The organism is Comamonas thiooxydans, from assembly GCF_002157685.2.
Classification (GTDB): Bacteria; Pseudomonadota; Gammaproteobacteria; order Burkholderiales; family Burkholderiaceae_C; genus Comamonas; species Comamonas testosteroni_H.
In genome coordinates this window covers 397,646-509,773 of record NZ_AP026738.1, presented here as the reverse complement: position 1 = coordinate 509,773, position 112,128 = coordinate 397,646, and the positions used below count along the sequence as shown (strand labels likewise).

At 62.7% G+C, this 112,128-nt stretch carries 110 protein-coding genes (2 of these 110 only partly in view); 37 read left to right on the top strand and 73 right to left on the bottom strand.

The features are described 5' to 3' along the window. The 7 genes in view from CTR2_RS02360 to CTR2_RS02330 are tightly spaced (at most 42 nt apart) and all read right to left on the bottom strand, a layout consistent with a single transcriptional unit that may run on beyond the window. Positions 1–586, bottom strand: the 5' portion of a protein-coding gene (locus CTR2_RS02360) for a protein-glutamate methylesterase/protein-glutamine glutaminase (protein ID WP_217896257.1). It extends 530 nt beyond the left edge of the window; only the first 586 of its 1,116 coding nucleotides appear in the window; it begins with the start codon at positions 584–586; the stop codon falls past the left edge of the window. A 13-nt stretch (positions 587–599) separates the two neighbouring features. Further along, complete coding sequence (gene cheD, locus CTR2_RS02355) at positions 600–1,331, bottom strand: chemoreceptor glutamine deamidase CheD (RefSeq protein ID WP_087085274.1); 732 nt, start codon at positions 1,329–1,331, stop codon at positions 600–602. Between the two features lie 24 nt (positions 1,332–1,355). Beyond that, on the bottom strand, positions 1,356–2,270 hold the full coding sequence (locus tag CTR2_RS02350; RefSeq protein WP_140401083.1) for a CheR family methyltransferase: 915 nt from the start codon (positions 2,268–2,270) through the stop codon (positions 1,356–1,358). A 17-nt stretch (positions 2,271–2,287) separates the two neighbouring features. Next, positions 2,288–2,776 (bottom strand): chemotaxis protein CheW, encoded by a 489-nt coding sequence (locus tag CTR2_RS02345; protein ID WP_003077929.1) that lies wholly within the window; start codon positions 2,774–2,776, stop codon positions 2,288–2,290. A 34-nt stretch (positions 2,777–2,810) separates the two neighbouring features. Further along, positions 2,811–5,012: a chemotaxis protein CheW gene (locus tag CTR2_RS02340; RefSeq protein ID WP_087085276.1), complete on the bottom strand. Its 2,202-nt coding sequence runs from the start codon at positions 5,010–5,012 to the stop codon at positions 2,811–2,813. Positions 5,013–5,044: 32 nt separating this feature from the next. Continuing rightward, complete coding sequence (locus CTR2_RS02335; protein ID WP_003059121.1) at positions 5,045–5,407, bottom strand: response regulator; 363 nt, start codon at positions 5,405–5,407, stop codon at positions 5,045–5,047. 42 nt (positions 5,408–5,449) lie between these two features. After that, a complete protein-coding gene (locus tag CTR2_RS02330; RefSeq protein ID WP_003065446.1) occupies positions 5,450–5,899 on the bottom strand; it encodes a hypothetical protein in 450 nt (149 codons plus the stop codon). 112 nt (positions 5,900–6,011) lie between these two features. Here CTR2_RS02330 and CTR2_RS02325 point away from each other — a divergent pair, with 112 nt between their 5' ends. Continuing rightward, positions 6,012–7,133: a hybrid sensor histidine kinase/response regulator gene (locus CTR2_RS02325; RefSeq protein ID WP_087085277.1), complete on the top strand. Its 1,122-nt coding sequence runs from the start codon at positions 6,012–6,014 to the stop codon at positions 7,131–7,133. A gap of 55 nt (positions 7,134–7,188) precedes the next feature. Next, positions 7,189–7,827, top strand: a complete 639-nt coding sequence (locus tag CTR2_RS02320) for a response regulator (RefSeq protein ID WP_087085278.1) — start codon at positions 7,189–7,191, stop codon at positions 7,825–7,827. 123 nt (positions 7,828–7,950) lie between these two features. Here CTR2_RS02320 and fliR read toward each other — a convergent pair whose 3' ends face one another. From fliR to fliF, 13 genes are all read right to left on the bottom strand, one after another. Continuing rightward, entirely contained in the window at positions 7,951–8,715 is a 765-nt protein-coding gene (fliR, locus tag CTR2_RS02315; RefSeq protein ID WP_012836874.1) for a flagellar biosynthetic protein FliR, read from the bottom strand. Continuing rightward, positions 8,712–8,981, bottom strand: a complete 270-nt coding sequence (gene fliQ / locus CTR2_RS02310) for a flagellar biosynthesis protein FliQ (RefSeq protein ID WP_003059126.1) — start codon at positions 8,979–8,981, stop codon at positions 8,712–8,714. Before fliQ ends, fliR begins: the two co-directional genes overlap by 4 nt. Before the next feature lie 141 nt (positions 8,982–9,122). Continuing rightward, positions 9,123–9,872 carry a flagellar type III secretion system pore protein FliP gene (gene fliP, locus CTR2_RS02305; RefSeq protein ID WP_003065455.1) on the bottom strand — a complete coding sequence of 250 codons (750 nt, stop codon included), beginning with the start codon at positions 9,870–9,872 and terminating at the stop codon, positions 9,123–9,125. Next, positions 9,865–10,254 carry a FliO/MopB family protein gene (locus CTR2_RS02300; RefSeq protein ID WP_087085279.1) on the bottom strand — a complete coding sequence of 130 codons (390 nt, stop codon included), beginning with the start codon at positions 10,252–10,254 and terminating at the stop codon, positions 9,865–9,867. Before CTR2_RS02300 ends, fliP begins: the two co-directional genes overlap by 8 nt. A gap of 34 nt (positions 10,255–10,288) precedes the next feature. Next, positions 10,289–10,723 carry a flagellar motor switch protein FliN gene (gene fliN, locus CTR2_RS02295; RefSeq protein WP_003059131.1) on the bottom strand — a complete coding sequence of 145 codons (435 nt, stop codon included), beginning with the start codon at positions 10,721–10,723 and terminating at the stop codon, positions 10,289–10,291. After that, a complete protein-coding gene (gene fliM, locus CTR2_RS02290; protein WP_087085280.1) occupies positions 10,713–11,717 on the bottom strand; it encodes a flagellar motor switch protein FliM in 1,005 nt (334 codons plus the stop codon). The genes fliN and fliM overlap by 11 nt, the downstream gene beginning before the upstream one ends. 15 nt (positions 11,718–11,732) lie before the next feature. Next, the gene (locus tag CTR2_RS02285) at positions 11,733–12,287 is read right to left on the bottom strand and encodes a flagellar basal body-associated FliL family protein (RefSeq protein WP_087085281.1); all 555 of its coding nucleotides are present in this window, start codon (positions 12,285–12,287) and stop codon (positions 11,733–11,735) included. A 190-nt stretch (positions 12,288–12,477) separates the two neighbouring features. Next, positions 12,478–13,791 (bottom strand): flagellar hook-length control protein FliK, encoded by a 1,314-nt coding sequence (locus tag CTR2_RS02280; RefSeq protein WP_087085282.1) that lies wholly within the window; start codon positions 13,789–13,791, stop codon positions 12,478–12,480. 2 nt (positions 13,792–13,793) lie between these two features. Continuing rightward, a complete protein-coding gene (gene fliJ, locus CTR2_RS02275; protein ID WP_087085283.1) occupies positions 13,794–14,258 on the bottom strand; it encodes a flagellar export protein FliJ in 465 nt (154 codons plus the stop codon). Positions 14,259–14,291: 33 nt separating this feature from the next. Further along, positions 14,292–15,680 (bottom strand): flagellar protein export ATPase FliI, encoded by a 1,389-nt coding sequence (gene fliI / locus CTR2_RS02270; protein ID WP_087085284.1) that lies wholly within the window; start codon positions 15,678–15,680, stop codon positions 14,292–14,294. Then, a complete protein-coding gene (locus CTR2_RS02265) occupies positions 15,677–16,504 on the bottom strand; it encodes a FliH/SctL family protein (RefSeq protein ID WP_087085285.1) in 828 nt (275 codons plus the stop codon). Before CTR2_RS02265 ends, fliI begins: the two co-directional genes overlap by 4 nt. After that, on the bottom strand, positions 16,497–17,492 hold the full coding sequence (fliG, locus tag CTR2_RS02260; RefSeq protein ID WP_087085286.1) for a flagellar motor switch protein FliG: 996 nt from the start codon (positions 17,490–17,492) through the stop codon (positions 16,497–16,499). Before fliG ends, CTR2_RS02265 begins: the two co-directional genes overlap by 8 nt. A 150-nt stretch (positions 17,493–17,642) precedes the next feature. Further along, positions 17,643–19,349, bottom strand: coding sequence for a flagellar basal-body MS-ring/collar protein FliF (fliF, locus tag CTR2_RS02255; RefSeq protein ID WP_087085287.1), 1,707 nt, complete (start codon positions 19,347–19,349; stop codon positions 17,643–17,645). Positions 19,350–19,522: 173 nt separating this feature from the next. Here fliF and fliE point away from each other — a divergent pair, with 173 nt between their 5' ends. Further along, a complete protein-coding gene (gene fliE / locus CTR2_RS02250) occupies positions 19,523–19,831 on the top strand; it encodes a flagellar hook-basal body complex protein FliE (RefSeq protein WP_003065477.1) in 309 nt (102 codons plus the stop codon). 189 nt (positions 19,832–20,020) lie between these two features. On the opposite strand, the gene CTR2_RS02245 is transcribed toward fliE, so the two are convergent. From CTR2_RS02245 to motA, 4 genes are all read right to left on the bottom strand, one after another. Continuing rightward, positions 20,021–20,638, bottom strand: a complete 618-nt coding sequence (locus CTR2_RS02245; protein ID WP_003065480.1) for a protein phosphatase CheZ — start codon at positions 20,636–20,638, stop codon at positions 20,021–20,023. Positions 20,639–20,641: 3 nt separating this feature from the next. Next, a complete protein-coding gene (cheY, locus tag CTR2_RS02240) occupies positions 20,642–21,028 on the bottom strand; it encodes a chemotaxis response regulator CheY (protein ID WP_003065483.1) in 387 nt (128 codons plus the stop codon). A 65-nt stretch (positions 21,029–21,093) separates the two neighbouring features. Next, positions 21,094–22,161, bottom strand: a complete 1,068-nt coding sequence (motB, locus tag CTR2_RS02235) for a flagellar motor protein MotB (protein WP_087085288.1) — start codon at positions 22,159–22,161, stop codon at positions 21,094–21,096. Between the two features lie 42 nt (positions 22,162–22,203). After that, entirely contained in the window at positions 22,204–23,064 is an 861-nt protein-coding gene (gene motA / locus CTR2_RS02230; RefSeq protein WP_003059167.1) for a flagellar motor stator protein MotA, read from the bottom strand. 383 nt (positions 23,065–23,447) lie between these two features. On the opposite strand from motA, the gene CTR2_RS02225 reads away from it, so the two are divergent. From CTR2_RS02225 to CTR2_RS02205, 5 genes are all read left to right on the top strand, one after another. Then, the gene (locus tag CTR2_RS02225; protein ID WP_087085289.1) at positions 23,448–24,962 is read left to right on the top strand and encodes a flagellin; all 1,515 of its coding nucleotides are present in this window, start codon (positions 23,448–23,450) and stop codon (positions 24,960–24,962) included. Positions 24,963–25,256: 294 nt separating this feature from the next. Beyond that, positions 25,257–26,840, top strand: a complete 1,584-nt coding sequence (locus tag CTR2_RS02220) for a flagellin N-terminal helical domain-containing protein (RefSeq protein ID WP_087085290.1) — start codon at positions 25,257–25,259, stop codon at positions 26,838–26,840. 156 nt (positions 26,841–26,996) lie between these two features. After that, positions 26,997–28,412, top strand: coding sequence for a flagellar filament capping protein FliD (gene fliD / locus CTR2_RS02215; RefSeq protein ID WP_087085291.1), 1,416 nt, complete (start codon positions 26,997–26,999; stop codon positions 28,410–28,412). A 93-nt stretch (positions 28,413–28,505) separates the two neighbouring features. Further along, complete coding sequence (fliS, locus tag CTR2_RS02210; RefSeq protein ID WP_012836860.1) at positions 28,506–28,919, top strand: flagellar export chaperone FliS; 414 nt, start codon at positions 28,506–28,508, stop codon at positions 28,917–28,919. Between the two features lie 3 nt (positions 28,920–28,922). Further along, positions 28,923–29,222, top strand: coding sequence for a flagellar protein FliT (locus CTR2_RS02205; RefSeq protein WP_003059178.1), 300 nt, complete (start codon positions 28,923–28,925; stop codon positions 29,220–29,222). 254 nt (positions 29,223–29,476) lie between these two features. Here CTR2_RS02205 and CTR2_RS02200 read toward each other — a convergent pair whose 3' ends face one another. The 18 genes from CTR2_RS02200 to CTR2_RS02115 all read right to left on the bottom strand — a co-directional run bounded on the left by CTR2_RS02200 (position 29,477) and on the right by CTR2_RS02115 (position 48,322). Further along, on the bottom strand, positions 29,477–30,196 hold the full coding sequence (locus tag CTR2_RS02200; RefSeq protein ID WP_012836859.1) for an RNA polymerase sigma factor FliA: 720 nt from the start codon (positions 30,194–30,196) through the stop codon (positions 29,477–29,479). A 5-nt stretch (positions 30,197–30,201) separates the two neighbouring features. Further along, positions 30,202–31,059, bottom strand: coding sequence for a hypothetical protein (locus CTR2_RS02195; protein WP_087085292.1), 858 nt, complete (start codon positions 31,057–31,059; stop codon positions 30,202–30,204). Beyond that, complete coding sequence (gene flhF, locus CTR2_RS02190) at positions 31,052–32,668, bottom strand: flagellar biosynthesis GTPase FlhF (RefSeq protein WP_087085293.1); 1,617 nt, start codon at positions 32,666–32,668, stop codon at positions 31,052–31,054. The genes CTR2_RS02195 and flhF overlap by 8 nt, the downstream gene beginning before the upstream one ends. Beyond that, entirely contained in the window at positions 32,665–34,767 is a 2,103-nt protein-coding gene (gene flhA, locus CTR2_RS02185; RefSeq protein ID WP_087085294.1) for a flagellar biosynthesis protein FlhA, read from the bottom strand. Before flhA ends, flhF begins: the two co-directional genes overlap by 4 nt. Beyond that, positions 34,767–35,948, bottom strand: a complete 1,182-nt coding sequence (gene flhB, locus CTR2_RS02180) for a flagellar biosynthesis protein FlhB (RefSeq protein WP_003065511.1) — start codon at positions 35,946–35,948, stop codon at positions 34,767–34,769. The genes flhA and flhB overlap by 1 nt, the downstream gene beginning before the upstream one ends. 184 nt (positions 35,949–36,132) lie before the next feature. After that, positions 36,133–37,401, bottom strand: coding sequence for an HDOD domain-containing protein (locus CTR2_RS02175; RefSeq protein ID WP_254913470.1), 1,269 nt, complete (start codon positions 37,399–37,401; stop codon positions 36,133–36,135). Between the two features lie 55 nt (positions 37,402–37,456). Next, positions 37,457–38,671 (bottom strand): flagellar hook-associated protein FlgL, encoded by a 1,215-nt coding sequence (flgL, locus tag CTR2_RS02170; RefSeq protein WP_087085295.1) that lies wholly within the window; start codon positions 38,669–38,671, stop codon positions 37,457–37,459. Positions 38,672–38,694: 23 nt separating this feature from the next. Next, positions 38,695–40,641 (bottom strand): flagellar hook-associated protein FlgK, encoded by a 1,947-nt coding sequence (gene flgK / locus CTR2_RS02165; RefSeq protein ID WP_087085296.1) that lies wholly within the window; start codon positions 40,639–40,641, stop codon positions 38,695–38,697. After that, on the bottom strand, positions 40,638–41,666 hold the full coding sequence (flgJ, locus tag CTR2_RS02160) for a flagellar assembly peptidoglycan hydrolase FlgJ (RefSeq protein WP_057094470.1): 1,029 nt from the start codon (positions 41,664–41,666) through the stop codon (positions 40,638–40,640). The genes flgK and flgJ overlap by 4 nt, the downstream gene beginning before the upstream one ends. Then, a complete protein-coding gene (locus CTR2_RS02155; protein ID WP_003065520.1) occupies positions 41,663–42,811 on the bottom strand; it encodes a flagellar basal body P-ring protein FlgI in 1,149 nt (382 codons plus the stop codon). The genes flgJ and CTR2_RS02155 overlap by 4 nt, the downstream gene beginning before the upstream one ends. A 20-nt stretch (positions 42,812–42,831) precedes the next feature. Next, on the bottom strand, positions 42,832–43,539 hold the full coding sequence (locus tag CTR2_RS02150) for a flagellar basal body L-ring protein FlgH (protein WP_087085297.1): 708 nt from the start codon (positions 43,537–43,539) through the stop codon (positions 42,832–42,834). Between the two features lie 170 nt (positions 43,540–43,709). Continuing rightward, positions 43,710–44,492: a flagellar basal-body rod protein FlgG gene (gene flgG / locus CTR2_RS02145; RefSeq protein WP_003065524.1), complete on the bottom strand. Its 783-nt coding sequence runs from the start codon at positions 44,490–44,492 to the stop codon at positions 43,710–43,712. An 18-nt stretch (positions 44,493–44,510) separates the two neighbouring features. After that, complete coding sequence (locus CTR2_RS02140; protein ID WP_003065527.1) at positions 44,511–45,251, bottom strand: flagellar basal body rod protein FlgF; 741 nt, start codon at positions 45,249–45,251, stop codon at positions 44,511–44,513. 69 nt (positions 45,252–45,320) lie between these two features. Beyond that, on the bottom strand, positions 45,321–46,589 hold the full coding sequence (gene flgE / locus CTR2_RS02135) for a flagellar hook protein FlgE (protein WP_087085298.1): 1,269 nt from the start codon (positions 46,587–46,589) through the stop codon (positions 45,321–45,323). A gap of 14 nt (positions 46,590–46,603) precedes the next feature. Beyond that, positions 46,604–47,266, bottom strand: coding sequence for a flagellar hook assembly protein FlgD (locus CTR2_RS02130; protein ID WP_087085299.1), 663 nt, complete (start codon positions 47,264–47,266; stop codon positions 46,604–46,606). Positions 47,267–47,282: 16 nt separating this feature from the next. After that, positions 47,283–47,687 (bottom strand): flagellar basal body rod protein FlgC, encoded by a 405-nt coding sequence (flgC, locus tag CTR2_RS02125; protein WP_003059205.1) that lies wholly within the window; start codon positions 47,685–47,687, stop codon positions 47,283–47,285. Positions 47,688–47,703: 16 nt separating this feature from the next. After that, positions 47,704–48,117, bottom strand: coding sequence for a flagellar basal body rod protein FlgB (gene flgB, locus CTR2_RS02120; protein WP_003065531.1), 414 nt, complete (start codon positions 48,115–48,117; stop codon positions 47,704–47,706). A 13-nt stretch (positions 48,118–48,130) separates the two neighbouring features. Further along, positions 48,131–48,322 (bottom strand): hypothetical protein, encoded by a 192-nt coding sequence (locus CTR2_RS02115; RefSeq protein WP_140401084.1) that lies wholly within the window; start codon positions 48,320–48,322, stop codon positions 48,131–48,133. Here CTR2_RS02115 and flgA point away from each other — a divergent pair. The 3 genes from flgA to CTR2_RS02100 all read left to right on the top strand — a co-directional run bounded on the left by flgA (position 48,321) and on the right by CTR2_RS02100 (position 49,912). After that, entirely contained in the window at positions 48,321–49,079 is a 759-nt protein-coding gene (gene flgA / locus CTR2_RS02110; protein ID WP_087085300.1) for a flagellar basal body P-ring formation chaperone FlgA, read from the top strand. The genes CTR2_RS02115 and flgA overlap by 2 nt on opposite strands. Before the next feature lie 117 nt (positions 49,080–49,196). Continuing rightward, positions 49,197–49,511, top strand: coding sequence for a flagellar biosynthesis anti-sigma factor FlgM (flgM, locus tag CTR2_RS02105; protein WP_003065535.1), 315 nt, complete (start codon positions 49,197–49,199; stop codon positions 49,509–49,511). 38 nt (positions 49,512–49,549) lie between these two features. Continuing rightward, positions 49,550–49,912, top strand: a complete 363-nt coding sequence (locus CTR2_RS02100; RefSeq protein ID WP_003065537.1) for a hypothetical protein — start codon at positions 49,550–49,552, stop codon at positions 49,910–49,912. Between the two features lie 338 nt (positions 49,913–50,250). On the opposite strand, the gene CTR2_RS02095 is transcribed toward CTR2_RS02100, so the two are convergent. After that, on the bottom strand, positions 50,251–51,723 hold the full coding sequence (locus CTR2_RS02095; RefSeq protein ID WP_087085302.1) for an aminotransferase-like domain-containing protein: 1,473 nt from the start codon (positions 51,721–51,723) through the stop codon (positions 50,251–50,253). Positions 51,724–52,105: 382 nt separating this feature from the next. Here CTR2_RS02095 and CTR2_RS02090 point away from each other — a divergent pair, with 382 nt between their 5' ends. Together CTR2_RS02090 and CTR2_RS02085 are read left to right on the top strand one after the other, a co-directional pair. Then, positions 52,106–53,284: an aminotransferase-like domain-containing protein gene (locus CTR2_RS02090; RefSeq protein WP_087085303.1), complete on the top strand. Its 1,179-nt coding sequence runs from the start codon at positions 52,106–52,108 to the stop codon at positions 53,282–53,284. 232 nt (positions 53,285–53,516) lie between these two features. Continuing rightward, positions 53,517–54,443: a PhzF family phenazine biosynthesis protein gene (locus CTR2_RS02085; protein ID WP_087085750.1), complete on the top strand. Its 927-nt coding sequence runs from the start codon at positions 53,517–53,519 to the stop codon at positions 54,441–54,443. Between the two features lie 3 nt (positions 54,444–54,446). Here CTR2_RS02085 and CTR2_RS02080 read toward each other — a convergent pair whose 3' ends face one another. From CTR2_RS02080 to CTR2_RS02070, 3 genes are all read right to left on the bottom strand, one after another. After that, positions 54,447–55,106 (bottom strand): ABC transporter ATP-binding protein, encoded by a 660-nt coding sequence (locus CTR2_RS02080; protein ID WP_087085304.1) that lies wholly within the window; start codon positions 55,104–55,106, stop codon positions 54,447–54,449. Between the two features lie 157 nt (positions 55,107–55,263). Then, positions 55,264–56,916: an ABC transporter permease gene (locus CTR2_RS02075; protein WP_087085305.1), complete on the bottom strand. Its 1,653-nt coding sequence runs from the start codon at positions 56,914–56,916 to the stop codon at positions 55,264–55,266. 197 nt (positions 56,917–57,113) lie between these two features. Then, positions 57,114–58,142, bottom strand: coding sequence for an extracellular solute-binding protein (locus CTR2_RS02070; RefSeq protein ID WP_087085306.1), 1,029 nt, complete (start codon positions 58,140–58,142; stop codon positions 57,114–57,116). 285 nt (positions 58,143–58,427) lie between these two features. Between CTR2_RS02070 and CTR2_RS02065 the strand changes: the two genes are divergently transcribed. The 3 genes from CTR2_RS02065 to CTR2_RS02055 all read left to right on the top strand — a co-directional run bounded on the left by CTR2_RS02065 (position 58,428) and on the right by CTR2_RS02055 (position 60,692). Then, complete coding sequence (locus CTR2_RS02065; protein WP_087085307.1) at positions 58,428–59,105, top strand: histidine phosphatase family protein; 678 nt, start codon at positions 58,428–58,430, stop codon at positions 59,103–59,105. A 48-nt stretch (positions 59,106–59,153) separates the two neighbouring features. Beyond that, positions 59,154–59,603 (top strand): hypothetical protein, encoded by a 450-nt coding sequence (locus tag CTR2_RS02060; protein ID WP_087085308.1) that lies wholly within the window; start codon positions 59,154–59,156, stop codon positions 59,601–59,603. A 102-nt stretch (positions 59,604–59,705) separates the two neighbouring features. Continuing rightward, positions 59,706–60,692, top strand: coding sequence for a Bug family tripartite tricarboxylate transporter substrate binding protein (locus CTR2_RS02055; RefSeq protein WP_087085309.1), 987 nt, complete (start codon positions 59,706–59,708; stop codon positions 60,690–60,692). 59 nt (positions 60,693–60,751) lie between these two features. Here the strand turns inward: CTR2_RS02055 and CTR2_RS02050 are convergent, their stop codons facing one another. Then, positions 60,752–61,627 carry a creatininase family protein gene (locus tag CTR2_RS02050; protein WP_087085310.1) on the bottom strand — a complete coding sequence of 292 codons (876 nt, stop codon included), beginning with the start codon at positions 61,625–61,627 and terminating at the stop codon, positions 60,752–60,754. A gap of 96 nt (positions 61,628–61,723) precedes the next feature. Between CTR2_RS02050 and CTR2_RS02045 the strand changes: the two genes are divergently transcribed. Both CTR2_RS02045 and CTR2_RS02040 read left to right on the top strand, forming a co-directional pair. Further along, positions 61,724–63,319 (top strand): MATE family efflux transporter, encoded by a 1,596-nt coding sequence (locus tag CTR2_RS02045; protein WP_087085311.1) that lies wholly within the window; start codon positions 61,724–61,726, stop codon positions 63,317–63,319. A gap of 100 nt (positions 63,320–63,419) precedes the next feature. Next, positions 63,420–65,699, top strand: coding sequence for a protein-disulfide reductase DsbD family protein (locus CTR2_RS02040; RefSeq protein ID WP_087085312.1), 2,280 nt, complete (start codon positions 63,420–63,422; stop codon positions 65,697–65,699). Positions 65,700–65,729: 30 nt separating this feature from the next. On the opposite strand, the gene CTR2_RS02035 is transcribed toward CTR2_RS02040, so the two are convergent. Beyond that, positions 65,730–66,116: a VOC family protein gene (locus CTR2_RS02035; protein WP_087085313.1), complete on the bottom strand. Its 387-nt coding sequence runs from the start codon at positions 66,114–66,116 to the stop codon at positions 65,730–65,732. A gap of 349 nt (positions 66,117–66,465) precedes the next feature. Here CTR2_RS02035 and CTR2_RS02030 point away from each other — a divergent pair, with 349 nt between their 5' ends. Further along, positions 66,466–66,981 carry a hypothetical protein gene (locus tag CTR2_RS02030; protein WP_034370123.1) on the top strand — a complete coding sequence of 172 codons (516 nt, stop codon included), beginning with the start codon at positions 66,466–66,468 and terminating at the stop codon, positions 66,979–66,981. Positions 66,982–67,043: 62 nt separating this feature from the next. On the opposite strand, the gene CTR2_RS02025 is transcribed toward CTR2_RS02030, so the two are convergent. Beyond that, positions 67,044–67,910 (bottom strand): GNAT family N-acetyltransferase, encoded by an 867-nt coding sequence (locus tag CTR2_RS02025; protein WP_087085314.1) that lies wholly within the window; start codon positions 67,908–67,910, stop codon positions 67,044–67,046. A gap of 216 nt (positions 67,911–68,126) precedes the next feature. Between CTR2_RS02025 and hemE the strand changes: the two genes are divergently transcribed. The 3 genes from hemE to CTR2_RS02010 all read left to right on the top strand — a co-directional run bounded on the left by hemE (position 68,127) and on the right by CTR2_RS02010 (position 73,406). Further along, the gene (hemE, locus tag CTR2_RS02020) at positions 68,127–69,242 is read left to right on the top strand and encodes a uroporphyrinogen decarboxylase (RefSeq protein ID WP_087085751.1); all 1,116 of its coding nucleotides are present in this window, start codon (positions 68,127–68,129) and stop codon (positions 69,240–69,242) included. A gap of 660 nt (positions 69,243–69,902) precedes the next feature. Beyond that, on the top strand, positions 69,903–72,089 hold the full coding sequence (gene priA / locus CTR2_RS02015; protein ID WP_087085315.1) for a replication restart helicase PriA: 2,187 nt from the start codon (positions 69,903–69,905) through the stop codon (positions 72,087–72,089). 195 nt (positions 72,090–72,284) lie between these two features. After that, positions 72,285–73,406 (top strand): asparaginase, encoded by a 1,122-nt coding sequence (locus CTR2_RS02010; RefSeq protein ID WP_003065578.1) that lies wholly within the window; start codon positions 72,285–72,287, stop codon positions 73,404–73,406. Positions 73,407–73,569: 163 nt separating this feature from the next. Here CTR2_RS02010 and CTR2_RS02005 read toward each other — a convergent pair whose 3' ends face one another. The 5 genes from CTR2_RS02005 to CTR2_RS01985 form a co-directional block, all read right to left on the bottom strand. After that, positions 73,570–74,520, bottom strand: coding sequence for an AEC family transporter (locus CTR2_RS02005; RefSeq protein ID WP_087085752.1), 951 nt, complete (start codon positions 74,518–74,520; stop codon positions 73,570–73,572). Between the two features lie 127 nt (positions 74,521–74,647). Beyond that, positions 74,648–75,007 (bottom strand): hypothetical protein, encoded by a 360-nt coding sequence (locus CTR2_RS02000; RefSeq protein ID WP_003078024.1) that lies wholly within the window; start codon positions 75,005–75,007, stop codon positions 74,648–74,650. A gap of 85 nt (positions 75,008–75,092) precedes the next feature. After that, entirely contained in the window at positions 75,093–75,494 is a 402-nt protein-coding gene (locus tag CTR2_RS01995) for a roadblock/LC7 domain-containing protein (RefSeq protein ID WP_087085316.1), read from the bottom strand. Beyond that, on the bottom strand, positions 75,491–76,057 hold the full coding sequence (locus CTR2_RS01990) for a GTP-binding protein (RefSeq protein ID WP_087085317.1): 567 nt from the start codon (positions 76,055–76,057) through the stop codon (positions 75,491–75,493). The genes CTR2_RS01995 and CTR2_RS01990 overlap by 4 nt, the downstream gene beginning before the upstream one ends. After that, the gene (locus CTR2_RS01985; RefSeq protein WP_176391753.1) at positions 76,054–76,794 is read right to left on the bottom strand and encodes a hypothetical protein; all 741 of its coding nucleotides are present in this window, start codon (positions 76,792–76,794) and stop codon (positions 76,054–76,056) included. The genes CTR2_RS01990 and CTR2_RS01985 overlap by 4 nt, the downstream gene beginning before the upstream one ends. Before the next feature lie 277 nt (positions 76,795–77,071). Here CTR2_RS01985 and CTR2_RS01980 point away from each other — a divergent pair, with 277 nt between their 5' ends. The 3 genes from CTR2_RS01980 to CTR2_RS01970 are packed head-to-tail and all read left to right on the top strand — an operon-like array spanning position 77,072 to position 80,847. Further along, positions 77,072–79,144 (top strand): ATP-dependent helicase, encoded by a 2,073-nt coding sequence (locus CTR2_RS01980; RefSeq protein ID WP_057094447.1) that lies wholly within the window; start codon positions 77,072–77,074, stop codon positions 79,142–79,144. A 9-nt stretch (positions 79,145–79,153) separates the two neighbouring features. Then, complete coding sequence (locus tag CTR2_RS01975; RefSeq protein WP_087085319.1) at positions 79,154–79,582, top strand: hypothetical protein; 429 nt, start codon at positions 79,154–79,156, stop codon at positions 79,580–79,582. A gap of 50 nt (positions 79,583–79,632) precedes the next feature. Then, positions 79,633–80,847 carry a phospholipase A gene (locus CTR2_RS01970; RefSeq protein ID WP_087085320.1) on the top strand — a complete coding sequence of 405 codons (1,215 nt, stop codon included), beginning with the start codon at positions 79,633–79,635 and terminating at the stop codon, positions 80,845–80,847. A gap of 38 nt (positions 80,848–80,885) precedes the next feature. On the opposite strand, the gene CTR2_RS01965 is transcribed toward CTR2_RS01970, so the two are convergent. The 8 genes from CTR2_RS01965 to CTR2_RS01930 form a co-directional block, all read right to left on the bottom strand. Continuing rightward, positions 80,886–81,557, bottom strand: coding sequence for a GDSL-type esterase/lipase family protein (locus CTR2_RS01965; RefSeq protein ID WP_087085321.1), 672 nt, complete (start codon positions 81,555–81,557; stop codon positions 80,886–80,888). A gap of 172 nt (positions 81,558–81,729) precedes the next feature. Continuing rightward, positions 81,730–82,122 (bottom strand): RidA family protein, encoded by a 393-nt coding sequence (locus CTR2_RS01960; RefSeq protein ID WP_012836821.1) that lies wholly within the window; start codon positions 82,120–82,122, stop codon positions 81,730–81,732. Between the two features lie 2 nt (positions 82,123–82,124). Continuing rightward, on the bottom strand, positions 82,125–82,586 hold the full coding sequence (locus CTR2_RS01955) for an acyl-CoA thioesterase (protein ID WP_087085322.1): 462 nt from the start codon (positions 82,584–82,586) through the stop codon (positions 82,125–82,127). Between the two features lie 77 nt (positions 82,587–82,663). Further along, entirely contained in the window at positions 82,664–84,274 is a 1,611-nt protein-coding gene (locus CTR2_RS01950; RefSeq protein WP_087085323.1) for a benzoate-CoA ligase family protein, read from the bottom strand. 52 nt (positions 84,275–84,326) lie between these two features. Then, on the bottom strand, positions 84,327–85,490 hold the full coding sequence (locus CTR2_RS01945) for an acyl-CoA dehydrogenase family protein (RefSeq protein ID WP_087085324.1): 1,164 nt from the start codon (positions 85,488–85,490) through the stop codon (positions 84,327–84,329). A 1-nt stretch (position 85,491) separates the two neighbouring features. Further along, on the bottom strand, positions 85,492–86,346 hold the full coding sequence (locus CTR2_RS01940; protein WP_087085325.1) for an enoyl-CoA hydratase family protein: 855 nt from the start codon (positions 86,344–86,346) through the stop codon (positions 85,492–85,494). Between the two features lie 21 nt (positions 86,347–86,367). Further along, positions 86,368–87,138 carry an SDR family NAD(P)-dependent oxidoreductase gene (locus CTR2_RS01935; protein WP_087085326.1) on the bottom strand — a complete coding sequence of 257 codons (771 nt, stop codon included), beginning with the start codon at positions 87,136–87,138 and terminating at the stop codon, positions 86,368–86,370. Positions 87,139–87,283: 145 nt separating this feature from the next. Continuing rightward, positions 87,284–89,596, bottom strand: a complete 2,313-nt coding sequence (locus CTR2_RS01930) for a bifunctional salicylyl-CoA 5-hydroxylase/oxidoreductase (protein ID WP_087085327.1) — start codon at positions 89,594–89,596, stop codon at positions 87,284–87,286. A gap of 117 nt (positions 89,597–89,713) precedes the next feature. On the opposite strand from CTR2_RS01930, the gene CTR2_RS01925 reads away from it, so the two are divergent. Next, a complete protein-coding gene (locus tag CTR2_RS01925; RefSeq protein WP_409021362.1) occupies positions 89,714–90,238 on the top strand; it encodes a MarR family winged helix-turn-helix transcriptional regulator in 525 nt (174 codons plus the stop codon). Between the two features lie 38 nt (positions 90,239–90,276). After that, entirely contained in the window at positions 90,277–90,756 is a 480-nt protein-coding gene (locus CTR2_RS01920; RefSeq protein ID WP_050788965.1) for a hypothetical protein, read from the top strand. A 58-nt stretch (positions 90,757–90,814) separates the two neighbouring features. Here the strand turns inward: CTR2_RS01920 and CTR2_RS01915 are convergent, their stop codons facing one another. After that, a complete protein-coding gene (locus tag CTR2_RS01915; RefSeq protein ID WP_087085753.1) occupies positions 90,815–91,288 on the bottom strand; it encodes a universal stress protein in 474 nt (157 codons plus the stop codon). 121 nt (positions 91,289–91,409) lie between these two features. On the opposite strand from CTR2_RS01915, the gene tgt reads away from it, so the two are divergent. After that, positions 91,410–92,582 (top strand): tRNA guanosine(34) transglycosylase Tgt, encoded by a 1,173-nt coding sequence (gene tgt / locus CTR2_RS01910; RefSeq protein ID WP_063665067.1) that lies wholly within the window; start codon positions 91,410–91,412, stop codon positions 92,580–92,582. 274 nt (positions 92,583–92,856) lie between these two features. Then, on the top strand, positions 92,857–94,278 hold the full coding sequence (locus CTR2_RS01905) for a GGDEF domain-containing protein (RefSeq protein WP_087085329.1): 1,422 nt from the start codon (positions 92,857–92,859) through the stop codon (positions 94,276–94,278). Positions 94,279–94,326: 48 nt separating this feature from the next. Here the strand turns inward: CTR2_RS01905 and CTR2_RS01900 are convergent, their stop codons facing one another. The 3 genes from CTR2_RS01900 to CTR2_RS01890 form a co-directional block, all read right to left on the bottom strand. Next, entirely contained in the window at positions 94,327–95,427 is a 1,101-nt protein-coding gene (locus tag CTR2_RS01900) for a zinc ribbon domain-containing protein (RefSeq protein ID WP_087085330.1), read from the bottom strand. Between the two features lie 71 nt (positions 95,428–95,498). Next, positions 95,499–96,356 carry a DUF2145 domain-containing protein gene (locus tag CTR2_RS01895; RefSeq protein ID WP_087085331.1) on the bottom strand — a complete coding sequence of 286 codons (858 nt, stop codon included), beginning with the start codon at positions 96,354–96,356 and terminating at the stop codon, positions 95,499–95,501. Positions 96,357–96,377: 21 nt separating this feature from the next. After that, positions 96,378–96,884: a hypothetical protein gene (locus tag CTR2_RS01890; RefSeq protein WP_087085332.1), complete on the bottom strand. Its 507-nt coding sequence runs from the start codon at positions 96,882–96,884 to the stop codon at positions 96,378–96,380. 187 nt (positions 96,885–97,071) lie between these two features. Between CTR2_RS01890 and CTR2_RS01885 the strand changes: the two genes are divergently transcribed. Continuing rightward, positions 97,072–97,845 carry a DUF3047 domain-containing protein gene (locus CTR2_RS01885; RefSeq protein ID WP_087085333.1) on the top strand — a complete coding sequence of 258 codons (774 nt, stop codon included), beginning with the start codon at positions 97,072–97,074 and terminating at the stop codon, positions 97,843–97,845. A 10-nt stretch (positions 97,846–97,855) separates the two neighbouring features. On the opposite strand, the gene CTR2_RS01880 is transcribed toward CTR2_RS01885, so the two are convergent. Both CTR2_RS01880 and CTR2_RS01875 read right to left on the bottom strand, forming a co-directional pair. Then, on the bottom strand, positions 97,856–99,808 hold the full coding sequence (locus tag CTR2_RS01880) for an MFS transporter (protein WP_087085334.1): 1,953 nt from the start codon (positions 99,806–99,808) through the stop codon (positions 97,856–97,858). Positions 99,809–99,913: 105 nt separating this feature from the next. Next, positions 99,914–100,714 carry a hypothetical protein gene (locus CTR2_RS01875; RefSeq protein WP_087085335.1) on the bottom strand — a complete coding sequence of 267 codons (801 nt, stop codon included), beginning with the start codon at positions 100,712–100,714 and terminating at the stop codon, positions 99,914–99,916. Between the two features lie 110 nt (positions 100,715–100,824). Here CTR2_RS01875 and CTR2_RS01870 point away from each other — a divergent pair, with 110 nt between their 5' ends. The 5 genes from CTR2_RS01870 to CTR2_RS01850 all read left to right on the top strand — a co-directional run bounded on the left by CTR2_RS01870 (position 100,825) and on the right by CTR2_RS01850 (position 106,244). After that, a complete protein-coding gene (locus tag CTR2_RS01870) occupies positions 100,825–101,556 on the top strand; it encodes a helix-turn-helix domain-containing protein (RefSeq protein WP_003065639.1) in 732 nt (243 codons plus the stop codon). A gap of 200 nt (positions 101,557–101,756) precedes the next feature. After that, on the top strand, positions 101,757–102,161 hold the full coding sequence (locus CTR2_RS01865) for a YXWGXW repeat-containing protein (RefSeq protein WP_087085754.1): 405 nt from the start codon (positions 101,757–101,759) through the stop codon (positions 102,159–102,161). Between the two features lie 209 nt (positions 102,162–102,370). Then, positions 102,371–103,381 (top strand): Bug family tripartite tricarboxylate transporter substrate binding protein, encoded by a 1,011-nt coding sequence (locus CTR2_RS01860; RefSeq protein WP_003078079.1) that lies wholly within the window; start codon positions 102,371–102,373, stop codon positions 103,379–103,381. 211 nt (positions 103,382–103,592) lie between these two features. Then, positions 103,593–105,068, top strand: a complete 1,476-nt coding sequence (locus CTR2_RS01855) for an NAD(P)-binding domain-containing protein (protein ID WP_087085336.1) — start codon at positions 103,593–103,595, stop codon at positions 105,066–105,068. A 9-nt stretch (positions 105,069–105,077) separates the two neighbouring features. Then, positions 105,078–106,244: a CMD domain-containing protein gene (locus CTR2_RS01850; protein WP_087085337.1), complete on the top strand. Its 1,167-nt coding sequence runs from the start codon at positions 105,078–105,080 to the stop codon at positions 106,242–106,244. 214 nt (positions 106,245–106,458) lie between these two features. On the opposite strand, the gene CTR2_RS01845 is transcribed toward CTR2_RS01850, so the two are convergent. The 4 genes from CTR2_RS01845 to CTR2_RS01830 form a co-directional block, all read right to left on the bottom strand. Further along, complete coding sequence (locus tag CTR2_RS01845; RefSeq protein ID WP_087085338.1) at positions 106,459–107,709, bottom strand: FIST signal transduction protein; 1,251 nt, start codon at positions 107,707–107,709, stop codon at positions 106,459–106,461. A 72-nt stretch (positions 107,710–107,781) separates the two neighbouring features. After that, on the bottom strand, positions 107,782–108,645 hold the full coding sequence (locus tag CTR2_RS01840) for a PhaM family polyhydroxyalkanoate granule multifunctional regulatory protein (RefSeq protein WP_087085339.1): 864 nt from the start codon (positions 108,643–108,645) through the stop codon (positions 107,782–107,784). A 127-nt stretch (positions 108,646–108,772) separates the two neighbouring features. Continuing rightward, positions 108,773–109,288, bottom strand: a complete 516-nt coding sequence (locus tag CTR2_RS01835) for a copper chaperone PCu(A)C (RefSeq protein ID WP_087085340.1) — start codon at positions 109,286–109,288, stop codon at positions 108,773–108,775. Between the two features lie 139 nt (positions 109,289–109,427). Next, a complete protein-coding gene (locus tag CTR2_RS01830; RefSeq protein WP_254913471.1) occupies positions 109,428–109,829 on the bottom strand; it encodes a hypothetical protein in 402 nt (133 codons plus the stop codon). A 115-nt stretch (positions 109,830–109,944) separates the two neighbouring features. On the opposite strand from CTR2_RS01830, the gene CTR2_RS01825 reads away from it, so the two are divergent. Both CTR2_RS01825 and CTR2_RS01820 read left to right on the top strand, forming a co-directional pair. Then, a complete protein-coding gene (locus tag CTR2_RS01825; protein ID WP_087085341.1) occupies positions 109,945–110,604 on the top strand; it encodes a glutathione S-transferase in 660 nt (219 codons plus the stop codon). A 73-nt stretch (positions 110,605–110,677) separates the two neighbouring features. After that, on the top strand, positions 110,678–111,091 hold the full coding sequence (locus CTR2_RS01820) for a VOC family protein (RefSeq protein ID WP_034352961.1): 414 nt from the start codon (positions 110,678–110,680) through the stop codon (positions 111,089–111,091). A 101-nt stretch (positions 111,092–111,192) separates the two neighbouring features. On the opposite strand, the gene recD is transcribed toward CTR2_RS01820, so the two are convergent. Further along, positions 111,193–112,128 carry the 3' end of an exodeoxyribonuclease V subunit alpha gene (recD, locus tag CTR2_RS01815; protein WP_087085342.1) on the bottom strand. Its footprint extends 1,155 nt past the window's final position, so the window shows 936 of its 2,091 coding nt (coding positions 1,156–2,091); its start codon lies off the right edge, out of view; it ends in the stop codon at positions 111,193–111,195.

Genomic DNA, 112,128 nt, shown 5'->3' with positions numbered 1-112,128 from the left:
GCGTGAGCACTTCACGGATCGCCTCCGTGCCACCCGTGGAAGCACCGATGGCGATGATTTTTTCGGTCGAGATGCGACCCAGCAGGCTGGGGGCGGCCGGCGCTCGGGGCGCAGCAGGCTTGGCGCCCGCACTCGCTGCCGCTGCCACACCGTGCGGCACCACCGGCAGGCGATGCACCTGGGCCACGGCAGCCACGCGGATCTTGTCCACGATCTGACTAGCCAGCTCCTGCAGGCCGTTGGCCACGCCGACGCGGGGCTTGGCCACAAAATCGATGGCCCCCAGCTCCAAGGCGCGCATGGTGACTTCGGCGCCACGCTCGGTCAGCGTAGAGATCATCACCACCGGCATGGGACGCAGGCGCATCAGACGCCCCAGGAAATCAATGCCGTCCATGCGGGGCATTTCCACATCCAGCGTGATGACGTCGGGGTTCAGATCGCGGATCATCTCGCGTGCGATCAACGGATCATTGGCCGAGCCGATGCACTCCATATCATGCTGGCGGTTGATGATCTCGGCCAGAAGACTGCGCACCAGCGCAGAGTCGTCCACCACGATCACCCGGATTTTTGGCTTTAACAACGCTCAACCTTCCTCAAAACAGGTCCACCGAGCCGCCCGCCGTATTGCGCGCAACCGCAGCCGCGCTGCCGCGGCTGATTTCCTGCTGCACCAAGGCCTCGGGATGGGCGTGGGCCAGGCGCTTGACCATGGCCTTGCCCGTGGACGGGAAAAACACCACCTTGCGCGGATAGATATCCAGCACGTCCTCGGAGACGATGGGAATGCGCTCGGTTTGCAGATACTCTGTCACAAAACTGGTGTTGCGCTCACCCACATTCATGGTCGTGAAATTGGCCATGACCTGGGCACCACCAAAGATCTTGGCCTGCATGGATTCGCGCCGCGCACCCAGCTTGAGCATCTCGTTGATCAGCAGCTCCATGGCGTACGAGCCATAGCGCCCCGACACATCGTTGCTGTCGCCGTCGGGCAGCATGAAGTGGTTCATGCCGCCGATGCGCATGAAGCGATCCCACAGGCAGGCCGCAATGCAGGAGCCCAGCACGGTGACGATGGCCATCTCGTCGCGCGAGACAAAGTACTCGCCCGGCAACACCTTGGCCGAATTGAGCTGGAAATGCGGGTCGTAGTAGAAGAACGAGGCCTCGCCCGGCTGGCGCGGCTGGCGCTTGAGCTGCTCCAGCGATGAGACCGGCGCCGGCATGGCCGGATCAGGATAGCCCTGGGGCACGAAGCTGTTGCCGCGCAGGGGTCTGGCAGCGCCAGCACCCGGCAGATCCAGCGGAGAGCTCAGATTCCTCATGACTTGCAGCCCTGCCCTTCAGCTTCATTGGCGCTCATAGACGGTCTTGCCCTTGAGCGCGAACAGATCGCGCGAGTCGCTGAAATTTTCGGCATGACCGACAAACAGCAGCCCGCCCGGACGCATCACCTGATGAATGCGCTCCAGCACGCGACGCTGGGTCGGTGCGTCGAAATAAATCATCACGTTGCGGCAGAAGACGATGTCGAAAGTCTCCCGGAACGGCCAATCGCCGGCAATCAGGTTGACGTTGAGAAAGTCCACCAAGCGGCGCAGCTCCGGCTTGACCCGCACCATGCCCGAGTTGGCCGAGCGCCCACGCAGGAAAAAGCGGTGCAGCCGCTCGGTGCTCACGCCCTTGAGGTTCTCTGCCCGGTAAACGCCGCGCGAGGCGGTCTCCAGCACGCGCGAGTCGATATCGCTGGCCATGAGCTGAAAGCTGGCCGAGGCGCCGAGACTCTCCACCGCCGTCATCAGGATGGAATAAGGCTCTTCTCCCGTGGAGGCTGCGCTGCACCATACCTTCCAGCCATTGCCGCCGGGCTTGTGGCTGCGCAGATGCTGGGCCAAGATGTCGAAGTGATGCTGCTCGCGGAAGAACGAGGTCAGATTCGTGGTCAGCGCGTTGACGAATTCCTGCCATTCAGGCCCGTCGTTGATGCTCTCAAGCCAGTCCAGATAGCTGACAAAGCTCTCGTGCCCGGTCTCGCGCAGGCGGCGCGACAGACGGCTGTAGACCATGGCGTGCTTGCCATCATGCAGGCTGATGCCGGCACGCTTGTAGATCAGGGCCTGCACACGGGCAAAGTCGCGGTTGGACCAGACGAACTCGCGCCCCTGCGCCAGCGGGCCGGACATGCCGCCCGGCAGCGCCTCATCGTCCTGCTCAAGCCTGGCAGGAGAGGCTGCGAATGAAGCGCTACGTCCCAGGTTCAGCACACGGACCTCTGGCGCACTCAGGCTTCGGAGGCCACCAGGCCCATGTCGACATTGCCCATGAGCTTCTCGATGTCCAGCAGGATCAACATGCGCTCGCCCACAGAACCCAGGCCCAGAATGCAGCCGCTGTCGATGGCGCTTTCGATATCGGGTGCGGGACGCACGGCATCGGCGGGCAGCTCCATCACATCGCTGACCGAGTCCACCACAATGCCGACCACGCGATTGCGCAGGTTCAGGATGATGACCACGGTGAAGGCGTTGTACTCCACCTCGGAGCAGTTGAAACGCAGGCGCATGTCCACGATGGGCACGATGGTGCCGCGCAGATTGACCACACCCTTGATGAACTCGGGCGCGTTGGCAATGCGCGTGGGCTGCTCGTAGCCACGGATTTCCTGCACCTTGAGGATGTCGATGCCGTATTCCTCCTCGCCCAGGCGGAAGGTCAGGTATTCGCGGGCCCCGGTGGCCACGCCTTCGGCAGTCTTGTTGATGATGTTCATGTCAGCTCTCTCTGCGTTGTTCGGGTTGACTGCCTCAATGACGGGTACGGCGCACCAGAGCGCCCGTATCCAGAATCAGCGCCACGGATCCGTCGCCCAAAATGGTGGCACCCGATACATTGGGCACCTTGCGGTAATTGCTTTCCAGGTTCTTCACCACCACCTGGTGCTGACCCAGCAGTTCGTCGACCAGCAGCGCCACGCGACTGCCTTCGGCTTCGACCACCACCATGATGTTGCTGGTCTGGCTTTCATCGGCGCGCGGCACCTTGAAAGTGCGCTCCAGCGCAATCACCGGCATGTATTCGTCGCGCACCTTGACCAGCTGCGTGCCATTGGCCACGGTGTTGACATCGTCGGCCTTGACCTGGAAGGACTCGACCACCGAGGACAGCGGCAGGATATAGACCTCTTCGCCCACACCGACGGACATGCCGTCCATGATGGCCAGCGTCAGCGGCAGGCGCACCGCCACCTTCATGCCCACGCCGGCGACGGACTCGATCTCCACCGTGCCGCCCAGCGAGGTGATGTTTCGCTTGACCACGTCCATGCCCACGCCGCGGCCCGAGACATCGGTGACCACGTCGGCCGTCGAGAAGCCGGGCGCAAAGATCAGCTGCCAGACATCGCTGTCGGGCATGCTGTCGGAGACATCCATGCCGCGCTCGCGGGCCTTGTTCAGAATCCTCTCGCGATTCATGCCCTTGCCGTCGTCGCGCACCTCGATGACGATGGAGCCGCCCTGATGGGATGCCGCCAGCGTCAGCGTGCCATGCTCGGACTTGCCTGCGGCGATGCGGTCCTCCGGCATCTCGATGCCGTGGTCCACGCTGTTGCGCACCAGATGGGTCAGCGGATCGGTAATCTTTTCGACCAGTCCCTTGTCCAGCTCGGTGGCCTCACCCAGCGTGACCAGATCGATCTTCTTGCCCAGCTTGCCCGCCAGGTCACGCAGCATGCGCGGGAAGCGGCTGAACACGGTGGACATGGGAATCATGCGGATCGACATCACGGACTCTTGCAGGTCACGCGTGTTGCGATCCAGGTCAGCCAGACCGGCCAGCAGTTGCTGATAGGTCGTCGGGTCCAGCCCCTGGCTGTTCTGCGCCAGCATGGCCTGGGTGATGACCAGCTCGCCCACCAGATTGATGAGCTGATCCACCTTCTTCACATCCACGCGGATGCTGGTGGACTCCATATGCGCAGCGGCAGCCTTGGGGGCGGCCTTTTGCGCCACGCCGCCAGCCCCGCCAAGCGCGGCATGCTCCTGATTTTGCTGAGCCTCGGGGCTGCCCGGAGCGCCCGCAAAAAATCCGTAGGCTTCTTCGGCCGGCAGATTGTGGGGCGGCATGGCAGCCTCTTCATCCACCATGGCTTCCGGCTCGGCCACGGGCTCGGCTGCAGACTGCGGCTGAGCCGCCTCGCTGATCTGCACCTGCTCCTTGGAGACATGGAAGACGAACAGATCGCGCAGCTCGTCATCGGTGGACACCGTTCTGACCTTGAACAGACGGTGATCGGCCTTGGTGCCGACCTGGTCCTGGATCGTGCCCAGACCGGGAATATCGCGAAACAGCTCCTTGATGGCGTCGCCCAGCTCCAGCCTGGACAGTGGGCCGATCTCGATCGTCAGCTCACGTGCCCCCTCAGGAGGCTCGGTACCGATCACAGGGCCTGGCTCTGCCACCTGGGCTGCCGCAGGGGCCCGAGCTTGAGCGGGCGTATCCGCCACCACAGCGACAACAGCGGCAGCTGGCTTCACAGGCTCGGCAGCCGCGGCACTGCGGTTGACCTGGGGGATTTCGGTCAGGCCCTGGGCCAGGGCCTCGATGCGCACCACCAGTTCCGCAGTGGAAACCGGTTCGCCCTCGTCACCGGACTGGTGACGTGCCAGCAGGCTGCGGCTGGCGTCCGCCGACTCCAGCAGCACATCGACCATCTCGGGGATGGGCGTGATTTCATGGCGACGCAGGCGGTCCAGCAGGGATTCCATGCGGTGCGTGAGCTCGGTCACATCCGAGAAGCCGAAGGTCGCCGCACCGCCCTTGATGGAGTGGGCGCAGCGGAAAATACCGTTGAGCTCTTCATCGTTGGCGGCCGAAAGGTCCAGGCTGAGCAGCATCTGCTCCATCTGGTCGAGGTTCTCGCTGGCTTCCTCGAAAAAGATTTGATAGAACTGGCTAAGGTCGAAGTCTGCGCCCGAACCTGCGCCATCCTGGTGTGTATCCGCCATGGTGTTTCCTGCTGTGATTCGTTGTTATCGGCTTAACGCAGCACTTTTTGAATAACTTCGATCAATCGATTGGGATCGAAGGGCTTGACCAGCCAGCCCGTGGCACCTGCGGCCCGGCCCGCCTGCTTCATCAGATCGCTGGATTCCGTGGTCAGTATCAAGATGGGCGTGCCCTTGAACTTCGGGTTTTCACGGAGCTTGCGCGTGAGACCGATGCCGTCCAGGCGCGGCATGTTCTGGTCGGCCAGCACCAGATCGATGTTCTGCGCCTGTGCTTTTTCCAGCGCATCCACACCGTCGACGGCTTCCACCACCTTAAAACCAGCACTGCTCAATGTGAAAGACACCATCTTTCGCATCGAGGGGGAATCATCAACAGCCAGAATCGATCGCATGTACAGCTCCAACAGACGGGCAACGGAAAACAGGGTAGAAGTTCAAAACAGCTCCACGGAGCCTGCATCCATCTCGCTTTGCGTGACGGGATTGGGCTTTTCGGGCAGGTTTGGCAGACTGATGGCGGACTCCGCCTCGTCCTCGTCCCTGCCCATGGCGGCAGCCCCGAGCCTGAAAGCACAGGCTTGCAGGGTGTGTGCCATATGGGCAATGAGCTGAGACGACATATCGTGGAACTGGAGCTCGGTCACCGCCAGGCGCAGCGACTCACGTGCTGTAGCCAGCGCTGCAGAATCGGGCAAGGCCGGCTGCGACAATTGCCCGTTGACTTGCTCGAAGCGCTCCAGCAGATTGTGCGTGGCATGGTCCAGCAACCCTTCAAGACGCTGCAGATCACGCAGCGTGACCAGCAAGGCATCCTGCAGCTCCGCAGCCACCATCACCGGCACGGCAACTGCAGGCACACCCGAAGGGTTTTGCATCGTCTGCATTGTTACTCCAACTGCGTAAAACCATCATGACAGCCATGCCGCCATGCTCCACGAAATGAACCGCCCGGCAGCCCGCCCGTGAGCACACGGCCACACTTGACGACTACCCTCGATGTTCCAAAATGTATCCAATGATAGCGTCCTTGGCGATATGCAATTCCGGAATCAGACCTTGAAAATCCTTCATATTGAAGACTCTGTCGCAGATCAGGCTCTGGCACGCCTGAGCCTCAAGCGCGGTCAGTTGCCCTGCACGCTCACGGCCATGGACAGTCTGCAGGAGGTACAGGGCGCCCTTGAGACACAGGATTTCGACCTGATTCTGGCGGACTATCATCTGCCCGGCTTCACGGCTCTCGACGTCTGGGACTTGGTGCGAACCCGTGCCGATGCCCCTCCTTTTGTGCTGTTGTCGGGCGCCATCGGCGAATCTGCCGCCGTGGACATCATGCGACTGGGCATCAGCGACTATCTGCTCAAAGACCAGATCAACGGCCTGCCCCATGTCATCAAGCGCGCCATGGAGGTCCATGAGGCGAGGCGAGCGCGCCGCCGCGCCGCACTGCAGCTGGCAGAGTCCGAAAAGCGCCTGGCCGAGCTGACCGAACACCTGCACACCAGCATCGAGCAGGAACGCGCCAATATCTCGCGCGAGATTCACGATGACATAGGCGGCTCGCTCACTGCCGTCAAGTTTGATCTTGCCTGGCTGATCCGCAACAGCCCCGAAGGCAAGCAGCGCGAGCATGCCAGATCGGCACTGGAGATGCTGGAACACGCCCTGGGCGCCAGCCAGCGCATCATGCAGAACCTGCACCCGCCCGTGCTGGACCAGGGACTGGTGGCCGCCGTGCAATGGCTGGCCCAGGACTTCGAGCGCCGCACAGGCATACCCACCCAGTTGCACACCAGCCGCGAGCATATGGAAATAGCAGCCGCGCAGCAGGTGGTGGTCTACCGTACGGCACAGGAATCCTTGACCAATATCAGCAAATACGCACAAGCCAGCCAGGTGACGCTGGATTTGTCCGACCACGAGGGTTTTTTGACACTGGAAGTAACAGATAACGGGGTAGGCCTGAGCCAGGATGATCGCAAAAAGCCTCAGTCTTTCGGGCTTAGAGGGCTAAGTGAGCGCGCGCGAACAATTCAAGGCTGGCTGGATGTGAGCAGCCACCCCGGCCGAGGAACCTCTATCATTCTCACCATTCCTCTGGCAGAGATCCAGGCATGAGCCATCCAACCACGCGCTTGTCCGGTCTGCCATCTGACTTCCTGGGAGAGCGACCTTGATTCACGTGGTGCTGTGCGACGACCATGCCATTTTGCGCCGGGGCATACGCGACACCCTGGCGGAGGCGACGGACATCAGCGTCACCGCAGAAGCCGGCAGCTATGCCGAACTGCGTGAGCAACTGCGCGACGCAGCTTGCGATGTGCTGCTGCTGGACATCAATATGCCGGGCCGCAGCGGCCTGGAAGTGCTAGCCAGCGTGCGCGAAACGCATCCGCAGATCCGCGTCATCATGGTCTCCATGTATCCCGAAGACCAGTACGCCTTGCGCAGCATCAAGGCTGGCGCAGCCGGCTATGCCAACAAGGCGGGGGATCCGGTGCTGCTGATCGACGCCGTGCGCACCGTCCACAGCGGACGCAAATACCTGACTGCCGAAGTGGCCCAGATGCTGGCCGACAGCCTGGCCCAGCCTGCCGCCCCCGTGCCGCATGAAACCTTGTCCGAGCGCGAGATGCAGACGCTGCTGAAGATTGCCAGCGGTCAGCGCCAGACCGATATTGCGCAGGAGCTGATGCTCAGCCCCAAGACGGTGAGCGTGTACCGGGCACGGGTGCTGGAGAAGCTGGGCATGAGCAGCAACGCGGAGCTGACCGCCTATGCCATCAAGAACGGACTGATCGATACACCCTGAGCCGCGCGGCGGGCGATACGCTGGCTTGCGCGCCCGCATCGAGTCAGCTTTTTCTAAGGCCCAAAGCGGCCTTATCCCTTTGTCATAAAGCGCACCAAGCTATCAAACAGATAGTGCTTCGCATTAAACCCCGAAGACTGCCATTCCCTTTTGGAGCAAGGCCACCAGAGGCTGCTCCAGCAAAGGCAGGGTCGCCGTCAGACCCAGCAGACCCACAGTCAAGGTGACAGGAAAGCCCACGGCATAGATATTCATCTGTGGCGCGACCCGGGAGATGATGCCCAGCACCAGGTTGACGAACAGCAGCATGGCAATCATGGGCAGTGCAATCCAGAAAGCGCTGGCGAAGACGGCGCTGCCCATCTCGTGGATCCGCATCTGGGAGATGGCCTGCAGAAAGTTGCCATCGACGGGGAAGGCTTCAAAGCTCTTGAGCACCGCCATCAGCACCAGCAGATGACCGTTGATGACGATGAACAGCAAGGTGGCGATCTGCACCATGAAGCGCGCCACGGCACTGAGCTGGGCATTGCTGGTCGGATCGAAGAAGGACGCGAAGTTCAGGCCCATCTGCAGACCCACCACCTCACCGGCGACTTCGATGGCCGCCATCACCAGGCGCACGGCAAAGCCCACGGACAGGCCGATCACCACCTGCTGCACCAGAGTGCCCAGCGCCTGGGCCGAGGCAATGCTGACCACCGTCTGCTCGCCCAGCACGGGCTGCGCGCAAAGCGCAACCAGGAAAGCCAGCCCGACCTTGAGCCGCATGGGAATGGCTTTCTGAGAAAACACAGGCGCCGTGGTGAACAGCGCCAGCACGCGCACAAACGGCCAGATCAGCGGCGAGAGCCAGGCGGCAATCTGCGCTTCGCTAAAGGAAATCATCCTACCGAACCTGGAATGCTCTCTATGGTGCGACGAATGAAATCCACCAGCGTGGACAGCATCCACGGCCCTGCCACGGCAAACACGAGCACGGCAGCGATGAGCTTGGGCACAAAGGCCAGCGTGGCCTCATGCACCTGGGTCACGGCCTGAAAGACGCTCACCAGCAGACCCACGCCCATGACCACGCCCAGCACAGGCATGGAAATCATGAGCAGCAGGGTCAAGGCCTCGCGGCCAAAGGTCAGAACAAATTGAGAGGTCATGACGTTCTCTTAAAAATTCAAGGAGCCTGGCACGCTAGCAACCGGCGCGGCTCAATGTTCGAGACACCGAGGAAGGGCCGCCCCACACCGAAGGTGTCGGGAAGGCGCGGGGCCGCCCAGGCAAGCGACTCAGGGGGGACCTCATGTAGCAAAGCTCGCCGCCAGAGAGCCGATGATCAGGTTCCAGCCATCGGCCAGCACAAACAGCATGAGCTTGAAAGGCAGGGCCACCAGCACGGGCGAAAGCATCATCATGCCCAGCGACATGAGAATGGAAGACACCACCATGTCGATGACCAAAAACGGAATGAAGATCATGAAGCCGATCTGAAAAGCCGTTTTCAGCTCGCTGGTCACAAAGGCCGGCACCAGCACACGCAGAGGCGCTGTTTCTGCCGTGACATTCGCATCCAGCTTGGCCAGGCGCTTGAACAGCGCAAAGTCAGACTGGCGCGTCTGCTTGAGCATGAAGCCGCGCATGGGGGCTTCGGCCTTTTCCATGGCTTGTTCGAAGCTGATGCTGTTTTGCGTATAGGGCAGATAGGCGTCCTGATAGACCTTGTCCAGCGTGGGGCCCATCACAAACATGGTGAGAAACAGCGACAGACCGATCACCACCTGATTGGGCGGCGCGGACTGCGTGCCCAGCGCCTGGCGCAGCAGGCTCAGCACGATGACGATGCGGGTAAAGCCCGTCATCAACAGCAAGATGGCGGGCAGGAACGACAGCGCCGTGAAAAACAGCAGTGTCTGGATGGGCACCGAATAGCTGGTGCCGCCCGCCCCCTGGCCCACCAGCAGCGGCAGACTGGCGGGTGCGCCCTGGGCTGCGGCCATCAGGGGCATGGCCAGCAAGACAGCGGCAGCAGCACGAGAGACGAATTTAGACATTTCCAGAATTCCGGGCCGCTTCGTCGGCCTGCGCGCGCATCAGCGAGTCGGTGAACGATGAGACGGCAGGTGAATGGGCCGCGCGGGCAGATTGCAAGGATGCGGATGGGTCTTGCAGCACATGCAGGCATTGGATCTGCTGCGCCGTCACACCCAGCACCAGGCGCACGGCCTGCTCCCCTTCACCCAGTTGCACGGTCACCACCCGCTGCTGCGGGCCAATGGCCAGCGTGCCAAGCACCTGCGCCGGAACCGAGGCGGCACCACGGGCCATCCCCATGCCACGGGGCAGGAGGTTTTTCTGCTGCAGACGACGCACCAGCCAGGGCAACGCCGCCATGACAGCAACAAACAGGATGACCAGCAGCAGCGTGGGCCACATGGAAGGGGCCGCTGCCGCAGAGTTGGCCGCGTTATCAACCACGGCTGACCCGGCGCAGACGCTCGGACGGTGTCACCACGTCCGTCAGACGGATACCGAACTTGTCGTTGACCACCACCACCTCGCCCTGGGCGATCAGGTAGCCGTTGACCAGCACGTCCATGGGTTCGCCGGCCAGAGCATCAAGCTCCACCACCGAGCCCTGAGCCAGTTGCAGAATGTATTTGATAGGCACCTTGGTGCGGCCCAGCTCCACGGACAGCTGCACCGGAATATCCAGCACCATGTTGATATCGTGCACCGGCACATCGCCATAGCTGCGTGCGGCGTCGCCCGCCAGCGGCCCGCCCTGGTCGGACAGATCGGGGCCTTCGACGGCCTGGTCATGCTGACGCTGCTCTTCCAGCGCCTCGGCCCAGCCGGAGAACGGATCGTCACCTGCGGGCTTGTTGTTGTCGTCAATTGCCATGCTTCTCTCCCATCCAGCTGGTCTCGCCGCCGCGCAGGCTGCGTTCCACGCGGATTGCATATTTGTCGTTGTGCGTGCCGTACTGGCACTCGAAAACCGGCACCCCACCAATGGAGGCGCGAATCAGCGGCTCGCGGTCGAGCTCGATAAAGTCACCTGGGCGCATGGCCAGCAGCTGCTCCACCGTGGCATCGGCGCGGGCCAGCTCGGCCACCAGCGTGACCTCGGCGGCCTGAATCTCCCGCGTCAACACCTTGACCCAGCGGCGATCCACCTCGATGGCGTCGCCCTGAGTGGAGGAATACAGCACATCGCGAATCGGCTCCAACGTCGCATAAGGCATGCAGATGTGGATGGAGCCCGAGATATCGCCGATCTCCAGCTGAAAAGCCGTGGAGACCACGATTTCGCTGGGCGTGGCGATGTTGGCGAACTGCGGCTGCATTTCCGAGCGCTGATAGGCCAGCTCCAGCGGATAGATGCCGTGCCAGGCTTTTTTGTATTCATCGCAGATCACATTGACCATGCGGTTGATCACGCGCTGCTCGGTGGTCGAGAAGTCGCGCCCCTCGATGCGGGTCTGCAGGCGACCCGTGCCGCCGTACAGCGTGTCGATCACGCCGAACACCAGCGAGGGATCGCAGACGATCAGACCATTGCCGCGCAGCGGGCGAATGGCCATGATGTTGAAATTGGTGGGAACGGCCAGCTCGCGCAGAAAGGCGCTGTAGCGCTGCACCGTCACCGTGCCGACGGAAACCTCGGGGCTGCGGCGGATGAAGTTGAACAGGCCGATGCGGAAGTTGCGGGCAAAGCGCTCGTTGACAATTTCCATGGTGGGCATGCGCCCACGCACGATGCGTTCCTGGCTGGAGATGTCGTAGCTGCGGACCTGGCCGAGATCGACCTCCACCACTTCGGAACGCTGGCTTTCGCCGGTAACGCCTTCAAGAAGAGCATCAACCTCTTCCTGGGAGAGAAAAGAATCGCTCATGCACTCCCTCCCTGCTTACTGAATGATGAAGCTGGAGAACAGCACGCGACGCACAGGCCCCTTGCGATTGGCACGCGGGCTGTCTTCGTCGGCGTCCTCTTCGTCGCGCGAACGCTTCTTGGCGCCCGGGCCGAAGCCCAGCGGTGCCGAGACCTCGGTCAGAATGTCGGCGGCCAGCTTTTCCTTGCCCTCGCGTGCCAGCAGCTCGTCGGCCGTGCGCTGAGACACCAGCATCAGAATGCCGTTGCGGATGCTGGGCAGGTATTGCTTGACGGTGGAAGCCGTCTTCTCATCGGCCAACTCCAGCGTGATGCCCAACTGCACAAAGCGATCGCCGCCGGGGTCGGCCAGATTGGCCACCATATTGTCCAGAGGCAGGAAAGTGGGCACTGTGGCTTTGGCGCTGACTTCTTCTTCGCCATCGGCGCTGCTGTGCTGGCGCTGCATCATCAGCACATAGGCCGCGGCAGCCACAATGGCCAACACGGCAACGATGGCCACGATGACGATCAGCTTCTTGCTTTTGGCAGGAGCAGGTGCAACAGGGGCGGCATTGGGATTGGCTGACACGGCGGGTATTCCTCAAGAGTGGGGGACTGCATCCACACCGCAGCCATTGCCGCGACACGGAAGATCCACGCCTGAATTATTCGCCGCCCGCCCTACCGACCATTGCCCGAATAAAAGCGCGAAACCCGGCTTCATTCCGGGTTTCGCGCCCATGTCCGGCTCACGGTTTTCGTGAGCCGGCACCGATCATTTACACGAAAAGGTCCACGCCGGACTGCACCGGCCGCGCGCCGTTGGATGCACCGGCTGCCCCCATCGGCAGCTCGGCAGCATTGACCGAAACCCGGGACACCCTGGCCTGGCCGGGTCGGGCGCCCTCGCCCTGGCTGTCGCCGCCGGGCCGGGCATCGGCACCGCCCGCATCCACGCTGACGCCGCTCAGATTCAGCCCCTGGGCCTGCAAAAGCTCGCGCAGCTGAGCCTGACCGTCGGCCAGCAGCTGACGTGCCTGCTCATCGCCCGCTGCAAAGCGCACATGAGCCTCCTGGCCGTTCAGCTGCACCTGGACCTGGATAGCCTTGCCCTCATGCTGGATCGACAGCGCGGCATTCTGCGTTTTCTGATGCACCCAGAAGGCCACCTGCTCGGACACCTCCTGCTCGCGCTCTGTCGGTGCGGCATCCTGCCCCGCCAGGCTCTGGCCGAAGTCGGAGCTGTTCTGGCCGCCGCCCTGCATGCCCGCGCTCGCCGCGCCCATGGCTGCCCCGACGGCAGCGGCTGCGGCCTGCAGATCGGCCCCGCCCTGCACTGCCGCCGTCTTGCCCTGTGGCGCAGCTTCATCCTGCTGAGGCGAGCGGGCCGCACGCAGCAAATCCTTGAGACCTTCCAGGGCCTGGGGCTGCACGGCAGTCATGCCCTGCAGGCTGATACCTTGCTGCGGCAATGCCTGCGCCTTGTGCACAGCAGGCTCAAGGCGCGCAGCAGGCGCTTCTTCCGCCACCGAAGCCAGCGCGCTGTGCCCACCGTCCTGAGCCTGCGCGGCTGTGTCCTGCTGCGGTTGCAAGACAGCCGCATCAGAATTAATAGCTGCTTGCGCTTGCGCTGTATACAGCGGAGCCTGATTTGACTGCAAATCCTTGCCCATGAATGCGGCATGAGCCTCCCCAGACCCAAGCTGCAAAGCCTGGCGATGGGCCAGTTGCGCGGCATGGCCCCTGCCTGAAAGAAAGTCGGTGGCCACGCCCTGGCGCAGATCGGCATCACCCTGCCCGTCCAGTTGCGCGGTCTGTCCGACCAGACTCATCCACGGCGCATGACCTTGAGCGATCAGCAGCGCATCCTGCTCACCGGGCGCCAGCTTCACGTCTGATGTCTCGGCAGGCTGCTGCGCCGCCTGCGGCAGGCCGGCCGTCACGAATCCTTCCAGCGATGCCAGCAGCGATGAAAAGCCCTGGCCTGACTCGTCTGCTGCGGCCGTGGCGCTTTTGGCCGAGCTCATGGACTGCGCCATGGCCTTGCCGGTGCGCGATTCGCCGCGCGGGCCATCAATTCTGGTTTCCGCCATGCTCAGGCCTCCTGAAATTGCAGGCCGAAGCTGCGTCGAAAAAAGGCCATGGTGGCGCGCTCGTCGGTATCTTTTTGCTCGCGCCGCATCTGGGCCAGTGCCACATCACGGCGGCGGGCCTGCACCACTTTCTGCAGACTGGTCACGCGCAGCTCTGTCGCCAGCAGGGCTTGACGGGCGGTCTCCAGGCGAATGTCCTGATCGGCCACCACACGGGTCTGCAAGCCGATGGCGTGCTGCAGACGCTCCATGAACTGATACTGGTGATGCATGACCTCGGGCTGCACGGCCAGCCCTTCCTGGGCCCCCCAGCGCGCCTGCATCTCCAGGACATAGCCCTGCAGCTGATCCATCTGGGCCTGTGCCGCCTGCTGAGCGCGCTGGCGCTCCTGCATGGTCGTGCGGGCCGCGTCACGCTTGCGTTCTGCGGCTTCAATGGCGACGTTCAAGGCATTCAAGGATGACATCTGCGACTCTCCCTCTGGCTAACCCGTTTAGTCTCAGCCCCGCTGCATGGCTTGCGCCATGCCGGCCAGGCTTTGCTCCATGCTGGAGCTTTCAAACATGCTTTGCTGCAGAAACCCGGTCATGGCGGGTTGCAGCGCAATCGCCTCGTCCAGCTGAGGGTCGGAGCCCGGCACATAGGCGCCGACCTGCACCAGATCGCGCCCCTTCTGGTAGCGCGAATAGACGGCGCGAAAGCGACGTGCGAGCTCGAAATGCTCGCGCGAGACCACGTTGTGCATGACGCGCGAAGCCGACTGCTCGATATCGATGGCCGGGTAATGCCCGGTCTCAGCCAGAGCCCGCGAGAGCACGACGTGGCCGTCGAGAATGGCGCGGGCCGCATCGGCAATCGGGTCCTGCTGATCGTCGCCCTCGGACAGCACGGTGTAGAAGGCCGTGATCGAGCCCACGCCATGCAGGCCATTGCCGCTGCGCTCCACCAGCGCGGGCAGCTTGGCAAAGCAGGATGGCGGATAGCCCTTGGTGGCCGGCGGCTCGCCGATGGCCAGAGCTATTTCGCGCTGGGCCATGGCATAGCGGGTCAAGGAATCCATGAGCAGCAGCACATGCTTGCCCTTGTCGCGGAAATGCTCGGCGATCGCCGTGGCGTAACTGGCGCCCTGCATGCGCAGCAGCGGCGGCGCATCGGCGGGAGCGGCCACGACCACGGCACGGCTGCGGTCCTGGGCACCCAGAATGTCCTCGACGAACTCCTTGACCTCGCGGCCACGCTCGCCGATCAGGCCCACCACGATCACATCGGCCTGGGTGTAGCGCGCCATCATGCCCAGCAGCACGGACTTGCCCACACCCGAGCCGGCAAACAGGCCCAGACGCTGGCCGCGCCCCACGGTCAGCAGCGCGTTCAGCGCCTTGACACCGGTATCCAGCGACTCGCGCACGGGGTCACGGTCCATGGCATTGATGGGGTTGCGATCCAGCACCTCGGGCACCACGCTGCCCAGCTCGCCCGCATGGTCCAGTGGAATGCCTTGCGAATCCACCACCCGCCCCAGCAAGCCATCCCCCATGGGCAGGCGCAGCACGCCCACGGTCTGGCTGACTTTCTCGGTTTCCACCACGCCCAGCTGGGGCACGGGAACAAAAGGGGCTGCCGGCGTCACCATGGCTCCGCTGGACAGACCCTGAATATCGCCCGCAGGCATCAGAAAGGCGCGCTCGCCGGCGAAGCCGACCACCTCGGCCAGCACAGGCTCCTGTCCATGCTGATGAATATGGCATTGCGCCCCCACGGGCACGCGCAGCCCGGAAGCCTCCAGCACCATGCCGGTCAGCCGGGTCAGACGGCCCTGGCATTCCAGCGGCACAGGCTCGGCATAGCGTGCGCGCGCCTGGCTCATGAACTGCTGCCAGGGGTTCATGCCTTGTCTCCGTCATACCAGGTGGAGACCAGGCCCAGAGCCGCCACGGCACGGCGCCAGCGCTTGTCCAGACCGCCGTCGATCTCGGCACCACCAGACTCCACCTTGACATCGCCAGGGGCAATCGAGGCATCGCCCAACCACTGGATACGGCTGTGCGCACCATGCTCGGCACGCAGGGCTTCATCGAGCAGTTCAAAGTCTGCGGGGTTCAGACGAACGGTGACCGGACGGCTCTCGTCGACCAGCATGTCCAGCGCCTCACGAATCACGGGCAACAAGGCCTGGGGCTGGCTGCGCAGCTCCTGGCGCACCACCTGACGGGCAATATCGCAGGCCAGATTCAGCAACTCCTGGGCCATGCCCGACTGTAGCTGCTTGAAGTTGTCTTCCAGGCCCTGCAACACGCCATCGACACGCTGCGCACTCTCGCGGCCCGCACCGTTGATATGGTCGTCCAGATGCTGCTGCCATTGCTGCTGTGTCTGTGTGCGGCCTTCGGCCAGGCCCTGCGCATGGCCCTCGGCTCGTGCCTGCTCCAGCATCTGCTGCAGCTGCTCCTCGTCGAAAGCCGGGACGGCTGGCTCCACCGGCTCCACAACCTGTACCTCTGGTTGCGCCTGCGGTTGATGGGCAATAGAGGGGGAAAAACCGTTGAAATGCTCTACCCCAGCCGGTATGAAGGCAGCTTGCTGTGCTGGCGCGAAGACGCTGCGATCCTGTGCATCCACCGCACCGAAGCGCCATTGCACCACGGTGCTGTCGTCGATCTCTTCCTGCGGGATAAAGCGCGAGTGCGAGCGCGGAGGCTGGCCCTTAGACATAGCAGTCCTCCGGGCCGCTGCCGATGGTTACCTGGCCTTCCTCGACCAGACGACGCACGACCTTGAGGATTTCCTTCTGCTGGGCTTCCACTTCGGACAGACGCATGGGGCCACGGCCTTCCAGGTCCTCGCGCAGCGACTCGGCCGCACGCATGGACATATTGGCCAGAATCTTGTCGCGTACTTCCATGGAGCCGCCCTTGAGCGCCACGATCAGCGTCTCGGACACCACCTCGCGCAGCACCAGCTGCACCGAGCGGTCGTCGAGCTTGACCAGGTCGTCGAAGACGAACATCTTGTCCATGATCTTCTGCGCCAGCTCGGGGTCGTAGTTGCGGATGGTGTCGAGCACCGCCACATCGGCATTGCCGCCCATCTGGTTGAGCATTTCGGCTGCGGTCTTGACGCCGCCCAGCGAGGTCTTGCGCACCTTGTCGCCACCCGCCAGCACCTTGAACAGCACCTCGTTCAGGTCCTTGAGCGCCGTGGGCTGAATGCCTTCCAGCGTGGCCACGCGCAGCATGACCTCGCTGCGTGCCCGGTCGGGGAACTGCATCAGCACGGCCGCAGCCTGCTCATACTCCAGGTGCACCAGAATCGCCGCCACGATCTGCGGATGCTCGCCGCGCAGCAGCTCGGCCACCGACAGCGGGTCCATCCACTTCAGGCTTTCAATGCCCGAGATATCGCCGCCCTGCATGATGCGGTCGATCAGCAGCGCCGCCTTGTCATCGCCCAGCGCACGCTTGAGCACCGAGCGCACATAGTCGCTGGCATCGTCCACCAGCAGACTCTGCGACGCAGCATCGCTGGTGAAGCGATCGATCACGAAATCCACCTTTTCCCGCGTCACGCCACGCATACGGGCGATCGTCTCGCCCAGCTTCTGCACTTCCTTGGGCGTGAGGTGCTTGAACACCTCGGCCGCCTCTTCCTCACCGAGGGAGACCAGCAAGATGGCAGCGTCGTTCAGACCTCTATCGTCCATATTCAAAACTCTCTACTAGTTATTCAACCGTCCCATGCTGGGGATGCCGAGCAAGGGCCTAGGCGGCCCCGCCGCCCCGCAGCGAGGGCATCGTCCCCCTCCCAAAGAGAGAGGGGGAAGGCGCAACGCGCCTCAGGGGGGGTGACTTCGTCACCCCTCGCCGTTAATCCATGTCTTCACGATGTTCGCCACCGCGATCGGGTTCTGCTTGGCCAGATGACGGGCCTGATCCAGTCGCTCCTGCTCCTTGGTCGGAGACAGCTCCTTCGCTGGTGCTGGCAGAGCGGGACGATCCAGCGCCTCGGCTTCAATGGCATTGAGCTGGCCGCCGGGGCCGGTATTGCGTCCCTTGAGCAAGGGGCGCACCAGGCCCAGCAGCACCAGGGCACCGAACAGCGCCAGCGCGATCGGCACGCCCAGGCTCTTGGCCATGGCCTGAATTTCGGGGTCTTTCCACATCGGCAGCTCGGCCGGAGCGGCACCGCTGTCCATGAAGGGAGCGCTGACCAGATTCACCGAGTCGCCACGATCGGCGCTATAGCCCACGGTCTCGCGCACCAGCGTGAGCAGCTGCTCCTGCTGCTGGGCTGTCAGTGGGCGCAGTCCGGAGCTGACTGCGGCAGCCGCTGCCGCTGTCGCGGCATCGGTGCCGGCCGCAGCGGCCAGCGGTGCATTGACCACCACCGCAGCCGTCAGGCGCTTGACGGTGCCGGTGCTGCCGCGTGTGACCCTGACGGTCTTGTCCACTTCGTAATTGGTGATGGACTCGCGCTTGTTGCCCTGGGCATTGCCCTGGCCTGCACCAGCGGCCTGCGGTGCAGGATTGGCACCGTTGATGGGCGCGGTGGAATTCTGAGGTGGCTGGTTGCTGGTCGCGCCAGGCACGCCGGTGGGTGGAGTGACCGTCTTCTCGCCATTGGTCTCCATCACCTGCTGGCTGCGCACGGCCCCGCCGTCGGTGGACTGGTTGGGGCGATGCTGCTCGGAAGTCGATTCGGTCTGGCTGAAGTCCAGCTCGGCAGAAACCTGGGCCTTCACATTGTTCTTGCCGACCACGGGCTCCAGAATGTCCAGGATGCGGCGCACATATTGCTGCTCCACCTGCTGGGTGTAGAGGAATTGCTGCATGTCCACGCCGCCGGCGTTGCCGTCAGGCGACTGCGACAGCAGCTTGCCGGTGTCGTCCACCACGCTCACCGCCGAAGGCTCCATCTCGGGCACGCTGGATGCCACCAGATGCACGATGCCGGCGATCTGCGCACGGTCCAGCATGCGCCCAGGATGCAAGCTCAGCAGCACGGAGGCCGAAGGCTTTTGCTGCTCGCGAAAGAATCCGTTCTGATTGGGCAGAGCCAGATGCACGCGGGCACTTTGCACGGCATTGAGCGCCAGGATGGAGCGGGTCAGCTCGCCTTCCAGGCCACGCTGAAAATTGAGACGCTCCTGAAACTGCGTGATGCCGAACTTGCTGTTTTCCATCAGCTCAAAGCCCGTCACCGACCCCTTGGGCAGGCCTTGCGTGGCCAGCTTCAGTCGCACATCGTGCACACGGTCTGCGGGAATGAGGATGGCGCCGCCGCCCTCGCTGTACTTGTAGGGCACGTTCATCTGCGTCAGCTGCGCCACGATGGCACCGCCATCCTTGTCGCTGACGTTGGAGAACAGCATCTTGTAATCAGGCTGGCGATAGAACACCGCCGCCGCCACCAAGCCTACAGCGACCAAGGCCGCCAGCGCGCCCCAGCGAAGACGTTGGCCACGGTCGAGCGCATTCCAGCGCTGCGCGAGCGCAGGGCGGGGCGCATACGTGGCACCGGGCACGGCATTGGGGACAGGTACTTCAGCTACAGCAGACATCTTGATTCCATGGTGTCAGACCCCACACGAGGTCTAGCGTCCAGTGGATTATTCGGACTCGGGCCGGCGGCGTTCCCCCGATAAGCGAGCCGATTCACCCACTTATTGCCCGTCTGCGATCAAGCGAAAAACCTACGATCACCTCCAACTCACCAAGCCAGTTGGATAAAGATATGGACCTGAAGATCCCAGCAATCAACCCCGCCCAACTGGGCAACCAGCTCACCAAGGTCGGCAGCGCCGGCACCGCGCCCGTGGCCGGCGGCTTTGGCCAGGCCCTGCAGAATGCACTGCAATCGGTGAGCGCCGCTCAAAACCATTCCGGCCAGCTGCAGCGCGAAGTGCAGCTGGAAAACCCCGCCGTCAGCCTGGAACAGACCATGGTGGCCATGCAAAAATCGCAGATCGGCTTTCAGGCCACGCTGCATGTGCGCAACCGCCTGGTACAGGCCTACTCCGATGTGATGAATATGCAGGTGTGATCGGCGCGACGCCGCACATCGCTCAAAAGGCAGATTGCCCTCCAAGGCTTGCCCGCATGTTGTGATGACATGCGGGCTTTTTGCGCCCTGCCCGCCCAGCAGCGCCCAATAAAAAAAGCCCGATCCTTTCAAAAGATCAGGCTTTTCGGGCTCAAACGCTTATCTACAAAGCGCAAGCAGCTATTGTTTTTAAAAACCAAGACTGGCCAGCAGATCATCCACCTGGGACTGCGAGGTCACCACGTCTGTCGTGTTTTCGGGATCCACCACCGGGCCGGCCAGCTTGGGCTGCGCGGCTTCCACAGGCGCCAGGGCCGGTGCCTGCGCAGCATCCGGCGAAGTCTGGATCAGCAGCTCCAGCAGCTGCGACTCCAGATCGGCCGCCAGCGCCACCACGCGCGCAATCACCTGACCTGTGAGGTCGTGGAAGTCCTGCGCCATCATGATCTCGGTCAGATGGCTATTGGTCTGCTCCGTACCCTCTTCCACTTCCTGCAGATAGTTCATCACGCGGCCCTTGGCCACTGCAGCCACAGGATCCTTGATGAGTTCTGCACGCATGGCGCGAGTGCGCTCGGCCAGCGCATCCTGGCGGTTTTGCGTCACCTCGACCTGGCCCAGCACCTTGTTGGCCGCTTCTCCCGTCAGACGGGCGATATAGGACAGACGGCTTTGCGCATCGGGAAGCTCCCCCGCACTGCCGCGCAAACGATCCGCATAACCCAGCTCATTGAGCGAGTTATGCAACTGGCGTGTGAGCACGCCAATCTTGTAGTGGACGTTGGCGGAAGCCTGGTCGCTGCTCATGGCTCAGAGATCGAGTTTCTTGATGATGAGGTTGACCTTCTCTTCCAGCGTGGCCTTGGTGAAGGGCTTGACGATATAACCGGCGGCGCCGCCCTGGGCGGCAGCCACGATATCTTCCTTGCGGGCTTCGGCGGTCACCATCAGCACCGGAAGATGCTTGAGTTTTTCATCCTGCTTGATTTCGCTCAGCAGCTGAAAGCCGTTCATGTTCGGCATATTGATGTCGGTCACCACGAAGTCAAACTTGCTAGCACGCAGCTTGGTGATGGCAACCACACCATCTTCGGCCTCATCGGCATCGGCAAAGCCACTCTCCTTGAGCAGATTGCGCACGATGCGGCGCATGGTGGAGAAGTCGTCAACAATCAAAAATCGCAGGGCATTAGCCACGAGAGGCCCTTTCGGTCGGAATAGGTGCGTGGGAACAAGTTTTCAGCCGTGATGGTAACAATTTGTCAACCTCCCGGCATTGGACGTGCATTGTCAGGCTTTTCGACAGTCTCCGTGGCAACTTCAGGGTTTGTTACAACAAACTCTTCCTTGGCATCCAGAGACTGCTTGTCGGCAGCGCTGGGAGCTGTGCGCCGGGCCTTGGGTTGGTTGATCGTGCTGGCAGCCTCCTCGGCACTGGTCACCTGCTCCATGCTGCGCTCCTTGTCGTTGCCCAGCACACGGCGCTCGGCCTCCTTGGTCAGCACGGTAATTGTGATGCGGCGGTTCTGCGCGGCACGCGGTTCCTCCGGCAGCAGCAGGTCGCTGCTGGACATGCCCACCACGCGCGCCAGCTTGTCCAGCGGCATGCCGGCGGCCACCAGCTCGCGGCGCGAGGCGTTGGCGCGGTCGGCCGACAGCTCCCAGTTGCTGTAGCCGCGGTCGGCATTGCCGTAGGGCGCAGCATCGGTGTGGCCCGAGAGACTGATGCGATTTTCCGCATTGCCCATGGCCGCACCGATCTCGCGCAGGATGTCCCGCATATAGGGCTTGACCACGGCACTGCCGCTATCGAACATGGGGCGGTTCTGGTCATCGACGATCTGAATCATCAGGCCGTCATGCGTGATCTCCGTGCGAATCTGCGAGCGGAACTCGTTCAGGCGCGCATTGTTGGCAATCATGCTGTCCACCTTGGCCTTGAGTGCATGCAGACGCTGAGCGTCGCGTGCGGACTCATCGGACCGGCCCATGGCCTGACTGGAGCGACGATTGGCATTGTCTTCGGACTCGGAGCGGCGCACCTGACCGTGCACCTTGGACAGGTCGTTGCCGCCGCCGGGCACGATGCTGGAGCTGTTGCCCGCACCGCTGCCGCCCGACATGGCCACCTTCAGCGGCGAATTGAAATACGCGGCAATCCCCTGCAGCTCGCCCTGAGCGGTCGAGCCCAGCAGCCACATCAGCAGGAAGAAGGCCATCATCGCCGTCACGAAGTCGGCATAGGCAATCTTCCAGGCACCACCATGGTGGGCATGGGCGGTCTTCTTGACGCGCTTGATGATGATGGGCTGCAGCTTCTTGTCAGCCATGGAAGCGCTCCATCACTAGATTCTGGCGAGAGCGGGCACTCATCACTTCTTACCCTTGACGTGCGACTCCAGCTCCAGAAAGCCTGGACGCTCGGTGGAGAACAGCACCTTGCGACCGAACTCGATGGCCGTGCCCGGGTTGTAGCCCTGCATGCTGGCCAGCAGCGTCGCCTTGATGCACTCGAACTCCTTGGCCGCATCCTGGGCACGCTGCTCCAGCAGCGCCGCCATGGGCTCCACCAGCGCATAGGCCAGCAAGATCCCGAGGAAGGTACCCACCAGGGCAGAGGCAATCATGCCGCCCAGCACTGCCGGGGGCTGCCCCACGAAAGCCATGGTATTCACCACACCCAGCACGGCCGCAATAATGCCGAAGGCTGGCAACGCGCCCGCCAGACGATTCAGTGCCATCACCGGCGCGTGGGCCTCGGCATGATGGGCTTCGATTTCGCTGTCCATCAGCGCCTCGATCTCGTGCGAGTTGAGATTGCCCGAGACCATCATGCGCAGATAGTCGGTCAGGAACTCGACGACATGGTGGTCGGCCATCAGCTGCGGATAGTTCTGAAACACCGTCGAGGACTGCGGATCTTCCACATCGGACTCGATCGACATCAGGCCTTCCTTGCGCGCCTTCTGCAGCAGCTCGTACAGAAGCGCCATCACTTCCATATAGCGCGCCTTGTTATAGCGCGAGGGCTTGAGCGCCGAAGGGATCGCCTTGGCCGTGGCCTTGAGCACCTTGGGCTGGTTGCTGACGATGAAAGCGCCCAGGGCGCCACCGCCAATGGTCACCATCTCGAACGGCAGCGCCTTGACAAGAACGCCCACGCTGCCGCCGTGCAGCACATACATGCCGAAGATGCAGCCGAAGGCGACGATATAACCGATGAGAACAAGCATGGTGCCGATTGTGAAGTTGCAGAAGCCCCGCCATAGGTGCAAAAAGCTAGGCGTTTGGAAGCTAGATCGGCAGCTAGCCGCCGTTATGTAGGGTAATTCCGAACCAAGCAGCGACTTGAAGTTTCAGTCAGCCTGACAGCAAGGCAAAGCTCCAGCAATCGTTACATCCCGAAAAATATTTGCAGAACTCTCTAAAGTTTTTGTGGGATGACTCCGATAACAGCTTCAACAGGGAAACAAAGCCCTGTCACCAGCGAGCCACAGCAGCAAAACATAAGGAACTGCAGGCTGGGGTGCTGGATTGGGCTGCCGCCGCCGCCCACCCTGAGAAGTCTCAGGTCACTGTGGCGGCGACGTTTTGATCGCATCAAGGAGTTCGCATCATGGCAATGACCATCAACACCAATATCCAGTCGCTCAACGCACAGCGCAACCTGGGCACCTCGCAATCTTCGCTGTCGACCTCCATGCAGCGTCTGTCTTCGGGTATGCGCATCAATAGCGCCAAGGACGATGCAGCCGGCCTGGCCATTGCCGAGCGCATGAGCGCTCAGGTTCGCGGTCTGAACCAGGCACAGCGCAATGCCAATGACGGCGTTTCGCTGGCCCAGACTGCTGAAGGCGCACTGAGCACCATTGGCGGCAACCTGCAGCGTATTCGTGAACTGGCTGTGCAGTCGCGCAATGCCACTAACTCCACCGAAGACCGTGCAGCCCTGCAAAAGGAAGTGGATCAGCTCAAGAGCGAAATTAGCCGTGTTGCCACCGACACCTCGTTCAACGGCACCAAGCTGCTGGATGGCTCTTTCACTGCAAAGGAATTCCAAGTCGGCGCCAACCAAGGCCAAACAATCAAGGTTGACAGTATTGTCAATGCAGATATTTCCAAGTTGGGCACTTGGAATAGTGTGGTTCAAGCTGCCGCGCCTGAAACTGCAAAGGTTCCTACAGGTAGTGCTGCAGGGGCAACAGCTGTCGCTGCTTCAGCTGTTTATAAGCCCACGACGGCTTTCACCAATGGTCAAGCGGTCAATATCAAAGTTGATGGCGCTACGCTGAATTTTTCGGTTGACACTACAGCAGGCACAGGCGATGCAGCGACGCTGGCTAGTGTGAACGCTGGCTTGCAGAGCGCGGGACTGGATGGCTCCTACACGGCAACTTATACAGCCGCTGCTGGATTGACCTTGACCAATAAATCGGCCGGAACTGCCGTCCCCCCAAAAATCGAAAGCGGTACAACCACAGTTGCAGCAGCTGAAGTCACGAAAGTTGCTGGCACTTCACCTGGCGATACTGTTTTTGCAGCAACCTCCTTCTCTCTGAATGGCGCGACGATTGACGTTGGCGTGACCGTTGGTGTAGAAAATCGCAACAAAGACTTGGTGGCAGCCATCAATGCCCAAACTGGTGCAACTAAAGTTACAGCCTCGCTGGAGGATGGAAAACTGAAGCTGACGTCTGACCGCGACATTAATATCGCTTTGGGCACAGCTCCTAATGCGGCGGCTAACGCTGCGGCGTTAACAGCCCAAACCGGTCTGTCTGTGGTGAGCAAGCTCGCCAGTCCTGCAGCTGAGCAAACTGGATTCTCTGGTTTGGACATTTCCACTGTGTCTGGTGCCGACAACGCGATCCTGGCCATGGACGCAGCCCTCAAGTCTGTCAACTCCGCACGTGCCGACCTGGGTGCCATTCAGAACCGCTTTGAATCCGTGGTTTCCAACCTGAGCGTGAACAGCGAAAATCTGTCGGCTTCCAAGTCCCGCATCACCGATGCAGACTTCGCTGCAGAAACCGCCAATCTGAGCCGCTCGCAGATTCTGCAGCAAGCCGGCACGGCGATGGTGGCCCAGGCCAACCAGCTGCCCCAGGGCGTGCTGTCCCTGCTGCGTTAATTGCGTCAAGCAGCTGCGCCAGCCATGCGCCGGTGCAGTCTGCGCCATTCCAGGCCTCCCTCGGGAGGCCTTTTTGCTGCCCAGCTGCACTCTATATGTAACCGTCAATTGTAAAAATGGCAGGACTTTAGGCCTCTTATCGGTCTTATGTCCTGCATGGCTTGCTCCAACAATCCTCGTACCCGGAATACCAGACTTCGTCCGTGTTTCCGGTCACGTGGGCCAGCGCCGTCGCTGGTCGTGAAAACGGCTAGTACGTCGCCGGTTTACTGGCTTGAAACAGGAGCACACGCCATGGCAGCCATTATCAATACCAATATCCAGTCGCTCAATGCGCAACGCAATCTGAGCTCGTCCCAAAGCCAGCTGGCTACCTCCATGCAGCGCCTGTCCTCGGGCTTGCGCATCAACAGCGCCAAGGATGATGCAGCCGGCCTGGCCATTTCCGAACGCATGACTACGCAGGTGCGCGGCCTCACGGTTGCGATGCGCAACGCCAATGACGGTATTTCCCTTGCGCAGACCGCCGAAGGCGCATTGGGCTCCCTGGGTAGCAATCTGCAACGCATTCGCGAACTGGCTGTTCAGGCGCGTAATGCCACCAACTCGGCGGAAGACCGTGCTGCGTTGGATGCCGAAGTGCAGCAACTCAAGGCAGAAGTCACACGCGTGGCGCAGCAGACCAGCTTCAACGGCACCAAGCTGCTTGATGGCTCGTTTACCAATATGGCGTTTCAGGTTGGTGCCAATCAGGGGCAGACTATTGATATTTCTGGCATCGTAAACGCCAATCTGGATGCACTCGGCACATGGGACAGTGTGGCTTTACCTGCCAAGATCACAGGCGCCGGTGTGGTTGGTGATACTGCTGCTGTGACCGTACCCACAACCACAACAATCGATCTAAAAGCTCCAGAGCAAGCTGTACCAGGCACATTCACATACCCTGCCGTCAGTGTTGCTATCAATGGAACACCCGCGAATGTGGCAGCCGTTTCAAACGGGACAAGTATTGCTGACGCCCAGAGCAAGTTTTTAACAGCTCTCCAAACAACGCTTCCACTTGGTGTAACTGCTACTTTAGACAGTGTCAACTCGAAGATAGTGATTGCAAACGACACTACAACGAATGTGACTCTGGTACCCACGGCACAAACAGGTTCTCCTGCCCCAGTAGACCCTATTGGTACGGGCACCATTACCGCGCTGGCCGGCAAGCAAGTTGCTTCTGGCGGCATGGGCCCAGCAGGCGTGACCATCAACGGTGCAACCTTTAATCTGTCACCACAGGAGAGCGCGTCAAAACGCGTGAACGATCTGGTTACCCAGATAAATTCGGCAACATACCCAGCCCCCAACTCAAAGGTCACCGCCTCCATCGTGAATGGCGGTTTGGTTCTGAGTTCGGACGGCGGTGACATTACTGTAGCTGCCGCCACGCCAACTTCCAACCCAACAGAACTGGAAAAGGCCACAGGACTGACAGTTGGCAATACGATTGCCAATGATCCGAGCAACATATCGGGTTCCCGCAGCTTTGTAGCCGCGCAGACAGATGTCCAAGGCTTTACAAACCTCAGCGTGACAGATGCGGAACAAGCCGATAACGCCATCTTGGCAATGGACGCAGCCTTGAAAGCAGTCAATGGCGCACGAGCCACGTTGGGCGCCATTCAAAGCCGTTTTGAAACCACGGTTGAAAACCTGAGCGTCAACTCGGAAAATCTGTCCGCCTCCCGCAGCCGCATCATGGACGCCGACTTCGCAACCGAAACCGCCAATCTGAGCCGGACACAGATTCTGCAGCAGGCAGGCACGGCCATGGTCGCACAGGCCAATCAGCTGCCACAGCAAGTGCTCAAGCTGCTGCAAGGCTGATACTGGCACTTGGCATTTTGTACTCAAGTTCTGCTTCGGCTTGCCGAAACACAATGCGTAGTACTGTCCATAAAGACGGCGCGAAAGGCGCCGTTTGTTCAATGACGCAGACCAGGCTTGCCACACGCCTGCGGTCCTGCGCAGAGGGAGTTTTATATGGCGATCAGCTCAGTCGGTATTGGCAGCGGCCTGGAAGTAGAAACCATTGTCAAACAACTGGTGGCGCTAGAGTCCAAGCCCATCGCAGCGCTGCAGACCAAGGCCACTGGTATCAATACCCAGATCTCGGCCTTTAGCCAGCTCAAGTCGCAAATCTCCAATCTGCAGGATCAGGTGGACAAGCTGGCAAAGCCCGCCACGTGGCTTGGCAACACGCTGACCTCCTCCAACTCTGCCCAAGTGACCGGCACGGCAACCTCCAGTGCAGTGCAAGCCACTTATGACGTGGAAGTGTCGCAGATGGCGGCGGGCCAGACCATTGGCTCCGGCCTGGTGGCCAGTGGCACCACTCTGGGACCTGGCAAGCTGACCATTTCCATGGGAACCTTTGGCGCCAATGGACTGACACCCAATACCAAAGATGGCAAGGACGTCAGCTTTGAGGTCGTGATCACCGCCGAAGATGACTCTCTGGCCAAGATTGCAGCCAAGATCAATGCCGCCAAGGGCGATGTCAGTGCCACCGTGCTCAAGGACCACACAGGCGAACGCCTGGTGCTGCAATCCAAGACCACGGGCGTGAACTCTGCCTTCTCTGTGGAGGCCGAAGGCGCTGGGCTGCAGCAATTTGCTTACAACGGCACCGACGGGACCATGAAGCGTTCCGTTGAGGCGCAGGACACTCTGGCCAAGATCAACGGCATCGACATGGCCTCGCACACCAATGTGTTTGAAGAGGTGGCTGCGGGTGTGACGCTGACGGTAGCTCAAAAGTCAGCGAAAGATGCTGCTCCGGTGCGCATCACCATTGCCAATGACACGGCGACAGCCAAGACAGCGCTGAAAAATCTAGTGGAGTCATACAACGCACTCAGCAACGCCCTGAAGACCATGACCGCCTATGACAAGGACAGCAAGACAGCTGGCACCTTGCAAGGCGATTCAACCGCCATCAACCTCCAGTCTGCAATGCGTCGTTTGCTCTCAGGCCCAGGGGGAGAAGGTGGCGCGTTCACCAGCTTGTCGCAGATGGGCATTGCCTTTCAGACAGACGGCACGCTCAAGATTGACGATACCAAGCTGGACAAGGCCCTCAAGGACCCGGAGAGCATGTCCAAGTTCTTCACCGCAGACGTCGCCGATGCCAGCCAGGACGGCCTGGCCGTGCGCATGAAGGACTTCACAAGCGGTATGCTGGCCACTGGCGGCACCTTCTCGACCAAGGACGAGACGCTCAAGAATGCGCTCAAGCGCAATACGGCCGATCAGGAACGCCAGACCGCACGTGTGACTGCCTATGAAGCGCGCGTGCGTGCCCAGTATTCGCGCCTGGATACGCAGATGGCCAGCCTGAAAGCCTTGGATAACTATGTCGCCCAGCAAGTAACTACATGGAACAAGTCCAGCAGCTAAGCTATTGAAGCCTGCAGAAAGGACTTAATTGCCCCCTGAGTCGGTCGATAAGCAAAACAGTAATTTGAGAAACTGCAACAAAGGAGTTTTGTGATGTTTTCCCCAGCCAATGCGCGCGCAATGTCGGCTTACCGTCAGGTGGGTGTGCAATCCATGGTGGACAGCGCATCGCCTCAGCAGTTGATCAAGATGCTGTTTGATGGCCTGCTTGCCTCCATCAATGCGGCACGCGGCGCGATCGAGCGCGGCGATATCAATGAGAAAGTGCGCCATATAGGCAAGGCAGTACGCATTCTCCAGGAGGGCCTGCTGGGCGCGCTGGACCGCGAAAAAGGGGGCGAGCTGGCCGGCAACCTGGCCTCGCTCTATGAGTACTGCACCACCCGGTTGACCTTGGCCAATGCTCGCAACGATGCAAGCATGGTCGATGAGGTCGCAGGCCTTGTGAGCACGGTGGCACAGGGCTGGAATGAAATAACCAATGCACCAGCACCCGCTGCTGCCTAAAAAATGGAGCACACATTGATCGACTTCTACCGCGCCATAGAGGAAAGCAGCGCCAAGATGCTGCAGGCCGCCCAGGCCAAGGACTGGGATGGTGTTGCGCGCTATGAGGGCACTTGTGCCGTGCTGATCGAGCAGCTGCGCTTTCGCTCGCGAGATGAAAAGCTGGCGCCCGAACTGCGTAAGGAAAAGGCGCGCATCATGCAACGCATCTTGCGCAACGATGCCCAGATTCGCGTGCTTGCCGAGCCCTGGCTGGCCAGCTTCGAGCATATGTTCGACGGTCAGCCGCATGTGATGCACTGATTGCAAAGCCACTCAGACCAAAAGCCCTGCTGCAGCAATGCAACAGGGTTTTTGGTTTGCAGCGACGACGAATGATCGATCAAAACATCCATGAACCCAATGCCGTAGAACGCCACAAGCTATCGATAGCGAAGCACCAGAACGCAGCCAGGCTGCGTCACAAAAGCAAAGCCGCCGCGTGGGCAGATGGAATCTGTCAGCGCGGCGGCTTCTGTTGTGGTGAACGGCCCGCGCCTGGCGAGCCGTTTAAGTGATCAATGCGAGCGCATCTTGGTGCGCAGGCGGGCGATGGCCTGGCTGTGCAGCTGGCAGACCCGCGACTCGGTCACGCCGAGCACGGCCGCGATTTCCTTGAGGTTCATGTCGTGCTCGTAGTACATGCCCATCACGTACTGCTCGCGCTCCGGCAGGGTCTTGATGGCCTCGACCAATGCGGAGCGCATGCGCTGGTCGCGCAGCAAGGCAAAGGGGTCGGCGCCCGAGTCGGCCACATGCCGCTCCAGATAGTCATCGCCATCGTCGCCGTCACCGCCGCCTATGTCCTCGAGATAGACCAGCTGCGTGCCGCGCACCTTGCCCAGCAGAGACTGATAGTCGTCCAGGGCCATGCCCAGCTCGGCAGCGATCTCCGACTCCAGCGGGGGCCGGCCCAGACGCTGCTCCAGGCGGTTGAGCGCCTGCTCGATTTCCTTCTGGCTTTTGCGCGAACTGCGGCTCATCCAGTCGCCTTCGCGCAGTTCGTCCAGCATGGCACCACGGATGCGCTGGCTGGCGAAAGTGTCGAATTGCACGCCTTGCTCGCTCTCGAAGCGCGACAGCGCTTCGGCCAGACCGATCATGCCGACCTGGATCAAATCATCCAGCTCGACGTTCGGTGGCAGTTTGGCGATCATGTGCAAGGCAATCCGACGCACAAGCGGCACATGCTGACGAATCAGCGCGTCGCGGTCGAGTTGGCCTTTGGCGGTGTACATGGCAGTCAATGGCTCCAGACAAGAGATTCAGGCGCGGCAGCCGCCGTGGGCTGGGCATGCATGGGCAGGATGCAGGCCGTCTTGAGCATGTGCAGCGTGAGCTGATGCAGATCGCTGGCCTGACGCCAGCGCAGGCGCATGAGCACCGGGGCATCGCCCAGGTGGCGCTGCGAACACTGTAGCAGCGCATTCAGACGCTGCAAGCGTGTCTGAGCGTTTTGCTTGGCCGTCTGCGAGCTGCTCTGCTTGCGGCTCCAGTCGTATTTCTGTGGACCGTCTGCTGTCAGCGGCGCTTCCAGTGCGGCAATCGTGCATTCCACGCCGGCAAACACAGCCAGATGCTTGAGCTGGCGGTAGCTTTCGATCAGGTGCTCGGAATCGGGCGGTACGACCAGCAGCGGCTGCAGGCCCTGACCTTGCAGCAGCGGCGTCAAGGTTTCGCTGCTCGCATAGATGATCACGGTGGTGTAGCCGCGCACATAGGCTTGCAGGGCCGTCAGCATGCCCAGCCCCATCTCGTCGGCCGAGGCCTTCAGTTGCTTGAGACCCTGCCGCGCCGGCAGGCTGGCCACCGACTGGGCATCGCCGATGCTTGCGCGCAGTCCCGCCTGGGCCTGCCAGGCATGCTGCGCCAGCAGCTGGGCAAGACCTGGCATGTGAAAGGATTCGGCCTGGCTGCCATCAAGCACCAGCACCTTCTGGCCCAGGCGCTGCAGTTGGGCGCACAGCGGCCACAGCACGGCCTGCTCGGCAGCGGCACCTGACGCACTGTGCAGCACGGCCAGCACGCGCAAGCCGGCGGTGCTGGCATCGCTCATATGCAGAGCCATGCCCTGATGCAGGGGCGAGCGGCGCTCAAGCATGGGCAGCCTCTGCGCCGCTGGCGGACGAAGGGGTAAAGAAGAAGTCCAGATCCAGCGACTGCGGATCAAACGCCGACTTGGCAGCCGAGCGCATGGAGGCCGAGACCAGCAACTGCGCATTGGCGCGCTCGAAGTCTTCGGGCACGCGCTGACCATTGGTCACACCACGCAGCTGGATCTGATGACGAATCAGCGTATCCACCGAGGGACCGACCTTCACGGCTTCATCGACCTTGGTGAGGATGGCATGCTGCGAGCCGCGCGCCTTGAAGGCCTGCATGACATCGTCCTGCGCGTCGCCCTGTGCGGCCGCATTGACGGCCAGCAACTGCTGAACGCCCTCAATGGCCAACACATCCATGATCTCATCCTTGCGCGGATCACGCGGAGCCACGCCGGTCGTGTCGATCAGCACCATCTTCTTGCTTTGCAGCAGACCCAGCAGGTCCTGCAACGCGGCCTTGTCATGGGCCTGATGGGCCACCATGCCCAGCATGCGGGCATAGGTGCGCAGCTGGTCATGACCACCGATGCGATAGGTATCCAGCGTGATCAGGCCCACGGATGCAGGACCATGCTTGGCCGCGCACAGCGCCGCCAGCTTGGCCGTGGTCGTGGTCTTGCCCACACCGGTCGCGCCGACCAGGGCAAACACTCCGCCTTGCTCGTAGATGGCGGGCTGGGCGGCATCGGTGCGCAGATTGCGCTCCAGCACCTGCATCAGCCAGCGCACGGCGTCGCCAGCGGAGAGCGTCTCCGGCAGCTTCTCGATCAGCGCACGTGCAAGTGCGGGCGAGTATCCGGCACGGATGAGCTTGTGCATCAGGCTGGACTGGATCGGGTTCTGACGCGTCTGGCCCAGCCAGGTCAGCGTGTTGAAGCGCTCCTCGATCAGATCCTTCATGGACTGCATCTCCTGCATGAAGTTCTGTGGGGCAGCGACGGCCGCGGGCCTGGCGCTTTCCTTGAGCTGAATCTTCTCGGGACGCAGAGGATTGTGGCGAGACACCGCGGCGCTGGCCGCCTGAGACTTGGCTGCCATGGCGGGGCGCTCGTTATTGCGCTCCTGCACGCGCTGGGCAAAAGTGGGCAGGGCTTCGCTGCTGTCCAGCGACGACTCATGGCGACGGCGCAGCATGCGTTCGCGCACATAGTCCTGGAAGGTCAGTGTGCTCATGGACAGCTGTTCCACATCGTCCTGCACGGAATGCCGGGCCAGCTCATTGATGGCCTTGACGGGCTTGGCCTGAACCTGCTGCTCGCGGGCCTGCTCTTCCTTGGCCGTCTGGCGCGCCTGCACATGCTCCAGCGTACTCATGGCTTCACCGCCCTGGCTGCGCCTGGCAGCAGCGGGAGCCAGGGGCGAATGCTCCTTGCGCAGGCTGCTCATGCCTTCGTCGCTGGCGCGGCGCTCCAGCGCCTTTTGCAGGGGCGAACCGGCCTGCATGCCGGCATCCATGTCCTGCAGTGTCTCTTCGGCCGTAGCCATGACTTCCACTCCGTCCGGCGTCTGGCGGTTGGAGAGAATCAGGGTGCCGTCGCCAAAAACCATGCGCGCCTTGGCCAGGGCCTCGCGGGCGGTCGGGGCGTAAAAGCGTTTGATATTCATGCGGATGCACCTTTAAGAATCGGGCCGATGCGGATGGTGTGCGTCTCGGGAATTTCGCTGTGCGCGAGCACCTGCAGACGCGGCGCCACACGGCGCAGCAGCTTGGCAAGAGAGTTGCGGATCGCGTCCGGCACCAGCAGGCAGGCGGGCAGACCCAGCTCTTCCTGTTGGTTGGCCACATCGACCGCTTTTTGTGTGAGGATTTCAGCCACGCCGGGGTCCAGCGATGGCGCATTGGGATTCGACAGTGCCTGCACCAGCAGACGCTCCAGGCCGGGCTCGATGGCAATCACATTGAGCTCGCGGGTCGGACCGTAGATCTGCTGCACGATGGCAGGCGACAGCGCAATGCGCACGCGACGCGCCAGCTCCACCGGGTCGGTCGTCTGCGTGGCGTTTTCGGCCAGCGTCTCGATGATGGTACGGATATCACGGATGTGCACAGAGTCCTCCAGCAGCAGCTGGAGCACTTTCTGGAACGTTGTGATGGGCACCATTTTCGGGATGACTTCTTCGATGAGTTTGGGGGCCAGCTTGGCCACATGGTCAACGAGCTGCTGCGTCTCGGTACGAGACAACAGCTTGGCCGCGTGCACTTGCATCAAGTGTGACAAATGCGTCGCCATTACGGTTTCCGAATCAACGACGGTAAAACCGGCCATTTGTGCCGCTTCCTTTTGCCGCTCGTCGATCCAGTGCGCGGGCAGACCAAAGGCCGGATCGGTCGTGGCCGTACCGATCAGCGGCGTGGTGATGCCGCCGGGGTTGATGGCCAGGAACATGCCGGGGAAGGCTTCGCCCTCGCCCACCATGACGCCGCGCAGCGTCATGCGATAGGCGCTGGGCTTGAGTTCCAGGTTGTCGCGCACATGCACGGCCGGCGGCAGAAAGCCGACTTCCTGCGCGAACTTGCGGCGCACGCCCTTGATACGCGTCAGCAGGTCGCCCTGGCGGCTCTTGTCCACCAGCGCGATCAGGCGATAGCCCAGCTCCAGACCCAGCAAGTCCACCGGCTGCAGATCGTCCCAGGTCGCTTCGCCATCATTTTGCGCAGCCTGCTGCTGGGGCGCCGGGGCACTGCTTTGGGCGGCCAGACGGGCTTTTTCCCTCTTGTCCAGCACCCAGGCACCCCAGCCCAGCAAGGCGCCCATGCTGATGAACACCAGATGCGGCATGCCGGGAATCAGGCCCAGCAGGATCATCACGCCGGCCGTGATGCCCAGCACCTTGGGCGACATGAACAGCTGCTGCACGATCTGGCGGCCCATGTCAGAGTCCTTGCCCACGCGCGATATCACCATGGCCGATGCCACGGAGATCAGCAGGCCTGGAATCTGCGCCACCAGCGCGTCCCCCACGGCCAGCAGGATATAGCTGTCGGCAGCCTGACCCGCAGACAGGCCGTGCTGGGCCATGCCGATGATCAGGCCGCCGATAACGTTGATCACCAGGATCAGGATGCCGGCAATCGCGTCGCCACGCACAAACTTGCTGGCACCATCCATGGAGCCGAAGAAATTGGCTTCCTCGCCCACTTCGGCACGGCGGCGCTTGGCCTCCTTCTCGTCGATCAGGCCGGCATTCAGATCGGCATCCACAGCCATCTGCTTGCCGGGCATCGCGTCCAGCGTGAAGCGGGCCGAGACTTCGGCAATGCGCTCCGCGCCCTTGGTAATCACCACGAAGTTGATGACCACCAGAATGCTGAACACGATCAGACCCACGGCAAAGTTGCCGCCGATCAGGAAGTGGCCGAAAGCCTCGATCACCGCACCCGCGGCACCGGGGCCGGTGTGGCCCTCCATCAGCACCACGCGCGTCGACGCCACGTTGAGCGACAGGCGCATCAGCGTGGTCAGCAGCAGCACCGAAGGGAAGGCCGCGAAATCCAGCGGCTTGATCATGTAGGCCGCCACCATCATCACCATCAGCGCCACGGCAATATTGAGGGTGAAGAAGGTGTCCAGCAGCCAGGGCGGCACGGGCAACACCATCAGACCCAGAATGGCCACCACCAGAATGGGAGCAGTCATCCCTTGCAGGGCGCCGGCATTGGAGCCAGACCACTTCTGGAACAGTTGCAGAGGATTCGACGACATCACAGATTACCTTCTTGCTGCGCAGCAGCATCGACCGCCGCAGGCTGGGTGCGGCCACGGTGCGGATCCAGCTCCACGGGCACGGGGGGCTCGCCCAGGGCATCGGGCATGGGACCCTGGCCGCTCAGTGCAGCCTTGAGACGATAGACATAGGCCAGCACCTGGGCCACAGCGGTGTAGAGCGCGGCAGGAATGGCCTGATCCAGATCGGCATGCGCATAGAGTGCACGCGCCAGCATGGGCGACTCCAGCACCGGTATCTGGTGCGCGCCCGCGATTTCGCGAATCTTGAGCGCCACCAGATCCGTGCCCTTGGCAATGACCTGGGGAGCGGCCATGGAGGCGTCGTCATAGCGCAGCGCCACGGCATAGTGGGTGGGATTGGTGACCACAAAGTCGGCTTTCGGCACGGCCGAGACGCTGGCCCGGTCGGCAATCTCGCGCTGCTTCTGGCGGATCTTGCCCTTGAGCTGCGGATTGCCTTCGGACTCCTTGTGCTCCTGCTTGACCTCCTCATGACTCATCTTGAGCCGTGACTTGAAGAGAAAGTCCTGCAACGGCACGTCGATCAAGGCCACCAGCAGCACCACGATCAGCAGCAAGGTGATGCCCGTGGTCAGCCAGGAGCCGACCATGGCAAGCGCCATGGGCGATGGCTGGGCCGAAACCGACGCAATCTCGGCAATATTGGCACTCATGTACTTCCAGGCTACAAAGCCCAGCACGATGGTCATGAACACCATCTTGACCACCGTGGTCAGCTGCTGCTTGGAAAACAGATTCTTGAGACCCGACAAGGGATTGAGCTTGCCAAAGCGCGGCTGAATGGGCTTGAAGCTGAAGATCCAGCCACCGGCAGCCACGCCGGACAGCACCGAGGCCGTGGTGGTCACCAGGGCAAAGATCACGGCAATGCCCAGACCCAGTACCAGCATGGACTGAAAGCGCTCCAGCATCAGCGCCGGAGTCTTGGCCGCCGCCGCGTTGAACACCAGCTGCCGGGCCATGGCCTCGCGCAGATGATTGATCATGGGCTGCGTGCCCATCAGCATCAGCAATGCGCCCGTACCCAGAATGGCCAGATGCGACAGATCGCGCGAGCGCGCACCCTGGCCGTCTTCACGCGTCTTCTGCAGCTTGCGTTCGGTGGCGGGCAGGTTTTTGTCTTGAGATTCGGACATGGCGCACGGACGGATTGGATATCCCAATTGTCCGAATCCGGCGCCCAGGCAATGCGCGGATAAGCGGCAGCCAAGCCCTGCTTATGCACGACTCTGCCTCACAGCGCATCCATCAATTTGATAGCTGCCTGCGCTTTCCTATCAGGAGATAGAGCCTGTTTTTAGCGAATTCTCACCCAGACACTCAGGTCTGGGCTTGCGGCATGCCCAGCCTGAGTTCGCTGAGCATGCGCAGCAGCATCCGGTTGAGGTCTTCGGCCTCCCACTCCTCCTGCTCGCGCAGCTGCCGGATGGGCGCCGGGTCACGACTCTCCAGTGCCTGACTCATCTGCAGCACGGCCGCATAAGGACCGGAGCGCGTGACGATGGCATCGAAAATGCGCTCGTTCAGCGGCGTGCGTCGCAAGATGGTGGCCACCGGCTCATGCAGCAGCAGATCCAGCTGCGAGAACAGGCTGCACAAGTACATCTCACGCTGCAGGTCCAGGCTCACCCCGGCCTCGATCAGCTGCTCGGCCAGCCTGGCGCGCAGCACGACCTGCGTGCGCAGAGGCACCAGGTCCTGTTCGATACAGGCATGGGGCAGCTGGTCGGCCAGCCAGCGCTCCAGCGTGCCCAGCCCCAGCATCACCAGCCCGCGGCGCAGCGAGTCCACGCCGCGACGCAGGCCCAGTGCAGCCGAGTTGGTATAGAGCAAAAAGCGATAGGCCAGCACCGGGTCCGAACCCAGGATCTCTTCCATCACATCCAGGGACTGTTCCTTGTCGATGGCCTTCATGAGCCTGAAGAGCGCATCGCGCGAGGGCTGGGGCTGCTGCAGCCGAAAAGCCTGCATGGTGTCTGCCACGGGCCAGCCGGCCACGGCGGCCGCTTCATGCTCGTCGAGGCAGGAGCGCGCCAGCTCCAGGCTTTGCAGGCTCTGGTACATCTGGCCGTCCAGCAGATTCAGGGGCTGAGTGGCAAAAAAGCCCGAGGCAGCCTCCTTGTCCGCATCCTTCGCCGGCTGGCTTGGGCGCACCACATTGGGCAATCCTGCGGCTCCTTCTGGCGGCAGGCTCAGCAGGCTGCTGGCAAAGCAGCGCGCAGCATCGGCATCGGGCACATCGGCCAGCGCTCCTCCCCAGACCAGCATCAGCCCGCGTGCCTTGGCCTTCTGCACCAGCTCGTAGATACCTTCATCCTGCTGCAACCAGTCGCCGCGCACCTCGATCCAGGGACTGCCCTGAGGTGCATGTTCAAGAAGATTGCACAGAACCTGGCGGGACTGCGGCGATATCAGGAGCGGCGGGGCCTGACGGCTCCAGATCTCGTCCACTGTGCGCAGGAAATGCGCCATATCGGCAGAGGAGCCCGAGTCCTCGTGCACATAAAGCTGAATCCCTGCCAGGCGTCGCGTACGTCCCCAGAGCGGCCGATAACCAAGAGTCAAAGAGCTGAGGGCAGACTGGGTCATGGAGGATTTGGACAGGTAGACGACGAGACATCAAGACGGACAGAGCCCGCCGGAATCAGCCGATGTAGTTGAACAGCGAAAGCTTCTGCATCTGTGCATAGGACTGCAGTGCGGCCTGCAAGCCCACCTTCTGCGTATCCACTTGCGACAGCGCCGTGATCATATCGATATCTTCGGCGCGTGAACGGGCTCCTTCCTGCGTCAGCGCCTGATCCTTCATGTCGGACTCCAGGCCGTCTGCACGTTTGAGCTGGTCGCCGGCATAGCTGCGCATGGCCTGCACCCTATTCATGCCCGAATCCAGTTCGCTCAAGGCGCGCCCCAGACCCTGCTGCAATGCGGTCGATCCTCCCGTGCCGCCCTTGACCGTGGCAATGGCCTGATCCAGCACGCTGAAAATATCGGTGCGTGTGCTTGGAGACATGGTGAAGCTGTCGCCGTCGGCCGGAGTACCCTTGATGCTGATCTGCTGGCCACCGACGGTAATCGCCTGCCCTTCCTTGTAGGGTGTGGCTGTAACCACGGGATTGGCCGCCGTGGCCGAGCTGGAGTTGATCTCGTAGCTGACCTCGCCGGAAGTCGGGTCCTTGGTGAATACCAGCGTGTAGCTATCGCCCGTAACCTTGCTCGGGTCGGTGACCGATCCCACATCCGCCCAGGCCTTGCCGGAATTGGAGGCAGCGCCGTTCACCACAAACACCCCGTTGCCGGTAGGCACGTTCAACCAGGCCGCATGGCCATCCAGAGAGATGGGCAGGCCGTTGTCGCTGCCGGTGTTCTGGCCGGGGTTGAGCTGGCTGCTCGAGCCCGGAGGCGTGCTTTGCAACGGCGTATCGGGACTGCCCAGCCCGCGGAAAATCGGCAGGCCGTTGGAGTCCTTGGCATTGGCATAGCCGAGAATCTGATCGCGCAGGCTTTGCATCTGCTGGACCAGCGCATCGCGTGCCACCTGGTCATACGAACCGTTGCCAGCCTGCACCACCAGATCACGAAAATCCTGCAAAGCACCATGAGCCTTGCCCAGCTCGGACTCGCCCTGGGCAATCACATCGCGCTGGGCTCCGAGCACGCGCTGGTCATTTTCGGAACGGGTGATGCGGGTGCGTGCACGCTCGGCCTGGGCCGCCGCCACGGGATCGTCGCTGGCGCGCAGCACGCGCTTGCCCGCCGTGGTCTTCTCCATCAGGTCCACCAGGCTGCTCTGACGCGAGCCCAGGTTGTTGATGGTGCTGTCATACATATTGGCCGTGCCAATGCGGTTGATGCTCATGCCTGTTCTCCGGCTGTAGGGGGTTAACGGCCAACGGCCTGGATCACGCTGTCAAAAATGCCCTGAGCCACCTGCAGCATCTTGGCCGAGGCCTGGTAGGACTGCTGGTACTGCAACAGCTTGGCGGCTTCTTCGTCCAGATTGACACCGGACACGGCGGTGCGATCGCCCTCCAGATTCTTGGCAATCGAGTCGGACAGCTTGGCTGCATAGGCCGCGCTTTGCGTGCGCGTGCCGATCTGCGCCATGGCGGTGGAAAAGCCGTCGCTGAGCGTTGTCGCGCCATCGAAGATCACGGCGTCGCGTAACGACAGGAAGGAGCTGGCATTGCCCGTATCCGAGCTGTAGAAGCTGTTGGGACCGAAGCTCACGGTATCGCTGGTGGCACCATTCACCGCAGGCGTGCCGGTGAGGGTCACCTTGATCCCCGGAGCCAGCTCGATGGCCTGCCCGGAGATATAGGCGCCTGTCGCAGCCACGCCGCTGGGGGCTGGCGTGATGGTATAGGTCATGCCGCCCGCCCCATCGGGAGCGAAAGACAGGGTGGTGCCCGCGGGGAAGGCGGCGGCATCGAAGCCTTTTTCCACCTTCAGGCTGGACATGCGGACGGCTGCGTCGCCCAGCGAGTTGATCTTGGCCGACACCGGATTGGCCACCGCCAGATCGTTGCCGGAATGCACCATGGTCTGAATATCGTGCGCCGCCGATGCCACAGGGCTGAACAGCACGGACTGGCCGGCCTGGCCATCGTTCTTGAGATCGAACTGCAGACCGTCAATCGTCATGCCGCGCAGATCCGTCAGATCGTTGAAGGCCGTGGTCTGGCCATCCGACAGGCGCACCACCTTGCCCTTGGGCGCATCGTTGCCGAAAACGATCTTGTAATCCGAAGCCTTGAGTGCGCTCGAGTCCTTGACCGTGACCGTGGGCGTATCGGGCTGCACCCATTGAGCCCCCGTGGTGGAGCCGGTGGTCGTCATCGGAATATTGAACAGCGCCCCGCCTTTCTGACCCGACAAGGTCAGGCCCAGCTGATTCTGGGTATTGAGCGTATCGCCGATCGAGATCACCATGCGCCCCAGCAGGTTGCGCCCCTCGCTCAGGTCGTTGTTCTGAAACTGCAGCAGACCGGCAATCTCGCCGCCACCAGCCATGGCCGGAGTCAGCTCCACGGGCTGCCCGCCCTGCTGCTGGAAATACAGGCTCATCTTGCCGCTGCCGGGGTACTGCGTGGACTCCTGCAGGCTGAGCTTGGCCGCGCTCTGCCCCAGCACCAGCGGCTGGCTGCCGCCCACGAACAGGCTGATGGAGCCATCGCCGGCGTCGACCTGCGAGGTCTGCACGTATTTGTTGATGTCGCGCACCAGCTGATCGCGCTGATCGAGCAGGTCATTGGGCGTGTGGCCCGTGGCGATGGCGCTGCTGATCTGGCCATTGAGCGCCGCCACCTGTTGGGACAGACTGTTGACCACATTCACGTCATTGCTCATCTGCTGGCGCGTGCTGTAGTCCATCTCGTCGAGCTGGGCCGAAGCCGAGCGGAAGCGCGCGGCCAGTTCGCTCATGCGTGTCAGCACCACCTGGCGTGCCGAAGAGTCGGTAGGAGCGCTGCTGACATCGGCAAACGCATTCATCATGTCGTTGATGGCCGCGCCCAGGCCGTTGGTTCCGCCGGAGAACACTTCCTGCAACTGGTTGAGCGAGTTCGAGCGCGCGGAGTCTGCGGCACTGGCGGCGGTGGCCGCCGTGGCCTGACGGTTGAGCAGCTCGCTGAAGTTGCGCAAGATGGTCGCCACATCGGCGCCATTGCCGATATAGCCATTGCCGATGTTCTGGCCCGCCGAGGTCTGGAAGGCCACGCTCTGGCGCGAGTAGCCAGCGGTGTTGACGTTGGCGATGTTGTGCCCTGTGGTTTGCAGGGCGATCTGGTTGGCCATCAGGGCGCGTGCGCCCACGTTCAGAAGACTCATGACTGGTTCTCGGTGATCTTGTTGATCTGGGCGGCACGGGCGCTGGCGCCCAGACGGCTTGCGACGTTGGTGCTGCTGTTGCCGGCGTTGGCGACTGTGACCTGGGCCACGCTCTGGATGGCGCGGCTAAGCTTTTGCGCATAGGCCGGATCGGTGGCGTAGCCTGCCTTTTGCAGCTCGCTGGCATAGGCCTGGGCAGAGCCGGTCTGGGCCATGGCTTTTTCGTAGCGCGGATTGCTGCCGATCAGACGTGCGTAGTCGCGGAAGGACTCCTCGTAGGAGTCATAGGCGCGGAATTTGGCCGTCACCTTCTTGGGCGCGCCATTGATGTATTCGGTGGTCGTGACTTCAGCGACCTTGCCCGTCCAGCTGCCACCGGCCTTGATGCCGAACAGGTTGAACGAGTTGCTGCCGTCCTTGTTGCGGATCTCGCTCCTGCCCCAGCCCGTCTCATGACCGGCCTGGCCGATCATGTAGTGGGCCGGGATGCCGCTCTCGCTGGCCACACGCTGGGCCGCGCCGGTGTGCGCGGTAACGAAGTTGTCGCGACCCTTGGGAGCCGGTGCATAGGCATTGATCGATTGCGCAGCCTGGCTGCGGCTGCCGCTCCAGGCACCGTTGCTGCCCACATTGCGCCAGGCGTTGCGGCTCAGGCTCAGTGTGGAAGGCACGGCAATTTCGGCATCCTCGGCGGCGTCGACTCCCATGCTGCGCGCCAGCTGCTTGCTGATGGCATCGGTGAGACCGCCCGGCTGGCCCGCCATGGCCACCGAGAGCTGCTGATCCAGCAGGTCGGTACTGAGATTGCCCTGCGCGCTGTCGAGCAGGCCGGACTTCATGGTCGCCTCGCGCATACTCTTGATCATCTCGCGCATGAACAGCGATTCCAGCTGCTTGGCGGTCTCGCGCGCGGCCTGCGGGCTGTTCTCGCCGGCAGCCGTCTTGAGCGCATTGAGCGAACGTGCATCCACGGCCAGGGCATTGCTGGCCGCCAGGGATGAAGAATGGGGCAATGACGTGCTCATATCACCTCCAGCTCGGCGTCCATGGCGCCAGCGGCCTTGATGGCCTGCAGGATGGCCAGCAGGTCCTGGGGCGTTGCGCCCAGTGAATTCAGTGCCCGCACCACATCGGTGAGCTGGGGCGAGTTGGGCATGTTGATGACCTTGCCGGGCTCCTGCTTGACCTGGATGTCGGACTTCTGCGCCACCACGGTCTGCCCCTGCGAGAACGGTGCGGGCTGGCTGATGACCGGCGTGGTGCTGATGGTGATGGACAGGTTTCCGTGCGCAATCGCGCAGGGGCCCAGGGTCACCGCCTGATTGAGCACGATGGAGCCGGTGCGGGCATTGATGACCACCTTGGCCGCCGGCTTGGAGGTCTCGATGGGCATCTCCTGAATCTCGGCGATCATGCGCACGCGCGAGCCCGGATCGATGGGGGCATTGACCTGCACCGTGCGGCCGTCCAATGCCATGGCCGTACCGGCCCCCATGCGCTGGTTGATGGCGCGCACCATCTTGTCGGCAGTCTGGAAGTCGGTCTGATTCAGACCCAGCGTGATCGTGTTGCCCTGGTTGACGGGGGTGGGCACGGCACGCTCGACCTGCGCGCCCTGCGGCACGCGGCCCGCGTTGAGGTGATTGACCTGCACCTTGGAGCCGCCGGCCGCCGCTCCGGCTCCGCCGACCACCACATTGCCCTGTGCCAGCGCATAGATCTCGCCGTCCGCGCCGCGCAGTGGTGTCGCCACCAGCGTGCCGCCCTTGAGCGACTTGGCGTTGCCCATGGAGGAGACATTGATGTCGATGGCCTGGCCGGGCTGTGCAAAGGCCGGCAGCTCGGCCGTGATGATCACCGCCGCCACGTTCTTGAGCTGCAGCTGGGCCGCATTGCCCGTGGCCGGCAGGGCAATGCCCATCTGCTCCAGGTAATTGGCCAGTGCCTGCTTGGTATAGGGCATCTGCGTGGTCTGGTCGCCCGTGCCGTCGAGGCCGACCACCAGACCGTAGCCTGTCAACTGGTTGCTGCGCACGCCCTGGATGGCGGCAACCTCCTTGATGCGTGTGGCATGCGCAGGCAGGGTGAGCCCGCTGGCGCCAAGGGCTGCGACCACCAGCAAGGCGGTGTGCGCAGGGCGCAGTGACAGGAGCGTGGACAGTACTTTCATACCGCCCATTCTCGGAAGAATCAGAACGGCATAACGTTCAAAAAGAACCGGGACAACCAGCCAATTGACTGGGCTTCACCGGCCTGGCCACGGCTGCGCGACTCCACGCGCAGATTGGCCACCTGGGTCGATGCCACGGTGCTGCCTGGACGCAGCGAGCGCGGGTCCACCGTGCCCGTGAAACGCAGCACATCGACGTTATGGTTCACGCCGATCTGCTTCTCGCCGGCAATCACCAGATGGCCGTTGGGCAGCACATCGACCACGGTGGTGGCAATCGAGCCCGTGAAGGTGTTGTTGCTGCTGGTGGCACCCGAGCCCTTGAAGTCGTTCTTGCTCTCGGCCCCCAGGGTGAGCGCATCGGCAACCGTCTTCTCGGCGCCGCCCCTGAGCAGCGGCAGCGAGGTGATGCCCGTGCTCAGCTCGTTGGCACGTCCGACCTTGGAGTCCGTGCTCTGGCTGGCCGAAACGCGCTCGACGATCTGCACCGTCACCGAGTCGCCCACCATGCGGGCGCGCTGATCCTCGAACATGGGCCGGTAACGACTGGCGTTGAACAGGCTGCCGGTGGGATTCTGGGCCGTCTGCTCGCGCGGCTGTAGCACGGGAGGCGCCGTCGATGGCATGTCCACGGGCGGCGGCGGATTGAGCGTGACGCAGCCCGAAACCAGCAGGGCCGCAGTGAGGGCACAGACCGGCGGGCAATGGGAAACAATGGCTTTGAACATGGCGGCAAGTCCTTGGCAGTCAGGCGCTTCGCCCCTTGTGCCCTTGCGTGCGCAAGGCACGCTATTTAAACAGGAGCTTATAGCGCTTGCTCAGCAATGAATCTGATGTTGATTTCATCTGAAATTCAGATGCATCAAGCGCAAGCAGCTCCTCAATACATGGTGATCAATCAGAGCTGTGCCAGCTTGGCCAGCATCTGGTCGGAGGTCTGGATCGCCTTGGAATTCATTTCGTAGGCGCGCTGCGTCTGGATCATGGTCACCAGCTCCTGGACCACATTCACGTTCGAGGCTTCCAGATAACCCTGCTGAATCGTGCCCAGACCGTTGGTGCCGGGCGTGCCCTGCTGGGGCTGGCCCGAGGAAGCGGTCTCGACGTAGAGGTTCTGGCCGCGGGGCTCCAGGCCGGCGGCATTGATGAACTGGCTCATCGCGATATTGCCCACCTGCTGCGGCGCAGCCTGGCCGGGCATGGTGACGCTGACCACGCCGTCATGGCTGATGGACACCTTGGTCGCACCCTGCGGGATGGTGATGCCGTTGGCCACGGGCAGGCCGCTGGACGTCACCAGTTGCCCCTGAGCATCGACCTCGAACGAACCGTCGCGGGTATAGGCAATCGTGCCGTCGGGCATATTGACTTCGAAGAAGCCGTTGCCGTTGATGGCCACATCCAGCGCATTGCTCGATTGCTGCAGGCTGCCCTGCAGAAAGTTGCGGCTGGTGGCCACGGTGCGCACGCCCAGGCCCAGATGCAGGCCTGTCGGCAGCTGATTTTGCTCGGTCGTCTGGGAGCCGGACTGGCGCAGGTTCTGATAGATCAGATCCTCGAAGACCGCATTCGCGCGCTTGTAGCCGGTGGTGGAGACGTTGGCCAGATTGTGCGAAATCACGTCCAGCTGCGTCTGCTGGGCTTCCATGCCGGTCTTGGCAATGAACAGCGAATTGATCATGACGTATTCCTTTGGCTATCAGCCGTTCAAGCTCAGCAGCTGGCTGGCGGATTTATCGTTGGTTTCAGCGGTCTGCAGCAACTTCATCTGCTGCTCGAACTGGCGCGAGGCCGCGATCATGCCGACCATGGTTTCGACGGAGTTCACATTCGATCCCTCGATCGAGCCCGACAGCAGGCGCGCTGTTTCATCGTTGGGCAGCGCATCCCCCTGGGCTGCGCGGAAAAAGCCGTCATCGCCGCGCACCAGAGGCTCGTCGACGGGCGGCGTGACCAGCTTGACACGCCCCACGGCCACGGGCAGCTGGTTGCCCATCTTGGCGGTCAGCGTGCCGTCCGAACCCAGGGAGATCGTGGACTCGGGCGGGATGTCGATGGGAGCGCCGCCGTCGGAGAGCACGGCCTGGCCGTTGCTGTTGACCAGTTGCCCTTCGGGCGAGATCTCGAACACGCCGTTGCGCGTATAGGCTTCCTGGCCGTCAAGTCCCTGCACGGCAAACCAGGCGCGCCCCATGGCCATGGCGTCCAGCGCACGGCCGGTGCGTTGGGCAGGGCCGGGAGTGTCCTGATAGCCAGAGGTGGCCTCCAGCGCAAACACGCGAGTGCCGGCTCCCGTGCCCTGCAGCGGCACTGAGCGGAAGGTGGACATCTCGGCCCTGAAGCCGTTGGTGCCCGCATTGGCCAGGTTGTGAGCCAGCACGGCCTGACGCTGGGCTGCCGCATTGGCCCCAGTCATCGACGTATAAATAATTTTGTCCATGCTGACCTTCCTTCCGTCAAATCAATCGCCTTTGCAGCCCCGGCGCAAAGCGCCTCCGGGGCTTACCTGTTATCGCAAGTTCACGAGTGTGGAGAACACCTGATCCTGCGTCTTGATGGTCTGGGCGTTGGCCTGGTAGGAGCGCTGCGCCGTCATCATGTTGACCAGCTCGGCCGTCAGGTCCACGTTGGACTCTTCCAGCGCGCCCGACTGCAGCGAGCCGAAGGTGCCGGTCTGGGCCGAACCATTGAGCGCAGGGCCGGAGTCGGAGGTGGCAACCCATTTGTTGTTGCCGATGGAGCCCAGACCCTGGGTATTGGTAAAGGCCGCCAGAGCGATCTGGCCTTCGGTGCGCGTGACGCCGTTGGAGTAGGAGGCCACGATGGAGCCGTCGCGGCCCACATTGATACCCGTCAGTGCGCCCGAGGTATAGCCGTCCTGCTTGAGGCTGCTGACGGCAAACTTGGTGCCGAACTGGGTCAGACCGCCGAAATCGAACGCAACATTGAAGGGCTGCAGGCCGTTGGGATTGGCCGTGCCGCCACTGACGCTGAGATTCAGCGTGGTGCCCGAACCTGTGGTCGGTGCATTGGGGGTGACGCTGGTGAGCTTGCCGCTCGCGTCGAACACGGCCTTGCCGATGGGCGTGGCCGTGGCATCGAGCGAGTCGAAGACATTCCAGGTGTTGCCTGTGGCGTCTTTCTCGAAATACAGATTGACCGGTATCGCCGTGCCCTGGGTGTCATACACATTCAGCGAGGTGCCATAGGTGGCACGCGGCGTGGCAGCAACAGGAGGCGTGGCTGTCGCGTCGCCGGCGGCCGCCGTGGCGCGTGCATCCAGATTCAGCTCCACATTCACCTTGGATGTCTGCTTGGCGGGAATCGGCTGCCCTGTGGGAAAGCTCATCGGCACAGGCGTGGCACCCGACTGGATCTTGCCGGTCGAAGGATCCACCACATAGCCCATGACATTGTCGTTGTCCACGGTCTTGAGGTTGCCCTCCTTGTCCAGACCGAAGTTGCCGGCGCGCGTGTAGGCGATGCTGCCGTCGCTTTGCTTGACGACGAAAAAGCCGTTGCCGTTGATGGCGATGTCCAGGTTGTTGCCCGTCGAAGTGATGGAGCCCTGCCTGAACTGCTGGGACACGGAGGCCACGTTGACGCCGATGCCGCTGCTCTGGCCACTGGCCGAGCCGATGGCGCTGGCGATCATCTCGGCAAAGTCAGCGCGCGAGGCCTTGAAGCCCGTGGTGTTGGAGTTGGCGATGTTGTGGCCGATGACGTCCAGATTCTTGCTGGCGGCGTTCAAGCCGGAGAGACCTTGTTGAAAACCCATGATGTGTTCCTCAATCAGTAAACGGCCTTGACGCCGGAATAAGCCACGCTGCTGCCGTTATCGAGCTCCAGCGACAAAGAGCCATTGGCCGAGCTGGCGGCGATCACGGCATGGGGCGCCAGCGGTGTGGATGCCACGGCGGTCGTGCCATTGGTGGCAACCACGCTGTAGCGCAGCTGCGAGGAGTCGCCGCTGTACTTGTCCTTGCCTTCCCAGGTGAAGTAGTTGCGACCGGCCGCGCCGGCACCCAGATCGATGGTGTCCACCAGCTCGCCACTGGCCGTGGTGATCTGGATCTTGACGCTGGCTGCCTGGTTTTCCAGATCGAAGGCGGCGGTATGCGTGCCGTCGGCCGCCACGCCCAGGGTGTTGCCCTCGGTCAGCACCGTGCGGCCGATCATGGAAGTGCCCTGCAGCACCTGCATGGCGGAGAACTGGCTGGACATGGACGCCATGGTCTGGTTCAGTTGCTGAATGCCAGTCACGGTGTTGATCTGCGCCATCTGCGAGGTCATTTCCGCGTTGTCCATGGGATTCATGGGGTCCTGGTTGTTGAGCTGGGCCACCAGCAACTTGAGGAAACGGTCCTGCGCCTCGTTGGGGTTGGTCACCGCATTCTTGGTATTGCTGGTGGTGTTGGTCGTGGTGCCGTCCACGCTGCTTGCGCCGTAGATCATGTATGTGTTCCCGGGCTTACTGGCCCATTTGCAGAGTCTTGAGCAGCAGCGTCTTGGCCGTGTTCATGACTTCCACGTTGTTCTGATAGGAGCGTGACGCCGAGATCATGTTGACCATCTCGTCCACGGCGCTCACGTTGGAATGGGTGACATAGCCCTCGCCATCGGCCAGCGGATTGCTGGGGTCGTGGATGCGGCGGCCGGGCGTGTTGTCCTCGCTGATGGCATTGACCTTGACGCCCGCGCTGCCGTCGTTGCCCATGGGCACGGTCTGAAACACGACCTGGCGCGCCTTGTAGACGCTGCCATCGGGGCCGGCCACGGCATCGACGTTGGCCAGATTGGAGGCCACCACGTTCAGGCGCTGGGACTGGGCGCTGACCGCGCTGCCCGAGATATTGAAGATGGAAAACATGGACATGGTTTAGCTCCTGGGCTTACTGGCCTTGAATGGCGCTGAGCATGGTCTTGGCCTGGCCGTTGATGAAGCGCAGCGTGGCTTCGTAGCGCACGGAGTTGTCGACGAAATTGGCGCGCTCGCGATCCAGGTCCACGGTGTTGTTGTCCAGACTGGGCTGGGAATTGACCGAATAGCCGAGCTTGGCCTTGAGCGCCTCGTCCGACATCTGCGCCTGCAGCGGGATATGACCTGCCGTCGTGACGCTGGCCTGGGTCAAGGGCTTGGGCCCGCTGGTCGCGGCCATCAGGGCTTCGCGGAAATTGAAGTCGCGCGCCACATAACCAGGGGTGTCGGCATTGGCGATATTGCTGGCAATCGCACGCTGGCGCTCGGCGCGCAGCAGCAGCGCCTCGCTTTGGAAGTCCAGTCGTTCGGTCATTTTGTTCAGCATTGCGGCCTCGCTTTCAGAATTCGGGGATGCCAGAGCCCACGGACTGCGGCATGCGAGGATTATGAAAATCGGCGGCGCAAACTAAAGCGCGAAGAAAGCGGTATTGCGCTGGCTCTTCAAGCCATTGCGCAAGCCGGGTCACGCCTATATTTGCAGGCATCGTCTGCAGCCTTGCGACTGCGGATACTTCAAAGGATTGATGCATGTCTGGCCGCTTTTCCCTGTTTCTGCGCCTTCGCCCCTCTCAAGGCCTGGCTGCGGCATGGGGTCTCGCCGCGCTGCTGCTGACGGCTGGCGCACAGGCCCAGGATGGCGCGGCGCAGCTCAGCCAGATCGGACAGCGCTTTGTCGATGCGGCTTTGCACCAGCCATCGGCAGAGACCGTGCAGGCCGGCAACGGCATGGCTTTGCGCATGGAGGTTCAGATGGGCCAGCTGGACTCGCGTCTGCGACTGGCAGCCTGCGCCAAGGTCGAGCCCTATCTGCCTGCGGGCAGTCGCCTCTGGGGTCGCACCCGGCTGGGCCTGCGCTGCGTGCAGGGCAGCGTGCCCTGGAACGTGTTCCTGCCCATCACCGTGCGGGCCTATGGCCCGGCCTGGGTGGCCCAGGGCAATATTCCGGCCGGCAAGACGCTGAGCGCCGAAGACGCAGCCCCCGCTGAAGTGGACTGGGCCGAGGACAGCGCCCCCGTCTTCGCCAATGCACAGGATTTCATCGGCATGGTCGCGGCGCGACCGCTGACATCGGGGCAGGCTCTGCGCCAGAACATGGTACGTCCGCCTGCCTTGTTCACAGCGGGATCGCCCGTCCAGGTGATGGTCAACGGCGGCGGCTTCAGCGTTGCCGGCTCAGGCAAGGCAATGACCGCAGCCGGAGAAGGGCAGCAGGTACGGGTTCGCATGGATAATGGCCGCCTTGTCACAGGAACGGTCAATGCCAGTGGCGTGGTTCTGGTTCAATAAAAAGAGAGTGTTCACTCACTTTATCAACCATGCCAAATATTCCTCAAGTTTTACGCGCCCTTGTCGAAAGCAAGGCTACAGCGCCCTACGCCGATACAGGGCGATTGGAGAACCAGCATGAAGATAGGCAATAAGCCGGACCTGCAGCAGACCGCTGCAGCCGCCAAGCAGGCCCCGAAATCCGCCACCACGGTGGCCACCGAAGAATCGACCAAAGGCTTGTCCGAGCGCGCCGCCGGCGTGCCCGTGTCCTTTTCGTCCTCGGCCCGCGCCCTGGACAGCCAAAGCCGCACCAATACGGACTTTGATGCCGATCGCGTCAAGGCCATGCGCGAAGCCATTGCCAATGGCAGCTTCCGCGTCAACGCCGAGGCCGTGGCAGACAAGCTGCTGGCCAATACCGAAGAATTCCTGGTTCACGCTCGCGGCTGAAGCGCCCGCGCCTGAATTCCCTAACAGAGGCTGACCCGATGACCTTGCAGGAAATGCTCGATTCGCTGGATGCGGTGATTCAGACCGTTTCGGCATCGCTGCAGTCACCGGACGCATCCGCGCTGGAACAGTCCAGCACCCGCCTGCGTGACGCCATGGTGGCGTTCTCCCAGCTCGTCAAACGCTTCTCGGCCGACGACTGGACGCCTGCACTGCGCGAGCGTGCACAGAACCTGGACCGCGAAATTTCCCTGGTCCGTGACCAGCTGGCACGGCTTTCCGTGCTCAACCAGCGTCGCACCAAGGCCCTGGTGCCTGCTGCCGAAGACAGCACCTATGAAAGCAGTCTGCGCGGCGCATCGCAGACCGGCCGCGCACGTATCTATCACGCAGCCAGTTAGGCTCGACGCGGAAACTCCAAGCAACACGGGCAACCCGGCACGAGATGCACTGAGTGCACTCAACCACGCCAGCCGCCAAGCGGTGGTCCGCCACCTGACGACTGCGCCTGCAGACATCCCCATGAACCATGGCTTTGCCTGCGTCTATGGCTTTGATGCCCCGGCACAGCCAGCTATGACACACAGACGGCCAGCTGGCTGGCTGGTCCTCGGTGTGGTGGAGGGCGATGCCATAGGCTGGCAGCACCCCATGGAGTTCGACTATCTGATGTCCGACGCCTTTGGCGAGCTGCTGCAGCGCACAGGCGGCCATCTCCATCAGGGTCCGTCCAACTGGGCTAGGACTTCTGTGGCTGGGCCCGCATCTGGGCCACGGTGCGCTCGAAGACACGCCAGAAGGCCGCATCCTGTGTAGTCGCGAAGTTGATGCGCATGCAGGTGCTGGAGCCCCGGCTGGCATGGAACATGGCGCCAGGGGCAATCATGTAGCCCTGATCCAGCAGCAACTGGGTCAGCACCTCGGTATCCACGCCGGTATCCACCCAGCCGAACATGCCCGCAGGTTCGGCCACAAAACGACAGCCGGCGGCCTGGGCCAGCGCCACGCTGCGCGTGCGCGCCTGGGCCAGATGCTGGCGCAGCCGCTCGGCATGGCGGCGCAACTGGCCTTGCTCCATGCACAGGGCCAGGGCCTGCTCCATGGGGGTCGGCGTGGACAGGGTGGACAGCAGCTTGGTGTCCAGCAGTCTCTCGACCAGATCGGGCGGCGCAGCCAGATAGCCCAGGCGCCAGTTGGGCACCAGCACCTTGGCAAAGCCGCTGATGTAGATGCTGCGCTGCAGCCGGTCCAGCACCGTCACGCGCGGCGCGTGATCGGGAGCGATATGGCAGTAGCTATCGTCCTCCACCACATAGAAGCCATGACGCTGTGCCATCTGCAGCACCTCATGGGCGCTTGCCGCGCTCAGGCTGTAGCCCGTGGGGTTGTGCAGCACGCTGACACTCACATAGAGCTTGGGGGCCATGGTCTCGCAATAGCGCTGCATCACCGCCATGTCCGGCCCCTCGGGCCCGCGCGGCACCGGCAGCACGCGCATGCCCATGGCGGCCAGACGTGCATATTCCACCGCCCAGCCCGGCTCTTCCACCATCACCGGATCGCCAGGCTGCAGCAGGGCCCGGCTCACAATATCCAGCGCCTGGGTCGCGCCCAGGGTGGTGATGATCTGGCCCGGCCCCGCCGCGATGCCTATGCGCTGCATGCGCCGCGCCAGCGCCTCGCGCAACCGGCCGTCGCCCATGGGTTCGCCATAGCGCACCAGCGACTCGCGCAGCGCCTGTCCGCTGGTGACCTTGCGCATGGCAGCCACCAGAAAGCCGGCATCCAGCCATTCGGCAGGCAGCACGCCGGCACCGGGCTGGGGCTTGCCGGCCACGCTCTCCACAAACATGCCGCGAATCAGCATGGTGGCGTTGATGCGCGTGCCCGGCGGGATGCCTACAGGGGTATTGATCGCTCCCTCATTGATAGCTATCTGCGCTTTACCATCCTGCATTTGGAGCGGATTTTGCACAATATCCCGCACATAAAAACCGCGTTGCGGTCTGGCCTCGACCAGTCCCTGGGCCTGCAACAGGTCGTAGGCGGCCACCACCGTGTAGGGGCTCACGCCTTGCTGGCGTGCACATTCACGCACCGAAGGCAGGCGCGCGCCTGCGGGCAACAGCCGCGTGCGTATGCGCTCGGCCAGACGCTCGGCCAGTTGCTGGGTCAGGGTCAGAGCCGCCTGGCGGGACAGGGAGATGGACATGGTGATGGACTGCGAACTGTATTGAAGCGGATGCCGATACAGAAGCCATGATTGTGAGACTGTCTGTATAGGCACTGTAATGGTCTCAAGCGTATATTGAGTCCATCAACCTCTCTTGGCCGCCCTCCACACAGGGCTATGGTCACGGTCTGCGGTCTCACCGACTGCAGACCAAACAGTCGCAATTGCCCGCCAGCCCACACAGGCAAACCGGCCGCGACACAATAAGCCCACCTGCTGGTGCATGGTTGCAGCGCTTTGTGCGCCGCAACGATTGCATCCCGAGCCCCAAGCTCGGGCCGGCACATGCCCGACAACGGCGTGAGAATGCACACCGGCCAGCCCTGCCCGGGCTGGCAACGTAGAGATCGAGTACTGTTTTATGACAACCTGGACGCTGGCAGAACGTGCTGCCAAGATGAATTCCTCCGCCATCCGCGAGATCCTCAAGCTGACCGACCGCCCCGGCATCATCAGCATGGCTGGCGGCCTGCCCTCCCCCAAGGCCTTCCCCCTGGATGCGTTCACCGAAGCCTGCCAGACCGTGATGCAGCGCGACGGCGCCGCGGCCCTGCAGTACTCGACCACCGAGGGCTTTGCTCCGCTGCGTCAGGCGATTGCCGACTTCCTGCCCTGGAGCGTCGATCCCGAGCAGATCCTGATCACCACCGGCAGCCAGCAGGCGCTGGACCTGATCGGCAAGGTGTTCCTGGACAAGGGCAGCCGACTGCTGGTCGAAAAGCCCACCTACCTCGGCGCCCTGCAGGCCTTCACCCCCATGGAGCCCGTGGCCGTGGGCGTGGACAGCGATGACGAAGGCATGCTGATCGACGACTTTGCCAAGCAGATCGGCAGCGGCGCCGACAAGGCCCGTCTGGCCTATGTGCTGCCCAACTTCCAGAACCCCACCGGCCGCACCATGAGCGATGCGCGCCGCCAGGCTCTGGTCGAAAAGGCCAGGGAACTGGACATTCCCCTGATCGAGGACAACCCCTACGGCGACCTCTGGTACGAGCAAGAGCCTCATCTGCCCCTGGCTGCACGCAACCCCGAGGGCGTGATCTATATGGGTTCGTTCTCCAAGGTACTGGCCCCCGGCCTGCGCATCGGCTTCATCGTCGCGCCCAAGTCCGTGTACGGCAAGCTGACCCAGGCCAAGCAGGCGGCCGACCTGCACACCCCCAGCTTCAACCAGCGCGTGGTGGCCGAAGTCATCAAGGACGGCTTCCTGGACCGCCATGTGCCCACCATCCGTGCCATGTACAAGGCCCAGCGCGATGTGATGCTGATGGCTCTGGAGCGCGAGATGGCCGGCCTCGACGTGCAATGGACACGTCCCGTGGGTGGCATGTTCCTCTGGGTCAGGCTGCCTGCAGGCATGGATGCCCAGGCCCTGCTGGCCAAGGCCGTGGAGCGCAATATGGCTTTTGTGCCCGGCGCGCCCTTCTATGCCGGCGATGCGCAGAACAACACGCTGCGCCTGTCGTATGTGACGGTGTCTGCCGAGCAGATCAATATCGGCATCAAGTCCCTGGCCGAAGCCATCAAGGCCAGCCTCTGATCTGAAAGCTCCCCCTGAGGCGCTCCGCGCCTAGGCGGCCCCGCCTTCCCCCTCTCTCGCTTCGCGGGAGGGGGACGACGCCATCGCCGCAAGGCGGCTCTTGCTCAGCGTCTCTGATACCCCATGGCATGTGCAATGCCTCATCAACCGGCCCTGCGCCGGTTTTTCTTTTTGCCGACAATCGCTGCCCATGCCCGCCAACGTCTCAACCAGCCCCATCTCCCGTCCCTATATGACCGTGGACGTGTTCACGCCTACCGCGCTGCTCGGCAACCCCGTGGCCGTGGTGCTGGCTGCCGATGGCTTGAGCGAGGCCCAGATGCAGGCCTTTGCGCGTTGGACCAATCTGTCGGAAACCACCTTTGTGCTGCAGCCCACGCCCGAGGGGCTGGCTGCGGGCGCCGACTACCAGCTGCGGATCTTCACGCCCGCGGGCGAGCTGGCTTTTGCCGGCCACCCCACGCTGGGCAGCTGCCATGCCTGGCTGGCCCAGGGCGGCCAGCCGCGCAACCCCGAGCAGGTACTGCAGGAATGTAGAAAAGGCCTGGTAGCCATTGGCTGCGATGCGAAATGCGCTCTTTTTTTCGAAGCACCTTCACTCGACTCACAGGAGGTTTCCGAAGAGGAGCTGGCCCCCGTGCTGCAGGCTCTGGGCCTGCAGCGTGAGCAACTGCTGATGGCTCGCAGCCTCTACAACGGCTCGCCCTGGCTGGGAATGCTGCTGGACCACCCCGATACAGTTCTGAGTGTGGAGCCAGACTTTGGAGCGCTCAAGAGGCTGGGGGCCAAAGCCGGTCTGGCGGCCATTTACGAGGTGCAAGAGGATGCCCCGCTGATTGGCCGCTCCAGCCGCGAGGCCCGCGCTTTTGCCAAGCAGGCTGAAGAGGCCGCTCATGTAAAAGTGACCTCAGCTCAGCCACGCCTTGAAGTACGAGCCCTGGTCGGCGAGACCGCCAGCGAAGATCCTGTCACCGGCAGCCTGAATGCGGCGCTGGCCCAATGGCTGACCGGCGAAGGTCTGCTGCAGACGCCCTATATCGCCGCGCAAGGCGTTTGCGTGGGGCGTGACGGACAGGTTCATGTGCAGACCGCCGCCAACGGCAAGCTCTGGGTGGGCGGCCACACCGTGACCGTCACCTCAGGCCGCGTCCTGCTTTAAACCTCAGGGCTGGGCCGGCGTCATCCTGCAGATCTGGTCGGCCATGGTTTCGGCCTCCTGCGCGTTGTGCGTGACCAGAATCGCCGTCTGCCCGGTAGCCCGCAGAATATCGCGCACCTCCAGCGTCAGGCGCTCGCGGGTGGCGGCATCGAGATTGGAAAATGGCTCATCAAGCAGCAGCAAGGCCGGGGACGGCGCCAGGGCTCGCGCCAGCGCCACACGCTGCTGCTGACCGCCGGACAGCTCGTGCGGGAACTTGCTACCTGAATTCGCCAGTCCCACCACGGCCAGCAGCTCCTGCACACGCTTGTCGCGCTCTGGCTTGCCCATGCGGCGCAGGCCGAAGCCCACGTTCTGCACGGCCGTCAAATGCGGGAACAGCCCGTACTCCTGAAACATCATGCCCACATGGCGCTGCTCGGGAGGCAGATGCGTGCCGGGGCCGGAGAGCAATATCTTGCCCAGATGTATGCTGCCCGCACGCACCGGCTCGAAGCCCGCGATCGCACGCAGCACGGAGGTCTTGCCGCAGCCCGAGGGCCCCAGCAGGCTGGCGATATGACCTGCAGGCACCTGCAGATCAAAGCCCTGCAGCACGGTGTGCAAGCCCTTGGGCGTGTCATAGCCCAGTTCCAGCTGCGCAATTTGTAGAGAGGCGGTCATGCAGTCACTTCATCACGACCTACGCAAAGCCGGTTCAGGCAAGACGACTGCCTCAGGAGGCAGACCGTTGCAGCCTTCTTGCTTGCGTAAGTTCTATTCATATTCAATAGCTGCCTGCGCAATACCCATAAGCGCTTGAGCCGATTTTCATGCATATTCATCGCGGGCCACCCGACAGCTGCGTGCGCGCCAGCAGCATGACGGGAACCAGCCCCGCGATCACAATGCACAGCGCGGCGATCGCGCCCTCTTCATAGGTGCCGCGCGCGGCTTCTGCATAGAGCCAGGTGGCCAGGGTGTCGAAATCGGCCGGGCGCAGCAGCAATGTGGCGGGCAGCTCCTTCATGGCGTCGACAAACACCAGCATGGCACTGGTGGCCATGGCGGGCCGCAGCAGCGGCAGGTGTACGCGGCGCAGCGTGCCCAGGCGGCTTTCGCCCAGCAGACGCGAGGCCTGCTCCAGCGTCGGCGGGATACGCGCCAGCCCGGCCTCGATACCGCCCACGGGCATGACCAGAAAGCGAATCACGCAGGCAGCCACCAGCACAATGCCCTGCCCCATCAGCGGCAGGCCGTCCATGCCGAACAGCTGGGCCAGCCCGGCGTCGAACGCCAGCGCCGGCGTCAACAGGCCAATGGCCAGCACCGTGCCCGGCACGGCGTAGCCCAGTGCCGCCAGTTGCGCAGGCCAGCGTGAGGGCGCTCGCGTGCTGATGCCGGTGCGCGTGGCCCAGGCCACGACAAGACCCGCGGCCACCGCGATCACGGTCACGCCCAGCGCCAGCCCCAGCGTGTTGAGCAGACTGGAGACCAGGCCCTCGGACACGCCCGAACCCTGCACCAGACGCTTGCCGCTTTCCCAGGCCAGATAGGCAGCTGGCGCGGCAAAGCCGATCAGCACCGGCAGACTGCAGGCCAGCGTGGCCAGCCAGGCCCTGCCTGTGGGCAGGCGGTGTGGCGCTATGGCCCGCATGCGCTGGGCAGAGCCAAAGCGCTGGCGGCTGCGGCCCTGACGCTCCAACCAGACCAGGGCCACCACGGCCAGCAGCATGGAGCAGGCAATCTGCGCGGCACCAGCCAGATCGGAACGCGTGACCCAGGTGGTGTAGATCGACACCGTGAGCGTGTGCACGCCCAGAAACTCGGACGCACCGATATCGTTGAGTGTCTCCAGCAGCGCCAGGCTCAGACCCACGACCAGTGCCGGTCGCGCCATGGGCAGGGCCACGCGCCAAAAAGCACCCCAGCGGGTCTCACCCAGCGAGCGTGCGGCTTCCATCAGATGCGCCGGCTGGGTCATGAACATGGCCCGAGCCGTCATATACACATAGGGGTAGAGCGTGAACCCCAGCACGAAGATCGCACCGCCCATGGAGCGCAGATCGGGCAGGCGCCACTGACGCGGGCTGTCGTAGCCCAGCAGCCAGCGCAGCGCGCCCTGCACCGGGCCTATGGGGTGAAGCAGATCCAGATAGGCAAAGGCCACGATATAGGCCGGCATGGCCAGTGGCAGCAGCAGCGCCCAATGCAGCCAGCGCCGCCCCGGAAAATCACAGGCTGTCACCAGCCAGGCACAACCCGTGCCCACCAGCAGCACCACCATGCCCACCCCGCCCAGCAGCCAGGCCGTATTGGCCGCGGCATCGGGCAGCACATAGCGCAGCAGATCCTGCCAGTGCGCCCAGTCCGCCCCCAGCGCCAGCCAGGCCAGCGAGGCAATGGGCGCAAACACCCCCAGCGCAATCAACCAGCTTGCGCCCTGCCACACCGGACCGACGGGCCTGAGCCCTGAACGAAAAAAAGAAAACATCAACTGCGCAAGAAAAACTGCCGCACCCAAAAACCAAAAAGCTGCGCCCCAAAAATAGGACACAGCACTCGATGAGGCACACCCCAACTCAGAGATGCCAAGCAAGGGCCGCCCCGCAGCGATGCCAGCGTCCCCCTCCCTTAGCGCGCAGCGCGTAGAGCGAGGGGGAGGCGGCGCAGCCACTCAGGGGGTGTTACTTATTTATCAAACCCCACCTTGTCGACCAGGACGCTGGCAGCCTTGCGGTGCTTGGCAATCTCGGTCAGCGGCAGCGAATCGATCTTGATCTCGCCGATGCTCTGGGCCACCACGGGGTCCAGCGCCACGCCCTTGCGCACTGGGTGCTCGTAGTTGGCCTGGGCGTACATATTCTGGGCCGGTTCGGAGACCAGGAACTCCAGCAGCTTCACGGCCTGATCGCGGTTGGGCGCGTGCTTGGCCACCGAGGCGCCGCTGATATTGATATGCGTGCCGCTCTTGGGGTCGTTGAAAGTGGGTTTGACGACCTTGATGGCATCACCCCACTTGCGTGCGTCCGTACCTTCCTTGGCCGCCTTCATATGGCCCACGTAGTAGGTGTTGGCCAAGCCTACATCGCAGATGCCGCCCAGGATGTCGCGCGCTACATCGCGGTCACCTCCCGTGGCCTTGCGTGCCAGATTGGCCTTGACGCCCTTGAGCCACTGCTCGGTCTTGGCTTCGCCGTCATGGGCAATCATGGCGGCAATCAGCGCCGTGTTGTACGGGTGCTGACCGGCACGGCTGCAGACCTTGCCCTTGAACTGCGGCTTGGCCAGGTCTTCATAGCGGAAGGCGCCGATCTTCATGTCCTTTTCGGCATACAGCACGCGGGCCCGCATGGACAGCGCGAACCACTGGTTGTCTGCGGCACGCAACTGGGCAGGAATGGCGGCTTCCAGAATGCTGGACTTGACGGGCTGGGTCACGCCGCCGTCCACCAGATCCACCAGATTGCCGATGTCCACCGTCATCAGCACATCGGCCGGCGAGCGCTGGCCTTCGGCCTTGACGCGCTCCAGCAGGCCGTCCTTGACGAAGACCGTCTTCACGCCGATCTTGGTCTGCGCCGTGAAGGCCGCCAGCAAGGGCTGGATCAATGCCGGTTCACGGGTGGTATAGAGCGTGATGTCCTCGGCGTGGGCGGACAGCGCAGGGGCGCACAGGCTGGCAACGGCGGCCAGTGCAAACAGGGGTCGTCGAAACATGGAGGGCTCCAGAAGGTGAACAGGCATAAAAAAACACGCTCCGCCTCGAAACCGACAAGCCTCCTGCCAGCCAAGTGCAAGAGATCTGTGAACCAGTACCGAAAGCGGAGCGTGTTGTTATGTTTTTGAGAATCGCTCTCAACTATCTTAACCGAGCAGCATGCTCTGCCCGTGCACCAATCCTGACGACGGTTGCGGAAATGCCAGCCTGTGCGCTGTCGCACAAGCGCCAGCAGGTCGCAGGCATGACAGCGCCGCAAACGGGCAAGGCCCAACATCCGCCCCATGGGAAACCTCTACCTTGTGCGCCATGGCCAGGCCTCGTTTGGCGCGGATGATTATGACCAGCTCAGCCCACGCGGCCAGGAACAGGCAGTGCGTCTGGGTGAATACTGGCGTGAGCGAGGTCTGACGTTCGACGCCGTCTATGCAGGCACGCTCAAGCGCCATCAGCAGACGCTGGCCGGCATAGTCCAGGGCCTTGACAGCGCTTCAAGCATCGAGGCACAAAGCCGGTCCGGACTCAACGAGTACGACAGCGAAGCCCTGCTGCGCGCCATCCACCCTGCCCCTCTGCCCAGGCCCGATACGCCCGAGCTGTACCGCCATCATTTCCGTCTGCTGTGCGACGCGCTGGCGCAATGGATGGGAGGCACCATCAGCCCGGCCGGCATGCCTGACTGGAACGGTTTTGCGGATGGGGTGCACCAGGTGCTCGAGGAGATACGCCATCAGCACAGCGGCCAGAACGTGCTGCTGGTCAGCAGCGGCGGCCCCATCTCCGCGGCCGTGGGCCAGGTGCTTGGAACCGCGCCCGAGGTGACCATCGCCCTCAATATGCGGCTGCGCAATATTGCAGTAACCGAATTCAGCATCAGCCCCAAGCGGCTGATGCTGCAAAGCTTCAATACGCTCAATCATCTGGATGGGCGCGAGTACAGAGACTGGGTCACCGCCGCCTGATCACCCACGACCCCGGCTCAGGCAAACACAAGCTGCTACAAGTCCTGTATGGACTCCATCTTTCTCAGCCTTGGCGATACGGAGCTGACGCTAGACATCGGCCCTCAGCAGCACCGCCTGCCCATAGGCATTGCCACTCTGGTCAAGGCTTTCGGCCAGCGCATGCCCAATGCGCTGATGCTGGAAAACGCGATTGCCGATGTGGAGGATGCCGTCATGCCGGCCGGACGCTGGCTGCCTGCAGGCGCCAGCCTGCTGCAAACGGCAGACCCGCTGCTGCGGCAACTGATCCATGGCGCCACGGCCGACCCGCAAGCCACACAGGCGTCGCGCGAGGCCGTCGAGAACCTGTTCGAGCTGCTGGCGCGCCAGGCCCTGCAGCCCGGTCATGCCGACCCGCAGCTGCCGCAGACCGCTGAACATGCAGCGGCCCTGCTGATCTTGCGCGAGGCCATGCATCACTGGGGGCTGGATACCCTGCAAGCAAGCGGTAACTAGCCATACCTGTGCGGCATAGCAGACAGAACACTTTGCGGCTGCCTCTCGGCATTTTTCGGCGGCACACTCTCTGGATAAAAAGTTTCAGACAGAAGGACAAGCATGAAACGCCGCAGTTTTACCCAATCCCTGATCAGTGCCGCAGCGGGGGCTGCCCTGCTGAGCGGATTTGCCACCACCGCCCAGGCCGAAGGCCTGTCCAACCGCCCCATCCGCATCGTCGTTCCCTTTGGCGCCGGTGGCGTGGCCGATGTGACGGCCCGTGTGGTGGCCCAGCAGCTGTCCACCCAGCTCGGCCAGCCCGTGGTCATCGACAACAAGCCCAGCGCGGGCGGCATTGTCGCGGCCGACACCGTGGCCAAGGCGGCGCCCGACGGACATACGCTGTTTCTCATGTCCAACGGCAGCGCCGTCACGGTGAATCTGTTCAACAATCTGCCCTTCGACATGGTCAAGGACCTGACGCCCATCTCCACGCTGGGCTACTTTGACATCGGCGTCATCACCGATGCCAAATCGCCCTTCAAGAACCTGGGCGAGCTGGTGAGCTATGCCAAGGCCAATCCCGGCAAGCTGAATCTGGGCAGCATCAACGTGGGCAGCACCCAGCATCTGGCGGCCGAGCTGTTCAAGACCACGGCCGGCATCGATGCGCAGATCGTGCCCTTCAACGGCACACCCGCCGTGGTGACCGCGCTGCGCGGCAAGCAGATCGATGCAGCCGTGGAAATTCTCACGCCCATCATGGGCCAGATCAACTCCAAGGCCGTGAACCTGCTCGCAGTAACGGGAGAGAAGCGCTCGCCGCTGCTGCCCAATGTGCCCACGGCCCAGGAATCCGGCGTCAAGGGCTTTGTGGCCTCGTCCTGGAATGCACTGGCCGCCCCCTCCAGGACGCCCGCCCCCGTGATCGCGCGCCTGAACAAGGAAATCAACGCCGCCGTCAACAACCCCGAGGTTGCCAAGAAGCTGCGCGAGCTCAATGTGCAGGCCCAGGCCAGCACGCCCGAGCAGACCGCCAAGCTGCTGCAATCCGAAATCAGGCGCTGGGGCGATGTGATCACCACGGCCAAGATTCCGAAACAGTAAGCTCCCCCTGTGGCGAAGGCGGCTCTTGCTCGGCGTCTCCGAGTTAGATTGCGCCGGTTTTAGAGCAGTTTGGGTTGATTCTCTACGGTGCTCAAGGGCAGATCATGAATCTCGCTCAGCAGCCTGACCAGGCCCTCGGCCGATGAACACACCATGGCCTCGCCGCGCTCGGCCGTCGCGGCGGCGGAGTTGCCCACAGCTCCGGCCGGGTTGTAGTCCTCGATCGCCCAGCCCAGCTTGGCGCTGCGGCCATTGCCGATGAAGTGGTATTTGCCGGCCCGCTGCTCCGAGCTGGAGGCAAAGTTCTGCGCACGCTCCATATGCACGGTCTCGGGCGCCAGGTGCAGCATCATCGATGTCTCCACTTCGCCGCCGTGAATGCCAAAACGGTGCTCATGCGCGCAGAACTGCTGGTTGGCTGCGTCGTCCACCAGCCCGAACCAGCTGGCGCTGTAGACCAGCAGGCCATGCCGCATACGCAGCTCGCGCGCAACGATGTCCATCAGGCTGACCTGGCCGCCATGACCGTTGAGCAGCAGCAGCTTCCTGATGCCGGCGCGCGCCACGCAGGCGCCCAGCTCCGTCCACAGCGCAATCAGCGTGGCAGGCTGCAGACTCAAGGTTCCTGCATAGTGCGTATGCTCGACCGAAAAACCGATGTTCTGCGGCGGCAGAAACAGTACCGGCAGCTCGGCGGGCAGTTGTGCCACCGCCGCATCGATGACGCCCTCTATCAGGCTGGCATCCACCGACAGCGGCAGATGTGGCCCATGCTGCTCCACCGCGGCCACGGGCAGCACGGCCACGGTGTCGGCGGCCAGACCATTGCTCTGGGCCAGGGCAAAGTCATGGGCCGAGGCCTGGGCCCAGAAGCGTGACGGCCAGCGGGGAAGCGCGCTTGCGGGAGTGGACGGGGTATTGCTCATGGTCATCATCGTAGCTGCGCCAGCGCCCCGAAACCACCTCATACCCCGGATTCCGGCCCCACCGCCCGTCCACCGCAACCGGCCGACATGCCCCACAATGGGCCGATGCCTGAAGCCTCCGCCAGCGCCCCGCGCCAGAGTGCGCATCCCGCCAACTCCAAGCCGCAGACCCGCGATCTGACCCAGGGCCCGATTGCCAGCACCCTGCTGGTCTTTGCCCTGCCGATCCTGGCCGGCAATGTGCTGCAGTCGCTCAACGGCTCGGTCAATGCCATCTGGGTCGGCGGTCACCTGGGCGAGGCCGCGCTGACGGCCACTGCCAATGCCAACAACGTGATGTTTGCGCTGATCGGCGCGGTGTTCGGCATCAGCATGGCAACCAATATCCTGATCGCCCAGAGCATGGGGTCGAAAAACATCGCGCAAGCCAAGCGTGTGCTTGGTACCAGTGCGACGTTTTTTGGTGTTGTCTCACTGCTGATTGCCCTGCTGGGCTGGCCGCTGTCGCGCCATCTCATGCAATGGATGAGCACGCCCGAGGCAGCTTTGCCACTGGCCGAGGCCTATCTCCAGATCATCTTTCTGGCCATTCCGCTGCTGTTCATGTTCAGCTTTGTGACGGCGGCCCTGCGCGGCGCGGGAGACACCCGAACGCCGTTCTGGTTTCTGCTCGTCGTCGTGGCGCTGGACATGGCCCTCAACCCTCTGCTGATCTTTGGCTGGGGGCCCGTGCCGCGCATGGGCATCCAGGGTTCGGCTGTTGCCACGCTGATTGCCAATGCCGTGAGCTTTACAGCCCTGCTGGGGTGGCTGCGTCTGCGCCGCCACCCCTTGTGGATAGGTCGCCGGCAGTTGGGACTGTTCAAGCCCGACCTGACGATTGTGCGCACTCTGGTGGTCAAGGGCCTGCCCATGGGCGTGCAGATCGTGATGATCTCGCTGGCCATGATCGCCATGATCTCCATGGTCAACGAGCATGGCGTGCAGACGGCATCCGCCTATAGCGCCGCGCTGCAACTGTGGACCTATGTGCAGATGCCGGCCATGGCCATAGGCGCCGCCTGTTCGTCCATGGCGGCGCAGAACGTGGGCGCGGGTCTCTGGAAACGCGTCAGCGCCACGGCCAATGCCGGCATGCTGGGCAATCTTGTGCTGACCGGCAGCCTGATCGCCCTCATCGTGTTGCTGGACCGTTATGTGCTGGGCTGGTTTCTGCCCGGAGGCAGCCCCTCGCTGGAGGTGGCCCGCCACCTCAACCACATCGCCATCGGCTCCTTCCTCTTCTTCGGCGTGACCTTTGTACTGGCCGGCGTGGTGCGCTCCACGGGGGCCGTCATGGCACCGGTTCTGATTCTGGCGATTGCCATGTGGGGCATACGCGTTCCCGTGGCCCGCTGGCTGCAACCCGTGATGGGCGTGGATGCCATCTGGTGGAGCTTTCCCATCAGCTCCGTCTGCTCCATGCTGATGATGCTGGCCTATTACCGCTGGGGCCACTGGCGCAAGGCCCATATGCTGCCCGCCAGGCAAGCCGAGCCGGCAATCACAGCCCCTTCGGAAACCGCCGAGAACACCTCCGTCAATGCCGATGCACTGCTGAACAACGCCAGCAACTGCGAGCGCGTTGTCATGCCGGCCGAAGTCGGCGGCCAGCCGCCCAGCCCCGTGGCCAATCAGGCCCAGGCTGTGGACAAGTCCTGAAGCCGCTTGACGGCAGAGGCACTCATACCGACTTAATCACTGCTGACCATACTGCTGCGGTTCAGGAACCAAAATACCGGCCCAGGCTCTTACCAACGTCATGCTCTTTGCCACTTCTCCACGCCGCCCTCGCCCGTCGCTGCTTGCGCTCTGGCTGCTTGCCTTGCTTTTGATAGCTTCAAGCGCTTTATCCACAAGCGCCGCAGCCGGAATTCAGCTCAGAACCTCAGCCAGCAACTCCACTGCCTTGGTGCAAACCCCACGTGTACGGGCCGAACTGGTAGCCCAGGCCCCCGAGGGAATTGCTGCCGGCCAGAGTTTCTGGCTGGGACTCAAGCTAGCGCATGAACCCGACTGGCATACCTACTGGAAGAACGCGGGCGACTCGGGCCTGCCGACCGAACTGCAATGGCAGCTGCCATCGGGCTTGAGCGCCGGCAGCATTGACTGGCCCACGCCCCATGCGCTGCGGGTGGGACCGCTGGTCAATTACGGCTATGAAAACACCGTGCTGCTGCCCATCCCGGTCAAGGTCGCCAGCGACTTCAAGGCTCCCGCCTCCGGCATGGTGGAGGTTCATCTTTCCGCCAGCTGGCTGATCTGCCGCGTGGAGTGCATCCCCGAAAGCGGCGAGTTCACCCTGCAGATTCCCGTGGTCGGCAGCACCGCAGCCAACAGTGAAGATTTTCTCAAGGCCCGGGCGCAGCAACCCGTGGCCCTGGACGGCAATGGCCAGGCCAGCGTGCAGCCAGCCACCGATACCAATGCCAAGATCGCTGACGACCGTATCCATCTGCGTGTCGCCGGCCTGCCGGCAGCGATCAAGGGCAAAACGCTGGAGCTCTACCCCGAAAATGCGGAAACCTTCAAGCATGCCGCCGAATCCGGCAAGGACTGGCAGCAACGCTGGGATGGCGACGCCTGGGTTGCTGAAGGTCTGCCGCTATCCGACATGCGCAGCGATACGCCACCGCAACTGGCCATTGTTGTGGCTCTGGCGGACCAGGACCGCGCTACAGCCCTGGACAATGGTCAACCTATCGCCTGGCGCAGCACGCTGGATGTGCAGGGGCAATGGACGCCAGCCACTCTGACCGGTGTTTCCCCCGCGCTCGCGGCCGCACTGGAAGCGAACAAGAATGCAACAGTTCCTGCCCAGACCTCGGGCAGCGCCAGCAGCACAGGTCTGCTGGCGGCACTGCTGGGCGGTTTGATCGGTGGCCTCATCCTCAATCTCATGCCCTGCGTGTTTCCTGTGCTGGCCATCAAGGTGCTGGGGTTTTCGGGTCATGGCCAGAACCGCCAGGCCCAGAAACTGAGCGGCCTGGCCTATACCGCCGGCGTGGTGCTGTCCTTTGTGGCACTCGGCGCACTGCTGCTGGGCCTGCGCGCGGCCGGCCAGCAGCTGGGCTGGGGCTTCCAGCTGCAGTCACCCGTGGTGGTGTCGCTGCTGGCGGCGCTGTTCACCGTACTGGGGCTGAATCTCGCCGGCTTGTTCGAGTTCGGCAGCCTCCTGCCCAGCCGCATTGCCAGCGCCCAGGCGCGCAACCCGGTTCTGGATTCCTTTCTCTCAGGCGTGCTGGCCGTGGCCATCGCATCGCCCTGCACTGCGCCCTTCATGGGTGCCTCGCTGGGCTTTGCCATCGATATGCCTGCGGCGCAGGCACTGACGGTGTTTGCCGCACTCGGCGTCGGCATGGCCCTGCCCTATCTGCTGGCCAGCTTCGTGCCCGCAGTCGTGAGCTGGTTGCCCCGCCCTGGGCCCTGGATGCAGACCTTCCGCCACGCAATGGCCTTCCCCATGTTTGCCACCGTGGTCTGGCTGGTCTGGGTGCTAGGCCATCAGGGCGGCATGGATGCAGCAGCAGCCCTGCTGGCGCTGCTGCTGGTGCTGGCCGCGCTGATCTGGGCCCAGGGCCTGCGCGGCAAGAGCCGCCTGAGTCTCGGAGCCCTCGCCTTGCTGCTGGCTGTTGGCGTGGCCTATTACGCCCTGCCGCTGATCAAGGCCGAGCCTGCGGGCCAGGCTCAAACACAGGCCGGCGAACTCTGGCAACCCTGGTCGGCAGACAAGGTTCAGTCTGCCCATGCCTCGGGCCAGCCAGTGTTTGTGGACTTCACGGCCGCCTGGTGCGTGACCTGCCAGGTCAACAAGCGCACCACGCTGAGCAATGCAGAGGTACTCGCCGCTTTTTCACAGCACCGGGTGCAGCTGCTGCGTGCCGACTGGACACGCCAAGACCCGGCCATCACCCAGGCACTGCAATCGCTGGGGCGCAGCGGCGTCCCCGTCTACGTGCTGTACCTGCCCGGCAAACAGCCTGTGGTGCTGAGCGAGCTGCTCTCCAAAAGCGAGGTACTTGACGCACTCAAACAGATCTAGGCCATTACCGCGCACAGAGATTGACGCAATTCAGGCTGGCGCCACCTCCTCGTGCAGGCAGAGGTAGTTACCCTCCGTGTCCTTGAACCAGGCGGCCTTCTCGGACCCCAGCACGCAGACATGGTTGACGGTCTTGAAGTCGGGGAAGTCGTAGTCCTCGAATACCACGCCCCGGCTTTTCAGCTCCCGAATGCTTGCAGCGATATCGGGCACCCGAAAGCTGATGGCCGTGTGCTCGGCCTTGGTACCACCAGGCTTTGGAAACAGGGCCAGCGCACTGCCGCCAACCAGGTAGACAAACTTTCCATCGGGCCGCAGCTCTCCTGGCTGCAGACCCAGGCCTTCTTCGTAGAAAGCACGAGCACGCGCCATATCCATCACCGGCAGCATCGTCGTCACAGCAGAATGGCTCAGCATAAGAACTCCTTTGCCCGGCGCTGCGGGGCCATGGCCCATGAGTCGAGCAGACCAAGCTTAGCCCCAGGGGTTGGCAGATGCCAGCCCCGGCAAGCTCAATGAACCTGGCGCAATCAACTTTACGACTGGGCACACCGCCCTCGCTCTGGTCAAACCGGCAATACCTGACATGGCTTCGGCCCGGAGTAGAGCGCGACTTCAAGCAGGCGCACAGTGCCTATGGCACAAACCAGGCAAAAGCTCTAGACTGGAACTGCCCACAAGCCAGGCGCAACCGCAGTTTCCAGCCCTTGCCAGCCTTGCGCGCGTTGACCACTGCGGACTGCCTGAACTGCACAGGAGGTAAGCCATGCATGCCAACCTTATCCACCAGCCGTCTCACAAACGTCTTTGCCTGTTGCGTGCACTGGCGCTGGCCAGTCTGGCGATCGCCGGTCTGGCCCTGCCCTTTGCCTGGGACGTCCTGGCCAGCATCAACAGCATGCCCAAGATGCACTGGTTGCAACAGGCACTGGCGCAGGCTCCTGCCTTCAGTTGGCTGATGATGTTTGTCTGGGGCGGAGCCATACCGTTGGTATTGCTCAAGAACATGGACCAGACGCCGTCACACAAGCTTCGCACCACGGTGGTGATGCTGATCCTGATGTGGATCGCCGTCACCTGGTATGTGCACATGCCGGCCAGCAATCAATGCAGCGCGCTTTATGGGTCCTGGGATTGGGCCTGCTCGGTTCTGCAATGGGGCTACAGCATGAGCCTGGTGCTGTCCATTGCAGCCTATGCCTTCCTCATGCTGGGACTGATGGTTACGGCGCTGGGCCTGTTTGCCGAAGGCCTTGAAGATGAGCCCAGCCACGCGGCATGACCCGTCCAGCCATCAAAAAAGCCTGCGGCCATGCCACAGGCTTTTTGCTTGCTGCTCTCGCCTCATACCTTCATGCGCCCGAACAAGCGGCGGTAGCGAGAGGGTAGATCCTGCATGCGCATCATGATGGGCAGATCGGCCGTATTGAAGTCGCTATCCCAGGCCGGTGCCCCCAGCACCTTGGCGCCGGCGCGCAAATAGCCCTGGATCAGTGCTGGCGGCTCGACCTTCAACGCATCTGCCGAGACATTGCTGATATGTGCCAGCTCCTCGGGCAAGGCTACTCGAGGGCGCACCTGCAACTCGGGCTCGGCCAGATGGCTCTGGCGCAGCTGCTGCCAGATGCGTGCCGGACCTTCTCCATGGGCCAGGCCCGGGTATTGCATGGGAATGCTGGCGCAGCCCACCATGGCCTCGAGCCGGTTGCGCTGCATGAATTCGGCCAACGCTCCCCAGAGCGCCAGAATCACGCCGCCCTGGCGATGCTCTGCATGCACGCAGCTGCGTCCCAGCTCCACCATCTGTGCACGCCAGGCGTTGATGGGCGAGAGATCGAATTCCTGATCGCTGTACAGACCGCCGGCACGCTGGGCTTGGGCGGGGGTCAGCAGACGGTAGGTGCCGATCACCTTGTTCTGCTCTTCATCGCAGACCATCAGATGCTCGCAGAAGTCGTCAAAGATATCGATGTCATGACCTGCCACGGGGGTCTGCAGCACAGCGCCCATTTCTTCGGCAAAGATCTGATAGCGCAGGCGCTGGGCCTGGCGAACCTCGTCCAGATGCCGAGCCCAGCGCACCTGCAGGCGCAAAGCGGGCGCGGCAGCATGCACGGGACTGGCGGGGCGATGGGAAAGCGAGGGAGCCGATGACTGTGTCGTCGCGATGCTCTGGCCATTCAGCGCATCAAGAATCTCGGGATGCCTCATGTCTGCTTTCCTCCGGTGTTGGACGCAGTTGGCGGCCTGCCTGTGCCACACGGTGTGTCTGCGTGGCGTCATTGTGGAAAACGTAGATGAAGCCCGCGCGACACTTGGATGACGGTTGCATGACAAACCATGGCAGCCGCCATCCCTGCACAGAGAGCTGAATTGCCGCTCGGGATTGTGGTGAATGGGAAAGCCGGAGTGGGCGACAATCGGCATATGAGTTTCGCCCCCCTGACCAATGACACCTTCCTGCGCGCATGCCGTCGCCAGGCTACTGACTACACGCCCCTGTGGCTGATGCGCCAGGCGGGACGCTACCTGCCCGAGTACAAGGCCACCCGCGCCAAGGCCGGCAGCTTCATGGGCCTGGCCACCAATGTGGACTACGCCACCGAGGTGACCCTGCAGCCGCTGGATCGCTTCCCACTGGACGCTGCCATTCTGTTCAGCGACATCCTGACCGTGCCCGACGCCATGGGCCTTGGCCTGTCGTTCGCCGAAGGCGAAGGGCCGCGCTTTGCCAAGGTTGTGCGCGACGAGGCTGCCGTTGCCGAGCTGGCCGTGCCCGACATGGACAAGCTGCGCTATGTGTTTGACGCCGTCACCAATATCCGCAAGGTGCTCAACGGCCGTGTGCCGCTGATCGGCTTTTCGGGCAGCCCCTGGACTCTGGCCTGCTACATGACCGAGGGCAAGGGCAGCGATGACTACCGCACCGTCAAGTCGCTGATGTACTCGCGCCCCGACCTGATGCACCGCATCCTGGAAGTCAACGCCGACAGCGTGGCTGCCTACCTGAACGCCCAGATCGATGCCGGCGCCCAGGCCGTGATGATTTTTGACAGCTGGGGCGGTGTACTGGCCGACGGTGCTTTCCAGGAATTCAGCTTGGCCTATACCAAGCGCGTGCTGGCTGGTCTCAAGCGCACCGGCGTGGACGGCAGCGACGTGCCCCGCATCGTCTTCACCAAGGGTGGGGGCATCTGGCTGCCCGACATGAAGGACATCGACTGCGAAGTGCTGGGTCTGGACTGGACGGCCAATCTGGGCAAGGCTCGCGCCATCGTGGGCGGCGAGGTCGGCGGCCCAGGCAAGGCGCTGCAGGGCAATATCGACCCCAATGTGCTGTTTGCCGCACCCGAGCAGGTCGCCGCCCAGGCGCGTGCCGTGCTGGACAGCTTTGGCAAGCCCCATACCGGCCAGAGCACCACCGGCCCCACTCACATCTTCAATCTGGGTCACGGCATCAGCCAGTTCACCCCGCCCGAACATGTGGCCGCACTGGTCGAAGCTGTGCACAGCCACTCGCGCCTGCTGCGCACAAAGGGCTGACTCCCCCTTGCAACAAGTGCCTTCCCAGGCATTTGTTGCAGAACAACGGGCCCCAATCACCCGATAAAATCAAATGGTTATTGAACGACAATTGCCGGCCTGAGATGCAGTAAAGCGGCAGCAAATCATTGATTTCAAATCACTAAATCTCAGACCCTGAGAAATTCGGCGCCAGCAGTGCTTGGCGCTTTTTTATTTTTTCACCCACCTTGACATCGATTGACGGAAGTTATCCACATATGGATGCTTCAAGATAACTGCATGCCTCATGGCTGCTGGATCTAGTGCTATTTTTTGAGAAGTTAAGGACTTTGCACCGCGGTTTGAACACATTTAGGTTTAGGGAGCTTCTCGGTTGACAGTGACTCGCCGCCTGATTTATGCACAGATATGGCGAAGCAGCCTCCCTGCGAACACTCCGCCGAAGCAAGCTCCCCATCGCCTCATGAATACATATAAGTCTTTGTTTTAAATAAATTAATTATTCAACCACTCAGCCATCCTGTCGGCTTGCAAACACCAGCAGGACTTGCTCAGGCCTTTCGCGCATATTGTTTCTCACAAAGTTATCCACAGAATGCAAAGCCTTTGCAGGCCTCAAAATCTGCTATAGCTCTGAGGAACCGCGGCCTCTGCAGCGCCTTCCCCTGATCCAACTCCATGTCCCATATCGTTTACGTTGCCGTCCAGACCCCTGCCCACAGCGCCGTAGGTGATCTGTTGAGCTACGTTAGCGATGCATGGCTGGAGCCCGGCACCTTGGCGCGCGTTCCTCTGGGAAAAAGAGAGTTGCTGGGTGTGGTCTGGGATACGCCCGCCGCCCCCGAAGCCATTCCAGACGGGGTGGAACTGCGCAGCATTGCCGGCCTGCTGCAGGGCATAGAACCGCTGAACCAGGCCTGGCGACGCCTGGTGGCTTTTGCCGCGCACTACTACCAGCGCAGCCTGGGCGAGATCGCCGTCACCGCCTTGCCGCCTCAGTTGCGCGATATGTCGCCCGAACAACTGGCTCGGCGGCTGGCTCCGCCCAAGACAGCCAAGACACCAGCCGGCAAGCGCAGGAAGGTACAAGCCGCTGAAGCAGCACAAGCGAGCACCGAGACGATGGCTCACACGCCGGACGCCAGCAGCGCAATACCTTGGGTCGCACTCAGCGCCGAGCAATCCTCGGTTTTCGAGCAAATTGAGCAAAACCCAGGCCCGTTCCTGCTCTACGGCAGCACGGGCAGCGGCAAGACCGAGGTTTATCTGCGCGCAGTGCAAGCCGTGCTGGATGCCAACCCAGAGGCACAGGCCCTGGTGATGGTGCCAGAGATCAACCTCACGCCTCAGCTGGAAGAGCGATTTGTCGCCCGCTTCGTGCCTCAGTACGGCAAGGACGCCGTAGTCAGCATGCACAGCGGCATGACCAACCCGCAGCGTCTCAAAAGCTGGCTGGCCGCTCACACGGGCCGCGCCCGCATCGTGCTGGGTACGCGCATGGCTATTTTTGCCAGCGTGCCGCAACTGGCGCTGATCGTAGTCGACGAGGAACACGACGCCAGCTACAAGCAACAGGAGGGCGCACGCTATTCGGCACGCGATCTGGCCATCTGGCGCGGGCGCGATACCGGCGCCAAAGTCATTCTGGGCAGTGCCACACCGTCGCTGGAGAGCTGGCATGCCTCGGAGCCCGACGTCGGCCGCTACCTGCGCCTGCATATGCCCAGCCGCATCGGCGCGGCCGGATCAGGCACGGCCAGCCTTCCCAGGGTGAGAATGGTGGACATGGGCCAGCAGCCCAAACGCGCCGTGTTCTCGCCTCCGCTGATCGAGGCCATCACCGAGCGCGTCCAGCGCGGCGAGCAAAGCCTGATTCTGCTCAACCGCCGTGGCTTTGCCCCCGTGCTGTTCTGCGCCGACTGCAACTGGAAGAGCGACTGCCCCCATTGCAGCGCTCACCAGGTCTTTCACAAGGGCGACCGCACGCTGCGCTGCCACCACTGCGGCTTTACCCAGCGCGTGCCGTTTGCCTGCCCCAGTTGCGGCAACCCCGACATCCTGCCGCTGGGCAAGGGCACGGAGCAGTTGCAGGAAGAGCTGGAGCGGCTGCTGCGCAATGTGCAGCGCCCCGACGGCCATCCGGCCCGTGTGGCGCGCATCGACGCCGACACCACCAAGGCCAAGGGCAGCCTGGAGCAGCAGCTGGCCCAGGTGCATGCCGGCGATGTGGATGTGCTGGTCGGCACCCAGATGGTGGCCAAGGGCCATGACTTTCGACGCATCACGCTGGTGGCCGCGGTACAACCCGACAGCGCGCTGTACTCCAGCGACTATCGCGCCCCGGAGCGCCTGTTCTGCCTGCTGATGCAGGCCGCCGGGCGCGCCGGGCGCGACGCGCAATATGTGAAGGCCCAGGGCAGCCATCCTGAGATGTGGATTCAAAGCCACGACCCGCAAAACGCCGTCTACACTGCACTGCGCAGGCATGACTATCCGGCGTTTGCCAGGCAGCAGCTCAAGGAACGGCTGGATGCCGGCATGCCGCCCTATGCCTTTCAGGCCATAGTCCGGGCCGATGCACGCACCCAGGAAGCTGCCCATGCCTTTCTGAATGCCGCCACCCAGGTCGCCAGAGAGGCCAGGCTGCCGTATCTGGACGAGGTGTTCATCTACCCACCCATCCCCATGGCGGTGCAGCGCGTGGCCAATGTGGAGCGTGCCCAGATGCTGCTGGAAGCCGGCAACCGCAGCGCACTGCTGCGCTTTCTGAATGCCTGGCAGCAGTATCTGCACTGGCTGCGCACTCTGCCCGAGCACAGGCCGCTGGTGCGCTGGCTGGTGGATGTGGATCCGCTCAGCATCTAAAGTCGTCTGAAGTTTAAGGTTTTTAGCTCTTTAGCCCTTTACCCATAAGCGCTGACAGCTATCAATTTATATAAACCGCAGGCGCTTGGCAAATCCATCGGGATTTGCGCGAATGGGCAAGCCGGCATGGCTATTGCATGGTGTGAAGCTCGGCTCCACAAGAGGCCGTTTCATTCAATCACGGAGCACTACTTCATGCAAAAACAAGTCTTCCGCCAGTCCTTGCTGGCCGCCACCATTGCCGTTCTGGGCGTTCTGTCCGCCCCCGGCGCAGCCCTGGCGCAGGATGCATCGCCTGCGGCCGCGCAGGCGGCCAAGGCGCAGGCAGCCAAGCCCAATGTGGTGGTGCTGGCCACGGGCGGCACGATTGCGGGTGCTGGTGCCTCGACCGTCAACAGCGCCACCTACACGGCCGCCAAGGTCCCTGTGGACAAGCTGCTGGCCGGCCTGCCCGAGCTGGCCCAGATCGCCAATGTGCGCGGCGAGCAGGTGTTCCAGATCGCTTCCGAGAGCTTCACCAACGACAATCTGCTGACCCTGGCCAAGCGCGTCTCGCAACTGGCCAAGCAGTCAGATGTGGACGGCATCGTCATCACCCACGGCACGGACACGCTGGCCGAGACGGCCTACTTCCTGAGCCTGACCGTGCACACCGACAAGCCCATTGCCGTGGTCGGCAGCATGCGCCCGGGCACGGCCCTGTCCGCCGATGGCGCACTGAACCTGGTCAATGCCGTCAGCGTGGCGGGCTCCAAGGACGCCAGGGGCAAGGGCGTCTTCGTCACCATGAATGACGAGATCAACACCGCCCGCGATGTGAACAAGGACATCAACATCCAGACTGGCGCCTTCAAGAGCCAGTGGGGCCCGCTGGGCATGGTGGTCGAGGGCAAGAACTACTGGTTCCGCGCCCCCGTCAAGCGCCACACCATGAACTCCGAGTTCAATATCGACAACATCGACAAGCTGCCTCAGGTGGACATCGTCTATGCCTATGGCAGCGTTCAGCCCACGGCAGTGAATGCACTGGTCGATGCCGGCGCCAAGGCCATCGTCCATGCCGGCACCGGCAATGGCTCGGTGGCCGACCGCATGGTCAAGCCGCTGCAGGATGCCCGCGGCAAGGGCGTGCTCATCGTGCGCTCGTCACGCGTTCCCTACGGCTTTGTGCTGCGCAATGCCGAGCAGCCCGACGACAAGTACGACTGGGTGGTCGCCCACGATATGCGCCCCGAAAAAGCACGCCTGCTGACCATGCTGGCGCTGACCAAGGGCGCCAACACCAAGGAACTGCAGCGGATGTTCTGGGAGTATTGATCCACCCCTGAGCCGCTTCGCGGCTTCCCCTCAAGGGGACGGCAGCCTTTGCTGCGAGGCGGCTCTTGCTGGCTGCCTCTCTCGGGGCATGCCTGATTTGAGATTCAGGATACAAACAGCGGTTTGCGCAGGCTGGACTTGCGCAAGCCGCTCTTGTTTTTGATCAGGTCATCAGCGCCACGGCGGCGGAGAAGCTGAGGAAGGCCAGGCTGGTCGATACCAGGATGATGCGTGCCACGCGGCCGCTGTGGGCGCCGTAGCGCTCGGTCAGCAGCGACACATTGCTGGCCGAGGGCAGAGCCGCCAGCAGCACCAGCACCACCAGGGTTTCGTGCTGGAGCGGCAAGCCCATCGAGATCGCGGCCAGTCCCACGGCCCAGACCAGCAGCGGATGGACGACCAGCTTGGCCAGTGCGATCGGCACATAGTCCCGCACTGCCACGCGTTCGTGGCTATTCATCAGCGAGCGCGCCAGCACGGCGCCTATGGTGAACAAGGCCACCGGCGAAGCCGCTGCGGCCAGCATGGCCACGGTCTTGTCCACCGGGCCGGGCAACACCCAGCCCATGGCCGACGCCAGACCGCCCAGCAGAATCGACCAGGGCATGGGATTGGACGCCATGCCCTTGAGCGAATTGCGCACCGCCAGCCAAACGCCTTGCCCTCCCGCCAGATCGAGCTGCGACAGCGCAATGCAGGCCGAGGTGGTGATGACCATGTCGATGGCCATGGTCACGATCACCGGGCCAGCGCTCTGCGCGCCCAGCAGCGCCGCCAGCATGGGGACGCCCATGAAACCGGTGTTGGGAAACGCAGCCACCAGAGCGCCGAATGCGGCATCGTTCCAGCCCAGGCGTCTGCGTGTCAGCAGCACGGTCGCGCCCACCATCAGCGTCGCACAGAACAGATAGACCAGGGTGACGTTGATATCGAGCAGCTGATGAATCGGCGTCTGCGCGCCAAAGCGGTACAGCATGCAGGGCAGCGCGAAGTACAGCACAAAGGCATTGAGACCGGGGATCGCTGCCTGAGGCAGGATGCCGCGCCATGTGGCGGCAAAGCCGCAAGCCACCAATGCAAAGAAGGGGAAGGTGATGAGTAGAACGGACAACACGCACAAATTGTGACAGCGCCCGGCTCCAGCCCTCTCACGGCCTTCGATGAAAATTTTTCAGTGCAGACCTACCCAAAAACAAAGCCTGCGCAAGGCAGGCTGCTGTGACCGGAACAAGGACAGCGCGTCAGAGCTTGAGTTCCTTTTCCACATCTGCAGTCTTGCGGCGCGCCAGCGCCAGGTTGGCACGAGCCTTGTCCAGCACCAGATAGAAGAACACGCCGTCATTGGCGGCCACGGGACGGATGATGTGATATTGCTTGCCCAGAGTGATCAGTATGTCGTCGATCTGGTCGTTGAGATTGAGCATGCGCATGGTCTTGATCTTGGCACGCACGACCTCGGTATTGCCGGCCGCGGCCAGCTCCATGTCCACGCCGCCGCCGACGCTGCCCATCAGCATGCCGCTGGCGCTGTCCACGAGGGCGCCACAGACGGCACCGTCGGTGGTCATCAAAGCGTTCAGAGAATCCTGGATAGAGGCCATAAATCCACCTTTTGAAAAAGCAAGACAAGGAACTCGTGCGCCAGATGCGCACCCACTCGGACTCAGAACTACAGTGAACCTGTGATCAAGAGGGCAGGTACCCTGTGGCAACCTCGCCAGCCGCCCAGAGCGCGCGACCCAGCAAGGCGTTCTGATCCACCACCAGGCAGAGAACGGCCGGGAAGGAGCCGTTCACCGCCTGGAAGACCACCGTGCCCGACTCCGTCTCGAAGGTCAGGCGCTTGCAATCCCTGTGTCCGATCTCATTGGCCACGGCCTTGGCCATGGCCATCAGCGAGCCCGCCATGGCCGACAGTCGTTCGGTCGGTAGTTCGCTGCGAATGCGCAGCGCTGAAATCTCGAAACCGTCAGGGGTACAGAGCAAGGCGATGTGGACGCCCGCCACCGGGGCGACCACGCGCGCCAGGATTTCCTGACCTGCCTCCACGGCATGTGGCGGAATCACGAGGGAGTTATGGGTCTTCATAGAGTCTGACTTTGCAAGGAGAGCAGCGATGCCAGCACGCCCAGGGCATCCAGCATCTGCTGGCGATCACGTGGATCGGCCTCCACAAGCGGGGTGAGGTCATGGCCTCTGGCAACCAGGGTGGAGCTGAATGCCTCCAGCCTTGCTCCGCTGGCGCTGCGGCAGCTGAGAATGAGCATCAGGGGAGCCTGCTCCAGCTCCGCTATCCCCGTCAGCATCTCGCTGGCGTAATCCACCGCGCCCGCATCGTTGACATCCAGCATCAGCAGCGCCCCCACCGATGCCGAGAGCACCCAACGGCGCACGAAATCGAAACGGTCCTGGCCGGGACTGCCTACCAGTTGCAGCCGCTCGCCCGAGCCCAGGTCGATCTCGCCAAACTCCGCCCCTACCGTGGTGAACTCCTTGCTGTGCGCCGCCTTGTCCAGGTTGCGCACATCGCTGCCTGCCATGAATTGCCCGCACAGGCTGCGCAGCGCCGTGGTCTTGCCTATGCCCATGGGCCCGAGCAGACTCACCCGCAGCAGGCCCTGGCCGGGCTGCATGGGCATGAAAGATGTCATGTACGTCCTCCACGGGTAATCCAGCCCGTCAGCTTGCTGAGCCATTGACGCGTGACGGAAGCGGCCGGCTGCTTCTGGGCAATTGATTTCTGCGCAGCGGAGGGTTCCTCGGAGCCGCGCAGACTGCAGTGCAGGACTGCCTGAATCTGAGGCAGGGACAGCAGCGTCGATAGCTGCGGCATTTCGATGCCGGCGTGCTCCGCCAGCGATCTGGCATCGATAGGCCCGCGCGCGAGCAGTGCCAGCACGCGCATGTGCAGCGCGCTGTTGGCGCTGCCAGGCAAGGCAACCCAGGACTTGATCTGAAAGCGATGCGGACAATCGGCCCCCTGCTGTTGAAGCTCCTGCAGGGCGCGCTGCAGCGACAGGGGCGCAGCGGCCCTGTGCCGGGCTCTCCAGTCCATGAGGAAAACCGCAGCACGGTCGAGCATGTCGATCAGGTCGGACACCGTGAAGTCCACATCAAGATGTACTGCCCAGCCCTGGGAAGAACGCCCCAGCGGCTGCATGGCCGGCTCGCCGCCGAGATAGACCACGCAAGGAGCTTTCGCCTCTGCCCTGGCCAGCAGGCTCTCCAGCCCCTCGATCACCAGCACTTCGGCCGCCTGGCGCGGAACCTGACGCCAGGCGGAAAGCGACTTGCGCGCGGCCACGGCGAACAGCGCTTCAAAGCGCTGCTGCACGGCAGGCGTCCAAAGTTCTGCGGCCAAGCTCACTTCACCGATGGTTCTCGCCATGCACAGCACCCTGACTGTTGAGAAAAAGACGATGAATCCCTCAACCACCGCCAATTCGCTGGCACTGTCGGGATCAAGGCCGGACACGATGCAATCTTCACGCTACACAACTAACACCTTATTACAACAATTATTCAAGTAACAGGAGAGTGCATGTGTAGGTGAAACGCTCGCTGAGTCCCTGATTTTTGTCAGTTGTGAGCACTGTCATCAGGGCTCTTCACTGCGAAGCGGTATGCTCCCAGTCCTTGTTTTTGATGATGGGTCACTCTGCTTCATGTCTGCTGGTCTCAACCTCGCTCAGCTCCAGGCCGTGCATTACACCGAAGGTCCATGCCTTGTTCTGGCAGGCGCCGGCTCGGGCAAGACCCGTGTGATTACGCACAAGATAGGCCGTCTGATCGAAACCGGTCTGGCGCCGCGCCGCATTGCCGCCATCACCTTTACCAACAAGGCCGCCGCCGAAATGCGCGAACGCGCCGCAGGTCTGATCGGCCGCCAGGCCAAGGAGGTGCTGATCTGCACCTTCCACTCACTGGGCGTGCGCATGGTGCGCGAGGACGGCCACATTCTCGGCCTCAAGCCCCAGTTCAGCATTCTGGACACCGACGATGTCACGGGCATCCTCAAGGACTGCGCGGGCGGCACCACCGATGTGGCGACGGCCCGCCAGTGGCAGTGGACCATCAGCGGCTGGAAGAATCAGGGCTGGGACAGCCGCAAGGCCCTGGCCATGGCCCAGGACGACAACGAGCGCAGCACCGCTCTCATCATGCAGCGCTATGAAGAGCGCCTGACCGCCTACCAGAGCGTGGACTTCGACGACCTGATCGGCATGCCCATGCGATTGCTGCGCGGCCACCCCGAGGTGCGTGAGAAATGGCAACGCCTGTTGGGCCATGTGCTGGTGGACGAGTACCAGGACACCAACGCCACGCAGTACGAGCTGCTGAAATTCCTGGTGGGCGAACGCGCCCACTTCACGGCCGTGGGAGACGACGACCAGTCGATCTACGGCTGGCGCGGCGCCACTCTGGACAACCTCCGGAAGCTGCCCGTGGACTTTCCGCAGCTCAAGGTCATCAAGCTGGAGCAGAACTACCGCTCCACCAGCGCCATCTTGCGCGCCGCCAACAATGTGATCGGCCCCAATCCCAAGCTGTTTCCCAAGACACTGTTTTCGGAACTCGGCGAGGGCGAACCCGTGCGCATCGTCGACTGCGACACCGAAGAGCACGAGGCCGAGCGCGCCGTGGCGCGCATCCAGAGCCTGCGCGCCAATATGAACCCGCAGCCCGCGTGGAAGGACTTCGCCATCCTCTACCGCGCCAACCACCAGGCCAAGCCCTTCGAGAAGGCGCTGCGCAAGGCCAACATCCCCTACAAGGTCTCGGGTGGCACCAGCTTTTTCGACCGCGCCGAAATCAAGGACCTGTGCGCATGGTTCCGCCTCTGGATCAACAACGACGACGACCCGGCCTTTCTGCGCTCCATAGGCACGCCCAAGCGCGGCATCGGTCACACCACGCTGGGCAAGCTCGGAGAATTCTCCGCTGCGCACAAGCTCAGCATGTTCGGCTCGCTGTTCAATGCGATGCTGGAGGAGGCGCTGCCGCGCAAGGCCTTCGAAAGCCTGCTGGAATTCGGCCGCTATATCAATGACCTGGAATACCGCGCCCGCCACACCCTGGGCTTTGAAGCCTCGCGCAGCTTTCTGATCGACTGGCTCAAGGAAATTGGCTACGAACAGTATCTGTATGACAGCGAAGACAGCGAGTCTGTCGCCGCCGCGCGCTGGAGCAATGTGCTGGAGTTCTGCGACTGGATGGCCCAGCGTGCCGGCGGCCAGATCGAGGATGCCGCAGGCGCCGGCACCCAGACCGAGGTCAAGAGCCTGCTGGAGGTCTCGCAGAACATTGCCCTGCTGTCCACCATCAGCGAGCGCGAGAAGGAGCAGGACATGGTCGTGCTCTCCACCCTCCATGCCTCCAAGGGCCTGGAATGGCCCCATGTCATGCAGGTCGGCGTGACCGAGGGCATGCTGCCATTCAAGCTGGACGACGACGACGGCAAGCAGCAAAAGGTCAGCGATGAAACAGCCGCACGGCTGCAGGAAGAACGCCGCCTGATGTATGTGGGCATCACCCGCGCCCAGCGCACGCTGGCCGTGAGCTGGACCAAGCGCCGCAAGAAAGGCCGCGAGATGGTGGCCTGCCAGCCCAGCCGCTTCATCAAGGAAATGGGCCTCGATGCGGCCACGGCCAAGGAAGACCCGCGCGAGAAGCTACGCAAGCTGCGCGAGGAATTTGCCGCACGCAAGAACCAGGCGGCGCCGGGCGCCGCCAACTGAAGACCCGAGATGACCTTGAGAACCTTGATTTTCATAGCTGCCAGCGCTTTGTCCATCAACGCTTGCGCGCAGCTCGACTCCAAGCCCGCCAGCACTTGCCCGCAAGACTGGCAGATGAGCGACAAGCAGTTGCAAGGTGAATGGACAGGCGCCGTCGCCGGCAGCGAAGAAACCGCCCGCATGGTGCTGGGCCCGCATCCCGAATGGGCAGGTAACGTCAAGGGCAGCATCAGCCGCCCGGGCGGCAGCCACCCCATGGTGGGCGATGTGAACGAGGGCACGGTCACGCTCGAAGAAAGCGCAGATGGCTCGCGCATCACCGGCACCTGGCTGGGCGAGGTGATCGAGGGCAGCTGCGGTACAGAAATTCACGGCAGTTACCAGGAGGGAGAAAATGTTCCACCACGTGCGTTCATCATGCGCAAGGCCCAACCCTGAGCAGGGCTGGGTGTTGCCAACCGCAACCGGCCTGTGCATTGATTGATCCCATGAGTATTCGCTTTTTCACCCCGCCCCCCCTGACCCTGAGCATAGGCTTGACACTGGTCGGCGGCCTGAACCCGGCCACCGCCAGCAGCGCGGAACTACCGCCCCCTGAAAGCTGGCAGCAATGTGCCGCCACCACCAGCAACAACGACCGCCTGGCCTGCTTTGATGCATGGGCAGTCAAGCAAGGCTCGGCGGTTGTGCCCCACGCCACCGGTTGGAGTGCGCCTGCAGCCAGCGCACAAGCTGCGCCTGCTCTCACTCCCGCTGCCACCTCGGCGAACGACGCCGCGCCCGCCAGTGCGGCTGCGGCGACAGTCGCCAGCGCCGACAGCGGCCTGGGTCTCTCGCCCAACAACGGCGGCTGTCGCGATCCTCGCTACACCGAGGTTTCGCGCTACTTCGAGCTGGAGCCCGGCACGGACTGCGGTACCTTCAACTTCCGCGGCTACCGCCCCATGTCGGTCTCCGTGGTCGTGGGCGACGAGGTCAATCAGCAGCCCTACTCGCCCAGCCGCGGCCTGGCGACCGAGCAGCCCTACCAGAAGCACGAGATGCGCCTGCAGCTCTCGGCCCGCACCAAGATTGCTTCCGGCCTGCTGACCGGCCCCACCTCGAAGGGCAAGGATTCGCTGTGGTTCGGCTATACCCAGCAGTCCTACTGGCAGCTGTTCAACGGCGATATCTCGCGGCCCTTCCGCACCACCGACCACGAGCCCGAGGTCTTCTACGTCTACCCGACGGACGCCCAGCTGCCGCTGGGCTGGCGCTGGCGCTACTCGGGCATAGGCATAGCTCATCAGTCGAACGGACAGAGCAACCCGCTGTCGCGCAGCTGGAACCGCTGGTATCTGATGACCGGCGCCGAGCTGGGCAACCGCTGGCAGCTGCATCTGAAGGCCTGGCAGCGCATGAAGGAGAGCGCGCTTGAGGACGACAACCCGCATATCCAGGACTACATCGGTCGTGGTGAAATCAAGCTGGGCTGGAACGTCAACGAGCAGAACTATCTGGGCCTGACTGCACGTGGCTCGCTGGGCCAGGGCAAGGGTTCCGGTCGCATCGAGTGGCTGCGCACCCTCGGCGAAGGCTGGAACGGCGGCAAGAGCAATCTGCGCCTGCATGTTCAGCTGTTCAGCGGCTATGGCGACAGTCTGGTCGACTACAACAACAAGCGCACGGTACTCAGCGTGGGCCTGAGCCTGCTGGACTTCTGAAGCCGGCTTGGCCCGTAGCTGCTGGGCCGAGCCGTGATTTACGCCAGAAAGCCCGAAGCCCGGGCCTGAGCCACCAGCAACTCGGTGAACCGCGCATAGCCTGCGGCATTGGCATGTACCTGATCGGCACGCAAGGCGCTATTGCCCAGCACCTCGCTCCAGGCATCGGCCAGCAATGCCACCCGGTTGTCCTTGGCCAAGGTTTGGTAGATGGCGTGATCCTTCATGCGCCCCGTCAACGCGGCACTCAGGCTCAGCTCCGGCACGGCCACCAGCAGCACGGGTGTCGCCCTGGCTTTGCACAGCTGCAGCATGCGCGTGATCTCGCCTTGCACAACTTGCTCGCTCTTGCGCTGCAGCCAGTCGTTGCCACCGGCGCACAGAATCGCCAGCGATGGCCCGTGCTCATCGAGCAGCCCTGGCAGACGGTCCGCAATCTGCTTGCTGTTCTCGCCCGAGACACCGGCATTCACCACCTTCCAGCCCGTGCGCTCGGCCAGCAGGCTGGGGTAGCCTGCATCTGCCCTGGCTCCAACACCTTGCGTCAAGGAGTCTCCAAGCGCCAGCACGGTAGCCCCGGCAGGAACGGCAGCAGCCTTGGGTGTCTTCTTGCCACAGGCACTTAGCAGCATGGCACCACCCGTCAGCAATGCTGCGGCACGCATGCCTTGAAGAACATGGCGTCGGTACGGGTCAAATATCGGCTTCATGGCATCTCACAAAACAGTGGGCTTGCAACGGCTGGAGGGCAGCGCGAGGATAGCTCAGCCTCTGCCACCCCCAATGCAAGCCGCGCTGCACAACGGTCAAGCTGCAAAGCAGCGGCCGTAAAAAAAACCACTGCGCCCAAGGCCCAGCGGCTATGCGTGCGCAGATTGCGAATCAGTCGGGAACGACTGCCGTCACCTCGATCTCCACCTTGGCCCGGTCCTCGATCAAGGCCGCCACCTGCACGGCCGTCATGGCCACGCTGAATGAGCCGATCAGCTCACGATAGGCCTTGCCGATCTCGGCCTGCTGCGCCAGATATTCCTTCTTGTCGGTGATATACCAGGTCATGCGCACAATATGCTCTGGCCTGGCTCCGCCTGCCTGCAGCACCTCGACGATATTGTGCAGAGCCTGTCTGGCCTGCGCCGCGAGATCGTCAGTATGAAACCGGCCTTCGGCATCCCAGCCTATCATGCCGGCCACATAGATCTGGCGGCCGCTGACGGCCACGCCATTCGCATATCCCTTGGGCCGAGGCCAGCCCGGAGGCAGCAGTACTTGCATGTTCAGCTCCTGTTTTCTGTTGGATTGGATGAACTTTGCCAACGCTCGATTGCGTGGCGGATATGTTGTGGCGCAGTGATGGCCTGATGGGTTTGAAGACTGGTGAAAACCAGCACTTTCTGCGCCGTCACACGCAGCTGCCCCTCTGGACCTGTGCAATCCACATCGAGCGCCAACGAACGATTGCCCAGCTTGGCAACCGACAGGCCCAGACTCACGGTTTCCCCCATGCGGGTGATGGCACGAAAGTCGCATTCCAGATGCACGATCGGCAGGCCCACCTTGTCCTTGTGCAGCATGTCCGCATAGCTCAGGCCCAGCGCCTGGCTGAACCAGTCTTCGACCAGCCCGTTGAACAACACCAGATATTGGGGAAAGAAGATGATGCCCGCCGGATCGCAGTGCGCAAAACGAATCGGCACCTGCGTCACAAAGCGTTTTGAAACCATTGCCACTTCATTCATACCCAAACAATTCCTTCAGAAAAATCTGCCTGCAGCGCTTTTCAATCAGACGCATGCAGCCTTTAAAAACATGGCGATCAGGTTTGATGCAGGCGAAAGCGCTGCAACTTGCCTGTGGCCGTGCGCGGCAGTTGATCGACGAACTGTACGGCCCGTGGATATTTGTAGGGAGCGACCTGGCTCTTCACAAAATCCTGCAGCTCCATAACCATGGCATCGCTGGCCACATGGCCGGCACGCAGCACCACAAAAGCCTTGACGATCTGGCCTCGCTCGCTGTCGGCCACGCCAATCACCGCGCATTCGGCCACAGAACCGTGCTGCATCAGGGCCTCTTCGACTTCGGGTGCAGCGATGTTGTATCCGGCCGAGATGATCATGTCGTCGGTACGTGCCTGATAAACGAAGTAGCCATCGACATCCATCAGATAGGCATCGCCCGTCAGATTCCAGCCCCGGCTCACATACTTGGTCTGACGGCTGTCGTTGAGATAGCGGCATCCCGTTGGTCCCTGCACGGCCAGTCTGCCCACGGTGCCGGGCGGTACCTCGATCCCCGCATCGTCCACCACCTTGGCGCGATAGCCCGGTACTGCCCTACCGGTGGCACCGGGACGAACCTCTTCTTCGCGGTGCGAGATGAAGATGTGCAGCATCTCGGTAGAACCGATGCCGTCAATGATTTCAATACCGGTCGCATCCTTCCACAGCGCGCGTGTGGAAGCAGTCAAGGCCTCGCCCGCCGACACGCATTTACGCAGCCGGGTGCGGCGGATGCGTTCGCCCTGCTGGGCCATCACACGGTAGGACGTGGGTGCAGTGAACACCACACTGGCACCAAATCGTTCAATGCCATCGACCAGTTGCACGGGGCCGGCTTTCTCCAGCAAGGCCATGCTGGCCCCGATGGACATAGGGAACAGCACCTGCCCGCCCAGCCCGAAAGTGAACGCCAGCGGAGGACTGCCTATGAACACATCGTCGGCATTGGCACGCAGCGTATGCACGGGCCAGCAGGCGCAGACCGCCATCACATCGCGATGAAAATGCATGGTGGCCTTGGGCACGCCCGTGGTGCCCGAGGTGAAGCCCAGCAGGCAGGTATCGGTCGCCGCAGTTTCCACGGCCTGAAAGTCATCGCCCGCCTGCTCCATCAGGCGCTCCAGTGCATCGGCTTCCACACTGTTGAAATAGCGCACGGCCTTGAGCGTGCTGGTTTTTTCCTGCGCACCCTGCACCTCGGTGCGCAGCGCCGCATCGCACAGCGCATGGCTGATCTGCGCTATGTCGATGATGGTGGAAAGTTCCTTGGACCGCAGCAGCGGCATGGCGGCCACGGCAATGCCCCCGGCCTTGATGACGCCAAACCAGCAGGCCACCATCATGGGATTGTTGGGTGCGCACAGCAACACGCGGTTGCCCGGCTGCAGTCCCAGCTCCTGCGTCAGCACATTGGCGATGCGATTGGCCTTGAGCTGCAGATCCACATAGCTCCAGCGCAGGCCTTCGGCCTGAATGCACAAACGGTCGCCGCGTCCCTCGCTCACATGTCTATCCAGCAGCTCCACGGCACAGTTCAGGCGCTCGGGGAACCGCAGCTCGGGCAGCTCGAAAATGAACTCGGGCTGCTGCTCGGGTGGTGGCAGGTTGTCGGCAGCAAAGGTATCGATATGCGCGGTGTACGACATGATTCCGACCTTTCAGGCGAAATAGGATCAAACGCTTGATGCAAAAGCGCTATCAGCTATGATTTTTGATAAGGTCACGCCCAATGATGAGCTGCTGCACCTCGGTCGCGCCTTCGTAGATGCGCAGGGCGCGAATCTCCCGGTAAAGGCGCTCCACAGGCTGCTCGCTGACCACGCCCAGGCCGCCCCAGATCTGCACGGCAGCATCGATCACCTGCTGGGCGTTTTCCGTCGCCGTCATCTTGGCCATGGCGGCTTCCCGTGTCACGTTCTCGCCCTGGTCACGCAACCAGGCTGCGCGATAGGTCAGCAGCGCCGCACTGTCGATCTGCGTGGCCATCTGCGCCAGCTTGGCCTGGGTGAGCTGAAAATCAGCCAGCACGCCGCCGAACATCTTGCGGCTGGTCGCACGCTGCAATGCCTCATCCATGGCACGACGCGCAAAGCCCAACGATGCGGCGGCCACCGAGGTGCGGAACACATCGAGCGTGCGCATCGCCACCTTGAAGCCCTCGCCGGCCGCGCCCACGCGCTGGGCGGCAGGCACGCGGCAGTTCGAAAACTTCAAACGCGCCAGCGGGTGTGGTGCGATGACGTTGATACGCTCGGCAATCTCAAAGCCCGGGGTGCCGGCCTCCACAATCAGTGCCGACAGACCACGCGAACCCGCAGCCTCGCCTGTACGCACAAAAACGACATAGAAGTCGGCAATGCCCCCGTTGGAAATCCAGGTCTTCTCGCCGTTGATCACATAGTGATCACCTTCCAGCCTGGCCTCGCAGGCCATGGCCGCCACGTCCGAGCCGGCATCGGGCTCGGACAGCGCAAAGGCTGAGATCGCATCGCCCCTGGCCACCAGGCTCAGATAGCGTTTTTTCTGCTCCTCGCTGCCCGCCAGAGAAATCGCCCCCGAGCCCAGACCCTGCATGGCAAACGCAAAGTCGGCCAGCCCGCTATGACGCGCCAGCGTCTCCCGGATCAGGCAGATGGCTCTTGTATCAATATGCTCTCCCGCACCGCCATAGGCCGTACCCGCAACCGCATGACGCAGCCAGCCGGCCTCGCCCAGGGCCTTGACCAGTTTGCGGCATTCGGCATCCACATCGGGGCCATGCGCATGCGCAATGCTCTGCCTTGCCCAGGCATCCAGCGACTGTGTCAGGCGTGCGTGATGGGGCTCGAAAAAAGGCCACTTCAGATAGCTGGTGTCTGCCATGTCAGTTTCCTTGAAAGACCGGTTTTTGCTTGGCGACAAACGCGTGATAGGCACGCGAGAAATCCTCGGTCAGCATGCACAGTGCCTGGGCCTGGGCTTCGGCTTCAATCGCCTGCTCAATCGTCATGGCCCATTCCTGGTGCAGCATGGTCTTCGTGATGCCGTTGGCAAAGCTGGGCCCTGCGGCCAGATCGGCGGCCAGCTTCTGCGCATCGGCCGGCAAGCTCTCGGGTTCACACAGACGGTTGAAGAAGCCCCAGCGTTCACCCTCCTCGCCGCCCAGGCTGCGCCCCGTATAGAGCAACTCACTCGCACGGCCCTGGCCGATGATGCGCGGCAGCATGGCGCAGGCCCCCATATCGCAGCCCGCCAGCCCCACGCGGTTGAACAGGAACGCGGTCTTGCTGCGCGCCGTGCCAAGGCGCATGTCCGAGGCCATGGCCATGATGGCCCCAGCCCCCGCGCACACGCCATCGACTGCCGCAATGATGGGCTGCGGACAGGCTCGCATGGTCTTGACCAGTTCGCCCGTCATGCGGGTGAACATCAGCAACTCGGGAGCCTTGAGCGCGACCAGCGGACCGATGATTTCGTGCACATCCCCGCCCGAGCAGAAGTTGCCGCCCGCGCCGACCAGCACCACCGCCTTCACATCCTGCGCCCACTTGAGCTGGTGAAACAGGTCGCGCAGCTCGGCGTAGGAATCAAACGTCAGCGGATTCTTGCGCTCCGGGCGATTGAGGGTGATGGTGGCCACGCCATCCTGCACCTGCCACTGAAAATGCGTGGCCTGATAGCCTGCCAGCAGCTTGTGATTGCCAGCTTGCAGAGCTGGATCGATTGCATATTCGCTCATGTCTGTCTCCAAAAATCCGGGTCACATGACTTCGCCACCCGCGACGGCTATGGCTTGTCCGGTAATACTTGATGCGCCTCGACCACATAGCCACAGCACGGCGTCAGCCACCTCGTGCGGCTGTACTAGGCGGCCTTGGGGGTTGGATTTGACGAACTCGGCCATTGCCTGCTGTGGTGTGCGGCCGGTCTTGGCTACGACGCGGTCAATGCTGGTTTTGACAATCTCGGTTTCGGTATAGCCGGGACAGACGGCGTTGACGGTGATTCCGGTCTTGGCGTACTCCAGCGCCAGGGCTCGTGTCAGGCCCACCACGCCATGCTTGGCCGCCACATAGGCGGCGACATAGGCATAGCCCACCAAACCAGCCGTGCTGGCCACATTGACGATGCGTCCCCAGCCCGAAGCGGACATGGCCGGCAGCACTTGCTGGATGCAGTGCATGGTGCCGCTCAGGTTGACGGCCAGCATCTGCTGCCAATGCGCGGCATCCATCTTCATGAACGGTGCACTGCCGGCCTGACCGGCGTTGTTGATCAGGATACTGATGGCACCTTGCGCAGCCACTGCCTTTTCAAACGCCGTTTTCACCTGTGATTCATCCGCCACATCGGCCAGCACCATCCGGCATTGACCGGGGTGTTCTTCCACCAGTTTTTGCAGAGGCTCGGCGCGACGCCCCAGCACCGTGACGCGAGCGCCCTGCGCCAGCAACTGGCGTGCAATCGCCTCGCCAATGCCCTGGCCCGCGCCCGTCACCAGCGCATGTTGATCGTTCAGATCGCCTGTCATTGAGTTCTCCATCGCTCACGAAACTGGCGCGAACCGCCCCTCGGACACCAAGGAAGAGCCGCCCCGCACCACTGGTGTCGCCCCCTCCCATAGCGCGCAGCGTGTGGAGAGTGGGGGGAAGGCGCGCAGCGACTCGGGGGGTGCTTCATTTCAAGGCCTTTTCGCGCTCGAACAGGGCTTCCATCTGGCGCTTGCCTTGGAAGTATTGTTTGGGCCAGACGATAGGCGTGTAGCCTATCTTGGCGGCCTCGGTCAGCGTCCAGGCCGGGTTGGCCAGATGCGGGCGTGCCACGGCACAGAGATCGGCGCGGCCAGCGGCGATGATGCTGTTGGCGTGGTCGGCTTCGCTGATGGCGCCCACGGCCATGGTGGCAATACCGGCCTCCTGTCGAATGCGGTCTGCAAACGGGGTTTGATACATGCGGCCAAACACCGGCTTTTCGAGCTTGCTGACCTGCCCCGATGAGCAGTCGATCAGATCGGCACCTGCGGCCTTGAAGGCCTTGGCAATCTGTACCGCATCTTCGGGCGTGATGCCGCCCGGCACCCAGTCATGTGCAGAGATGCGCACGGACATGGGCTTGTCCTGCGGCCAAACGGCGCGCATGGCCTTGAACACTTCCAGCGGGTAGCGCAAGCGGTTTTCCAGGCTGCCGCCATATTCATCGCTGCGCTGATTGGTCAGCGGCGAGATAAAGCCCGACAGCAGATAGCCGTGCGCACAGTGCAGCTCCAGCCAGTCCACGCCTATGTCGGCCGCCATTTGCGCAGCATGCACAAACTGCTCCCGCACTTCATCCATGTCGGCGCGTGTCATGGCCCTGGCGATCTGGCTCACTCCCTGCAGATATTGCTGCTCCGACGCTGCCATGATGGGCCAGTTGCCCTGCTCCAGCGGCAGATCCGTACCTTCCCAGGCCAGCCGCGTCGAGGCCTTGGCACCCGCATGGCCGATCTGCATGGCGAACTTGGCATCGGTGTTGGTGTGAATCCAGTCGCTGATGCGTTTCCAGGCCTGCTTTTGCTCAGCGCTATAGGTACCAGGGCAGCCAGGCGTGATGCGCCCCTCGGGGCTGACACAGGCCATCTCGGCGAACACCAGACCGGCGCCGCCAAGCGCACGCGCACCCAGGTGAACGAGGTGAAACTCACCAGGCACGCCATCAACCGCAGAGTACTGCGCCATGGGAGAGACCACGATACGGTTCTTCAGCGTGATGCCGCGCAGGGTATAGGGCAGGAACATGGGCGGCGGCGCCTTGGCATCGACCGCGACACCGTTTCTTTCGGCCAGCCATTTCTCATAGCCGCCAAGCCACTGCGCATCACGCAAGCGCAGGTTTTCATGGCTGATGCGCTGACTGCGCGTGAGCATGGAGTACATGAACTGCTCGGGCTCCAGCTGGTCGCAATAGCGCTGGCCGCAGACCTCGAACCACTCCATCGCATTCCAGGCTGCATTCTGAATGCGTAGCGTCTCGACGCGACGCGCTTCCTGATAGGCCACCAGCACCTCGGGAATATGCGCAGCCGCATCACCCCGCTGCTTGAACTGGCGTGCCAGTTCGATCGCATCCTCGATCGCCAGCTTGGTTCCTGAGCCAATGGCGAAATGTGCCGTATGCACGGCATCGCCCATCAGCACCACATGGCTGCCCTTGCGGTTTTTCAACCACCACTGATCGCAGACCACGCGCTGAAAGTTGATCCAGGCCGAGCCGCGCAGATGGCGGGCATTGGTCATCAGTTTCTCGCCCTGAAGATTGTCCGCGAACAACTTTTCACAGAAGGCAATGGACTGCTCTTGATCGGCGGTGTCGAGACCGCTGGCCTTCCAGCATTCCTCCGTGGTCTCGACGATAAATGTCGAAGTCTGGTCGTCGAACTTGTAGATATGCGCCTGGAACCAGCCATGCTGGGTGCGCACGAAATCAAAGGTGAAGGCCTCGTAGACCTTGTTCGTGCCCAGCCAGATAAAGCGGTTGGGGCGGGTGACGATATCGGGCTTGAAGATGTCGGCGTACTTGCCGCGTATGCGCGAATTCACGCCGTCGCTGGCGATGATGAGGTCTGCGTCCGGATAGTCTTCATCGGACTGCACATCGGTATCGAACACCAGGTTCACACCCAGCTGTTCGCATCGTGCTTGCAGGATATTGAGCAGATGCTTGCGGCCAATCCCCACAAAACCATGCCCCCCGGAGCGAATCTTGCGCCCTTTGAACAGCAACTCGATATCGTCCCAGTGGTTGAAAGCCTGCTCGATCTGCGCGGCTGTCACCGGGTCCCAGTCGCGCATATTGTCCATGGTGGCATCGGAGAAAACCACGCCCCAGCCAAAGGTGTCGTAGGGCTTGTTGCGCTCCACCACCGTCACTTCATGCGCAGGGCTCATCTGCTTCATCAGCAAAGCGAAGTACAAGCCGGCGGGGCCACCACCTATGCAGACAATTTTCATGACAGTGATCCGTTCCTGGCTTTTTCAAAAATTACTTTATATCTAAATTATTAATGCATGAAATTTTCACTAAAATCCGGCCAAACCCTGAACCCAAAGCACGCTAGTTTGCGCACCATGCCAACCATGGCCCAACACAATCCGGATTTTTCCATCGACATGCCCGAAGCCCCGGGACGCGAGGCTGGCCTGTCCCACTCCGACCATCAGTCCGTGCGCCTGTGGCTGCGCCTTCTGACCTGCAGCACACAGATCGAGCAAGTCATTCGCAGTCAGCTGCGCACAGAGTTCAGCACGACCTTGCCTCGTTTTGACTACCTGGCCCAGCTCAGCCGCTTTCCCAAAGGTCTGCGCATGAAGACCCTGTCGGAATATCTGATGGTGACCGGCGGCAATGTGACCGGACTGACCGATCAACTGGTGGCCGAAGGCTGGGTGGAACGCGTGGCTGACGAGGAAGACCGCCGCTCCATGATCGTGCGCCTGACCCGTACGGGCAAAAAGCAGTTCAAGGCCATGGCTGCCGCGCATGAGCTATGGCTTGAGCAGTTGCTGACTCCACTGGGCAGCAAAAACGCCAGCGATCTGTATGAACAACTGGGCAAGCTCAGACAGGTGCTGAGCTCGCCAGAAAGTGCCTGAGCCCGAAAAAACACCGTTTTGTGACAATTTCATGGAAAATGCCCTGCACGCAGTCCTGCGTGACACAGGCTTGGGGGGCATGGTTCATGGATTTACTGCATCTGCGATATCGGCTCAAGTCCGGGTTCTACTATCTCTACGACATGCGTGATGCACCCAACGCCATCACGGGAGAGCGCCCCTATCGCCTCAAGACCGAGCTGGTCGCCATCGCGTTTGATCGAATCACCGGCCGCGTGCACCAGCATGGTCACCCCACCCGCATTCACTCCTGGGCCATGGGCGCACAACGCCGTCTGCGCATGGCAGGAGACTGGGAAGGCGCAAACCGGCTGGTCGTGGTTTCCGGCCCGCTGCCCGAAGAAGAAATCAACAAATGCCTGAGCGTGCAAGGCTATTGCCGCTGGATGCTGATGCGTCTGGCCAGCATGCCGCATGGCAAATTTGCAGCCCATCGTGCGGGCAGCCGCAGCAGCTGGCAAAGACGTGAATCCGGCCAGCAGCGCCGTGCGGCCTGACCTCCAATCAAATTTCCTTCCAGCGGCGCCTATTGATCAGGCGCATGGCGCTATCAAATCAGGAATCAGCATCTTCAGCGGGATTGTCATCCGCCTCGGCCACTTCGGGCATTTTCACAATCGTCACCGGCAGCCGACTGTGTCTGGCCACCTCGCGTGAGACCGAGCCGATCAGAATGCTGCCCAGGCCGCTCTGGCCCGTGGCGCCGATGATGATCTGATCGCATTCATTGCTCTCTGCAATATCGATCAGGGTATTGGCCTCTTCGCCCAGGCTGATCTCCACTTCATAGGAGGCCCCGGCCTCCTTGAGAAGATCCTGTGCAGGCGCCACCAGATCCATGCCGGCTTCGATGCTGGCGTTGGCAATCAGATCTGAATCTGTGGTTGCAAGCTCCAGCAGCGTGGCCTCCTTCTGCACATGAGCTATTACAAAGTGAGCATCCAGTCCGCTCTGCAAAAGCTTGATGCCGTGGCGTACGGCCTCAAGTGCGACATCCGATCCATCCACCGCAATCATGATCTTGAGCATGGCAACCTCCTGTTCGTCTTGCGCACCAGTGTAGGCCCAGGCTGCAAAGACGGGTTGCGAATCTGGGGCAAGCACCGGCTATTGCAGCAGTGCTTGCGGGCATCTGGGAAAATAGCGGGCTATGCTGCAGTTTGACCTTCTCAAGACCGACCCGACCAGCCACGCGCGCCGTGGCACCTTGACGCTTAACCACGGCAAGGTCCAGACCCCCATCTTCATGCCCGTGGGCACCTATGGCACCGTCAAGGGCGTGATGCCGCGCAGCCTCGAAGAAATGGGCGCACAGATCATCCTGGGCAACACCTTCCATCTGTGGATGCGTCCAGGCTTGGACATCATGAAGTCCTTTGGCGGTCTGCACGACTTCGAGAAGTGGGACAAGCCCATACTGACCGACTCGGGGGGCTTCCAGGTCTGGTCGCTGGGTGCGATGCGCAAGATCACCGAAGAAGGCGTGCATTTCCAGAGTCCCGTGAACGGCGACAAGCTGTTCATGTCGCCCGAGGTCAGCATGCAGATCCAGACGATTCTGAATTCGGACATCGTCATGCAGCTCGACGAGTGCACGCCCTACGAAACCAACGGCAAGAAGACCACCGAAGCCGAAGCGCGCAAGTCCATGGAGATGAGCCGTCGCTGGGCCAAGCGCTCCAAGGAGGAGTTCCAGCGCCTGGAAAACCCCAATGCCTTGTTCGGCATCGTGCAAGGCGGCATGTACACCAATCTGCGCGAGGAATCGCTGCAGGGTCTGCTGGAAATCGATTTCCCCGGCTATGCCGTGGGTGGCGTTTCCGTGGGTGAGCCCAAGGACGAAATGCTGGAGATCATGGCCCACACGCCGCATCTGCTGCCCGCCAACAAGCCGCGCTACCTGATGGGTGTAGGAACACCCGAAGACCTGGTGCAAGGCGTGGCCGATGGCGTCGACATGTTCGACTGCGTGATGCCTACCCGCAATGCACGCAACGGCACCATCTTCACGCGCTACGGCGATCTGAAGATCCGCAACGCTCGTCACAAGGTGGACCACCAGCCCATAGACACCACCTGCACCTGCCACGCCTGCGCGGGCAAGAGCGGCGTGAGCTGGGACGATGGCGGCCGCGAAGGCTTCAGCCGTGCCTATCTGCACCACCTGGACCGCTGCGGCGAGATGCTGGGCCCCATGCTCACCACCATCCACAATCTGCACTATTACCTGAACCTGATGCAGGAAATCCGCAACGCACTGGACGCAGGCACTTTTGCCCAGTTCCGCGCCCAATTCAAGGCCGACCGCGCACGCGGGGTCTGAGCCACCCATCGTCTGCCGCAGCAGAACCTCCCAGAAGCCAGAGCGAGTCTCTGGCTTTTTTCATTCGGCGGCTGACATCCGGCTTGCCCGGAGTCCGTCAAATGAAAAACATCGTCAATTGCGCGCTGCAAAACCGCTTCAGCAATCGTTTTTCTGTATGTTTTTGTTAAAACCACAACATCTGACGGCAACAACAGGCATTTTTGGCGATTGATATCGAATTCGCAAAGAGCCACTGAAGAAAATTCCACGAAACGCTCGCGGCCCCTCTCCCATGACCGAAGCCTCCGCCCCCAAGCCAACGCCGCTGCTGCAGACCGCTGCCCCCAGGACATGGGCAGCGGCGCTCGGGCTTGGGAGCCTGGTGTTTCTGGCCGCCTTGCTGGGCATACTGGGGCGCCCCATGGGATTTCTCTCGGCGATCTGGCCCGCAAACGCGCTGCTGCTGGGCCTTTTGCTGCACCACCCTGACTGGCTGCGCCCAAGCTCGGTGCTGGCGGTTTCTGCAGCCTATATCGCAGCCGATCTGCTCACAGGCAGCCGGCTCGATGTGGCAATCCTGCTGAGCATCGCCAATATGGCCGGTGTGGGCGCGGCCTGGGCGCTGATGCACAGGCAACGCCATGCCACTTTGTTCATGCAACGCCAGTCCTCCGCCCTGCTGCTGTTTGTGGGCAGCGGTCTGGGCGCACTGACGGCCGCTCTGCTGGGAGCTCCGGTGCTGAGCGCCGTTTTCGGGACGCCGCACTGGCAGGCCTTTTCCATGTGGCTGAGCAGCGAATGGCTGAACTACATGATGTTTTTGCCCATTGTCATGGCCTGGCCGACACGCAAGCAGCCAACTGGGCATCTGGGCGAGCCCTCCTCCTTGCGCCGCATCCTGCCTTTGCTGTCTGTCATTGCGCTGGAAGCCATCAGCTACTGGATCAAAGGTCCCGGCTCGCTGGCGTTCTCGCTGCCGGCTCTCATATGGTGCGCGCTGAGCTATCGCATCTTCAGTCTGACGTTGATCACGGCAACACTTTGCCTGAGCAGCATCATTTTCATTTCACTGGGCACGCTTGAATTCACACCCGCACATTTTCTGGAGGCTTTGTCATTTCGCGTGGGGCTATGCATGCTGGTGCTGGGCCCACTTGCGGTGGCAGGATCGCATATGGCGCGCAACGAGCTGATGCAAAAGCTCAGTCATGCCGTCAACCACGACTTTCTGACCGATATGCTGGCACGCGGTGCCTTCATGAAGCAGGGGCAAAGAATACTGGAGCGTTGCCGCCAGGATGGCCAGCCCTTCGCCATTCTGATGCTGGATCTCGACCATTTCAAACAGATCAACGACAGCTTCGGCCATGCGGGAGGCGACCAATTGCTGCGCAGCTTCAGCCAGACCCTGAGTCAGGTGCTGCGCGCTCAGGACATCGTTGGCCGCATGGGAGGCGAGGAATTCGCCGTGGCCCTGCCCAAGGTGAACGCAAGCGCTGCGCAGGAGATCGCCAAGCGCATCAACCGCGCCATCCGGGAGCTGCGCGTGCCCATGGATGACAAGACGATGAGTGCCACGGTCAGCATTGGCCTGGTCCATACCGCAAGCCTGCAAGCGAATCAAAGCCTGGACATGCTGCTGCAACAGGCAGACCAGGCTTTGTATGAGGCCAAGGCCGCCGGGCGCGATCGCGTCAGTTCACAGCTTTGCTGAGCGCGACACGCCACTGCGCCCCCGACAAGCCGATAGCCCGGCCCAAGGTCATCCGGGCTCGCCGGACCCGGATGCGAGCGGTGCGGCCACCGCCGCATCGGGACGCGGCAGCATCTTGCCAGCCGCAGTGCCGCAGCTATGACAAAAGCGTGAGAACGCGCTCTTGCGGGTATTGCAGCTGCCGCAATGGTCGAACAGGCCGATACCGCAATGGGGGCAGAAGTCGATCTCGGTGTTCTTGAGATCCACTGGGCGCTCGCAGCCCGGGCACACATTCTTGGACAGACGCTCCAGCGCCACGTCATAGCTCAGTTCCTCACGGCGCTGCTCTTCGGGCAAGGACTCCTGCAGCTTCTGTTTTTCCAGATAGCGGTTGAGCGCCAGAATGGCATAGCGCCCCAGCAATACCGTCACCAAAATGCCCACGATGTAGCGCACATAGCCGCCGTAGTCGGGCAGATAAGGCACCAGCTCGACAAAAAAGGCGAACAGCGCAAAAAAGATAAAGCCCCAGACAAATGGCCACCAGGTGCTCTTGCGCTTCTTGGCGAACAGCCAGCCCGCCACGCCCAGCAGGGGCAAGGTGATGGCCAGGCGGAACAGAAACACGCGCAGCTCGCTGGAGCGCATGGCTGCTTCATATTGGGGATAGGCCTGCTCGCGCAGACTGCTCATCTCGGCCTCGGCGTTGGAGACGGCCTGGTTGGCCTCCAGATGGGTCTGGGCCTCTTTCTCGCGCTCCTGGCGGGCCATGTCTTCGGTCTGCTTGAGCGCATCCAGCGCCTTGCTGCGCGCTACCAGCTCGGCATCCTGCTCCGGACGCTCCGTGGCCCGGCGGGTCGCCACCCAGTTGTCGAAGGTATCGCGCGCCGACTGATAGCGCGCGCGCTCGGCATCGAACTTGAGCTGCGCCCTGTCCAAAGCCTTCTGGGTCACGCCGGCCGTCTTCCGGGCCTGGTCGATTTCGGCCTGCACGCGCTGTGCATCGGCCTGCGGAATAAAGGACTCCACCTCCAGCGAGCGATCGGGCTGCGGCAGATTGCCAACCACCAGCCCACCCAGACCGATCAGGAAGAAGGCAAACACCAGCGCCACCAGCCAGAGGCCGCGGCGAAACCATTTTTCGGGCAAACGCAGAGACTTGCTCATTTTCAATTACTCCAAAAACGTAGCGCAATGCGCATATTCAGCAAGGCCTTGAAGCCAACAAGGCTCAAAACTCATTGCACGGTGCGCACAGCCGATGCGAGTTGCGTGCGCTGCAACCACTGGGTCACGGAGTCCACAGTCACCGTCTCGATGCGGCTGGCAAATCGCTTTTCATTCGGATGATCGTCAAATGCGATATTGGCAGCCGTCATGCGCCCACCCAGCCGCGAGAACGCCCGAATGATGAGCGCGCTGGGCTCATAGCCCTTGGACTGTAGCCAGGCCTGTGCCTGTGCGCGGTTCTGAATCGCCGCCGGCTCCATGGCCGCTGCCAGAGTCTCGGTCGCCCATTGGTTCGACTGCTGGTACTTGCTGCTCCAGACATAGCTGACCATGCTGTAGGGTTCGTTTTGCAGGCGCAGCACCGTGGGAGCACTCAGGAACTTGAGCAAGGCCTGTTGCACCGCCGGTGTCGGGATCTGAATGGCGGCTTCGTAGCGCCACATATCGTCAAGAAAGAACTCGCCCAGGCCCTGGCGGTAGATATGGCCGGATGCGGTGCCGCACTCGTTGAGCTTGTGCGCCACGCGCCAGGGGCCGGCGGGCGTTCTGTAAGCCCAGCCATAGTGCGAATACTTGAGATCGTATTTGCTCAGGTCCTGCCCTTGCCGCGCCAGCAGCACGACCTGGGTGCCGTTCTTCTGAAACTCGGCATCCAGCGCCTTGGCGGTACGCGCAGCCAGGTTCAGCCCCTTGACCATCACATCGGCGGTCAGCGGCCGGTCCTCACAGCTGCGGCCGGCCTGGGCCGAGCCTGCCCAGGCAATCAGCGCGGCGCCCAGCGCCAGCACCACAGGGCCGGGAATGGGCATGCCGCCCCGTTGAGCAGGCGCCATGGCTTGTACAACGCTTGTTGGTTCCTTGAACATGCGAGCCTCCAGCTTCTTGAATTACAGACGCTCGTTGTGCATCAGCGCCTTGCCGATTTCGTTGGGGATGAAGGCCAGCACCTTGCCTGCAGTGGACAGAATCACGCCGGCCGCCGTGGCGCTGGTCTGCACCACCGTGCCCACACCAACCGACAGGGCACCTGCGGCCTGGCCAGAGACCTTGACCACGGCCGAAGTGCCATCCGCCACATTCTTGAGCACATAGGTCACGCCTGTGGCACTGCTTTCCACGGCCTCAACGATCACGGATGCACCAGCGGCCGACAGAAACAGGGGTATTGCCACGACTTCCTCCGAAGCGCCACCCGATGCCGCTGCAACCACCGATGCCACAGGCAGGGCCGACAACACCAGGGAGGCTTCGCTCTGGGCGTGGACTGCGCTGCCGCCCAGCAAGGCAAAGGCCGCGCCCAGGGCGCACAGGCTGTTGCGAAGAGGACGGATAAAGGTCAATACGTTGATCACAAATGGCTCCCGATGGTTGTTGAAATGAACCGCTATTTCCATGCGGCGACGGACGAATCATCCACGCCCCCGAAACTTTGGCCCTGTGTTTTGTCAAAATCGGCACTTGGCAGATCTTTCAGTATCTCAACCCGATACTTTCAGTCCGCTGCTGCCCCCGAGCCAGTGGCAGTGTATGCATGCTGTCCGATTTCCGCGCCCACAACTTTTAAAAATCATCAGGCAATCCATGCGGTTTCACTCCCAGACCTTTGCCCAGCGCAAACCTTCGCCTTCGCGGATCTGGCTTGCGGCAGCGCTCGCCACCGTCATCTCCACCCTGGCTGTCCCTGGACTGGCACAGGGCAGCGGCATTCCTGCTTTTTCGCAAATGCCGCCGGGCCCACTGGGCGGGCCCTGGCACTTTGCCACCCTGCCCAACAAGAACCCGACGGCCTTCAATGTGGTGAACCAGGATGGCGGGCATGTGCTGCGCGTGAGCACACATGACGCTTACGGCAATATGGTGCACACCCTGCACCAGGCTGCCGTGCCTGATCTGCAGCTGCAGTGGCGCTGGCGCGTGGATCAGCTGATCGACAAGGCCGATATAAAAACAAGGGCCGGTGACGATGCGGCACTCAAGCTCTGCGTATCCTTCGACTTCGACAAATCGCAGCTGGGCTTTGGCGAGCGCGCCAAGCTGCGCCTGGGCAGGATCAGCACCGGCGAGGACATCCCGGCCGAGACGCTGTGCTATGTCTGGGACAACAAGCAGCCCGTGGGCACGGTCCTGCACAATGCGTTCACGCATCGCATGCGTTACATCGTGCTGCAAAGCGGAGATGCACACAAAGGCCAGTGGGTGACGGAGCAGCGCCATCTGTCCTCCGACTACCAGCAAGCCTTTGGCGATGAGTCCCAGGCCATGCCCACCATCATCGGCGTCACCGTCTCTGCGGACTCGGACAACACCCATGGCGAAGGACTCGCCTACATGGGTGATATCCGGCTCGCGCCCTGATCATCCGGTCTCAACGCCGGAGCAAATCCGCCACGTTCTGCTGCAGCAGGGCCGGCGTGACAGCGGCAGCCGCCACGGGCTCGCCCACCTCCAGCCCCACACGGTTGAACAGGCCGCGGCGCAGCGGCTTGACCATGGCCACATTCTTGCCGCCGCGCAACTCGATGCGGCTGAAGTAGGAACCCCAGAGGTTGGTCAGCGCCATGGGAATCACGGGAACCTGCAGGCCGTCGTCTCGCGCGTGGTCGAGAATCTTCATGATCCCGCCCTTGAACGGCTGCAGCTGGCCGTCGGAGGTGATGCCTCCCTCGGGGAAGATGGCCAGCAGATCGCCCTCGCGCAGCACCTCTGCCGCCCGCGCGAACGCGGCTTCATAGGTCGCAGGGTCCTCCTTGTGCGGCGCGATCGGGATCGCCTTGGCCAGCTTGAACAGCCAGCCCAGCACCGGCGTCTGGAAGATGCGGTGATCCATCACGAAGTGAATGGGACGCGGGCTGGCCGCCATGAGCAAGATGGCATCGACAAAGCTCACATGGTTGCAGACCAGCACGGCCGCGCCATCGCGCGGAATATGCTCGTCGCCACGCACCTTGAAGCGGTAGACAAAGTGGGTGATGACCCAGGCCACAAAGCGCAGCAGATATTCGGGCACCAGCAGGAACACATAGAGCGCCACGATGGCGTTGGCAATGCCGGTGATCAGAAACACCTGGGGAATGCTGCAACCTGCGGCCAGCAGGGCGCCGGCCAGCACGGCCGAGGCGATCATGAACAGCGCGTTCAGGATATTGTTGGCCGCGATGATGCGTGCACGATGCGTGGGCTGGCTGCGCATCTGGATCAGCGCATACATGGGCACGCTGTAAATGCCCGCCGACAGTGCCAGCAGGCCCAGGTCCAGCATCACGCGCCAGTGTTTGGCCTCTCCAAAAAAGGCGCTCACGCCCATCAGCTCGGACGGCGGCAGCGCGCGCGTGGCAAAGAACAGATCAATCGCAAACACGCTCATACCGATCGCGCCCAGCGGCACCAGACCTATCTCCACCTGGCGACGGCTGAACACTTCGCACAGCAGCGAGCCAATGCCTATGCCCACCGAGAAGATCACCAGCAGCAGCGATGCCACATGCTCGTCGCCATGTAGCACCTCCTTGGCAAAGCTGGGAAACTGCGAGAGAAAAACCGCGCCGAAGAACCACATCCAGCTGATGCCGAGCAGCGAGCGAAACACCACGGGCTGCTGGCGTGCCAGCTGGAGGTTGCGCCAGGTTTCGGTGAACGGGTTCCAGTTGATGACCAGGCCCGGGTCGGTCGCGGGCGCATGAGGGATGAACTGCGCGCAGATGCGGCCCACGACCGCGACGGCCACGCAGGCCATGGCGACCTGCATATGACCGACCTGCGGCACGGCGATCAGCAGGCCGCCTGCGACCTGACCCAGCAGGATGGCGACAAAAGTGCCCATCTCCACCATGCCGTTGCCGCCCGTGAGTTCGCGGTCGTTGAGCACCTGGGGCAGATAGGCGAACTTGACGGGACCGAACAGCGTGGAGTGCAGCCCCATGAGGAACACGCACAGCAGCAGCACCGGCACATTGGCCTGGATAAAGCCCCAGGCCGCGATCAGCATGATGCCGATCTCGAGATTCTTGACCAGGCGGAACATGCGGGTCTTGTCCCACTTGTCGGTCAGCTGGCCCGAAGTGGCCGAAAACAGCAGATAAGGCAGGGTGAACAGCGCACCGATCACCAGGCCCGCCATGGAAGGCGGCAGCCACGAGACGCTGAGCTGATAGGTGACCATCACCGTGAAGGCGAACTTGAAGAGATTGTCATTGCCCGCACCGGCAAACTGCGTCCAGAAAAACGGCGCAAAGCGGCGCTGGCCCAGCAGGGCAAACTGGTTGGGGTGGGCATGCTGCTGTGCAGCGGCGGCCGTGTGCACGGTCGGCGTGGAATTCATGGATCTCTCCCTGTGGCGCTGCTGGCATTGTGCCAACTTGCCCGGATTTTTTTGTAGGTTTTATGCGGCTGACGCTTGTTGAACATGCGCCAGCCGCTATGAATATTACGACTCGCGCCACTGCTGCAGGGCGCGCAGCACAGGCCATGCGGCGGCGGCGGCCACCCAGTGCTTGAGGCTGTGGCCGGAGATTGCGTGCGCGGTCACATCGAACACATCGCCGTCCGACAGCTCCAGCAGCTTGGCCACGAGGTACAGACCGATCACCCAGCCCAGCTCCACGGGCAGCGCGTGACGACGCGGCGCCACAAAGGCCAGCCACAGGAGAGTCAGCATGCCGCCGCCCTGCACCAGCACCCAGGGCAGCACATTGCTGGTCTGCGCCCAGACTGCCACGCTGACGGGCGCCGCCACCAGCAATACCCCGGCAGTGATGCGGGCGCTGATGTCGTCAATGCGCGTCTGCACCGCCAGGCCCAGCAAGCCGGCGAAAGCCAGGCTCATGCCCAGCCGGTCCCAGACCAGACTCGAATCCTGCGGCGCCCAGTGATACCAGGCCGAGCCCGCCCCCGAGCACAGCAGGCCCGCAAAGAACAGGGCGCACAGGGCACGTGCCGTGCCATTGAGCTTCTGATAGTCGGCACGCCACAGCGCAAGCCCGCCCACCAGCCCGGCCAGCACAAACCCCAGATTGCTCAACACATCGGCTGCATGCGGCAGGCCTAGCCAGCCGCGCCGGTCGGCAAATGCGTGATAGTGCTCGGGCTGGGCCATGCCGGGCATCAGCAGCGCCAGCGTGAACAGCAAGGCCATGCCCCCGAACAAGGCAAAGCGCTGCTCCAGCGTGCCCGAGGTCTCGGGGTTCGTCATTTCCACGTTCGTGATCGATGAGGTATGCAGTTGCATGGCGCTTCCTTGTGTGATTGCCGCGCAGTATGGAAATCTGCCGAAGCAGCAGCATCAATCTTCTAAACTTGCCCCATATCGCTGCACTGCCAGTACTACCAACCGATACCATGAGCACGACCGCCGATCTCGTCACCGCCATCAAGAAAGAACTCAAGGCCGCGCAGATGACCTATGCCGACCTGGCCCAGGCCATAGGCATGGCCGAATCCAGCGTCAAGCGCATGCTGGCCAAGGGCGACATGCCGCTGTCGCGCATCGACGAGATCTGCCGCGCCCTGCACCTGGACTTTGCCGATCTGGCGCGCAATGTGGCCGACAGCCGGCCGCTGCTGCAGCAGATCACGCGCGAGCAGGAGATTGCCGTGGTTGCCGACCGCAAGCTGCTGCTCACGGCCATCTGCGTGCTCAGCCAGTGGACGCTGGAGCAGATCGTCGCCACCTACCGCATCAGCGAGCCCGAGGGCATCGGCTATCTCGCACAACTGGACCGCATCGGCATCATCGAGCTGCGTCCCGGCAACCGCTACAAGCTGCGCCTGGCCAAGACCTTCCGCTGGCAGACCAACGGCCCGGTGATGGACTTCTTCCGCGAGAACGCCGTGCTGGACTACTTTGGCGGCACTTTTGCCGGCGAGGACGAGACCATGCTGCTGGTGCATGGCTCCATCGCCCCCAGCCTGGCCCCCAGCTTCGTGGAGCGCATACAGCGCATCGGTCAGGACTTTTCACAGCAGCATCTGCAGGATCAGCGCCTGGGGCCCAACAAGATCGAGGGCTATACCCTGGTGCTGGGCATGCGCAAATGGGAGCTGCCCGCCTTCGCGGCCTTGCGCCGCTAGACCTCCACTCCCAAATATGTAGCTAAATGCGCTTGTTGCATCTGCGTCAGCCGCCTGTTTCATACACTCTTCACCAAACAGACACACAAGATTGCAAGACTTCGCACAGCGGCAACCCACGGTTGACGCTGGCCTTCCAACATGGAGCCCAAGGGATGCCTGAACCTACAGACAGCCCGCTACCCATGAAGGAGGCGTATATGCTGACAATCCGCAACACCATCCACACCGTCGCTGCCGCAGGCGCATTCGCCCTGATGGGCTTTGCCGGTAGTGCACAGGCCCAAAACGCTTACTGGGCGGGTGCCAGCCAGGGCGCCTATGTGAACGTGCAGTTCAACGCACCGCCCCCGGTCCGCTATGAAGCCGTGCCCGCTCCGCGCCGTGGCTACGTCTGGGCTCCAGGTTACTGGGAGCCGCGCGGCCACCGCCATGTCTGGCACGCCGGCCACTGGGTGCAGAACCGCCCCGGCTATGTGTACCGCCAGCCCGCCTGGGTGCAGCACGGCAACCGCTGGGACTACCGCGCCAGTCGCTGGGACCGGGATGGTGACGGCGTGCCCAACCGCCATGACCGCAACCCCCACAACCCCTATCGTCGCTAAAAGCCTGTTGACGCTTTAAGCCTTGATCGCTCCCTCCGCTGGCCCTCCGAGTCATCACTTTCCAGCGGATTTCAGCCCATGTCTCGCAAGAGACCTGGGCTTTTTTGCATTAACCCCACAAGCTTAATGCTGCATAAGCATATAGAAGCAAATCATTAAATTACGGACACAATTCACGGCATTCAAGGTTCCTCTGGACAAGTCCCATCATGCGTTTGCTGCCCCGTTTCATCTCCGGTCTTGTTGCCACAACGGCGGCCGCCGCCCTGTTCCCCTTGGCCAGCCAGGCCGCCGATCCCGGCGCCGCCAGCTACCCGCACCAGCCCATCACCATGATCATGGGCTTTAACGCCGGCTCGGGTGTGGACGTGATCGGCCGCGTGGCACAGGAGCCGCTGGGCAAGATCCTGGGCCAGCCCGTGATCATTGACTACAAGAGCGGCGCCGCCGGCAATATCGGCAGCGAGTTCGTGGCCCGCGCCAAGCCCGATGGCTACACCATCTACTTCGGCACCGCCGCCACCCATGGCAGCAATGCCGCCCTGTACAAGAAACTGCCGTTCGACGTGGAGGCCGACTTCGTACCCGTGGCACCGCTGGTGGACGTGGCCAATGTGCTGACCATCAATCCCAATGTGATCAACGTCAAGAACCTCAAGGAGTTCGTCGACGAGGTCAAGGCCCATCCCGGCAAGTACAACTACGCCTCCACCGGCAATGGCGCGGGCACCCATATGGCGTTTGCCGAGTTCAACTCGCGTCTGGGCCTGGACATGGTGCATGTGCCCTACAAGGGCGGCCCCGAAGCCATCACCTCGGTGCTGCGCGGCGAGACCTGCTGCATCATGAACCAGGTGCAGACCGTGCTGAGCCACTACAAGGCCGGCAAGGTGCGCCTGCTGGGCGTGACCACGGCCAAGCCCGTGGAAGCCGTCAAGGAAGTGCCCACCATTGCCGCCAGCGGCCTGCCGGGTACCAAGGGCTTCAACAGCTCCATCTGGTTCGGCATCTTCGCGCCCAAGGGCACGGACCCGGTGATCATCAAGAAGCTCAACCTGGCGGTCAACGACGTGCTCAAGCAGCCCGAGGTGCGCGAGCGCTTTGTCTCCCAGGGCAACACCATCCGCGAAGAGACACCCGAGCAATTCAAGAAGACCGTGCATGAAGATCGCATCAAATGGGCCAAGGTGGTCAAGGATGCCAAGATAAGTATTGACTAACACCCCCTGAGCGGCCCTGCCGCTCCCACTCTTTCTACGCACTGCGCGCCAAGGGAGAGGAACGACACCCTCGGTGCGGGGCGGCGGGGCCGCCCAGGCCCTCCCTCGGTGTCTCTCACTTGGTCCTGCTTCGAGTTCAAGCAGTGTTAAGTTATCGGTGTTTGTTTGATGCGTCTGCGGCTCAAGCCTCAGGCGCTTTTGGGTTTTAGCTATGTCAATTTCACCTTCTACGACAGCCGCCACATCGGGGCTGGCAACGCTGGAAGAACGCCTGCGTGACGACTTCGTCACTCTGGGCTGGCCTGCCAAGGCCTGGATTCCCCCCTCCACGCGCAAGGGACTGCCGGTGCATGACGTGCTCGTCATCGGCGCCGGCCAGGCCGGTCTCGCGCTCAGCATGGCGCTGCAGCAGGTCGGCATCAAGCCCGTGCTGCTGGACAGGTCCGCGCCGGACTTCGAAGGCCCATGGGCCACCACGGCGCGCATGGAAACCCTGCGCTCGCCCAAGGAGCTGACCGGCCCCGCCATGGGGGTTGCAGCCCTGTCCTTTCGCGCCTGGTTCATCGCCCAGTTCGGTCTGGATGCCTGGACGGCGCTGGACAAGATCCCGCGCCTGCAGTGGATGGACTATCTGCGCTGGTACCGCCGCGTGACCAACGCCGATGTGCGCAACGGCCACGAAGTCGTTGCCGTGCGCCCGCAGGCCGATGGCGTGGTGGAAGTCGATGTCAAGGCCAATGGCGTGACCGCCACCTGGCAGACCCGCCGCCTGGTGCTGGCCACGGGCCGCGACGGTCTGGGCGGCGCCACGGTTCCCGCCTTCATGCGGGGCGTGGACAGGAAATTCTGGGCGCATTCCTCCTACGCCATGGACTACGCCACGCTGGCCGGCAAGCACGTGGGCGTGGTAGGTGCCGGCGCCTCGGCCATGGACAGTGCCGCCACCGCGCTGGAGAGCGGCGCAGCCAGCGTCGATATGCTGATTCGCCGCAGCCAGCTGCCGCTGATCAACAAGTCCAAGGGCTCGGGCGTTCCGGGCCTGACCCACGGCCAGTACCTGCTGCCCGACGAATGGAAATGGCGCATCCGCCACTACATCAACGCCCAGCAGGTGCCGCCGCCGCATGGCAGCACGCTGCGCGTCTCGCGCCATAACAACGCCTTCTTCAACCTGGGCTGCGCCGTGCAGGCCGTGGAGAAAGCGGGCGACAAGCTGCAGGTGCAGACCTCGGCCGGCTTGTTCGTGCTGGACTTTCTGATCATCTCCACCGGCTTTGCCATTGACTGGAGCCTGCGTCCCGAGTTTGCCGACATCGCGCCGCATGTGAAGCTGTGGAACAGCCGCTTCACGCCCGAAGCCGGGGACGAAGATGCCGAACTGAGCGCATCGCCCGACCTGGGCGCGCTGTTCGAGTTCCAGGAGAAGACGGCTGGCGATCTGCCCGGCCTCGACCATATCCACTGCTTCTGCTACCCCGCTGCGCTCTCGCACGGCACGGTGTCGGGCGATATTCCCGCCATCAGCGATGGCGCGCGCAAGCTCGCGCAAGGTCTGGCTTCGCTGTTCTACCGCGACGATATCGAGCAGCACTTTGCCAAGCTGCAGGCCTATGCCGAGCCCGAGCTGGACGGCACGGAATGGACCGCCGCCGACAGCGCCGCGCGCATTCGCCAACTTCAACAATAAGAGACGCACATGACAGATATCACCCTCGACACCATCGACCGCCTGGCAGGCATTGGCAGCGACAGCCCCACATTCACCACCCGTCACGAGCGTGAGAAAGTCGCTCTGGCCACCCAGGCCTGCGAAGACCTGCTGCTGGGCAATCAACTCGACAGCGCGCTGACCCAGGCCGAGCGCCTGGTGCTGGCCGCCGAGCAGGCCCGCGTCAGCGGCGTGAGCATGCTGGAGGCCGAATACCGCGCCCGGGCCGAAGCGCTGGGCGTCGGGATGACCGCCGAGCTGCGCAGCATTCTGGACAACGCTGGCGCCCAGACCGGCAATGAGCGCATGGATGCCATGCTGCACTTTGTGCGCACCTTGGCGCTCAACCCTGCGGAAAGCGACCAACAGGCCTTGCTGGCCATTCCGGCCGCCGGCCTGTCGCTCAACGACACCGTGCTGCTGGCCCAGCTGATCGGCTTTGTGGCCTATCAGGCCCGCCTGCTGGCGGGCGTCAAGGCCATGGGCGATCTGGGCGGCGTGACCGAAGCGCCTGCCGCCCAGCCTGCCGATGCTGCCCCCTTTGTCCACCCTGCCAACCTGCCGCCGCCCGGCGAGCCGCTGCGCCGCAACGGCTTCACCAGCGAGACGCTGGACTGGAAGGCCTGGCTGCAGGTGCTGGACCCCGGCACCGCCACGGCCGAGCAGCAGCATGTGCTGGAAGTCAGCCACCCCAAGGCCAAGAGCATGGACTTCTACCTGCTGCTGGCCCGCCAGCCCCAGGTGCTGCTGGAGCGCTCCCAGGCCTTCAACGCCATCATGTATGCGCCCGGCGGCCTGTCCCGCGCCGAGCGCGAAGTGGCGGCCACTGCCGTCTCTCGCTCCAACGGCTGCGTGTACTGCGCATCGGTGCACGCTCAGCGCTTCGAGCAGCTGGCCAAGCGCAACGATGTGATGGCCCAGCTGTTTGACGAGCCCGACACCGCCGGCACCAATGCCCGCGAGCGCGCCATCATCCAGGCGTCGCTGGCACTGACGCGCACGCCGGGCAGCTTTGGCCCGCAGCATCTGCAGCCGCTGCGCGATGCCGGTCTGTCCGATCTGGAAATTCTGGACATGCTGCACTCGGCCGCCCTGTTCGGCTGGGCCAATCGCCTGATGCTGAACCTGGGCGTGGAACTGTATTCGACCCCCTGAGCGGCTCCGCCGCTTCCCCCTCTCTGCTTCGCGGAGGGGGACGATGCCATCGCCGCGACGCGGCTCTTGCTCGGCATCGCTGATTTCAGGCCGCGCCAGTTTTTGGGGCGGCTTTCTTTTTTGATAGCTGCTTACGCTGGTTAATTCATGACTTCAGAGTCAATTGAGTTTGAAAACCATTTGAATCAAGCGCTAGAAGCTATCAAATTTCAAGCTATTTGCCGGTAAACACCGTCAGCACGCCAGCCAGCTGATGCACATGCGCATCCATCAGCTGAGCCTCGGCCACCAGGCCGATCAGAGGCACCGGTCCCAGCGCATGGCGCAACAGCTTGAGCTCGGCATCGGCGCCGCCAAACAGCTCGCTGCCCCGCCCTTTGCTGCTCACATAGATGGCTCCGCGTATATGCTGGGGCACGGCCGCTTCGACCATGGTTTCGGGGCCGGCATCGGCAAAGTCGGGCTGCAGCGCATCCTTGAGGGCCGCGCCCATCTGCATCAGCTCATGGCGGGCCGCACTGCTCTGGCGCTGACAGAAGATCACCGTGTGCTCGGCCTCCACGGGGGACGACAGCGCAATGCCCTGGCGCACCGGGTCCAGCCCCACGATATGCAGCACCTGGGCCTCGTCGGTCAGCGCACCGCGCTCCAGGCCCCGGCCCAGCGGTGCAATCGCCGCCTGGGTCTTTCGCAGCTGGGACAGCGCAGCCTGCCAGCCGCCGCCGGCGCTGGGACTGGCTTCCACATCCAGCATCTGCAGCAGCCGAGGCAAGGCGGGCTCGCCTTCGAGCTCCAGCACCACCGGGCCTCTGGCCTCGGTAATTTCGAGCCCCGCGCCCAAAGGCGCGCAACCCTGGGCCAGCCTTGAAATACAGGCTACGTCGGCATCGAAGGCCACGCCGGAAAAGCCGGCATGAAAAATGCCGACGCTGGCCTGCGCCCTCAGCCGGGGCAGGTCTTCGGCACGGCAGGCGAACTGCACGCCCTGCTCGCTGCTGAGCGCCCCGAACAGATTTCCAGAGCTGATGCGCTCGGACAACTCCAGCAGCAGCTCAGCGAGATCTGGCTGATCGATGCTGGAGTGCACCAGGGCCGAATGCGCCTCGAATCCTGCTTCGGCGCCGCTTTGCGCCAGCGGTGCCACGCCGGAGTAGACGCGGTAATGGGCGGCTGGCAGGTCCAGCAACATGACCGCCAGCGAGGAGCTTTCGGAATACTCGTGCTCCATGGCCAATACGGCGTGGCCGGAGCTGCCCACCCAGTCGGTGACCTGGGGCAACTCGCGCGCCAGCAGCGCCAACAGGGGCTGCGCATGGGGCACCAGCCCCTGCGCGATATAGACCAGACCCAGCCGGTGCGGCTGCAGTGACTGGCGCAGCAACTGCCCACGCAGCTGCAGCACGACTTGCTCAGTCGCAGCGCGCCAGTCTTCATGGCTGGCATGAGCGACGGGAAACAGTGACATAAGCCCTCCTGTTCTTGCTGGAGCGTGGATGCCTTGCAACCACGATTTTCCACCTTAGCGGGAAGGGATTGCTCAGGGCTTGCGCGAGGTAGCAGAGGTTTTGGCTGCTGTCTTTTTGGCGGCAGGCTGCTTGGCAGCCGTTTTTTTAGCGGCTGCGGTCTTGCTCGCTGCCGTTTTGGGTTGACCGGTCTTGGTCGCCGCCTTGGGTGCAGGCCTGGGCTCGGCGGCCGCAGCACTCTTTGCCGCACTTTTCGCTGCGGCTGCAGCGCCAAAGCCGCCAGCCTGCGCCATCACCTTTTCCATGGTGGACTTGGCAAAGCCGCTGGCCATCTCCGTGGCGCGCTGGGCGGCCGCCAGGGTCTCGGGCGGCACGGGCTCTGCCATGGCCTTGGCTGCAATCTGCTGGAACTGCTGGGTCAGCGCTCCCCACCATTGCATGGCCTGGCTCAAGGCAGCCTGAGAAGGCGGCTCTGCCTGAGCCTTGGCATCCGTCTCGGTCGTTGCGGGCTCGGGTTCGGGCTCTGGCGCCGCTGATGGTTCTGCGGCGGCCGTCCTGGCCGTGGCACCTCCCATGGGCCAGCCGGTATTGCCAGTCGCAGCGGGCTCGGCCGGCGCTGCACCGGGGAAAGGAAAGGACTTGGCCAGCTCGCTCATGCTGACATTCATGTCCTTGAGCGTGGACAGCGTCATGCGCTGCACTTCCAGCGCCTGGATGGTGGCAGCCAGGGCACGGCTGTTTTGCTCCAGCCAGAACTGCACGGCTTTCAGCTCGGCAATGCGCTTGTCCACCTCTTCCACGCTCACGGTGGGAGCCACCCATTGCGGCACGCGGCCCATGGGATTGGCCGCAGCGCCAGCGCTTTGCGCCAGCCCCTGCAGAAAATCAAAGCCGGGAATGAACTTGCCGAAACCAAATGCCGATGCGTCGCCGCTCATAGTGCTCTCCACTGCAGGGATGGATACCAGAATCCGCATCCGGACGGGACCGGACGCGGAACTAGCTTACTGCACTTGCGATGTTTGCTGCAAACAAGGGAGCAGGCAGCAGGCCTGGCTCAAGTCATCAATGCTGATGCGCACCATGACCCATGTGCTGGTGCCCGGCACCAGCCGCCGCAGGGGCAGCCACGCGCACCGGCAGTTGCAGGCTCAGGCGCGACACTGCGCCCTTGGCATCCTTGAACACCAGGGTCACGGGCACCTGGCTGTCCTTGACCAGCGGGGCCTTGAGCTGCTGCAGCATCAGGTGATAGCCGCCGGGCTTGAGATCCACGGCCACGCCCTGAGGCAGATCCAGGGCCTCGATGGCGCGCATGCGCATCACATCGCCCTCCATCTTCATCTCGTGCACCTCGGCCACGGCGGCTGCCGTGGTTTCCACGCCCACAAGCTTGAGCGGCTCCTGGGCCGTCAGGCGCATAAAGGCCCCCGAGGCCTGCTGACCTGCCACGCTGGCGCGGGCCCAGGCATTTTCCACCTTGACATGGGCCGCATCGGCATGGGCCCAGGCCACACCCGAAACCAGCAACGAAGCGACCATCGAACCCAGAACCATCACGGCAAAACGACGCATATTCATGAAACCATCTCCATTCAAATTCAGTCTGGACTTACGCAAACAAGGGGGCATCAGGATGGCCTCCTTGACACCAAGCCCTTGCCTGAGCCTGATCTGCATAAGTCGTGTCAATCTCAAATCGATCTGAAGCGCTTGACCATCAAGCGCCCTCTGCTATGTTTTTCAGAGTTTCAAAGGGCGGCGCGCGTACGGGCGGCAGGGTGGAGACAAAAGCTCTGTGAGCGACATCGGCCCAGGGCCGGGCATCGAGAACGGCGCGGTGACTGCCCGGATCTGGCTGCCGCGCTGGCGGCGGCGCCAGCAGCGGCAGGCACAGCGCGCAATCCAGTCCATGTGGGGTGGCGGCATCGTCGCTGGCGGGGCTGGGCACCCAGTGTGTGCTGCCGCTGGCCGTGCACACAGCCTCCCAGCCGGCAGGCGGCGTGGCGCGCGCCCAGGGCGTGAGCATGCTGACCAGCAGCACGCAGAACCACGCACCCAGCACCCAGCGCGCCAGAAGGGCTGCCGGTTGGTGCCGAGGAGGGTGCGCGCGCCAATGCATGGAGCGATTGTAGAAGCCGGCCCGCTATCCGGTTGGCGACGCAGGGCTTGCGCCACTTGCCTCTACGATAACTGGCCACGTATACCTATTCACAACCACCGATCAGGAGACAAGCATGCTGACTTTGTGCGGATTTTCAGCCAGCAATTACTACAACAAGGTCAAGCTGGCCTTGATGGAAAAGCAGATTCCCTTCGCCGAGGAACTGGCCTGGCTTGGCAGCACCAACCCCGAGGAATCTCCGCTGGGCAAGGTGCCGTATCTGCGCACCCAGCATGGCGCCATCAGCGAGTCCGACGCCATCATCGAATATGTGGAAACACTGTCCAGCAAGGTGCCGCTGCTGCCCGCAGACCCCTTTGCTGCCGCCAAGGTGCGTGAGCTTTGCGTCTATCTGAATCTGCACCTGGAGCTGGTGGCGCGCAACCTCTACCCCCAGGCCTTCTTCGGCGGCAAGATCAGCGACTCCACGCGCGACAAGACGCTGGAGCAGCTCAAAAAGAACATTGCGGCCTTTGCCAAGCTGGCCCGCTTCGATACCCCGTTCATCGCGGGCGACAGCTTCACGCTGGCCGACTGCAGCGCCATCGTGCACCTGCCCCTGGTCAGCAGCGCCTGCAAGATCGTGGGCGGCAGCGACCTGCTGGCCGAGCTGCCGGTGCGCGACTATCTGGCACGCATGAGCGAGCGTCCCACAGTGCAGAAGGTCAACGCCGATCGCAAGAGCAACACCGAGGAGCTGATGGCACGCATGCAGGCCAAGGCTGCACGCTGATGCGCGCAGGGTCTGGTCTAGCCGGGCCGGGCCGGACCGGACCGGGCCCGCTGATGCTACGCTTGCGACCATCATGCAAAGCGCTTTTCATCTTGCCTACCACGTGACCGATCTCGACCAGGCCCGCCGTTTCTACGGCGGCGTGCTGGGCTGCCGCGAGGGTCGCAGCACCGACACCTGGGTCGATTTCGACTTCTTCGGCCACCAGATCTCCCTGCACCTGGGCCAACCCTTTGCCGTGAGCAACACCGGCAAGGTCGGCAACCATATGGTGCCCATGCCCCACCTGGGCGTGATCCTGCTCAAGCCCGACTGGCTGGCCCTGGCCGAACGCCTCAAAGCCGCCGGCACGGCCTTCATTCTGGAGCCGCAGGTGCGCTTCGAGGGCGAGCCAGGCGAGCAGTGGACGATGTTCTTCACCGACCCCTGCGGCAACCCGATCGAGGTCAAGGGATTTGCCAACTGGGAAGCGGTTTACGAACACTAACCCCCTGAGCCGCTTCGCGTCTTGCAAGATTGAGCGAAATCAGTCTCAAGCGCTTACCTGTATTGCGCCAGCAGCTATCAAAACAGGATCTCACCCACAAGCTACCAAGCACTCTCCATGAATCCCAGCAAACCGCTGCTGCGCTGCGTGGGACTACCCATCGCCGACACCAGCAGGCCGGGCACTTCGGCCCACAACGAGAACGCCTTGCGCGCCCGCGTAATGCCGGTGTAGACCAGCTCGCGGCTGAGCAGGTTGCCGCCCTGCGCGGCCAGCACCAGCGCCGTGTGCTCGAACTCTGACCCCTGGCTCTTGTGCACCGTCATGGCAAATGCGGTCTCCACATGGGCCAGGCGCGCCGTGCTGACATGGTGCAGATGCTCGCCCTGCATGAAGTACACACGCAGCCGCGCCGGGTCGGCAAAGCTGGGCAGAGCCATGCCGATGTCGCCATTGAACACGCCCAGCTGTGCATCGTTGCGGGTGACCATCACCGGACGGCCCATATACCACTCGCCCTCCTTGCGTATGGCGCCCATGGCCTGCAGGGCCTGCTCCACCGCGCGGTTCAGACCCGCCACACCCCAGCTGCCATCGCGCACGGCGCAGAGCAGGCGGTAGCGGTCGAAGGCAGCCAGCACGTCCCTCACCCATTGCTGGTGCTCGGCCTCGGTGGCAAAGCCGCGCCCCTTGCCCTGCCCATGCCTTTCCAGCACCTTGGCATAGGCGGCATAGCTGGCCATGCCGCCACGGCCTTGCACGGCGCTGCGCACCACGGCCTCGACCTCACCGCCTTCACGCGCCCAGAGTTCGGCATGCAGGCCGGCCTGGGTCTGCGTGCGCAGCAGCGCCATGGCAGAAGGTGCATCGCCGGCATTCACGGCCTGTGCCAGCTGACCGATAGGGCCGCCAAAGCGGCGGCTCTCGCGCAGCATGACCGTGTGCTGGGCCAGCGGCAAGGTCCTGGCTGGCGCCAGGTACTGCGCTGGCAGGGGCTGGCCCGTCACGCGCTCGGCATAGGCCGCGGTGTCTGGCGT

What these genes read in the sequence shown, in the direction of transcription:
- CTR2_RS02340 (WP_087085276.1), bottom strand. Translation starts at nt 5,012, where the DNA reads ATGGCGGATACACACCAGGATGGCGCAGGTTCGGGCGCAGACTTCGAC.
- CTR2_RS01880 (WP_087085334.1), bottom strand. Translation starts at nt 99,808, where the DNA reads ATGAATTCCACGCCGACCGTGCACACGGCCGCCGCTGCACAGCAGCAT.
- CTR2_RS01820 (WP_034352961.1), top strand. Translation starts at nt 110,678, where the DNA reads ATGCAAAGCGCTTTTCATCTTGCCTACCACGTGACCGATCTCGACCAG.
- CTR2_RS02345 (WP_003077929.1), bottom strand. Translation starts at nt 2,776, where the DNA reads ATGAACATCATCAACAAGACTGCCGAAGGCGTGGCCACCGGGGCCCGC.
- CTR2_RS02090 (WP_087085303.1), top strand. Translation starts at nt 52,106, where the DNA reads ATGACAACCTGGACGCTGGCAGAACGTGCTGCCAAGATGAATTCCTCC.
- CTR2_RS01935 (WP_087085326.1), bottom strand. Translation starts at nt 87,138, where the DNA reads ATGACAGGCGATCTGAACGATCAACATGCGCTGGTGACGGGCGCGGGC.
- CTR2_RS02085 (WP_087085750.1), top strand. Translation starts at nt 53,517, where the DNA reads ATGACCGTGGACGTGTTCACGCCTACCGCGCTGCTCGGCAACCCCGTG.
- CTR2_RS01970 (WP_087085320.1), top strand. Translation starts at nt 79,633, where the DNA reads ATGAGTATTCGCTTTTTCACCCCGCCCCCCCTGACCCTGAGCATAGGC.
- CTR2_RS02030 (WP_034370123.1), top strand. Translation starts at nt 66,466, where the DNA reads ATGCATGCCAACCTTATCCACCAGCCGTCTCACAAACGTCTTTGCCTG.
- CTR2_RS01920 (WP_050788965.1), top strand. Translation starts at nt 90,277, where the DNA reads ATGCCCTGCACGCAGTCCTGCGTGACACAGGCTTGGGGGGCATGGTTC.
- CTR2_RS02280 (WP_087085282.1), bottom strand. Translation starts at nt 13,791, where the DNA reads ATGGCGGAAACCAGAATTGATGGCCCGCGCGGCGAATCGCGCACCGGC.
- CTR2_RS01875 (WP_087085335.1), bottom strand. Translation starts at nt 100,714, where the DNA reads ATGCAACTGCATACCTCATCGATCACGAACGTGGAAATGACGAACCCC.
- CTR2_RS02100 (WP_003065537.1), top strand. Translation starts at nt 49,550, where the DNA reads ATGACCTTGCAGGAAATGCTCGATTCGCTGGATGCGGTGATTCAGACC.
- CTR2_RS02265 (WP_087085285.1), bottom strand. Translation starts at nt 16,504, where the DNA reads ATGTCTAAGGGCCAGCCTCCGCGCTCGCACTCGCGCTTTATCCCGCAG.
- CTR2_RS02025 (WP_087085314.1), bottom strand. Translation starts at nt 67,910, where the DNA reads ATGAGGCATCCCGAGATTCTTGATGCGCTGAATGGCCAGAGCATCGCG.
- CTR2_RS01825 (WP_087085341.1), top strand. Translation starts at nt 109,945, where the DNA reads ATGCTGACTTTGTGCGGATTTTCAGCCAGCAATTACTACAACAAGGTC.
- CTR2_RS01940 (WP_087085325.1), bottom strand. Translation starts at nt 86,346, where the DNA reads ATGAGCGAATATGCAATCGATCCAGCTCTGCAAGCTGGCAATCACAAG.
- fliD (WP_087085291.1), top strand. Translation starts at nt 26,997, where the DNA reads ATGGCGATCAGCTCAGTCGGTATTGGCAGCGGCCTGGAAGTAGAAACC.
- flgK (WP_087085296.1), bottom strand. Translation starts at nt 40,641, where the DNA reads ATGAGTCTTCTGAACGTGGGCGCACGCGCCCTGATGGCCAACCAGATC.
- CTR2_RS01890 (WP_087085332.1), bottom strand. Translation starts at nt 96,884, where the DNA reads ATGGAAATAGCGGTTCATTTCAACAACCATCGGGAGCCATTTGTGATC.
- motB (WP_087085288.1), bottom strand. Translation starts at nt 22,161, where the DNA reads ATGGCTGACAAGAAGCTGCAGCCCATCATCATCAAGCGCGTCAAGAAG.
- CTR2_RS02095 (WP_087085302.1), bottom strand. Translation starts at nt 51,723, where the DNA reads ATGTCCATCTCCCTGTCCCGCCAGGCGGCTCTGACCCTGACCCAGCAA.
- CTR2_RS01870 (WP_003065639.1), top strand. Translation starts at nt 100,825, where the DNA reads ATGAGCACGACCGCCGATCTCGTCACCGCCATCAAGAAAGAACTCAAG.
- CTR2_RS02155 (WP_003065520.1), bottom strand. Translation starts at nt 42,811, where the DNA reads ATGAAAGTACTGTCCACGCTCCTGTCACTGCGCCCTGCGCACACCGCC.
- fliF (WP_087085287.1), bottom strand. Translation starts at nt 19,349, where the DNA reads ATGTCTGCTGTAGCTGAAGTACCTGTCCCCAATGCCGTGCCCGGTGCC.
- fliQ (WP_003059126.1), bottom strand. Translation starts at nt 8,981, where the DNA reads ATGACCTCTCAATTTGTTCTGACCTTTGGCCGCGAGGCCTTGACCCTG.
- CTR2_RS01915 (WP_087085753.1), bottom strand. Translation starts at nt 91,288, where the DNA reads ATGCTCAAGATCATGATTGCGGTGGATGGATCGGATGTCGCACTTGAG.
- CTR2_RS02335 (WP_003059121.1), bottom strand. Translation starts at nt 5,407, where the DNA reads ATGCGATCGATTCTGGCTGTTGATGATTCCCCCTCGATGCGAAAGATG.
- CTR2_RS02075 (WP_087085305.1), bottom strand. Translation starts at nt 56,916, where the DNA reads ATGTTTTCTTTTTTTCGTTCAGGGCTCAGGCCCGTCGGTCCGGTGTGG.
- CTR2_RS02065 (WP_087085307.1), top strand. Translation starts at nt 58,428, where the DNA reads ATGGGAAACCTCTACCTTGTGCGCCATGGCCAGGCCTCGTTTGGCGCG.
- CTR2_RS02300 (WP_087085279.1), bottom strand. Translation starts at nt 10,254, where the DNA reads ATGTGGCCCACGCTGCTGCTGGTCATCCTGTTTGTTGCTGTCATGGCG.
- CTR2_RS01930 (WP_087085327.1), bottom strand. Translation starts at nt 89,596, where the DNA reads ATGAAAATTGTCTGCATAGGTGGTGGCCCCGCCGGCTTGTACTTCGCT.
- CTR2_RS01990 (WP_087085317.1), bottom strand. Translation starts at nt 76,057, where the DNA reads ATGACATCTTTCATGCCCATGCAGCCCGGCCAGGGCCTGCTGCGGGTG.
- fliR (WP_012836874.1), bottom strand. Translation starts at nt 8,715, where the DNA reads ATGATTTCCTTTAGCGAAGCGCAGATTGCCGCCTGGCTCTCGCCGCTG.
- flgJ (WP_057094470.1), bottom strand. Translation starts at nt 41,666, where the DNA reads ATGAGCACGTCATTGCCCCATTCTTCATCCCTGGCGGCCAGCAATGCC.
- flgE (WP_087085298.1), bottom strand. Translation starts at nt 46,589, where the DNA reads ATGGGTTTTCAACAAGGTCTCTCCGGCTTGAACGCCGCCAGCAAGAAT.
- CTR2_RS02200 (WP_012836859.1), bottom strand. Translation starts at nt 30,196, where the DNA reads ATGTACACCGCCAAAGGCCAACTCGACCGCGACGCGCTGATTCGTCAG.
- CTR2_RS02330 (WP_003065446.1), bottom strand. Translation starts at nt 5,899, where the DNA reads ATGCAGACGATGCAAAACCCTTCGGGTGTGCCTGCAGTTGCCGTGCCG.
- CTR2_RS02035 (WP_087085313.1), bottom strand. Translation starts at nt 66,116, where the DNA reads ATGCTGAGCCATTCTGCTGTGACGACGATGCTGCCGGTGATGGATATG.
- flgC (WP_003059205.1), bottom strand. Translation starts at nt 47,687, where the DNA reads ATGTCCATGTTTTCCATCTTCAATATCTCGGGCAGCGCGGTCAGCGCC.
- CTR2_RS01995 (WP_087085316.1), bottom strand. Translation starts at nt 75,494, where the DNA reads ATGAAGACCCATAACTCCCTCGTGATTCCGCCACATGCCGTGGAGGCA.
- CTR2_RS01845 (WP_087085338.1), bottom strand. Translation starts at nt 107,709, where the DNA reads ATGTCACTGTTTCCCGTCGCTCATGCCAGCCATGAAGACTGGCGCGCT.
- flhA (WP_087085294.1), bottom strand. Translation starts at nt 34,767, where the DNA reads ATGTCGTCGAATCCTCTGCAACTGTTCCAGAAGTGGTCTGGCTCCAAT.
- flgB (WP_003065531.1), bottom strand. Translation starts at nt 48,117, where the DNA reads ATGCTGAACAAAATGACCGAACGACTGGACTTCCAAAGCGAGGCGCTG.
- CTR2_RS02055 (WP_087085309.1), top strand. Translation starts at nt 59,706, where the DNA reads ATGAAACGCCGCAGTTTTACCCAATCCCTGATCAGTGCCGCAGCGGGG.
- CTR2_RS01975 (WP_087085319.1), top strand. Translation starts at nt 79,154, where the DNA reads ATGACCTTGAGAACCTTGATTTTCATAGCTGCCAGCGCTTTGTCCATC.
- motA (WP_003059167.1), bottom strand. Translation starts at nt 23,064, where the DNA reads ATGCTTGTTCTCATCGGTTATATCGTCGCCTTCGGCTGCATCTTCGGC.
- flgL (WP_087085295.1), bottom strand. Translation starts at nt 38,671, where the DNA reads ATGAGCATCAACCGCATTGGCACGGCCAATATGTATGACAGCACCATC.
- CTR2_RS02040 (WP_087085312.1), top strand. Translation starts at nt 63,420, where the DNA reads ATGCTCTTTGCCACTTCTCCACGCCGCCCTCGCCCGTCGCTGCTTGCG.
- CTR2_RS02080 (WP_087085304.1), bottom strand. Translation starts at nt 55,106, where the DNA reads ATGACCGCCTCTCTACAAATTGCGCAGCTGGAACTGGGCTATGACACG.
- CTR2_RS02225 (WP_087085289.1), top strand. Translation starts at nt 23,448, where the DNA reads ATGGCAATGACCATCAACACCAATATCCAGTCGCTCAACGCACAGCGC.
- CTR2_RS02220 (WP_087085290.1), top strand. Translation starts at nt 25,257, where the DNA reads ATGGCAGCCATTATCAATACCAATATCCAGTCGCTCAATGCGCAACGC.
- CTR2_RS01895 (WP_087085331.1), bottom strand. Translation starts at nt 96,356, where the DNA reads ATGTTCAAGGAACCAACAAGCGTTGTACAAGCCATGGCGCCTGCTCAA.
- CTR2_RS01955 (WP_087085322.1), bottom strand. Translation starts at nt 82,586, where the DNA reads ATGAATGAAGTGGCAATGGTTTCAAAACGCTTTGTGACGCAGGTGCCG.
- CTR2_RS02140 (WP_003065527.1), bottom strand. Translation starts at nt 45,251, where the DNA reads ATGGACAAAATTATTTATACGTCGATGACTGGGGCCAATGCGGCAGCC.
- CTR2_RS02045 (WP_087085311.1), top strand. Translation starts at nt 61,724, where the DNA reads ATGCCTGAAGCCTCCGCCAGCGCCCCGCGCCAGAGTGCGCATCCCGCC.
- cheD (WP_087085274.1), bottom strand. Translation starts at nt 1,331, where the DNA reads ATGAGGAATCTGAGCTCTCCGCTGGATCTGCCGGGTGCTGGCGCTGCC.
- CTR2_RS02070 (WP_087085306.1), bottom strand. Translation starts at nt 58,142, where the DNA reads ATGTTTCGACGACCCCTGTTTGCACTGGCCGCCGTTGCCAGCCTGTGC.
- CTR2_RS02000 (WP_003078024.1), bottom strand. Translation starts at nt 75,007, where the DNA reads ATGGCCTCTATCCAGGATTCTCTGAACGCTTTGATGACCACCGACGGT.
- hemE (WP_087085751.1), top strand. Translation starts at nt 68,127, where the DNA reads ATGAGTTTCGCCCCCCTGACCAATGACACCTTCCTGCGCGCATGCCGT.
- CTR2_RS02060 (WP_087085308.1), top strand. Translation starts at nt 59,154, where the DNA reads ATGGACTCCATCTTTCTCAGCCTTGGCGATACGGAGCTGACGCTAGAC.
- CTR2_RS02115 (WP_140401084.1), bottom strand. Translation starts at nt 48,322, where the DNA reads ATGCATCAATCCTTTGAAGTATCCGCAGTCGCAAGGCTGCAGACGATG.
- flhF (WP_087085293.1), bottom strand. Translation starts at nt 32,668, where the DNA reads ATGAATATCAAACGCTTTTACGCCCCGACCGCCCGCGAGGCCCTGGCC.
- CTR2_RS02195 (WP_087085292.1), bottom strand. Translation starts at nt 31,059, where the DNA reads ATGCTTGAGCGCCGCTCGCCCCTGCATCAGGGCATGGCTCTGCATATG.
- flgG (WP_003065524.1), bottom strand. Translation starts at nt 44,492, where the DNA reads ATGATCAATTCGCTGTTCATTGCCAAGACCGGCATGGAAGCCCAGCAG.
- CTR2_RS02010 (WP_003065578.1), top strand. Translation starts at nt 72,285, where the DNA reads ATGCAAAAACAAGTCTTCCGCCAGTCCTTGCTGGCCGCCACCATTGCC.
- CTR2_RS02325 (WP_087085277.1), top strand. Translation starts at nt 6,012, where the DNA reads ATGTTCCAAAATGTATCCAATGATAGCGTCCTTGGCGATATGCAATTC.
- CTR2_RS01985 (WP_176391753.1), bottom strand. Translation starts at nt 76,794, where the DNA reads ATGGCGAGAACCATCGGTGAAGTGAGCTTGGCCGCAGAACTTTGGACG.
- CTR2_RS01905 (WP_087085329.1), top strand. Translation starts at nt 92,857, where the DNA reads ATGACCGAAGCCTCCGCCCCCAAGCCAACGCCGCTGCTGCAGACCGCT.
- CTR2_RS02150 (WP_087085297.1), bottom strand. Translation starts at nt 43,539, where the DNA reads ATGTTCAAAGCCATTGTTTCCCATTGCCCGCCGGTCTGTGCCCTCACT.
- tgt (WP_063665067.1), top strand. Translation starts at nt 91,410, where the DNA reads ATGCTGCAGTTTGACCTTCTCAAGACCGACCCGACCAGCCACGCGCGC.
- CTR2_RS01965 (WP_087085321.1), bottom strand. Translation starts at nt 81,557, where the DNA reads ATGAAGCCGATATTTGACCCGTACCGACGCCATGTTCTTCAAGGCATG.
- fliM (WP_087085280.1), bottom strand. Translation starts at nt 11,717, where the DNA reads ATGAGCGATTCTTTTCTCTCCCAGGAAGAGGTTGATGCTCTTCTTGAA.
- fliN (WP_003059131.1), bottom strand. Translation starts at nt 10,723, where the DNA reads ATGGCAATTGACGACAACAACAAGCCCGCAGGTGACGATCCGTTCTCC.
- CTR2_RS02245 (WP_003065480.1), bottom strand. Translation starts at nt 20,638, where the DNA reads ATGAGCAGCGACCAGGCTTCCGCCAACGTCCACTACAAGATTGGCGTG.
- fliE (WP_003065477.1), top strand. Translation starts at nt 19,523, where the DNA reads ATGGACCTGAAGATCCCAGCAATCAACCCCGCCCAACTGGGCAACCAG.
- fliG (WP_087085286.1), bottom strand. Translation starts at nt 17,492, where the DNA reads ATGGACGATAGAGGTCTGAACGACGCTGCCATCTTGCTGGTCTCCCTC.
- CTR2_RS01885 (WP_087085333.1), top strand. Translation starts at nt 97,072, where the DNA reads ATGCGGTTTCACTCCCAGACCTTTGCCCAGCGCAAACCTTCGCCTTCG.
- fliP (WP_003065455.1), bottom strand. Translation starts at nt 9,872, where the DNA reads ATGTCTAAATTCGTCTCTCGTGCTGCTGCCGCTGTCTTGCTGGCCATG.
- fliI (WP_087085284.1), bottom strand. Translation starts at nt 15,680, where the DNA reads ATGAACCCCTGGCAGCAGTTCATGAGCCAGGCGCGCGCACGCTATGCC.
- CTR2_RS01950 (WP_087085323.1), bottom strand. Translation starts at nt 84,274, where the DNA reads ATGTCGTACACCGCGCATATCGATACCTTTGCTGCCGACAACCTGCCA.
- CTR2_RS01860 (WP_003078079.1), top strand. Translation starts at nt 102,371, where the DNA reads ATGCGTTTGCTGCCCCGTTTCATCTCCGGTCTTGTTGCCACAACGGCG.
- flhB (WP_003065511.1), bottom strand. Translation starts at nt 35,948, where the DNA reads ATGTCCGAATCTCAAGACAAAAACCTGCCCGCCACCGAACGCAAGCTG.
- CTR2_RS02175 (WP_254913470.1), bottom strand. Translation starts at nt 37,401, where the DNA reads ATGACCCAGTCTGCCCTCAGCTCTTTGACTCTTGGTTATCGGCCGCTC.
- flgM (WP_003065535.1), top strand. Translation starts at nt 49,197, where the DNA reads ATGAAGATAGGCAATAAGCCGGACCTGCAGCAGACCGCTGCAGCCGCC.
- CTR2_RS01850 (WP_087085337.1), top strand. Translation starts at nt 105,078, where the DNA reads ATGACAGATATCACCCTCGACACCATCGACCGCCTGGCAGGCATTGGC.
- CTR2_RS01960 (WP_012836821.1), bottom strand. Translation starts at nt 82,122, where the DNA reads ATGCAAGTACTGCTGCCTCCGGGCTGGCCTCGGCCCAAGGGATATGCG.
- CTR2_RS01855 (WP_087085336.1), top strand. Translation starts at nt 103,593, where the DNA reads ATGTCAATTTCACCTTCTACGACAGCCGCCACATCGGGGCTGGCAACG.
- CTR2_RS01980 (WP_057094447.1), top strand. Translation starts at nt 77,072, where the DNA reads ATGTCTGCTGGTCTCAACCTCGCTCAGCTCCAGGCCGTGCATTACACC.
- CTR2_RS01840 (WP_087085339.1), bottom strand. Translation starts at nt 108,645, where the DNA reads ATGAGCGGCGACGCATCGGCATTTGGTTTCGGCAAGTTCATTCCCGGC.
- CTR2_RS01945 (WP_087085324.1), bottom strand. Translation starts at nt 85,490, where the DNA reads ATGGCAGACACCAGCTATCTGAAGTGGCCTTTTTTCGAGCCCCATCAC.
- fliS (WP_012836860.1), top strand. Translation starts at nt 28,506, where the DNA reads ATGTTTTCCCCAGCCAATGCGCGCGCAATGTCGGCTTACCGTCAGGTG.
- CTR2_RS02205 (WP_003059178.1), top strand. Translation starts at nt 28,923, where the DNA reads ATGGAGCACACATTGATCGACTTCTACCGCGCCATAGAGGAAAGCAGC.
- CTR2_RS02050 (WP_087085310.1), bottom strand. Translation starts at nt 61,627, where the DNA reads ATGATGACCATGAGCAATACCCCGTCCACTCCCGCAAGCGCGCTTCCC.
- CTR2_RS01830 (WP_254913471.1), bottom strand. Translation starts at nt 109,829, where the DNA reads ATGCATTGGCGCGCGCACCCTCCTCGGCACCAACCGGCAGCCCTTCTG.
- priA (WP_087085315.1), top strand. Translation starts at nt 69,903, where the DNA reads ATGTCCCATATCGTTTACGTTGCCGTCCAGACCCCTGCCCACAGCGCC.
- CTR2_RS02130 (WP_087085299.1), bottom strand. Translation starts at nt 47,266, where the DNA reads ATGATCTACGGCGCAAGCAGCGTGGACGGCACCACGACCAACACCACC.
- fliJ (WP_087085283.1), bottom strand. Translation starts at nt 14,258, where the DNA reads ATGTCATCCTTGAATGCCTTGAACGTCGCCATTGAAGCCGCAGAACGC.
- CTR2_RS01835 (WP_087085340.1), bottom strand. Translation starts at nt 109,288, where the DNA reads ATGAATATGCGTCGTTTTGCCGTGATGGTTCTGGGTTCGATGGTCGCT.
- CTR2_RS01900 (WP_087085330.1), bottom strand. Translation starts at nt 95,427, where the DNA reads ATGAGCAAGTCTCTGCGTTTGCCCGAAAAATGGTTTCGCCGCGGCCTC.
- flgA (WP_087085300.1), top strand. Translation starts at nt 48,321, where the DNA reads ATGTCTGGCCGCTTTTCCCTGTTTCTGCGCCTTCGCCCCTCTCAAGGC.
- CTR2_RS01865 (WP_087085754.1), top strand. Translation starts at nt 101,757, where the DNA reads ATGCTGACAATCCGCAACACCATCCACACCGTCGCTGCCGCAGGCGCA.
- CTR2_RS01925 (WP_409021362.1), top strand. Translation starts at nt 89,714, where the DNA reads ATGCCAACCATGGCCCAACACAATCCGGATTTTTCCATCGACATGCCC.